Source organism: Paraburkholderia fungorum (assembly GCF_046027605.1).
GTDB classification, from domain to species: domain Bacteria; phylum Pseudomonadota; class Gammaproteobacteria; order Burkholderiales; family Burkholderiaceae; genus Paraburkholderia; species Paraburkholderia fungorum_F.
Genome location: NZ_JAQQEF010000006.1, coordinates 56,647 through 171,989, shown reverse-complemented (window position 1 = coordinate 171,989; position 115,343 = coordinate 56,647). Strand labels below are relative to the sequence as shown.

General features: G+C 61.4%; 100 protein-coding genes, 1 pseudogene and 1 riboswitch (1 of these 102 running past the window's edge). Of the genes and pseudogenes, 58 read left to right on the top strand and 43 right to left on the bottom strand.

Going from position 1 to position 115,343, the window contains the following annotated elements:
* The first annotated feature begins 18 nt into the window (after positions 1-18).
* Genes PQR53_RS12925 through PQR53_RS12905 form a run of 5 tightly spaced genes read left to right on the top strand, consistent with a single transcriptional unit; the run spans position 19 to position 5,216 of the window.
* Positions 19-690 carry an aspartate/glutamate racemase family protein gene (locus PQR53_RS12925; RefSeq protein WP_408453952.1) on the top strand — a complete coding sequence of 224 codons (672 nt, stop codon included), beginning with the start codon at positions 19-21 and terminating at the stop codon, positions 688-690.
* Positions 687-1,436 carry a cysteate racemase gene (cuyB, locus tag PQR53_RS12920; protein ID WP_408453949.1) on the top strand — a complete coding sequence of 250 codons (750 nt, stop codon included), beginning with the start codon at positions 687-689 and terminating at the stop codon, positions 1,434-1,436. The genes PQR53_RS12925 and cuyB overlap by 4 nt, the downstream gene beginning before the upstream one ends.
* Complete coding sequence (hydA, locus tag PQR53_RS12915) at positions 1,429-2,901, top strand: dihydropyrimidinase (RefSeq protein WP_408453946.1); 1,473 nt, start codon at positions 1,429-1,431, stop codon at positions 2,899-2,901. The genes cuyB and hydA overlap by 8 nt, the downstream gene beginning before the upstream one ends.
* A gap of 39 nt (positions 2,902-2,940) precedes the next feature.
* On the top strand, positions 2,941-3,888 hold the full coding sequence (locus PQR53_RS12910) for an N-carbamoyl-D-amino-acid hydrolase (protein ID WP_408453943.1): 948 nt from the start codon (positions 2,941-2,943) through the stop codon (positions 3,886-3,888).
* 53 nt (positions 3,889-3,941) lie between these two features.
* The gene (locus PQR53_RS12905; RefSeq protein WP_408453941.1) at positions 3,942-5,216 is read left to right on the top strand and encodes an MFS transporter; all 1,275 of its coding nucleotides are present in this window, start codon (positions 3,942-3,944) and stop codon (positions 5,214-5,216) included.
* Between the two features lie 126 nt (positions 5,217-5,342).
* On the opposite strand, the gene PQR53_RS12900 is transcribed toward PQR53_RS12905, so the two are convergent.
* Positions 5,343-5,891, bottom strand: a complete 549-nt coding sequence (locus tag PQR53_RS12900; protein ID WP_408453939.1) for a hypothetical protein — start codon at positions 5,889-5,891, stop codon at positions 5,343-5,345.
* 11 nt (positions 5,892-5,902) lie between these two features.
* A pseudogene (locus tag PQR53_RS12895) lies at positions 5,903-6,451 on the bottom strand (AMP-binding protein); the annotation flags it as partial.
* Between the two features lie 20 nt (positions 6,452-6,471).
* Here PQR53_RS12895 and PQR53_RS12890 point away from each other — a divergent pair.
* On the top strand, positions 6,472-6,681 hold the full coding sequence (locus tag PQR53_RS12890) for a LysR family transcriptional regulator (RefSeq protein ID WP_507022019.1): 210 nt from the start codon (positions 6,472-6,474) through the stop codon (positions 6,679-6,681).
* 30 nt (positions 6,682-6,711) lie between these two features.
* On the opposite strand, the gene PQR53_RS12885 is transcribed toward PQR53_RS12890, so the two are convergent.
* Entirely contained in the window at positions 6,712-7,113 is a 402-nt protein-coding gene (locus PQR53_RS12885) for a hypothetical protein (RefSeq protein ID WP_408453936.1), read from the bottom strand.
* Positions 7,114-7,391: 278 nt separating this feature from the next.
* Between PQR53_RS12885 and PQR53_RS12880 the strand changes: the two genes are divergently transcribed.
* A complete protein-coding gene (locus tag PQR53_RS12880; protein WP_408454308.1) occupies positions 7,392-8,546 on the top strand; it encodes an MBL fold metallo-hydrolase in 1,155 nt (384 codons plus the stop codon).
* Positions 8,547-8,564: 18 nt separating this feature from the next.
* Here the strand turns inward: PQR53_RS12880 and PQR53_RS12875 are convergent, their stop codons facing one another.
* Positions 8,565-9,455 carry a LysR family transcriptional regulator gene (locus tag PQR53_RS12875; protein ID WP_408453934.1) on the bottom strand — a complete coding sequence of 297 codons (891 nt, stop codon included), beginning with the start codon at positions 9,453-9,455 and terminating at the stop codon, positions 8,565-8,567.
* A gap of 92 nt (positions 9,456-9,547) precedes the next feature.
* Between PQR53_RS12875 and PQR53_RS12870 the strand changes: the two genes are divergently transcribed.
* Complete coding sequence (locus PQR53_RS12870) at positions 9,548-9,787, top strand: hypothetical protein (protein WP_408453931.1); 240 nt, start codon at positions 9,548-9,550, stop codon at positions 9,785-9,787.
* 31 nt (positions 9,788-9,818) lie between these two features.
* On the opposite strand, the gene PQR53_RS12865 is transcribed toward PQR53_RS12870, so the two are convergent.
* Positions 9,819-11,237, bottom strand: a complete 1,419-nt coding sequence (locus tag PQR53_RS12865; RefSeq protein ID WP_408453929.1) for an MFS transporter — start codon at positions 11,235-11,237, stop codon at positions 9,819-9,821.
* A 414-nt stretch (positions 11,238-11,651) separates the two neighbouring features.
* Here PQR53_RS12865 and PQR53_RS12860 point away from each other — a divergent pair, with 414 nt between their 5' ends.
* From PQR53_RS12860 to PQR53_RS12850, 3 genes are all read left to right on the top strand, one after another.
* Complete coding sequence (locus tag PQR53_RS12860; protein WP_408453927.1) at positions 11,652-13,217, top strand: AMP-binding protein; 1,566 nt, start codon at positions 11,652-11,654, stop codon at positions 13,215-13,217.
* Between the two features lie 47 nt (positions 13,218-13,264).
* On the top strand, positions 13,265-14,110 hold the full coding sequence (locus PQR53_RS12855; RefSeq protein WP_408453924.1) for an enoyl-CoA hydratase/isomerase family protein: 846 nt from the start codon (positions 13,265-13,267) through the stop codon (positions 14,108-14,110).
* Between the two features lie 116 nt (positions 14,111-14,226).
* A complete protein-coding gene (locus tag PQR53_RS12850; protein WP_408453921.1) occupies positions 14,227-15,330 on the top strand; it encodes a CaiB/BaiF CoA transferase family protein in 1,104 nt (367 codons plus the stop codon).
* A 68-nt stretch (positions 15,331-15,398) separates the two neighbouring features.
* On the opposite strand, the gene PQR53_RS12845 is transcribed toward PQR53_RS12850, so the two are convergent.
* From PQR53_RS12845 to PQR53_RS12835, 3 genes are all read right to left on the bottom strand, one after another.
* On the bottom strand, positions 15,399-16,937 hold the full coding sequence (locus PQR53_RS12845) for a methyl-accepting chemotaxis protein (protein ID WP_408453918.1): 1,539 nt from the start codon (positions 16,935-16,937) through the stop codon (positions 15,399-15,401).
* 17 nt (positions 16,938-16,954) lie between these two features.
* Positions 16,955-18,367: an MFS transporter gene (locus PQR53_RS12840; protein WP_408453915.1), complete on the bottom strand. Its 1,413-nt coding sequence runs from the start codon at positions 18,365-18,367 to the stop codon at positions 16,955-16,957.
* A gap of 258 nt (positions 18,368-18,625) precedes the next feature.
* Entirely contained in the window at positions 18,626-19,720 is a 1,095-nt protein-coding gene (locus tag PQR53_RS12835; protein WP_408453912.1) for a porin, read from the bottom strand.
* 331 nt (positions 19,721-20,051) lie between these two features.
* Between PQR53_RS12835 and PQR53_RS12830 the strand changes: the two genes are divergently transcribed.
* The 7 genes from PQR53_RS12830 (at position 20,052) to PQR53_RS12800 (ending at position 27,723) form a co-directional block, all read left to right on the top strand.
* Positions 20,052-20,630 carry a UbiX family flavin prenyltransferase gene (locus PQR53_RS12830; RefSeq protein WP_408453909.1) on the top strand — a complete coding sequence of 193 codons (579 nt, stop codon included), beginning with the start codon at positions 20,052-20,054 and terminating at the stop codon, positions 20,628-20,630.
* A 267-nt stretch (positions 20,631-20,897) separates the two neighbouring features.
* Entirely contained in the window at positions 20,898-22,085 is a 1,188-nt protein-coding gene (locus PQR53_RS12825; RefSeq protein ID WP_408453907.1) for an FAD-dependent monooxygenase, read from the top strand.
* 28 nt (positions 22,086-22,113) lie between these two features.
* Positions 22,114-22,656, top strand: a complete 543-nt coding sequence (locus PQR53_RS12820; protein ID WP_408453904.1) for a VOC family protein — start codon at positions 22,114-22,116, stop codon at positions 22,654-22,656.
* Positions 22,653-24,014, top strand: coding sequence for a fumarylacetoacetase (gene fahA / locus PQR53_RS12815; RefSeq protein ID WP_408453901.1), 1,362 nt, complete (start codon positions 22,653-22,655; stop codon positions 24,012-24,014). Before PQR53_RS12820 ends, fahA begins: the two co-directional genes overlap by 4 nt.
* Positions 24,011-24,787 (top strand): alpha/beta fold hydrolase, encoded by a 777-nt coding sequence (locus PQR53_RS12810; protein WP_408453898.1) that lies wholly within the window; start codon positions 24,011-24,013, stop codon positions 24,785-24,787. The genes fahA and PQR53_RS12810 overlap by 4 nt, the downstream gene beginning before the upstream one ends.
* A gap of 258 nt (positions 24,788-25,045) precedes the next feature.
* A complete protein-coding gene (locus tag PQR53_RS12805) occupies positions 25,046-26,611 on the top strand; it encodes a UbiD family decarboxylase (protein WP_408453895.1) in 1,566 nt (521 codons plus the stop codon).
* Positions 26,612-26,790: 179 nt separating this feature from the next.
* Positions 26,791-27,723: a LysR family transcriptional regulator gene (locus tag PQR53_RS12800; protein ID WP_408453892.1), complete on the top strand. Its 933-nt coding sequence runs from the start codon at positions 26,791-26,793 to the stop codon at positions 27,721-27,723.
* Between the two features lies 1 nt (position 27,724).
* Here the strand turns inward: PQR53_RS12800 and PQR53_RS12795 are convergent, their stop codons facing one another.
* The gene (locus PQR53_RS12795) at positions 27,725-28,243 is read right to left on the bottom strand and encodes a MarR family winged helix-turn-helix transcriptional regulator (protein WP_408453889.1); all 519 of its coding nucleotides are present in this window, start codon (positions 28,241-28,243) and stop codon (positions 27,725-27,727) included.
* Between the two features lie 134 nt (positions 28,244-28,377).
* On the opposite strand from PQR53_RS12795, the gene PQR53_RS12790 reads away from it, so the two are divergent.
* The 6 genes from PQR53_RS12790 (at position 28,378) to PQR53_RS12765 (ending at position 36,991) form a co-directional block, all read left to right on the top strand.
* The gene (locus PQR53_RS12790; protein ID WP_408453886.1) at positions 28,378-29,172 is read left to right on the top strand and encodes an SDR family NAD(P)-dependent oxidoreductase; all 795 of its coding nucleotides are present in this window, start codon (positions 28,378-28,380) and stop codon (positions 29,170-29,172) included.
* A gap of 417 nt (positions 29,173-29,589) precedes the next feature.
* Positions 29,590-30,057: a FecR family protein gene (locus PQR53_RS12785; RefSeq protein WP_408453883.1), complete on the top strand. Its 468-nt coding sequence runs from the start codon at positions 29,590-29,592 to the stop codon at positions 30,055-30,057.
* A complete protein-coding gene (locus tag PQR53_RS12780) occupies positions 30,054-30,668 on the top strand; it encodes an OmpA family protein (RefSeq protein ID WP_408453880.1) in 615 nt (204 codons plus the stop codon). Before PQR53_RS12785 ends, PQR53_RS12780 begins: the two co-directional genes overlap by 4 nt.
* A 37-nt stretch (positions 30,669-30,705) precedes the next feature.
* Positions 30,706-32,190: a CHASE2 domain-containing protein gene (locus tag PQR53_RS12775; RefSeq protein WP_408453877.1), complete on the top strand. Its 1,485-nt coding sequence runs from the start codon at positions 30,706-30,708 to the stop codon at positions 32,188-32,190.
* A gap of 170 nt (positions 32,191-32,360) precedes the next feature.
* Positions 32,361-34,286 carry a potassium transporter Kup gene (locus PQR53_RS12770; protein ID WP_408453874.1) on the top strand — a complete coding sequence of 642 codons (1,926 nt, stop codon included), beginning with the start codon at positions 32,361-32,363 and terminating at the stop codon, positions 34,284-34,286.
* Between the two features lie 479 nt (positions 34,287-34,765).
* Positions 34,766-36,991 carry a TonB-dependent receptor gene (locus PQR53_RS12765; RefSeq protein ID WP_408453872.1) on the top strand — a complete coding sequence of 742 codons (2,226 nt, stop codon included), beginning with the start codon at positions 34,766-34,768 and terminating at the stop codon, positions 36,989-36,991.
* 41 nt (positions 36,992-37,032) lie between these two features.
* On the opposite strand, the gene PQR53_RS12760 is transcribed toward PQR53_RS12765, so the two are convergent.
* The 3 genes from PQR53_RS12760 to gcvA all read right to left on the bottom strand — a co-directional run bounded on the left by PQR53_RS12760 (position 37,033) and on the right by gcvA (position 42,143).
* The gene (locus tag PQR53_RS12760) at positions 37,033-40,164 is read right to left on the bottom strand and encodes a bifunctional diguanylate cyclase/phosphodiesterase (protein WP_408453869.1); all 3,132 of its coding nucleotides are present in this window, start codon (positions 40,162-40,164) and stop codon (positions 37,033-37,035) included.
* Positions 40,161-40,955, bottom strand: coding sequence for a substrate-binding periplasmic protein (locus PQR53_RS12755; RefSeq protein WP_408453866.1), 795 nt, complete (start codon positions 40,953-40,955; stop codon positions 40,161-40,163). The genes PQR53_RS12760 and PQR53_RS12755 overlap by 4 nt, the downstream gene beginning before the upstream one ends.
* Positions 40,956-41,216: 261 nt before the next feature.
* The gene (gene gcvA, locus PQR53_RS12750) at positions 41,217-42,143 is read right to left on the bottom strand and encodes a transcriptional regulator GcvA (protein WP_408453864.1); all 927 of its coding nucleotides are present in this window, start codon (positions 42,141-42,143) and stop codon (positions 41,217-41,219) included.
* A gap of 119 nt (positions 42,144-42,262) precedes the next feature.
* Here gcvA and PQR53_RS12745 point away from each other — a divergent pair, with 119 nt between their 5' ends.
* On the top strand, positions 42,263-43,105 hold the full coding sequence (locus PQR53_RS12745) for an EamA family transporter (RefSeq protein ID WP_408453861.1): 843 nt from the start codon (positions 42,263-42,265) through the stop codon (positions 43,103-43,105).
* 143 nt (positions 43,106-43,248) lie between these two features.
* Here the strand turns inward: PQR53_RS12745 and msrA are convergent, their stop codons facing one another.
* Complete coding sequence (msrA, locus tag PQR53_RS12740; RefSeq protein ID WP_408453858.1) at positions 43,249-43,986, bottom strand: peptide-methionine (S)-S-oxide reductase MsrA; 738 nt, start codon at positions 43,984-43,986, stop codon at positions 43,249-43,251.
* Between the two features lie 47 nt (positions 43,987-44,033).
* Positions 44,034-45,938 carry a cytochrome c biogenesis protein DipZ gene (locus tag PQR53_RS12735; protein WP_408453855.1) on the bottom strand — a complete coding sequence of 635 codons (1,905 nt, stop codon included), beginning with the start codon at positions 45,936-45,938 and terminating at the stop codon, positions 44,034-44,036.
* A 203-nt stretch (positions 45,939-46,141) separates the two neighbouring features.
* On the opposite strand from PQR53_RS12735, the gene PQR53_RS12730 reads away from it, so the two are divergent.
* From PQR53_RS12730 to PQR53_RS12720, 3 genes are all read left to right on the top strand, one after another.
* The gene (locus PQR53_RS12730) at positions 46,142-46,900 is read left to right on the top strand and encodes a response regulator transcription factor (RefSeq protein WP_408453852.1); all 759 of its coding nucleotides are present in this window, start codon (positions 46,142-46,144) and stop codon (positions 46,898-46,900) included.
* Complete coding sequence (locus tag PQR53_RS12725) at positions 46,897-48,390, top strand: sensor histidine kinase (protein WP_408453850.1); 1,494 nt, start codon at positions 46,897-46,899, stop codon at positions 48,388-48,390. The genes PQR53_RS12730 and PQR53_RS12725 overlap by 4 nt, the downstream gene beginning before the upstream one ends.
* A gap of 503 nt (positions 48,391-48,893) precedes the next feature.
* The gene (locus PQR53_RS12720; protein WP_408453847.1) at positions 48,894-50,057 is read left to right on the top strand and encodes a porin; all 1,164 of its coding nucleotides are present in this window, start codon (positions 48,894-48,896) and stop codon (positions 50,055-50,057) included.
* 122 nt (positions 50,058-50,179) lie between these two features.
* Here PQR53_RS12720 and PQR53_RS12715 read toward each other — a convergent pair whose 3' ends face one another.
* Positions 50,180-50,494, bottom strand: coding sequence for a helicase (locus PQR53_RS12715; RefSeq protein WP_408453844.1), 315 nt, complete (start codon positions 50,492-50,494; stop codon positions 50,180-50,182).
* Between the two features lie 153 nt (positions 50,495-50,647).
* Here PQR53_RS12715 and PQR53_RS12710 point away from each other — a divergent pair, with 153 nt between their 5' ends.
* Together PQR53_RS12710 and ppnP are read left to right on the top strand one after the other, a co-directional pair.
* Positions 50,648-51,352 carry a hypothetical protein gene (locus PQR53_RS12710; protein ID WP_408454305.1) on the top strand — a complete coding sequence of 235 codons (705 nt, stop codon included), beginning with the start codon at positions 50,648-50,650 and terminating at the stop codon, positions 51,350-51,352.
* Positions 51,353-51,646: 294 nt separating this feature from the next.
* Complete coding sequence (gene ppnP, locus PQR53_RS12705; protein WP_408453842.1) at positions 51,647-51,967, top strand: pyrimidine/purine nucleoside phosphorylase; 321 nt, start codon at positions 51,647-51,649, stop codon at positions 51,965-51,967.
* 114 nt (positions 51,968-52,081) lie between these two features.
* On the opposite strand, the gene PQR53_RS12700 is transcribed toward ppnP, so the two are convergent.
* The 4 genes from PQR53_RS12700 to PQR53_RS12685 all read right to left on the bottom strand — a co-directional run bounded on the left by PQR53_RS12700 (position 52,082) and on the right by PQR53_RS12685 (position 57,121).
* The gene (locus PQR53_RS12700) at positions 52,082-53,380 is read right to left on the bottom strand and encodes an L-fuconate dehydratase (RefSeq protein WP_408453840.1); all 1,299 of its coding nucleotides are present in this window, start codon (positions 53,378-53,380) and stop codon (positions 52,082-52,084) included.
* A 139-nt stretch (positions 53,381-53,519) separates the two neighbouring features.
* Positions 53,520-54,461: an ABC transporter substrate-binding protein gene (locus PQR53_RS12695; protein ID WP_408454302.1), complete on the bottom strand. Its 942-nt coding sequence runs from the start codon at positions 54,459-54,461 to the stop codon at positions 53,520-53,522.
* A 97-nt stretch (positions 54,462-54,558) separates the two neighbouring features.
* Positions 54,559-55,584 carry an ABC transporter permease gene (locus PQR53_RS12690; RefSeq protein WP_179738507.1) on the bottom strand — a complete coding sequence of 342 codons (1,026 nt, stop codon included), beginning with the start codon at positions 55,582-55,584 and terminating at the stop codon, positions 54,559-54,561.
* Between the two features lie 25 nt (positions 55,585-55,609).
* The gene (locus PQR53_RS12685; RefSeq protein WP_408454299.1) at positions 55,610-57,121 is read right to left on the bottom strand and encodes a sugar ABC transporter ATP-binding protein; all 1,512 of its coding nucleotides are present in this window, start codon (positions 57,119-57,121) and stop codon (positions 55,610-55,612) included.
* Positions 57,122-57,311: 190 nt separating this feature from the next.
* Between PQR53_RS12685 and PQR53_RS12680 the strand changes: the two genes are divergently transcribed.
* Positions 57,312-57,551, top strand: a complete 240-nt coding sequence (locus tag PQR53_RS12680) for a hypothetical protein (protein WP_408453838.1) — start codon at positions 57,312-57,314, stop codon at positions 57,549-57,551.
* Between the two features lie 569 nt (positions 57,552-58,120).
* Here PQR53_RS12680 and PQR53_RS12675 read toward each other — a convergent pair.
* From PQR53_RS12675 to ampC, 4 genes are all read right to left on the bottom strand, one after another.
* Entirely contained in the window at positions 58,121-58,762 is a 642-nt protein-coding gene (locus tag PQR53_RS12675) for a DsbA family oxidoreductase (RefSeq protein WP_408453835.1), read from the bottom strand.
* 315 nt (positions 58,763-59,077) lie between these two features.
* Complete coding sequence (locus PQR53_RS12670; RefSeq protein WP_408453832.1) at positions 59,078-59,560, bottom strand: cupin domain-containing protein; 483 nt, start codon at positions 59,558-59,560, stop codon at positions 59,078-59,080.
* A gap of 151 nt (positions 59,561-59,711) precedes the next feature.
* Complete coding sequence (locus PQR53_RS12665; protein ID WP_408453830.1) at positions 59,712-59,924, bottom strand: cupin domain-containing protein; 213 nt, start codon at positions 59,922-59,924, stop codon at positions 59,712-59,714.
* Between the two features lie 168 nt (positions 59,925-60,092).
* Positions 60,093-61,262 carry a class C beta-lactamase gene (gene ampC / locus PQR53_RS12660; RefSeq protein WP_408453828.1) on the bottom strand — a complete coding sequence of 390 codons (1,170 nt, stop codon included), beginning with the start codon at positions 61,260-61,262 and terminating at the stop codon, positions 60,093-60,095.
* 269 nt (positions 61,263-61,531) lie between these two features.
* Here ampC and PQR53_RS12655 point away from each other — a divergent pair, with 269 nt between their 5' ends.
* The gene (locus tag PQR53_RS12655) at positions 61,532-62,392 is read left to right on the top strand and encodes a class I SAM-dependent methyltransferase (protein ID WP_408454296.1); all 861 of its coding nucleotides are present in this window, start codon (positions 61,532-61,534) and stop codon (positions 62,390-62,392) included.
* Positions 62,393-62,456: 64 nt separating this feature from the next.
* On the opposite strand, the gene PQR53_RS12650 is transcribed toward PQR53_RS12655, so the two are convergent.
* From PQR53_RS12650 to PQR53_RS12620, 7 genes are all read right to left on the bottom strand, one after another.
* On the bottom strand, positions 62,457-62,813 hold the full coding sequence (locus tag PQR53_RS12650) for a cupin domain-containing protein (RefSeq protein ID WP_408453826.1): 357 nt from the start codon (positions 62,811-62,813) through the stop codon (positions 62,457-62,459).
* Between the two features lie 305 nt (positions 62,814-63,118).
* On the bottom strand, positions 63,119-65,020 hold the full coding sequence (locus PQR53_RS12645) for a S9 family peptidase (RefSeq protein WP_408453824.1): 1,902 nt from the start codon (positions 65,018-65,020) through the stop codon (positions 63,119-63,121).
* A gap of 182 nt (positions 65,021-65,202) precedes the next feature.
* Positions 65,203-66,714 carry a tripartite tricarboxylate transporter permease gene (locus tag PQR53_RS12640; RefSeq protein ID WP_179738521.1) on the bottom strand — a complete coding sequence of 504 codons (1,512 nt, stop codon included), beginning with the start codon at positions 66,712-66,714 and terminating at the stop codon, positions 65,203-65,205.
* Positions 66,715-66,903: 189 nt separating this feature from the next.
* Positions 66,904-67,446: a tripartite tricarboxylate transporter TctB family protein gene (locus PQR53_RS12635; RefSeq protein ID WP_408453821.1), complete on the bottom strand. Its 543-nt coding sequence runs from the start codon at positions 67,444-67,446 to the stop codon at positions 66,904-66,906.
* An 87-nt stretch (positions 67,447-67,533) separates the two neighbouring features.
* The gene (locus PQR53_RS12630) at positions 67,534-68,580 is read right to left on the bottom strand and encodes a tripartite tricarboxylate transporter substrate binding protein (RefSeq protein WP_408453818.1); all 1,047 of its coding nucleotides are present in this window, start codon (positions 68,578-68,580) and stop codon (positions 67,534-67,536) included.
* Positions 68,581-68,608: 28 nt separating this feature from the next.
* Positions 68,609-69,778 carry a Gfo/Idh/MocA family protein gene (locus PQR53_RS12625; RefSeq protein WP_408453815.1) on the bottom strand — a complete coding sequence of 390 codons (1,170 nt, stop codon included), beginning with the start codon at positions 69,776-69,778 and terminating at the stop codon, positions 68,609-68,611.
* Between the two features lie 3 nt (positions 69,779-69,781).
* Complete coding sequence (locus tag PQR53_RS12620) at positions 69,782-70,855, bottom strand: LacI family DNA-binding transcriptional regulator (protein ID WP_408453812.1); 1,074 nt, start codon at positions 70,853-70,855, stop codon at positions 69,782-69,784.
* 613 nt (positions 70,856-71,468) lie between these two features.
* Here PQR53_RS12620 and PQR53_RS12615 point away from each other — a divergent pair.
* Together PQR53_RS12615 and PQR53_RS12610 are read left to right on the top strand one after the other, a co-directional pair.
* Positions 71,469-72,422 (top strand): nitrilase-related carbon-nitrogen hydrolase, encoded by a 954-nt coding sequence (locus tag PQR53_RS12615; protein ID WP_408453809.1) that lies wholly within the window; start codon positions 71,469-71,471, stop codon positions 72,420-72,422.
* A gap of 162 nt (positions 72,423-72,584) precedes the next feature.
* Complete coding sequence (locus PQR53_RS12610; RefSeq protein ID WP_179738529.1) at positions 72,585-72,977, top strand: PPC domain-containing DNA-binding protein; 393 nt, start codon at positions 72,585-72,587, stop codon at positions 72,975-72,977.
* Positions 72,978-73,047: 70 nt separating this feature from the next.
* Here PQR53_RS12610 and PQR53_RS12605 read toward each other — a convergent pair whose 3' ends face one another.
* Positions 73,048-73,950 (bottom strand): LysR family transcriptional regulator, encoded by a 903-nt coding sequence (locus tag PQR53_RS12605; RefSeq protein WP_408453806.1) that lies wholly within the window; start codon positions 73,948-73,950, stop codon positions 73,048-73,050.
* 125 nt (positions 73,951-74,075) lie between these two features.
* On the opposite strand from PQR53_RS12605, the gene metE reads away from it, so the two are divergent.
* From metE to PQR53_RS12580, 5 genes are all read left to right on the top strand, one after another.
* Complete coding sequence (gene metE, locus PQR53_RS12600; protein ID WP_408453803.1) at positions 74,076-76,367, top strand: 5-methyltetrahydropteroyltriglutamate--homocysteine S-methyltransferase; 2,292 nt, start codon at positions 74,076-74,078, stop codon at positions 76,365-76,367.
* 235 nt (positions 76,368-76,602) lie between these two features.
* Positions 76,603-77,886 carry a cystathionine gamma-synthase family protein gene (locus PQR53_RS12595; protein ID WP_408453801.1) on the top strand — a complete coding sequence of 428 codons (1,284 nt, stop codon included), beginning with the start codon at positions 76,603-76,605 and terminating at the stop codon, positions 77,884-77,886.
* A 60-nt stretch (positions 77,887-77,946) separates the two neighbouring features.
* Positions 77,947-78,143: riboswitch (cobalamin riboswitch) on the top strand.
* 147 nt (positions 78,144-78,290) lie between these two features.
* Positions 78,291-80,210, top strand: a complete 1,920-nt coding sequence (locus PQR53_RS12590; RefSeq protein WP_408454293.1) for a TonB-dependent receptor domain-containing protein — start codon at positions 78,291-78,293, stop codon at positions 80,208-80,210.
* A 189-nt stretch (positions 80,211-80,399) separates the two neighbouring features.
* Positions 80,400-80,846 carry an SRPBCC family protein gene (locus PQR53_RS12585; protein ID WP_408453798.1) on the top strand — a complete coding sequence of 149 codons (447 nt, stop codon included), beginning with the start codon at positions 80,400-80,402 and terminating at the stop codon, positions 80,844-80,846.
* Between the two features lie 146 nt (positions 80,847-80,992).
* Entirely contained in the window at positions 80,993-82,030 is a 1,038-nt protein-coding gene (locus PQR53_RS12580) for a LacI family DNA-binding transcriptional regulator (RefSeq protein ID WP_408453795.1), read from the top strand.
* Between the two features lie 66 nt (positions 82,031-82,096).
* Here PQR53_RS12580 and PQR53_RS12575 read toward each other — a convergent pair whose 3' ends face one another.
* Positions 82,097-83,503 (bottom strand): amidohydrolase family protein, encoded by a 1,407-nt coding sequence (locus PQR53_RS12575; RefSeq protein WP_408453792.1) that lies wholly within the window; start codon positions 83,501-83,503, stop codon positions 82,097-82,099.
* Between the two features lie 11 nt (positions 83,504-83,514).
* A complete protein-coding gene (locus PQR53_RS12570; RefSeq protein WP_408453790.1) occupies positions 83,515-84,870 on the bottom strand; it encodes an amidohydrolase family protein in 1,356 nt (451 codons plus the stop codon).
* Between the two features lie 348 nt (positions 84,871-85,218).
* On the opposite strand from PQR53_RS12570, the gene PQR53_RS12565 reads away from it, so the two are divergent.
* From PQR53_RS12565 to PQR53_RS12535, 7 genes are all read left to right on the top strand, one after another.
* Entirely contained in the window at positions 85,219-86,124 is a 906-nt protein-coding gene (locus PQR53_RS12565; RefSeq protein ID WP_408453788.1) for a dioxygenase family protein, read from the top strand.
* Positions 86,125-86,147: 23 nt separating this feature from the next.
* The gene (locus PQR53_RS12560) at positions 86,148-86,894 is read left to right on the top strand and encodes an SDR family NAD(P)-dependent oxidoreductase (RefSeq protein WP_408453784.1); all 747 of its coding nucleotides are present in this window, start codon (positions 86,148-86,150) and stop codon (positions 86,892-86,894) included.
* A gap of 89 nt (positions 86,895-86,983) precedes the next feature.
* The gene (locus tag PQR53_RS12555) at positions 86,984-87,862 is read left to right on the top strand and encodes a beta-keto acid cleavage family enzyme (RefSeq protein ID WP_408453782.1); all 879 of its coding nucleotides are present in this window, start codon (positions 86,984-86,986) and stop codon (positions 87,860-87,862) included.
* Positions 87,859-88,410 carry a gamma carbonic anhydrase family protein gene (locus tag PQR53_RS12550; protein ID WP_408453779.1) on the top strand — a complete coding sequence of 184 codons (552 nt, stop codon included), beginning with the start codon at positions 87,859-87,861 and terminating at the stop codon, positions 88,408-88,410. The genes PQR53_RS12555 and PQR53_RS12550 overlap by 4 nt, the downstream gene beginning before the upstream one ends.
* Before the next feature lies 1 nt (position 88,411).
* Complete coding sequence (locus PQR53_RS12545) at positions 88,412-89,389, top strand: quinone oxidoreductase family protein (RefSeq protein ID WP_408453777.1); 978 nt, start codon at positions 88,412-88,414, stop codon at positions 89,387-89,389.
* A complete protein-coding gene (locus PQR53_RS12540; protein ID WP_408453774.1) occupies positions 89,386-89,721 on the top strand; it encodes a cupin domain-containing protein in 336 nt (111 codons plus the stop codon). Before PQR53_RS12545 ends, PQR53_RS12540 begins: the two co-directional genes overlap by 4 nt.
* A gap of 216 nt (positions 89,722-89,937) precedes the next feature.
* On the top strand, positions 89,938-91,149 hold the full coding sequence (locus PQR53_RS12535) for an MFS transporter (protein WP_408453771.1): 1,212 nt from the start codon (positions 89,938-89,940) through the stop codon (positions 91,147-91,149).
* Positions 91,150-91,419: 270 nt separating this feature from the next.
* On the opposite strand, the gene PQR53_RS12530 is transcribed toward PQR53_RS12535, so the two are convergent.
* The 4 genes from PQR53_RS12530 to PQR53_RS12515 form a co-directional block, all read right to left on the bottom strand.
* Positions 91,420-91,662 carry a hypothetical protein gene (locus tag PQR53_RS12530; RefSeq protein WP_408453769.1) on the bottom strand — a complete coding sequence of 81 codons (243 nt, stop codon included), beginning with the start codon at positions 91,660-91,662 and terminating at the stop codon, positions 91,420-91,422.
* 485 nt (positions 91,663-92,147) lie between these two features.
* The gene (locus tag PQR53_RS12525) at positions 92,148-93,317 is read right to left on the bottom strand and encodes a porin (protein WP_408453766.1); all 1,170 of its coding nucleotides are present in this window, start codon (positions 93,315-93,317) and stop codon (positions 92,148-92,150) included.
* 856 nt (positions 93,318-94,173) lie between these two features.
* Positions 94,174-95,343: an acetylornithine deacetylase gene (gene argE, locus PQR53_RS12520; protein ID WP_408454290.1), complete on the bottom strand. Its 1,170-nt coding sequence runs from the start codon at positions 95,341-95,343 to the stop codon at positions 94,174-94,176.
* Positions 95,344-95,435: 92 nt separating this feature from the next.
* Entirely contained in the window at positions 95,436-96,686 is a 1,251-nt protein-coding gene (locus tag PQR53_RS12515) for a flavin-containing monooxygenase (protein WP_408453764.1), read from the bottom strand.
* A gap of 232 nt (positions 96,687-96,918) precedes the next feature.
* Between PQR53_RS12515 and PQR53_RS12510 the strand changes: the two genes are divergently transcribed.
* From PQR53_RS12510 to PQR53_RS12490, 5 genes are all read left to right on the top strand, one after another.
* Positions 96,919-98,238 carry an ABC transporter ATP-binding protein gene (locus PQR53_RS12510; protein ID WP_408453762.1) on the top strand — a complete coding sequence of 440 codons (1,320 nt, stop codon included), beginning with the start codon at positions 96,919-96,921 and terminating at the stop codon, positions 98,236-98,238.
* Between the two features lie 80 nt (positions 98,239-98,318).
* The gene (locus PQR53_RS12505) at positions 98,319-99,284 is read left to right on the top strand and encodes an NAD(P)H-quinone oxidoreductase (RefSeq protein ID WP_408453760.1); all 966 of its coding nucleotides are present in this window, start codon (positions 98,319-98,321) and stop codon (positions 99,282-99,284) included.
* 29 nt (positions 99,285-99,313) lie between these two features.
* Entirely contained in the window at positions 99,314-99,931 is a 618-nt protein-coding gene (locus tag PQR53_RS12500) for a glutathione S-transferase (RefSeq protein ID WP_408454288.1), read from the top strand.
* A 9-nt stretch (positions 99,932-99,940) separates the two neighbouring features.
* Positions 99,941-100,408 (top strand): type II 3-dehydroquinate dehydratase, encoded by a 468-nt coding sequence (locus PQR53_RS12495; RefSeq protein WP_408453758.1) that lies wholly within the window; start codon positions 99,941-99,943, stop codon positions 100,406-100,408.
* Between the two features lie 34 nt (positions 100,409-100,442).
* Complete coding sequence (locus PQR53_RS12490; protein ID WP_408453755.1) at positions 100,443-101,402, top strand: 2-hydroxyacid dehydrogenase; 960 nt, start codon at positions 100,443-100,445, stop codon at positions 101,400-101,402.
* Between the two features lie 55 nt (positions 101,403-101,457).
* On the opposite strand, the gene PQR53_RS12485 is transcribed toward PQR53_RS12490, so the two are convergent.
* The 3 genes from PQR53_RS12485 to PQR53_RS12475 form a co-directional block, all read right to left on the bottom strand.
* The gene (locus PQR53_RS12485) at positions 101,458-102,279 is read right to left on the bottom strand and encodes an ABC transporter permease (RefSeq protein ID WP_408453753.1); all 822 of its coding nucleotides are present in this window, start codon (positions 102,277-102,279) and stop codon (positions 101,458-101,460) included.
* A 1-nt stretch (position 102,280) separates the two neighbouring features.
* Complete coding sequence (locus tag PQR53_RS12480; RefSeq protein ID WP_408453750.1) at positions 102,281-103,159, bottom strand: ABC transporter permease; 879 nt, start codon at positions 103,157-103,159, stop codon at positions 102,281-102,283.
* Positions 103,160-103,239: 80 nt separating this feature from the next.
* Positions 103,240-104,265: an ABC transporter substrate-binding protein gene (locus tag PQR53_RS12475; protein WP_408453747.1), complete on the bottom strand. Its 1,026-nt coding sequence runs from the start codon at positions 104,263-104,265 to the stop codon at positions 103,240-103,242.
* A 473-nt stretch (positions 104,266-104,738) separates the two neighbouring features.
* On the opposite strand from PQR53_RS12475, the gene PQR53_RS12470 reads away from it, so the two are divergent.
* The 5 genes from PQR53_RS12470 (at position 104,739) to PQR53_RS12450 (ending at position 110,017) form a co-directional block, all read left to right on the top strand.
* Positions 104,739-105,152, top strand: coding sequence for a RidA family protein (locus tag PQR53_RS12470; protein ID WP_408453745.1), 414 nt, complete (start codon positions 104,739-104,741; stop codon positions 105,150-105,152).
* Between the two features lie 22 nt (positions 105,153-105,174).
* The gene (locus PQR53_RS12465) at positions 105,175-105,846 is read left to right on the top strand and encodes a DUF1028 domain-containing protein (protein WP_408453742.1); all 672 of its coding nucleotides are present in this window, start codon (positions 105,175-105,177) and stop codon (positions 105,844-105,846) included.
* Positions 105,847-105,942: 96 nt separating this feature from the next.
* Positions 105,943-106,923: a LysR family transcriptional regulator gene (locus tag PQR53_RS12460; protein ID WP_408453740.1), complete on the top strand. Its 981-nt coding sequence runs from the start codon at positions 105,943-105,945 to the stop codon at positions 106,921-106,923.
* A 205-nt stretch (positions 106,924-107,128) separates the two neighbouring features.
* Positions 107,129-108,220: an alpha/beta fold hydrolase gene (locus tag PQR53_RS12455; protein ID WP_408453737.1), complete on the top strand. Its 1,092-nt coding sequence runs from the start codon at positions 107,129-107,131 to the stop codon at positions 108,218-108,220.
* A 246-nt stretch (positions 108,221-108,466) separates the two neighbouring features.
* Complete coding sequence (locus PQR53_RS12450) at positions 108,467-110,017, top strand: methyl-accepting chemotaxis protein (protein WP_408453734.1); 1,551 nt, start codon at positions 108,467-108,469, stop codon at positions 110,015-110,017.
* Positions 110,018-110,072: 55 nt separating this feature from the next.
* On the opposite strand, the gene PQR53_RS12445 is transcribed toward PQR53_RS12450, so the two are convergent.
* The 3 genes from PQR53_RS12445 to PQR53_RS12435 all read right to left on the bottom strand — a co-directional run bounded on the left by PQR53_RS12445 (position 110,073) and on the right by PQR53_RS12435 (position 113,479).
* Positions 110,073-111,080 (bottom strand): sterol desaturase family protein, encoded by a 1,008-nt coding sequence (locus tag PQR53_RS12445; protein ID WP_408453732.1) that lies wholly within the window; start codon positions 111,078-111,080, stop codon positions 110,073-110,075.
* Positions 111,081-111,148: 68 nt separating this feature from the next.
* Positions 111,149-112,159 carry a YVTN family beta-propeller repeat protein gene (locus PQR53_RS12440; RefSeq protein ID WP_408453731.1) on the bottom strand — a complete coding sequence of 337 codons (1,011 nt, stop codon included), beginning with the start codon at positions 112,157-112,159 and terminating at the stop codon, positions 111,149-111,151.
* Between the two features lie 435 nt (positions 112,160-112,594).
* Entirely contained in the window at positions 112,595-113,479 is an 885-nt protein-coding gene (locus tag PQR53_RS12435) for a LysR family transcriptional regulator (protein ID WP_408453729.1), read from the bottom strand.
* A gap of 151 nt (positions 113,480-113,630) precedes the next feature.
* Between PQR53_RS12435 and PQR53_RS12430 the strand changes: the two genes are divergently transcribed.
* Both PQR53_RS12430 and PQR53_RS12425 read left to right on the top strand, forming a co-directional pair.
* Positions 113,631-114,662 carry an NAD(P)H-quinone oxidoreductase gene (locus PQR53_RS12430; protein WP_408453727.1) on the top strand — a complete coding sequence of 344 codons (1,032 nt, stop codon included), beginning with the start codon at positions 113,631-113,633 and terminating at the stop codon, positions 114,660-114,662.
* Between the two features lie 152 nt (positions 114,663-114,814).
* On the top strand, positions 114,815-115,343 hold the 5' end (the start) of the coding sequence (locus tag PQR53_RS12425) for a caspase family protein (protein WP_408453724.1). The gene runs 1,436 nt beyond the window's last position; the window shows 529 of its 1,965 coding nt (coding positions 1-529); its start codon is at positions 114,815-114,817; its stop codon lies off the right edge, out of view.

Below are 115,343 nucleotides of genomic sequence, written 5' to 3'. Positions count from 1 at the left end.
CACACGGGAAGGTTTCTCTTGTCACAGCCGATCTGCGTCATCAATCCGAATTCGCTTCAGAACGTAACGGCGAGCATTGCGCGGGCCGTCGAGCCACTCGTCCACGGCGGCCCCGGCTCGCTGCAATGTGTCACGCTGGATGCGGCGCCACCGGGCATCGTGTCGCAGCGCGATGCCGACCGCGCCGCGCCGCTCGTCTCGGCGTTCATCGAACAGCATGAAGCCCGCTTCAGCGCGTTCGTTCTCGCCTGCTATAGCGATCCGGGCCTTTTCGCGGCGCGTGAGGTCACCCGCAAGCCGGTGATCGGCATCGGCCAGGCCGGCCTCGCCACGGCGTCGCTGCTCGGCGAGAGGATCGGCGTGATCGCGATTAGCGCGGCCGGCATCGCCCGCCATTGGCGCTACTACCGCGCGCTCGGCCTCGAACGGAAGATCGCGGGCGAACGCTCGATCGACCTGTCCGTCGCGGAATCGGGCGATGAAACGCTCGCCCTCGAGCGCATGAACGAGACGGCGCGGATGCTGCGCGATGTGGACGGCGCCGATGTGATCGTGCTCGGCTGCGCGGGCATGGCCGCGTTGCGCGCCAAAATCGAAGCCGCTGCGGGCCTGCCCGTGGTCGACCCGTGTACGGCGGCGGTGAGCTTCGCGATCGCCCGGGTACGGGACACCGCTCAGGTGCGCGCATGAATCACACCGCATCCGCGTTGCCGACGCTCGGCGTACTGGGGGGCATGGGTCCGCTGGCAACGGTCGACTTCATGCACAAGGTGATCGACGCCACGCCGGCCCGTCACGATCAGGACCATATCCCCGTAATTGTCCATAGCGTTCCGCAGATACCCGATCGCAGCACCGCGTTTCTGACGGGCTCCGACGCGCCCTGGGACTACCTGCTTGCCGGGTTGCGTGTGCTGGAAAACGCGGGGGCCGATGCCATCGCGATTCCATGCAATACCGCCCATCTGTGGCATGGCCGGCTCGCGGCAGCGACGCGCGTGCCCGTGCTGCATATCGGCCACGCGGCCTGCGACGCCATTGGCCGCCGCGCCGATTCGGTGCGCCGCGTCGGCTTGCTCGCCACCTCGGCCACCTTGCAGGCGCGTATCTATCACAGCGAACTCGAGCGCGCCGGCATTGAAGTCGTCATGCCTGGCGCGAGCCGTCAGGAGACGCAGGTGATGGCCGGTATTCATGCGGTCAAAGCCGGCCAGCTTGAACAGGGCCGCCTGCTGCTGCGCAGCGCGGCCGAAGCGCTCGCCGACAGCCCGGTCGACGCCCTGCTGCTGGCCTGCACTGAAATCCCCGTTGCGCTCGCCGGCCAGAGCTTCGGCGTGCCCGTTCTCGACGCGACGGACATGCTGGCGCGCGAATGCGTCGCCTGGTGGCAACGCGCGCTAGCCCACTCACCTTCAATCACTCCCGCACATGAATGATTTTGATTTGACGATACGCGGCGGCACGGTCGCCAGCGACGTGGATACTTTCCGGGCCGATATCGGCATAGTCGGCGATCGCATCGTCGCGGTGGAAAACGACCTGCCCGCCGGCCGGCGCGACATCGACGCGGCCGGCTGCTACGTCCTGCCAGGCGGCATCGACTCGCACTGCCATGTCGAACAACGCTCCGGCATGGGCCGCATGGGCGCGGACGACTGGTACACGGCCAGCGTTTGCGCCGCCTTCGGTGGCACAACCACGATCGTGCCGTTCGCCGCCCAGCATCGCGGCATGGCGCTCGCTCAGGTGGCCGCGGACTATGCCCAGCTCGCCCGCGAAAAATCGGTGATCGACTACAGCTATCACATGATCCTGTCCGAGACGGATTCGCAAACACTGAATACGGATCTGCCGGAACTGATCCGCTCGGGCATCACGTCGTTCAAGGTCTACATGACTTACGAGCAGTTGAAAATCGACGACTACCAGATGCTCGACGTGCTCGCGGTGGCCGCGCGCGAACGCGCGCTCGTAATGGTGCATGCGGAGAACAACGACGTCATCAAATGGGTATCGCAACGCTTGCTGGAGCGGGGCTATACCGCCCCGAAGTTTCACGGCGCGAGCCATGTGCAGCTTGCGGAATCGGAAGCCACGCATCGCGTGATCCAGTTGTCGCGCCTGTTCGATGTGCCGATTCTGATCGTGCACGTGTCCGCGCGCGAGGCGCTCGCCACCATCCAGGCCGCGCAGAAGATGGGCGCGCAGGTGTATGGCGAGACCTGTCCGCACTATCTGGTGCTCACCGAAGACGACATGGACCTGCCCGGCACCGAGGGCGCCAAATATTGCTGCAGCCCGCCCCTGCGAGATGCCGACGCGCAGCAAGCGCTCTGGGAAGCGTTAAAACAGGGCACCTTGCAGACTCTCTCGTCGGATCACGCGCCGTATCGCTACGACGCCAGCGGCAAATTGCCGAAAGGCGATGCGACCACCTTCAAGGAGATCGCCAACGGCATGCCCGGACTCGAAACGCGCTTGCCGCTGCTGTTTTCCGAAGGCGTCGGCAAGAAGCGGCTCACGCTGCCCGAATTCGTCGCGCTCAGTGCGACCAATCACGCGCGCATGTATGGGCTATTCCCGCGCAAGGGACTGCTGCAGCCGGGCGCCGACGCCGACGTCGCGATCTGGAACCCGCTGCGTGAAGTCACGCTGAGCGCCGCCACGCTGCACGACAACGTCGGCTATACGCCATACGAAGGCATGCGCGTGACCGGCTGGCCGGAGACGGTGGTCAGTGCCGGACGCGTGATCGTCGAACGCGGCGAGCTACATGCCGAGCGCGGCAGCGGACGCTTCATCCCGCGCACGACGCCGATGCCCTGCGCGACCGAACGCGAGCTCACGCCCTCGACCCGCTTTTTCCGCTCGCTCAGCTACGGCGCACACGAGCAGAAGTAAACACCGCCCATCCCCATTCATTTTCAGCAAGAGGTACTCATGAGCCATGCTCGCAAACTCGGTCTCGCCGTCGCACAAATGGGACCGGTCCATCTGGCCGACAGTCGCGCCGCTGTCGTCGCGCGCCTCGTCGATATGCTGCGCGAAGCGAAAAGCCGCAACGCCGACCTGGTTGTGTTCCCCGAAATGGCGCTCACCACGTTCTTCCCGCGTTACTGGATGAGCGAAGAAGAAGCCGTCGAACGTTTCTTCGAACGGTCCATGCCGAACGTTCATGTGCAACCGCTGTTCGACGCGGCACGCGAACTCGGCATCGGCTTCTATCTCGGCTATGCGGAAATCACGCCGGAGGGACGCCGCTTCAATACCGCGGTGCTGGTCGATAAGGCTGCGAATGTGGTCGGCAAATACCGGAAGATCCATTTGCCCGGCCACTCGGACCACAAGCCCGACGCGCCATTTCAGCATCTCGAGAAGAAGTTTTTCGAAGTGGGTGACCGGGGCATTCCCGTCTTCGAAGCATTCGGCACCAAGGTCGGCATGTGCCTGTGCAACGACCGCCGTTGGCCGGAAACCTGGCGCGTGATGTCGTTGCAGAGCGCCGAACTCGGCGTGCTCGGCTACAACACGCCGTCCTGGAACATTCATTGGAACGAGCCGCCTCACCTGCGTATGCACACGCATCTGATTTCCCTGCAAGCCAGCGCCTATCAGAACGCGATGTGGATCGGCGCCGCCGCGAAGTGCGGTGCGGAAGACGGCTTCCACATGATCGGCGGATCGGTGATCGTGGCGCCCTCAGGTGAGATCGTGGCGCAGAGCGCAAGCGAAAGCGATGAAGTGATCTTCGCGAACGTGGACCTCGCATTGGGTGACACGTTCCGCGAACACGTCTTCAACTTTGCCAAACACCGCCGGCCGGAACACTACGGCCTGATCGTCGAACGCACCGGCGCCGGCGCGCCGCTGCCCTACAACAAGGACTGACGCGTCGCACATCGGACACGCGCCGGGCATCGCCACCTCAGGGGACCTCTATCATGACTCGCTATAAATCAGACGGCACAGCCGCCCTCGACTCGACCGACACGATCGCCACGGAACGCGAGTCGCTTTCGTCCGCCGACTCCCGACGCCCCGCACGCGCGCTCATCGCCGCGGTCTCCGGCTACGCGATGGACGGCTTCGATCTGCTGATCCTCGGCTTCATGCTCAGCCTCATCTCCACCGACCTCGGGCTGACGAGTTCGCAAGCCGGCTCGCTCGTCACGTGGACGCTGGTGGGCGGCGTGCTGGGTGGCATCGGCTTCGGCATTCTCAGCGATTATCTTGGCCGCGTACGGGTTCTGACCTATACGATTCTGATGTTCGCGCTCTTCACCGGTTTGTGCGCGCTTGCCACCAGCTACTGGGATCTTCTCGCCTATCGCTTCGCTGCCGGCGTGGGGCTGGGTGGCGAGTTCGGTATCGGCATGGCGCTTGCCATCGAAGCGTGGCCGGCTAACAAGCGCGGCCGCGTCTCGTCGTATGTCGGCATGGGCTGGCAAGCCGGCGTGCTGGCAGCGGCGGTCGTCACGCCGCTGTTGCTGCCGCATATCGGCTGGCGCGGCATGTTCGTGGTCGGCCTCTTTCCTGCCGTCGGCTCGTTCATCATCCGCAAGGCCATCGGCGAATCGGAACTGTTCGTGCGTAAGGCGGCCACGGTCAAGCGTGAGTTCCCGGTCAAGACACTGTTTCGCGATGCCACCGCCACGCGCCGCAGCATCGGCGTCATCATTCTGTGCTCGGTGCAGAACTTCGGTTACTACGCGATGATCGTCTGGATGCCTGCGTATCTGTCGAAGACGTTCGGCTACACGCTGGGAAAATCCGCTGTCTGGACCGGCTGTTCGATTGTCGGCATGTTGGTGGGCATCTGGATCTTCGGCCAGCTTGCGGATCGTGTCGGACGCAAACCGGCCTTTATCGGCTATCAGATCGGCGCGCTGGTCATGGTTCTGATTTATTCGACGCTCAGGTCGCCTGAGGCGCTGCTGGTCGGCGGCATTTTCATGGGGGTGTTCGTCAACGGCATGATGGGCGGTTATGGCGCGCTGATGGCCGAGTTGTACCCCACTCATGCCCGCAGCACCGCGCAAAACGTGCTGTGGAGCATCGGCCGGGCGGTTGGCGGTTTCGGGCCGCTCGCCATTGGTGCGCTGGCGGCACACTATTCGTTCGGTACGGCAATCGCGCTGCTCGCCGGTATCTACGTCATCGATATCGCGGCGACGCTGTTCCTGATTCCCGAGTTGCGCGGCGTGGAACTCGAATGAGCGATGGCTTGCGGGGCGGCATGGGTGAATGCGTGCGGGCGCGGTGGCCTGCAACTCCGCCAGGCCCCGCGAAGCTCAGCGGCCGGCTCTGTGCGCGCCATGTGACATGTGACATGGCTCCATGATCTAGATTGTAAAGAGATGTACGAGTGGAACAATGTTTCCGGAGCCATCTATCTTCCCGTCGGCCGTATACCTATGCCTTCTAACGGGGCCGGAAAGCCCCGTCTCCGCGGCTAGACTCGTTTGCGGTCCTGATGCAGGCGCGCCCTTCGACAATACCGGGTAGAGGTTCAGCGCACTTTCGTTAATGGTCAGTGCACCGCTCTTCGGAAAACTTAAATCCGCCACCTCTTCCTGCGCGAGCACCTTCGTGCCTTCAATATAAAAATAATGCGTTGGAAAAATAGATCCGCAGCCGAGCAATTTAAACATCCCTTTATCATAGGTCAGGAGGAGTTCGCACCATACCCACGGCACATGGTAGCGACAGCCAACCTCGTCGCTCACTCCGATGCCGTCAGTATGGGAGCCCGCTCTGAACTTGATCAGTGCATTTACGCAAACCACTTCATTCTTTGGCGTGGGAGGCAGCACGGTATTTGCGTGTCTCGCGCGCGTATTAACGAGGGAAATACTGCTGGCTTCTCCTGGATAAGAAAGTGGGTCACTCATTGACGATTTGGTCATGGAGGCCCACGCGTGAGTCTGATGCGACGTATAGGAGTTGAAATAGCCCTCGTAGACGATCTTTCCAGATTGGCAATCGCGTCCGCATGATCGGCGATGGAGAGGCGCGTGACACCCGAGGTCGACTCGCTCGCGCCGTAACCTTGCGACAGCACCGGCCCGATCCGCGCCCACGCTTCCTGAATACGCGCCGGCGCCATGGGCGCCGCACCGTAGCCGAGCATCTTCAGGCTCTGCAGATCGGCGGTGTCCAGTGCGGGATCGTTGAGAAGCATATTGATCATCGCGGGTACCATGAACACGTGCGTGATCCGTAGCCGCTCGATTTCCCGCAGAAAGTGAGCGGGCTCGAACGTGTCGAACAAGACGAGCGTGGCACCCGAATACAGGTACGGCCGCATCAGCATGCCGGACGCGTGGGTGACCGGACCGATCAACGCGAGCCGGTCGCCGGGTTTCGCAGGACAATCCATGCCCTGCAGAATCTTGCGCAGCGACGCGAGACGGTTACCGTAGGTCTGCATGGCTGCCTTGATCTTGCCGGTCGAGCCGGACGAAGCGAGATCTGGATTACCTGCTTGCGGTAGAAGAGCACGGCGGCTTCGGAAAGGCCGCGGAGGCGCTGGGCATGAGCCAGCCGGCGCTGACGAAAGCCATTCAGCGTGTCGAGGCGCAGACCGGCCTCGCGTTGTTCCAGCGCACGGCGAATGGGGTCGCGCCCACTCAGGCGGGTTCGCTATTCCTCGTGCGTGCCAGGAAGCCACTTTCGGTTTGACCCAAGGCGTAAAGCAAACCAGCAGATAAGTTATCCGAAAACCCGTGCCCAAGCCGCCCGAAGGCGCCGCGCACGGTCTTCGAAGAGATATGAGCCGGCCAGCGTCAAAAGCGCAGAAATAGCGCCCGTCAAAATGTGCTCGACGTAGGGAATGCCGTAGTGACTCACGTGCGCGTAGGCATCGCCTATTGCTGTCAGGCAGCCGACGATCAGCGCATTGCCGTATCGATGCGAGTAGAGTTTCGCCGCAGGCGTGAAGGTCAGCAAGACCGCGAGGAGCCCCGTGAGCAGACCTGTGTGGAATGCAATCGTCCAGTGGGCAAGGCTCATCACATTGCCCCAACTTCCCGGCATGCAGGTCATGCATGCACTGGTCGGCTGCCAGAAACGCTGGATAAACAGCCTGAATCTGCGCTTCCACTCGGTGGACATGATGTATTCCCGTCAATGCCGTTTTTCGCGGCCGGCGCCATTGTGGGTACCGTTAGCGTGCCTTCCACGCCTTTGACCGACTTGCCAGCCTGGTCGTGAATGGCTCGAATCCGCGCGCCGTCGAGATCGGCCCGCAACCGCTCCCTGGCCGTGCATGTTGCCCAAGACGCAAACGACCTGTCGATTCTAGCAGCGCGCGCTGCGCTTTTTCAGCCGGTCTACACTGTGGCCTTTGCAACCTCATGCAACGGAAGCTCAGTCACTTCGTCCCATTCACGATGCCCTCTCCATTACGCCTGCCTGTGCTTTATGCCGTCTTCGCACTCTGCGCCGCAACGGCAACCTGTGCCGCCGGCGCGCAAGAATCCGATCCGTCGCCCGAGCGCCTCTCCGCCAGCGGCATCCATCATGCGCCACATACGGATAACGGTTTCGAAAACGACGATGGTCCACTCGCGCGGGGCTCGGTCTGGAAGTGGCGCTGGAACCGTCTCATTCATCATCTGCCGCCGCCACCCGAAAACGGCTACGCGTTTCCCGTGGATCATCCGGACGTCGAATGGATCAAGGCGAACCGCAGCGAGAATACGATGACGTGGATCGGCCACGCTAGCGCGTTGCTGCAGATCGACGGCGTGAACATCCTGACCGATCCGGTGTTTTCCGAACGTGCATCGCCGTTCTCCTTCATCGGGCCGAAGCGGCGCGTGCCACCCGGTTTGACGCTCGCCGAATTGCCGCATATCGACATCGTGCTGATCTCACACAGCCACTACGATCACCTCGACGCGGCAAGCGTGCAGGCATTGAACGGTCAAGCGGGCGGGCCGCCGCTCTTTCTCGTGCCGCTCGGCATCAAGGAATGGCTCGCGCAGAAAGGCATCACCCATGCGCAGGAACTGGACTGGGGCGACCGGACGCAAGCGTCGGGGCTCGACTTCTGGTTCGTGCCCGCGACGCATTGGTCCGCACGCAGTCTCACCGACCGCAACGAGACGCTATGGGGCGGCTGGGTCCTGAAGACACCGTCGCGCGCAGCGCATCCGTTCTCGCTGTATTTCGCGGGCGACACCGGCTATTCGGACGACGCGAAGCGGATCGGCGCGGCGTTCGGCTGCTTCGATCTCGCGCTGATCCCGATCGGCGCATATGCGCCGCGCTGGTTCATGGCCCCACAGCACGTCGACCCGCAACAGGCCGTGCAGATTTTCCAGGACGTGCATGCGAAAAAAGCCATCGGCATTCACTGGGGAACGTTCGAACTCGCCGACGAGCCGCTCGACGAACCGCCGAAAAAACTGGCCGTAGCCGCACGTGAAGCCGGCCTGCCCGACGACGCGTTCACGGTGCTGCATCACGGTCAGATGATCCGGCTCGACAATCCGGGCAACCCTGTGAATTCACCCGGCACGCACGACGCATGCGCGCAATAGCCGTGCGCTAACCATGCGTTAATCCTGCACGGATAGCGCGCCTTTCATCGCCGAGCGCACGAACGACACAAAGCGCGTCGTAACCGGATTTACGCACACGGACGGCCATGCGAGGCCCACGCGCCACTTCGCCTCTTTGCCGGGCAGCCTGAGTACCGTCGCATCACGCAGCAAATGCTGCGCACGCGAAGGGATGAACGCGACGCCCACTCCCGCGACGACTGACGCGAGGACGGACTGCACGTCTTCAGCGTATTGCGTCACGTTCGGGACAAAGCGGCGTTCGAGGCACCACCGGTCAATCTGTGCAGCGAGCCCGGGGCCGCGCATGCGCTGCAACGCGACGAAGCCGATTTCATTGAGAACGCCGAGATCAGCCGGGAGCCGCGCGTATCCCAGGTGGGGCGGCAATGCCAGTGCAAGCGCTTCGTCGAGCATACGGAACGACGAAAGGCCCTCCGTGGCCGGCAAGCGCATGAAGCCGGCATCCAGCTTGCCCGCCAGCAGGCGGCGCGTTTGCTCGGCGGACGAAAGGTCGCATAACGTGACAGCGACCTCGGGATGCTGCAGGCGGAAATCGGCGACAATCCGCGGCACGACCGTCAGCACGGACAGACATATACCGAGGCGCAAATGACCACGCCGGCCGCTGCTTGCCTCTCGCGCACGCAGCAGGATCTCATCCGCGTCGCGGACGAGCGCCTGCGCATCGGGCAGGAAACTCTCGCCGAACAGGGTGAGTTCCGCGCCGTGCCGCCCTCTTTCGAACAACTTGCCACCCAGGCTTGCCTCCAACGCGCCGACCTGCTTGCTGAGCGCCGGCTGGCTCATGTGCGGTGCATCCGCCGCGCGACTGAAATGGCGCAGTTCGACAACGGTCAGAAACGTCTTCAGCAGTTTCAGTTCCATTCCACGAAGTTATCGGATTGGTCAAAACATTCATTTTACTAATTGATAGGCGAAGCGTTCAATAAGGGCATTCCTTCCCGGAGTTATCCATCATGTCCTTTCGAAGCCCGCTGAACCACCAGACGCAGGGTTCCCGTGAATCCGCCACCCCGCGCCAATACAACGCCGACGGCGAACCCGATACGGGCTCGGTCCCCAGTCCCGATCCGCGCAATGGCCACGCTCGTCGCCGCCGCTTCGGCGACGCGATAGCCGACATGCCTATTCGCCCAACAACAGGCGCGATCGCAGTGAGCTTCGCGATCGTCTCGCGCAAGCACTGGCCGCGTTGAGCCGTGCAGCGGCGCGGGCATGCATGCCCTCTCAGCCGTTCGAGCCCAAGGTGGGCCGCGACGCCGGCAGATCAGAACCGTCCGATTCTGACGCGTTCGTGGTCTCTCGTTGCCAAACTGCCGTGCCACGTTGAGTCCATGCAAGAAGCGATGCGAACAGAAAAATAAACACAAACACCGTCGACACCTCGAAAAACAATTTCGCTATGCCAAGATGCATTGCAAGCAGGATGCCACCTAGCAGCGACCCCACGACCGAGCCAAGTTTGCCGACGCCAATCGCAAAACCCACGCCTGCGGAGCGCAATGCGGTTGGATACACCATCCCTGACACGCCATACAGCGCAAACTGCGCACCGATCACACATACGCCGCTTGCAAACACGGCGGCATAGAGCAGCGCGGCAGGCATCGGCATACCGAGCGAAGCCGTAATCGGACACCCAAGCACCGCGAGCATTGCAATGACGGCAATGCCATATCGGTCAACGAAGCGGCTCAGGGCCAACGCACCGACCGTGCCGCCGACGGGAAACATCATCGCCAGCTGCGCCGCGCGTTCAGGCGCCACCACGCTCATGCTGAACAGAATCGGCAGCCAGTTCTGCAAAAAATGCAGTGCGAGCGAATTGAGAATGAACAGAATCCAAAGCAACGGTGTCACGACGCCGAGGCCGTTGCCGAATAGCGCGACCACGCTCGCCCGCTGTGCCGGCTTCTCGTCATCGAGAACATACGTCGCGTCATCGCTCACTACCACGCCGGCGCGCAGATGCCGTGCAAGTCGCGCGATGCGCTGCGGCGCACGTTGGTTGAGAACCAGAAAGCGAATCGACTCCGGCAACAGTGCGAACGATGCGAGCCCCACCGCGATCGCGCTGACCCCGCCCACCTGGAAGACGACGGGCCAGCCGAAATGCGGCAGCAGCCATGAGGCCACCACCCCGCCTCCGCCCGCGCCGACCGAGAAGCCCGAAAACATCAGCGTGATCCACGTCGCGCGCCGTGCCTTGGGCGCATACTCGGACACGAGCGCAACGGTGTTCGGCACGACCCCGCCCATTCCAATGCCCGCGAAAAAACGCAGCACGCTCAGCTGCTCCAGCGAGGTTGCATAGGCACACGCGTACGTCAACGCACCGAAGAACAGCGAGCCGTAGATGATCGCAGGGCGGCGGCCAAAACGGTCACCGATAAATCCCAGCAGCAATGAACCCACCAACACGCCGAACAGGCTGTATCCGAACACGTGTCCGAAGCTGGCGGCATTCGTATGCCACGCCTTGATCAGCGCAGGGGCCGAAAACGCGACGGCCACCTGATCGTAGCCATCGATCAGCACAATCAGAAAACACCACGCAATCAGTGCAAAAGCAAAACGGCCGGGCTTGTGATTCTCGATCAACTCAGAGATCGCGATGACCGCGCTTCCTCTATCCGCACGGTTCATCGGGAACCCCCACGCCATTCGACGTCAAGGCAAAGCAACGCGGTGCGATGTAATCCCCCGTTCGACATCCCTCCGTATAGGCCGCCACGACTGGCGCCAATCCGTCTGTCCCGATTCATGTTTGTCTCCTGCAAGGCTCATTTTTTTACGCGGGCCGCGTTATTCCCATCGTCATCCAGTGTAATGAATCGCTATCGTTGCGAGAATCATCAATAAGCGATGGACCTATCGAGTAAATCGAATAACGGATACCGTCCCGCGGGCGCTCTGCGCGGGACAGTCCAATTGTTCGTCAATTTCTATGAATCGTTGCGGATAATTTGATTCTCGTTATATACGCCCGGCGCTAACATACAGAACTTAGGTACCTCGGTTAGCTACCTGATACTCGCCCCATGGAAGGAGATAGAAACAATGATCAATCTGCGAGTCGGCGACCTGGTCGTTCGCAATGCCGAGCGCTCACCCGATGCGGCCGCGCTTATCGAAGGCAATCGCGTTATAAGCTGGCACGAGCTCGATCGGACCACCAATCGTATCGCCAACGGACTGCTGCAGGCAGGACTCGTCAAAGGCGATCGCGTGGCGACGATCGTGCGTAACGGCGCAGCGTCAGTCGAGATGATTTTCGCGCTGGCCAAGGGCGGTCTGCTGGCCGTACCGATCAACTACGGCCTCACCCCTGCCGAGATCAAGGTGCTGTTCGACGATTCAAAGCCGAACGCGATCGTAATCGACGCGGAATTCGTCGACGCATTCGGTGCACTGCTCGACCGTCCCGGCGTATCCGTGATCGTGCGGGGAGAGAATGCGGCACGGCCTGGCTGGATCAGTCATCACGAATTGTGTGCGAACGCGGCCGATACAACCCCGCCTGTTGAAAACGATCCCGACGAAATCCGCACGATCCGCTATACGAGCGGCACGACCGCCGCGCCGAAAGGATGTCTCGGCACGCACCGGCAGATTCTCTCGAGCATCAATAACTTCTTCACGCAGTTGCCCGTGGCGAAAGACGGCCCGTTCCTGCAAATGCTGCCGCTGTTCTCCGGTGCGGGAATCTGGATGGCAATCGCGGCGGCCTGGCACGGTGTCGGCAATGTACTGATGGCCGATTTCAACCCGCAAACCGCGCTGCGGCAGATCGAAACCCATCGCGTCACGCACACTTGCGGTGTGCCGACGATGATGAGCCGCCTGGTCGATGAACTATCGAAATCCAGCTACCAGATCGAGTCGCTGCGTCTGTTCGGCTATACCGGCGCGAAAATGCCGCCCAACACGATCCGCCGCGCGCTTGAAGTCTTGCAGTGCGATTTCTACCAGGGTTTCGGCGGCGGGGAAATGGGTGGGCTCGTTTCGTATCTGATGCCTGAAGATCACCGCACGGCGCGCGAGCAAGGCGGTGCGCCTGCCAAGCTGGCGTCGGCAGGACAGCCCGCGCGCTACGCGGAAATCTGCATTCGCGACCTGAAGGACGGCACGCCGCTACTCACCGCGAACGAGGTGGGCGAAATCACCGTGCGCTCGCCCAGCAACTTCTCCGGCTATCTGAATCGGCCTGAAGAAACCGCCAGGACCTTGCGCGGCGAATGGGTCTATACGGGCGACGTCGGATACCTCGACGACGACGGCTATCTGTTTGCCGTCGACCGCGCGAAAGACATGGTCGTGACGGGCGGGATGAATGTGTCGTCCGCGGAAGTCGAGGCCGTGCTGTCAGAGCACCCCGCGGTAGGAACCGTCGCCGTGATCGGCTTGCCGAGCGAAGAATGGGGTGAACAGGTCACCGCCGTCGTCTCGCTGCGCGATGGATTCGAGGTATCGGAAGCCGAACTCATCGGCTTTGCTCGCAAGCAACTCGCCGGCTACAAATCGCCCAAGGCGGTACATTTCATTTCGACCTTCCCGATGAACAGCGTCGGGAAGATCCTCAAACGCGAACTTCGCGACCAGCTCGCACCAGGCAAACGCGGCTGAGCCGACAGAGCTGGCGCCCGATTTTTCACTACGCTTAAGGAGACATCATGGATTGGACATTGAACCGCTCATCCGGCCCGCGCGGCTATCTGATCGAGAAAGAAGAGTTTGAAACGATCGAAATCACGATGCCGGAAGAAGGCATCGCCAAACTCACGCTGAAACGCCCCGACAAGCTGAACGCTTTCAACTCCGCGATGATCGGCGAGATTCGCGCGGCGATGTGGCGCCTCAATTACGACGACAGCGTGCGCGTGATCGTGCTCACCGGCGAGGGCCGCGGCTTTAGCGCAGGCCGCGACGTGAAGGAATTGCAGGGCGAACGCGGCATGCCGCTGCCGCACTATCGTGCCTACGTGCGCGCCAATCACGATATGCTCGACGATCTCGAAGCGATTGAAAAGCCCGTGATCGCAGCGATCAACGGTATTTGCGCGGGCGGCGGTATTGAACTGGCCGCGTCGTGCGATTTCCGTTTCGCGTCGAAGCAGGCCACCTTCCTGCTGCCGGAAATCTTCATCGGCGTGATTCCAGCGTCGGGTGCATGCTCGCGCATGATCCAGATGATCGGCATCGAGAACGTGAAGGACCTGGTCATGACGGGCCGTACCGTCGACGCGGAAGAAATCCGCAGCATGGGCTTCGTGCGCCGCGTGGTCGAACACGATCAGCTGGAAGCCGAAGCATTCGCGTTTGCGAAGCTGCTGATGAAGGGCGCGCCGCAAGCAGTCGGCATCGGCAAGCACGTCACCAACACGTGCCAGAACGTCGATACCGAAACGGGACGTCTGTTCGAGCGGCTCGCACAATCGTCGCTGGTCGGCACCGCCGACTCGACGGAAGGCGTGCGCTCTTTCATCGAGAAACGTCCGCCGAAATTCACTGGCCGTTAAATTGGCTGTTAATTTTGGCCGCTAGGCACGGCCATTAAGCGAAGCGCTGATTCCGCGCATCTGGCGCCCGCGTGAAGCGGGCGTCTTCTTTTCCACCACTCGATGCAGGTATCGACTTGAAGCTCTCAGGTATCCGCGTACTCGATTTCTCCCGCTTCATGGCGGGTCCACTCATCTCGTCGATCATGGCCGACCACGGGGCCGACGTCGTCAAGGTCGAAGGGCCGGACGGCGATCCGACGCGCGCCGGCCGGCGCACCCGTGCCACGCAAAATGCCGGCGATTCGTTTTCGGCGCTCAATCGCGGCAAGCGCAGCATCGTGCTCGATCTGAAGCAGCCAGCAGACCGTAACGCCGCGCTCGAACTGATTCGCAATGCGGACGTCCTGATCGAATCGTTCAGCCCGGGCGTCACCACGCGGCTGGGCATCGATGCGGAGGTTGTGCGGCAGTTGAACCCGCGGCTCGTCTACTGTTCGATCAGTGCATTCGGTCAAAGCGGTCCGTTGCGCGATGCCGCGGGCCACGATCCCGCCGTGCAGGCCCTCGCAGGCATTTTGCCGCTCGATCGCAACGGCGCGCCGGTGATTCCGGCCGTGTCGATCGCGTCGTGGTGTAGCGCGCATAGTGCGCTTGCCGGCATTCTGATGGCCCTGATCGCGGCACGCACCTCCGGTCTGGGCGACCATATCGACATCTCGATGCATGACGTTGCGCTGAGCACGCGCCCCAACGCGCTCTTTAACGCATTGGCGGAAAGCGCCGCAGCCGACGTCACGCTCGGCTACGCGATGCTGGAGCCGTACGAAACCGGAGACGGTGGATGGCTATGCCTGGGTGCTGGCGAACCGCGCTTTGCCCGTGCGCTGCTGACTGCGCTCGAACGACCCGATCTGGTTGCCGTCGCGCTCGATAAGCCGGGCGCCGCGCAAGACCCGCTGCGCGTTTTTCTTGCTGAGGTGTTCAGGCGCAAGCCGCTTGCCGAGTGGCTTGAATGGCTGGCCGCCCATGCGATCAGTGCGGTCCCGGTATTGCGCTATGCGCAGGCGGTGCGGCACGAGCACGTCAGCGCACGCGGCATGTTGCTCGCCGACCCGCAAGGTAATCTGCATCTCGACACGCCGATCCGCTTCGAGCGTGAACCGGGGAAGCCCAATCTGCATGTGCCGGCGCTCGGCGAACATACGGCGGAAATACGCACTGCGGCGGGCCTGAGCTAGATTGTGTCAGTGACGGGACTCGCATGCCGCGTCCCGTCTCGTCTGCCGCAGGCCTCGATCTTCAATCATCAATCGCTGCCCATCACACGGAACACGGCGACCTGCCGTCCCAACTCCAGCGATTGCTGATCGAGCGTCTGCGCGGCAGCACTGGCCTGCTCCACCAGCGCGGCGTTTTGTTGCGTGATCGAATCCATCAGTCCGATCGCCGCATCCAGTTGTTCGATGCCCGAGCGCTGCTGTTCCGCCGCATCCACGATCCCGCTCATCATCGTCGAGAAGCGCTGCGCTGCAACCAGCACGTTGTTCATCGCGTGGGTCGCGTCCACGGCGAGTGCCGTCCCGTCGACGATCGCGCCGACCGAGTCCGCGATCAGTCCGCCGATCTCCTTTGAAGCCGTCGACGCATGCTGCGCCAGCGCGCGCACCTCGGCGGCGACGACCGCGAAGCCCCGGCCGTGCTGACCTGCCCGCGCGGCCTCGACCGCTGCATTCAGCGCGAGGATGTTGGTCTGAAAGGCGATGCCTTCAATGACCTGAGTGATATCGGCGATCCGGCGAGAACTGCCGTCGATCCGCAACATCGTGCTGTTCATCTGACCGATCGTCGCGCTGCCGTGTTTCGCGGCGAGCGACGCTTCATCGGCCAGCATGCGGGCCTGTTGTGCCTGGTCGACGTTCTGCCGCACCGTCGCCGTGAGTTCGGTCATGCTCGCCGCCGTCTGTTCGAGCGATGCGGCCTGCTCTTCGGTACGCGACGACAGATCGAGCGTGCCCGCTGCGATTTCACGCGTCGCCGTGCCGATGGATTCGCAACTGCGACGCACGGTCATCACCGTATGCGATAACTGCGTCTGCATCGCGCGCAGTCCGCGCAGCAGCAGACCCATTTCATCGCCACGCGAGGTGGCGATGTCTCTGCGCAGTTCACCCGACGCAATCGCTTCGAAGTGCGCGAGCGTATCGGCAAGCGGCTTCATGATCGCGCGGCGCAGGCTGGCCCAGCTGAAGACCGCCGCCAGAATGCCCAGCGCAATCAATACGCTCGACCCTGCGACGAACAGGTTGAAATAACCCTCGGCTGCCAGGTAGCTGCGTTTTGCGTTCTCGTAGAGCGCGCGCTTCAGCTGGTCGTTGGCCACGTTCATGTCGTTGAACAACGGACTCAACTGCACGGTACCGATCTTCGTCGCCTTGTCCTGATCGTTGTTTCTGAGCGCGTCGATAAAGGCATTCATGGCGTCGCGTAACGCGTCGCGCCGCTGCGTTGCCGCCTCGATCAACGGGGCTTCGTTCGGCTCGTGCACGCCATCGACGAAGCGCCGCCAGGCAGCGTCCGACTGCCGGAAATATTCGCTCGCGCGTTTGATCTGCTCCTGCGCGCGGGCCGCGTCGGCTTGCGCCGTGACGCCGCCCAGCACGAGCCGCGTTCGGGCGATCGATAGCTCGGCCTCGCCGATGTGAATGGTCGCGGCCAGCTTGTTCTCGTACGTATCGCGATTCGCGCGGTTCGCCCTATAAGCGCCCGATAACCCGAGCGCGCCGATCACCAGCATCAACGCCGCCAGCAGGACCATCGTCAGGGCAATGCGCGTTTGCAACGACATGGTCCGTCGTCCATTCTTCATTCGGGCACGTCCTCACGACCCGCAGCCGCATGCTTGAGCGTGGCCGGATACCGCAGGCTCGCAGCGGCGTCGTTCGCGTGTTGCGCCCCGAAGCGGACGCGGTACAGCAGTGCAAGCACGGTCGAAAAGACGGCGGCGATCAGAAACAGCGCCGAGGCCGCGTAGAACAGTTGCGCGATGGGCAGATGCATGGACAGCAGCAGCCCGCCGATCAGCGGGCCGGAAACGGAGCCGATCTTGCCCACCGATATCGCACTGCCCACACCGGCGGAGCGAAATGAGGTCGGGTAAATCATGCCCGCGACCGCGTATAACCCGTATTGCGCGCCGACCACGCAGAAGCCCGTGGCGAACACGGCGAGCATCAGCCAGCCCTCGGACATGCCGAGACCGAGCAGCGCGACGACCGGGCAACCGACGGCGGGCAGCGAGATGATCGCGAGCACGCCATGACGATCGACAAAGCGGCACAGAATCAGACCGCCCAATACCCCGCCGACGGAGAACATCGTGGTGATCAGGCCCGCACTTTGCGGATTGATGCCCACGCCTTCCATGAGAATCGGCAACCAGTTCTGCAGAAAGTACAGCGCCATCGAGTTGACGATGAAGACGACCCACAAGAGCGGCGTGATGGCACGCAAGCCGTCGGAGAAAATCAGCTTGAGCACGAAGCGCTTCTTTTCCTGCACCTCGCCGGGCACGAACTGCGCATCGGCGGGAAGCGTCAACTCGGGGCGCAGACGCGCCACCAGCCGGCGCACCGTTTCGACGCTGCGACGCTGCACCACCAGCAGCTTGGCCGACTCGGGCAACATGAAGATCAGCAGCAGCGCGACAATCAACGATCCCGCTCCACCGACCACGAACATCACCGGCCAGCCATAGCGATGAATCAGCGCCGATGAAACCAGACCGCCCGAGCCCGCACCGATCGAAAAGCCCGAGAACATCAGCGTGACCCATGTGGCACGCAGGCGCCGCGGCGCATATTCCGCCACCAGCGCGACCGAGTTCGGAATGACACCGCCCATGCCTAGCCCGGCGAGAAAACGCAGCAGCATCAGATCGCGCAGCGAGGTGGCCCACACCGAAACGAGCGTCAACACCCCGAAAAAGAGACTCCCGATGATGATCGCCTTCTTCCGGCCAAGGCGGTCGCCCAGGTAGCCGAAGATGAACGAACCGATCAGCGTGCCGAACAGGCCGGCCCCGAAAACGGCACCAAACCCGCCACGCGCCACATGCCATTCCTTGATGATGGCCGGCGCGGCAAACGACACGGCGGTTTGATCGTAGCCGTCCATCAGCATGATCAGGAAACACCAGAACAGCAGGCCGACGGCGAATCGTCCTGTCTTTTGTTCTTCTATGAGGGCTGCAATATTGAAAGTCCGATCTGCTTGCATGTGCGTCCTAGTTGCCTCGTCCGACGGATACGCGGCGAGAGATACACGTATCTGCCTTGTTCTTTTCACGGTGGCGTCGCCGGGCTGCCTCAATATACGGGGTACCCGTGCGCAACAGAATCAAAAAATCGCGATGAAGAGATAGAAAAAAGTGAATAAATGCGCGTGCCACGCAGCCTGCCACGACGGCTGCGCCCTATCTTCATCCGCGCTTCCCGCGTCGCTCTCACGCCATGTCGCCTCCTCCGTCTGGACGCTTTAGAACATTTGATTGATGCCGATCCGGCCCACTGTCTGCGCGCTGGAACTCGACGGCAGATAACCGAATTGCTCAGCCTTTGCATTCGGTCCCGACGCGCGCTGCAGCGCCACGCCTCCGTAGATCTGCGTGCGCTTGGACAGGTAGTGGGTGAGGAACAGGTTGTACTGGTTGTAGGTTAGCCCTTCGAAAAGCGAGCGGTTGTACGAAACGCCGAGCACATAGAGGCGCGCGCCGCCGCTCAGATCGATATTCACGCCGGCCTGATAATTGCGTTCAGACGCGGAACCCTGGGCGTTTTCGAACTTGACGTCGGTAAAGGTCGCGTGTGGGATGAAACTGCCGAGCGTGACCGAACCGCCTAACGCGATCGTGCTGTAGCGTTGCGCGTTGAACATCGTGCCCTGCCGCAGCGTCTGGCCGAGCAGCGACGTGAGTCCGAACGTGCCGAAGATGTCCGCCGTGCGGTCGTGCGACATGGTGTACGCGGCACCCAGCTTCACGAGGCCGTTCTGGTAACGCCCACCGAGACTGTACTGGCGCCCGGCGCTGAAATCGCCGGCCTGTCCGCCAAAGCTGTTCATGAAGCCGGCCTGGAAGCCGTGGTAGTCGATCGTTTCGTACTTCAGCGAATTGTCGAGTGCATGCGTGTTCGCAAGGCCGTCGAAGTTGCCGACCGTGTAGAACGACGAGATCCCCGGCACCGAATTGTTCAGGCCGCCGACGTACTCGTACACGTAGTCCGGAATGTGGCCGAGGCTCAGGGAGCCGAAGCGGTCATTCGAGACGCCCACGTAAGCGTCGCGATTGAAGAAGCTGGTCGGATTGATCTGGGCGCCCGTGTTGGTCAGGAAGCCGGACTCCAGCCGCGCGAACACCTTGTTGCCGCCGCCGATATCCTCCGTGATGAGAAAACCGAATCGGTCCGGCGTGCGCTTGCCGGCGGATTCCTGATACACATGCGCGCCGTGTGAGTTCGACACGAAGTCGAGGCCGACGTCGATGCTGCCGTACAGCGTGACCGACGACTGCGCGAACGCAGGGCAACTCAGCGCAGCCGCGCAGCTGCCAAGCAACAGGCTTTTCTTGTTCAACGGTTGTCTCCAATGTTTTTTTTGTTGCCGGCTGCCTCGATCGGGCGCCGGCTGAACGACATGGGTGGCCGGCCTGCGGCGACACGCGTTGTTTCGTGTTCCGGGTAGAGCGGTTTTCACATGTTGCGCAGAGTGTAGCGAAGTCGTTTGCGATTTTGAATCGTGAAATATTTATCAATCAATCGAACAAATCGAAAAAAGCCGATTATCGATCAGTGTAATTACCAGGGCACCGCTTTAAATGCCCCGCGCGGCTTCAATTCTCTCGAATCAGCGTGCTAACATCCGTCGCGTTATACGAATCCCTATTCCCGCACCACGGAGAAACGACATGCAAGTCAGAGCAATGCCACCGCGGCGTATCGTGGTCGGAATCAGCGGCGCGTCGGGCGTCATCTATGGTGTCCGGCTGTTGCAGCTGCTGCGTCAGCTGGAAATCGAGACGCATCTGGTGATGAGCCGTTCGGCCCAGGTCACGCTCGCGCACGAGTCCGATTACACCGTCGCCGACATCCGCGCCATGGCGACCGTCTGCTATGCGCACGCCGATATCGGCGCCGCGATTTCCAGCGGATCGTTCCCGGTACTCGGCATGATCGTCGCGCCCTGCTCGATCAAAACGCTGTCGGAAGTGGCCACGGGCGTGACCAGCAGCCTGCTTTCCCGCGCTGCCGACGTGACCTTGAAGGAGCGCCGTCGCCTCGTGCTGATGGTGCGCGAGACGCCGCTGCACCTCGGCCATCTGCGCAGCATGACGAGCGTGACCGAAGCCGGCGCGATCATCTATCCGCCGGTGCCGGCGTTCTACGCGAACCCCGATTCGATCAGCGACATGGTCGATCACACGCTCGGACGCGTGCTCGATCTGTTCGGCCTCGAAACGTCGACGGTGCAGCGTTGGGGGATGTAAGCGACGGCAATCAGTGACTGCAATAGCACCCGCCATAAGCACCCGCGAGCGCCCCTGACCGCGCTCATTGCGCGGGTTTTTACCAGGCCCGTTTAATTATCAAAATTGGTTAATGATTCATTCGGATTCTTTTGCTTCTTTAGTGTGAGGCATTGAATTAAAGTGGTTACCGATTTCCCGGGGTTTATTACCAACAAGTTTTATCGATTGATTGATAAATAATCTCGATAAAGCAGGTGCCCATTACGAAAAAGGTCCAATCGTCGAATGAAGATAGTTATTGCAGGTGCCGGTATTGGCGGGTTGACGGCTGCCGCCGCCTTACTGAAGAAGGGCTTCGATGTCACCGTTCTCGAGCAGGCGCAGGCGCTCAAGGAGATCGGCGCCGGGGTTCAGCTGAGTCCAAACGCAACACGCGTGCTATATCAGATCGGCGCCGGCAACACGCTCGAGGGCCTCGCCTGCGAGCCGCCCGGCAAGTGTGTGCGGCTCTGGAACACCGGCCAGACCTGGCGTCTCTTCGACCTCGGCGCGCAATCGCGCGAAACGTACGGTTACCCCTATTTCACGCTGCATCGCGCGGACCTGCATCAGGTGCTCGCCGACGTCGTGCGCGCGTTGAAGCCGCAGGCGATCCGCCTCAATCAGAAGGTGGAAAGTTTCGAGCAGGTCGGCGACATCGTCAAAGTGCAAACCGTGAGCGGCGAAGTCTACGAGTGCGATCTGCTGATCGGCGCCGACGGCGTTCACTCGCGGGTTCGCCGTGGCTTGTTCGGCCCGGACGAGCCGGTGTTTTCAGGCGTGATGGCGTGGCGTGGCGTGATCGATGCAGCCGCGCTCCCCGAGCACCTGCGCTCGCCGCATGGCACAAACTGGGTCGGCCCCGGCGCGCACGTGATTCACTATCCGCTGCGCGACAACAAGCTGATCAATTTCGTCGGCGCGATCGAACGCACCGGCTGGGAAGTCGAGTCCTGGTCTGAGCGCGGCACGCTCGAAGAATGTCTGAACGATTTCGAGGGCTGGCACGAGGACGTGCGCGCGCTGATTTCCGCGATCGACATTCCCTACAAATGGGCCTTGATGGTCCGCGAGCCGATGCCGCGCTGGAGCTCCAAGGGCGTGACCCTGCTCGGCGACGCGTGTCATCCGACGCTGCCGTTCCTCGCCCAGGGCGCGGGGATGGCCATTGAAGACGGCTACCTGATTGCACGCTGCCTCGAACGTTATGCCGGCGATCTGCCGCGGGCACTCGAGCGTTACGAAGCGTTGCGCCTCGATCGCACTGCGCGCGTGGTGCGCGGCTCGGCCGCCAACACCACCCGTTTTCACAACCCGGCGCTCGCACATGCAGAAGGCGCGGCAGCTTATGTCGACACCGAGTGGAACGAAGCGCGCGTGAAAGAACGCTATAACTGGCTGTTCGAATACAACGTCGACACGGTCGAAGTCTGACCGCTTGTTACACGACAAGGAGACACCTGTGTCCGCATCCAACACTCCAATACCCGCTGTGCTCGGTCTGCACCATTTCGCGTGGCGCTGCCGCGATGCCGAGGAAACACGCCACTTCTACGAGGACCTGCTCGGGCTTCCGCTGGTTCATGTGATTCGTCTGGACCGTGTGCCGAGCACGGGCGAATATTGCCCGTATGTGCATCTGTTCTTCGAAATGGCCGACGGCTCGAACATTGCATTTTTCGATCTCGGCGACAACACCGCGGCGCTGCCGTCACCAAATACGCCGCCGTGGGTGAATCACCTCGCCTTGCGGCTCGCCTCACTCGACGAACTCGAAACCATGAAGCAGCGGCTCGCCGCTCATGGCGTCGAGGTTCTCGGCGTGACCGATCACCACTTCGTGAATTCCATCTATTTCTTCGACCCGAACGGCATCCGCCTCGAACTGACGGTGCCGGTCGCGCCGGCGGAAGAGCTCGCGGGCTATAAATTGCAGGCGCGTCCGGCGCTCGACGCCTGGACTGCGGAACGACAGGCAGCCGAACCGGAGACACGCCCCGCATGAGCGCCCTGAATCTCACGCACGATCCCGCGCGGCGCAGCTGGGTCGAGTCCGCCAATCTGCCCGGTGCGGACTTTCCGGTGCAGAACCTGCCGTTCGGCGCCTTCAGGCGCGCCGGAGAAACGCACATGGGTGTGGCGATCGGCGAGCGCGTCGTCGATCTGCGGGTCTTGCACGAAGCCGCGCTGCTCGACGGCGACGCGGCGATTGCCTGCGCCGCCGCCTGCGACGGCTCGCTGAACGAATTGATGGCGCTCGACAGCCGCTATATCAGCGCGCTGCGTCATGCGTTGTCGGATTTATTGCGCAGCAACGCACCGCAACGAGCGTGGCTTGAAGAACGAATCGACGCGTTGCTGCCGCGAATTGCCGACGTTACGCTCACGCTGCCGTGTGCAATCGGCGATTACACGGACTTCCTGACCTCGCTGCACCACACCGAACGGCACGGCCGCTACAAAGGCCTGGCCGACCCGTTGCCGGCGGCGTTCAAGTCGCTGCCGATCGCCTATCACGGCCGCGCGTCGTCGATCTGCGTGAGTGGTGGCGAAATCCGCCGACCGCACGGCCAGTATCGCGACGCCGATGGCAACGTGCGATTCGGGCCCGCGCCGATGCTCGACTTCGAACTGGAACTGGCGGGCCTGATTGGCCGAGGCAACACACTAACGCAGCCGATTCCGATCGACGCAGCGCGCAATCATATCTTCGGCTATTGCCTGTTGAACGACTGGTCGGCAAAGAGCATTCAATGGTTCGAGCAGGTACTCGGTCCGTTCCTCGGCAAGAGTTTTCATTCGAGCCTCTCGCCGTGGATCGTGACCGAAGAGGCGCTCGCCCCGTTTCGCAAGACGGCGGCGCCCCGCGCGCCTGGCGATCCGGCGATCATGCCGCATCTGCATGGCGTGCATGATCAGGAAAGTGGCGGTCTGCATCTCGAACTGGAAGCGCATTTGTCGACCGCGAAGCTGCGTACTGAAGGTGCTGAAGCCGTACGAATCACACGTACGCATCTGGACAATCTGTACTGGACCTTCGCGCAGATGGTCGCGCACCACACCAGCAACGGCTGCAATCTGCGCACCGGCGATCTGCTCGGCAGTGGCACGATCTCCGGCGCCAGCGACGAATCGCGCGCCTGCCTCACCGAACTGAGCAATGCCGGCAAAGATCCGCTTACGCTACCCAACGGCGAAACGCGGACCGCGCTCGAAGATGGCGACGAGATCATTCTGCGTGCCCGTGCAAACCGCCCGGGCGCCGTGTCGATTGGCTTCGGCGAATGCCGTGGCCGCATCGCCGCCGCACTCACGTTCGAGCGTTCCGGTACGTCCCCGCGAACCGAAGGAGTGTCCGCATGACGACCGGCAACACGACCGTGAACGGCTATGTGCAATTCGGCCACGGGCCGCGCAAGGCGCTCGTGCTGAGCGGCTGGTTCGGCAGCTCGGCCGACTGGACCGCGCTCAGTACGTCGCTCGATCCTGACAGCTTCACGTATGTCTTCTTCGACTATCGCGGCTACGGCCGCTCGTTCGATCTCGCCGGCGAATTTACGTTCGACGAAGTGGCCCGCGACGTGCTCGCGCTCGCCGATCATCTGGGTTGGCAGCGCTTCAGCCTGATCGGTCATTCGATGGGTGGCATGGCCATGCAGCGCGTGCTGCTGGCGGCGCCGGAGCGGATCGAGAAAATGGCCGGCGTGTCGCCCGTGCCCGCATGCGGCTCGCGAATGGACGAAGCCCGCCTGCGCGGTTTTTCCAGCGCGATCGACGATGCCGACAAGCGCGCGGCGATCATTCACTTCTCGACCGGCAACCGGCTGAGCGCCCGCTGGAGCGCACATCTGGCGAGCGAATCCGTGCGCCTGTCGCGCCCCGAGGCGTTCGCCGCTTATCTGCCACAATGGGCAAGCAGCGATTTCTCCGCGGAGATTGCGGGCAACCCGGCGCCCGTGCGGCTTTTCATCGGCGAACACGACCCGACGATCACCGCCGACCTGATGGATCGCACATGGCTCGCCTGGTATCCTTACGCGAGCGTCGAAACGCTTAAAAACGCGGGACATTACGCGATGTACGAAGTACCGGTGGCGTTGGCTACCGCGCTGGAAAGCTGGCTAAAACTGGCATGAAATCGCGCGCACGCCGTTGGCCGGCGTGTGCTGCTTGCTGCAGCATGACAAGACCCCCTTCATAATGTCCGCGCTGATCGCCGTGTGCCACTCGAGACCGTCACTCACCGCGTGCTGAGCCGTGGCGGCTGCACCTCGCGCCGGGAGTGAACGTTACCGGCGCCGGCGGTGTTGCCGCACAGCTCGCGGCAACAGCGGTGTCGATACGCTTCTGAACACACCGGCGCGCGCGACCTACTACTAGAAACGGAGAAGATAGTGAGACCCAAGACAGCGATCCCGTCGACCGCACAAGGCACAGCATTGCCGGACCTCGAACAGTTCCGGCTGCGCCGCTTCCTCGACTCGCTCGACGACACCGAACTCGAACGTCACGACCAGCCGGTCGACCTCGCCGACGTCGCCGCGATCATGGAAGGTAACCCGCGGGCTGTCTGGTTCACACGACCTTCGGGCAACACGATAGCGCTCGCCGGCAGCGTCACGGCCAGCCGCTCACGCCTCTCGAAGGCATTCGATACGACACCGGCGCAGCTGCTTGAAGTGGTGCGTGAACGGCTGCGCAACAAAGGCAAGCTGGTTGAAGTGAGCCAGGCCGAAGCGCCGGTTCAGCAAGTCGTGCTGACGGGCGACGACTGCGATTTCACGAGCTTGCCGGTGCATTTGCAACATGATCTGGACGGTGCGCCCTATATTTCTGCATCGATCGATTTCGCTGTCGATCCAGACACGGGCTGGACCAACGTCGGCATCCGCCGTCTGATGCTGCGTGGACGCCGCACCGCGGGCATCGATCTGGTCGCGCCGTCTGATCTGCGTGCCATCTCGATCGCTCACTCGAAACGCGGCGAGCGTCTGCCCATCGCCTTCGCAGTGGGTACGCACCCGATCGATCACGTCGGCGCGACGATGCGTATTCCGGCCGACGAGCTCGAACTCGTCGCCGCGCTGCGCGGCGCGCCGATGGGCGTCGTCAAGTGCATCACCAGCGACCTGCTCGTGCCGGCCGACGCCGAATTCATCCTCGAAGGCTATCTGGACGAGCGCGGCCACGCGGAACCTGAAGGACCGTACGGCGAATTCCTCGGCTATTACGGCGGCATCAAAACCAATCCCGTGTTTCATCTGACGGCGATCACGCACCGTCGCGATGCGGTGTTTCAGACCTGCACGATCGGCGGCCGCACGATGGCTCGCACGGATACCGCGCAACTCGCCGCGCTGCGCACCGAAGTCACCGTCTGGCGCGCGCTTGAAACCGCCGTGCGCGAAATCAAGAGCGTCTATGCGAGCCCCGCAACGGGCGGCATGTTCAACGTGCGGATCGCGTTGCAACAGCGCGTGCCAGGCGAAGCGCGCAATGCGATCGCCGCGGTCTTCGCATCGCTCGCGAATGTGAAGCACGTGTTCGTGGTCGATCCGGACATCGATATCTACTCCGACGAACAGATGGACTGGGCGCTCGCCACGCGCTTCCAGGCCGACCGCGATCTGGTCACCTTTAACGGCATGCGCGCGATGCCGCTCGATCCTTCGCTCGCCGGTGCGGCCGTCACGGCGAAGGCCGGCTTCGATTTGACGCTGCCGCTGCTGCCGCCCGGCGCGCAGCGTCCGCTCGAACACCGCGTTCCGTCGCCGCCGGCCTACGAGGGCGCGCGCTTCGAATCGCTCGAAGCGGCTCTCGAACACGGGCCGAAGCGCTTTACCGAACTGATGTCCGCTATCCAGACGCGCGACGGCCGGGAAATCGTGCGCTGGCTCGAAGATGTCGGCGCGACACGCGCTATCGTCCGGGACGAAGAAGGGCGCTACTTGTTTGCATGAGATTGCGCTGTCGTAATTGAAAGCTGAATGCCGCGCCGGCTCCCGGGGAGACCGCGCGCACCGCTTTTCGTGGCTCGCCCGCGCCGGAAACCAGGTGTTGTCCCCGTCGCGGGCGCCAAACCAAAAGGGATAGAATCGCGGCCTGCTCATTGCGCCCGGTAGATAAAGGATCGTTGCAGATGAACCTGTCCCTCAAGCAACTCAAGGTGTTTCTCGGCGTGGCGAACGCGTCGAGCTTTACCAAGACCGCGCAAAGCATGCATTTGAGCCAAGCCGCGCTGAGCGCCATCATCCGCGAGCTTGAAACCCAGTTGCAGTGCCGTCTGCTGGAGCGGACCACGCGTACGGTGTCGCTGACCGAAGCCGGCCGCATGTTCTATCCGACGGCGATGAAAATCGTCGAGGCACTCGAACGATCGGTGATCGAGCTCAACGAACTCGGTCGTCAAAAGCAGGCTTCCCTATTGCTCGGCTGCACGCCGATGATTGCCGCGAGCCTGATGCCGCAGGTCCTTGCGCGCTTCGCGCAGATCCAGCCGGAATCGCATATCGAACTCGTCGACCGGCCGCCGAGTGAATTGCTCAAAATGGTCGAGGAAGGCGATCTGGATGCTGCGTTCGGGATTTTCTTTTCGCAATTGTCGGGTATTGAACGGGTACCGATCTTCCCGACACGTCTCGTGGCGGTTTCGTCCGCTGACGAAGCGGCGTCGGGATTGGGCCCGACGCAGCGCGACGGCGTGCGCTGGAGCGCGCTCGAAGGCCTGCCGCTCATTACGCTTCCCAAAGACAATCCGCTGCAACGGCTGATCGAGGCTTCACTCTCGAAGGAAGACATCACCGTCGGGCGGCGCACCGTGGTGGGCCATTTGCAGACCGCGATTGCCATGGCACACGAAGGGCTAGGCGTCGCGATCATGCCGTCGTTTTGCGAACACATCTGCCAGCACTACCGGGTCCGAATCGATGTCATCCGGCCCGAAGTCGAATTTTCGTTCTATCGGATCACGCGAGGCGGCCGCGACACGCTCACCGTGCTGGACCAGTTCACTGAAATGTTCGCGGAAGCCGCGCAGAAAAAACCGGTCCTCGTGACGAACGGATCGCGGTGAATTATTCCTCCTCACGGCCGCTATAGGCCGCAAGAAATTCATCCGAGGCAACCAGGTCGGCGAGCGCGCGCAACGTGGCCGCTGAATCGGGGCCCAGTACCGATTCGACCCGCTGATTCGCCATCGCCCAATGTTCGATGGCCTCGCCAAGCCGCGCCTCGCCAACGGTTGTGAGTGTCCCGCGTTTGGTACGCCGGTCCTGCTCGTCAGGCTGCAACTCGACGAGGCCGTCGCGCACAAGAGGTCTGAGCGCATGAGTCAGGGCGGAAATCTGAATCGCAAGCTTTCCCGCCAGATCCTGCAGCGTGGGCGCTTGTCCATCATTGGCCGCTGCCCACCGCTGGATTTCCGATAGCAGACCCACCTGGGTTGCCTTCAGGCCCGAAGGCGCGAGTGCATCGTCGTACAGATTGCCCAACCGGCGTGCGGCGCGCCGCAGCGCGGTATTGGTACATGCGAGGACCTCGTAGGTGCTTGGCTCTTCATCGCGTGTGGAAGCCGATACGTTTCGTTTCTTCATTTCATCACCGTTATTTCCCATAACGTAAGCATGGTTGAGTACAACACCATTGACAAGTACCCACTATATACCCATATACTTGAGCCCTCAATTAAACAATTGAGCACTCAACTTATATGATCTGGAGAAACGCAATGACTGCTAGCAAAAACACCGCCCTGGTAACCGGTGCCTCTTCCGGCATCGGCGCCGTCTATGCCGATCGGCTGGCTGCGCGCGGCTACGATCTCATTCTGGTGGCACGGCGCGCGGACCGCCTCTCGGCACTGTCGCAAAAGCTGTCGGAAACCTACGGGGTCAAGGTCCAGGTACTCGTGGCGGACCTCGCGCAGGAAGCCGATCTTGCCAAGGTCGAAGATGTGCTGGCCAACGATTCCAGCGTGACGCTTCTGGTCAACAACGCCGGCCTCGCGCGCCTTGGCCCTCTGGCGAAAACGCCGGTGAGCGACTCGATGGCACAGCTGAACCTCAACGTCACGGCGCTGACACGTCTGACCCATGCGGTGCTACCTCGGCTCCTCGCCCGCAACGAAGGCAACATCATCAATGTCGCGTCGGTGCTATCGGTTCACTCGTGGGAAACCAGCGCTGTCTATAGCGGCACCAAGGCCTATGTGCTGACATTCAGCCGGGGACTCCAGGACGAACTGAAGAACACCGGTGTCAGGCTACAGGTAGTTTTGCCGGCAACGACGGCTACGGAGATCTGGGACGAGTCGGGCATACCGCTGTCTACCCTGCGGGAGGAATCGGTGATGAGCACAGAGAACATGGTCGACGCGGCGCTGGTTGGCTTCGATCGGGGCGAGAGCCTCACCTGGCCGTCCGTGGCAGACGAAAGCCTGTGGGAAAAGTACGATGCCGCTCGCGCCGCCCTATTCGCCGCTACGCAAACCGGCACACCTGCTCCGCGTTACCGGGTAGCGTAACGCGCCTGTTCTTTCGAGTCGCCAGTGTCTTTAGGAAACCTGATATTCGCTGTTGTCTCGCTGTATTCCAGACAGCGGCGAAATTGGCCTTGCATGCGTCCAGGCAGTCCAACATCGGCTTGCATAGCGCGATGTGGCTGTCGACACAGCAATTCGCAATTTCGTCGCCAACATCTACCTGAACGAAAACCTCCACGAATCGATACGCCGTTGAAGCACTACGTACTATCGCGCCGCGGCTCGTTCGCCATTGCGCGCCATTCGTGAGCGAATCGACATACCTATACGGGTATCTCCTGACGTGGCCGAATCGTTAACTCGGCAGAATGGTCCACCAGGCTGTATGGGTCCGCTGGAGCGCTTATGTACTAGCCAGTGGCGCTGAAATGCTAAGCCACTTCCCTTCAGGTGCCGCCGATGCGTCTCCGATCCCTCAAATATCTCCTGATCCTTGCCTGCGGCTACATGGCTGCCGTCGATGCACGTGCCGACGACGCCGCCGGCGTCGTCAAGACACTCAAAGGTGCGGTGCAGATCGAGCGTGCTGGAGGAAGTTCCGGCGCGGCCATCGGCAGCGAGGTTTATGGCAGCGATCGCATCGTGACCGGTCCGGAATCATCCGTCGGCATCACGCTGCGTGACACCACGCAACTCTCGGCCGGCGCCAATACCATCCTCGACCTCAACAAATTCGCGTTCAACACCACGACCCACGACGGAGTGCTCGACGCCACCGTCAAACGCGGATCTCTCGCAGTGATTTCCGGGAAGCTAGCGAAGGCGAATCCGGATGCGGTCCGCTTCAGCACGCCGACCACTACCCTGGGCGTGCGCGGCACCGAATTCATCATCGAAGTCGGCGGCCACGGGGAGAATGGACGGTGAAGGCCATCATCCGAAGTTTCGGGCTGGCCTCTGCCGCGGCATTCGTCATGCTGCTTTTTCTCGCCGGGTGCAGCACGCCGGACAAAATTATTCTATTGCCGGATCCGGAGGGCAAAGTCGGTGCAGTCACAGTCCACAGCGCCACCGGAGAGCAAACCATAAACACGGCTTACGCCGAGGTCGACGTCACCAAGGGCGGCGCCATCGAAAAAACGGTGGACAGCCAATCCAGTGTGCAGACCCGCTATGGCGAGCTGCTCGCGGCGCGGCCTCCTCGCCCGATGACATTCACGCTCTTTTTTCTCTTCGACTCCGCCACCGAACTGGCGCCGGAGTCCGCCGCCACGGTCCAGAAGTTGAAAGCCGTGCTGGCGACGTGGCCTGCGCCTCAGCTCGTGGTGGTCGGTCACACCGATCTGGCAGGCTCGCAGGAATTCAATGACAGGCTGTCCATGCAGCGGGCGCAGACCGTTGCGGCATTCCTGATCAAGGCTGGCATTCCTGCCCGGCAAATAGAGACCGCCGCGCGGGGCAAGCGTGAGCCGCTGGTCCCCACGGCGGATGGCATTCCCCATCGCATGAATCGGCGCGCAGTCATCACCATTCAATGACCGCGCCAGTCATCGGCGCTAAATGGCCTTTCCTTCGATGAAACGCTATGACGCCCCATGGCCTGCCCGGATCAGGCGTCTGCTGAAGCGGGTCCAAGGGCGTCCGATGGCACTGGTGGTGTTGTTTGGCCTGAGCCTGCTCAACTTGTGCAGCGAATGGCCGAGCAACATAGCGCGTCCGGCTTATGTGAACGCGCTGAACGAGGCGCTGCCGGACTACTTTCAAACGGCGCGGCAACTTCTGTTCGACCAGTATCAACGACGCTTCCCGCGCATTCCGACCGCTCAGCCCGTGACCATTGTCGAGATCGATGAGGAGACGCTGGCCACCGTGGGCCAATGGCCGTGGCCGCGTAACCGGCTCGCGGACCTGGTCGATGCCATTGCGGCACAGAAACCGTTGGCGATCGGTCTCGACATTTACATGCCGGAGCCGGACCAGACCTCGCCCGACAAGGTGGCCGCCAATCTGCCGAAATCGGCCGCGGCGCTCGCCGCCGGCTTGCGGGCCCTGCCCAGTCATGAAGCCATTCTCGCCAGATCCTTGCGCGCGGCGCCGACCATACTGGGTGCCGCCGCGCTCGATCATGCCGCCTTCGGCAGCAGCACCGATCTGAGGAGCGCGCCGATCCTCGTGCATGGCGCCGATCCAATCGGCAGCGTAAGACGCTTTGAATATGTGCTGGCCAGTCTGCCGGAACTGCAAGCGGCAGCGCACGGGCAAGCGTTGCTGAGCGTGGCGCTCGAACAGGGCGTGGTCCGGCACATTCCCCTCGTCATGGGATTGAACGAGAAACTGGTTCCCAATCTGCCGATGGAAATGCTCCGTCTCGCCACAGGCTCAGCGGCGCTCGATGTGTTTGCCGATCCATCCGGCGTGCAAGCGGTAGGTGTCGCGGATGTTCAGGTGCCCACGCAGCCCGGCGGTGATATCTGGTTGCATTTCGCGTCCATCCGGTCGACGTTGAGCCGCTACGTGTCCGCACGCGACATCTTGCAGGGCAAAGTCGACCCGCAACGTCTCCGCGACAAACTGGTGCTGGTCGGACTGACCGGCGCCGGCGTGACCGACATGCGCACGACGGCGCTGGGCGAACTGGTGCCGGGCATCGAAATTCAGGCGCAGGTCATCGAGACGATTGTCGAGGGACGTTTCCTGCAGCGCCCCACCTGGCTGAAATGGGCAGAGAGCGCCTTCATCATGATGTTCGGGCTGCTGATCATCTGGTACGTGCCCCGCCCTCATTCGCGGTTTGCGGTGTTCATCAGAGTGGTCCCGAGGGGAGTCGCCGCGTTGGGCATATTCCTGCATCTGCTGAATCTTCTATGCTGCTTCTACATTTTCGTGCGCTTCGGACTGTTGGTCGATGCGACCTCGACTTTCATTATCCTGTCCGCGGTCATGGGCTGCTTCTTTTCACCCGCGTTGCTTCACGCCGACGAACAAGCCAGAGCGGAGACCGCACGCGCGCTGGCGCGTGAAAACGACAGCGAACGCACCGGCAACGCGCCACGACCTTGAGGCAGCCATAAGGTAGCGCTTGCGGGAATGGAGCCTGCTACTGTATCGAACCTGCTTTTCCAAGGTTGCTTCCCTATACTTTGAACAACGAAGGGAACAAGCCAATCCACAGATCATTACTCGGCGTACAGATTGATCGAGCGCGAACAAGCGCCAATGGGGAGCGAGACATGAGCCTGACTGCACCTGCCGCGTCCGAGAGTGGCCGTCCGGGAGAACCCGCGCATCAGCGGCCCGCGTTGCGCGTGCTTGCGCTTGCGGCGTTGGGTGTCGTGTATGGCGATATTGGCACCAGTCCCCTGTATACGCTGCAGACCGTGTTCGACCCGCTCAATGGGCTCGCATTGAATGCGCTGAATATAGTCGGCATTGTGTCGTTGATCGTCTGGTCGCTGACCATCGTCGTCTCGCTGAAATATGTCGCGCTGATTCTGCGCGCCAACAATCACGGCGAGGGCGGCATCATGGCACTCCTGGCGCTCGCCGCCTCGTCGGTGATCACCCGGCCGCGGTTGCGCCGTACGCTATTGACCGTCGGCATCATGGGCGCGGCGCTCTTTTACGGCGACAGCGTGATCACGCCGGCCATCTCCGTGTTGAGCGCGGTCGAAGGCCTGGAGGTCGCCGCGCCATTCCTGAAGACGTGCGTGATACCCGTGACACTGGTTGCGCTCGTCACGCTATTCCTGATGCAAAAGCGCGGGACCGCCGGCATCGGCAAGGTCTTCGGCCCTGTGATGGTGCTGTGGTTCATCGTGCTTGCACTCGCGGGCGTCATCAACATGGCGCGGGCGCCGGCCATCCTGATGGCGCTCAATCCATTTGCCGGACTGGCGTTCTGCCTGCACCACCGGTGGCTGGCTTTCGTTGCATTGGGTGCCGTGGTGCTTTCGCTGACGGGCGCCGAAGCGCTCTATGCCGACATGGGCCATTTCGGCGCGAAACCGATCCGGCTGACATGGTTCGGCCTGGTCTTTCCTGCGCTCGCGTTGAACTACCTGGGCCAGGGCGCGTTGCTGCTTGCCGAGCCAGGCGCGCTGCAAAATCCGTTCTACCATATGTTCCCGCAATGGGCCCTGTATCCGATGATCGTGCTGTCGACGATCGCGACTGTTATTGCCTCCCAGGCTGTCATCTCCGGTACGTATTCGATGACCAAGCAGGCAATGCAACTCGGCTTCCTGCCGCGAATGAGCGTCATCTATACGTCGGAAAAGGAAATGGGGCAGATCTACGTGCCAGGCATCAACTGGGCGTTGCTGCTTGCCGTCGTGGCCGCGGTGCTCGGCTTCGGCTCGTCGACGGCGCTCGGTTCCGCATACGGTATTGCCGTGACCGGCACGATGCTGATCACGACGGTTCTGACGTTCTTCGTCGTGCGCTATGCGTGGCATTACAACTGGTGGCTATGTATCTTTGCGACGGTGTTCTTCTTCGTCATCGACGCGACGTTCTTCTCCGCGAACCTGCTGAAACTGACGCAAGGGGGCTGGTTCCCGTTGCTGGTCGGCCTGATCATCTACACGATCATGGCGACATGGGGACGCGGCTGGGAGCTGATGCGTGCCGAAGCGCGCGTGCGGGCCGGAACCACGCCGCTCAAGCCCTACCTCACGACCTTGCTGGCCCACTCGCCGACGCGGGTAGGCGGTACGGCGATCTTCCTGACGCCGGACCCCGACGGCGTGCCGCACTCGCTGATCAACAATCTGAGGCACAACCGCGTGCTGCACGATCGTGTCGTATTCCTGACTGTCAATAACGAGGAAATCCCGTGGGTTCCGGTGGCCAGGCGCGTGACCGTGCATCCGCTCGACTCGGAGTGCTACCAGATCACGATCACGTATGGCTTCATGGATGAAGTCGATCTGCCGCGAGCACTCGAGACATGCAAGGTATCGGGCCTCACTTTCGAGCCCACGGAAACGTCTTATTTCCTCAGCCGCGCCACCGTGGTGCCAACGCGCGACAGAGGCATGGCCATGTGGCGCGAACGGCTATTCGCGGTCATGCTGCATAACGTGGGCAACGTCGCGGCTTATTTGAAGCTGCCGGCCAATCGGGTAATCGAGGTGGGGACACGCGTGGAAATCTGATTCGCCACGTTGGCCATGTCAGTCACGCATACTCTTGCGTATCGCCCAACTGGCCCGAGCGTCCACGCACCACGGCCACGACCACAACGACTTCCCGACGCCTGAGCGCGTCGCCGGTCGCTTCGGCAACTTAGTAACAAGCCGTAATGAATACGCAAATCCGCCTGGAATAAAACCACGATCGATGCCGTTCATAGGGAGCTGTCATGGCTCCCTTTCGCATTTTTGGGATGTCGGCAAGAGCTGACAGCGGATTAGTTGAAGCAAATCTGGGATTCAGTAGCAGATTTCACTAACGAGGCCCCGCTACGCTGAATAACAGGGCGCAATAGCGGAATTTTTATGAATATAAATCGTAACGATTTGCATTTACCACTAGCGAACCCCGGTGCAGCGCTGCCCACATTGGGTTGTGGCCTTAGCAATCGCAGGCGAAATCACAAACCGGCGCCAGACAAAATGAAACAGGAGAATGGAACGTGAAGAAGATCGATGTCCGATGGTTTGGAAAGAAAGCCAGCGTGGGCTTGAGCGGCTCGCTCATCGCCCTGACGCTGGCGCATTCGGCTGCGGCCCAGGAGTCGCCGTCATCAGGCGGTAAGCAAGGCAATGCGGCCGACGCACCGACCCTCCCGCCGGTACAGGTCCGTGCGACGTCCGGGCTGGCTCAGGACGACAACGTGAACGACCCCGACCAGGTTGTGGGCGTCAGCAAGACGGGAACCGCGCTGAAGGATTTGCCCGCGAGCGTGCAGGTGATTCCGCGCGCGCTGCTGACCGAGCAAGGCGCGACGATGCTTCGGCAAGGCGTCAGCAATGCCAGCGGCGTGAATGTCGGCGGTCAGGACAGCAAGGGCTATTACGATCACTTCCTGATCCGCGGCCTCAATGCGCAGATCTATAACGATGGATTCTCCGACGGCGACCTGCTGGGCGGCATCTCGCATTCGTTGAACGGCGTCGAGCGCATCGAGGTTCTGGAAGGTCCCGGATCGGCGCTGTTCGGCAGCGGGCCGCCGGGAGGCACGATCAATATCGTCCACTACACGCCGTCCTCGGACTTTCATTTCGGCGGCAATATCGAGTCGGGCTCGTACGGCACAGTCTCCGGCAGTGCGTATGTGACCGGTCCAACCGGGATTTCGGGGCTGAACTATCGCGTCGACGCAACGGTATCGCGTTCCGATGGATTCCGTGATCTGGCGAGCCGCGACGAGGAAATCAGACCGGCGTTCGAATGGAAACTCGACAATCACAAGATCAATTTCTCACTCGATGCACGCGACATCCATGAAACGCCCGACTCGTATGGCCTGATCTATTTCCACGGTTCGCCCATTACGAATGTATCGATCGACTCGAAGTATTCGACACCCTTTGCATTCGCGCGCGGCAACTACGTTCGCCCCACGCTCACCGACGAATGGAAGGTCAGTGACATTCTGACCATCAATAACCGCTTCTCGTATCTGCACCGCAGCCTGGATGTGCTTGGCAACGGCGACAGCACGAGTACGAAGATAAGCGGTGACGAAGTGGTCGGCAGGCAACTGCGCCAGCAGGACGATTCGGACAACAGCTTCGACTATCAGCTGGAGCCGGTGTGGCGCTTTGCGACCGGCAGCGTCAAACATACGCTGTTGACGGGCTTCGAGTATCAGCATCAGACCATCGACACGGAGCGCACCACGGCGGATCTGCCGAACATCCCGAACGCATTCGCGCCGGTGCCGCCAGAGACGTCGCTGGCGGGGCTGACTTTTCTTTGTGACGCAAAGCATTCGTGCGATAACGATCATCTGCTCGCAAATTACTACAGCGTCTACGCTACCGATCAGATCGACGTGACCGACAAGCTGAAAATCCGCGCAGGCGTGCGCAAGGACTGGTGGGACACGTCGCTGACGCCGAATATCACGGTACCCGGCCGGTTCGATACAGAGGGACAACCGCTCGTTGCCGGCGTGACCGACACACGCAATGACGCGCCGGTGAGCTGGAACATCGGTGTGCTGTACAAGGCCCTGCCGTGGATGTCGCCGTATTTCGGCGTCTCCAGGAGTCATCTCGCGAACTTCAACTCCGAGAATACGCAGAATGGTATCGGCGCCCCGGAATCCGCGCTGCAATATGAAGTGGGCGTCAAGTTCTCGTTCCTCGACGACCGGTACGTCTTGAATACAGCGCTATTCGACGTAGAGCGCGATAACGTGGCTTCGCTGACGACGATCAACAATGTCGAAAGCGTCGTCTTCGACAGTCAGAGGACGAAAGGCGCGGAGGCGTCGCTTGATGCGAGCATCACGTCGCAATGGCATGTCGTCGCGAATTTCACGGCGCAAGATGCGAAGATTACCGACAATCCGCAAGGCGTGACGTCGGTCGGCAATCATCCGCAAGGCGCACCGGCATACATGGCGAACCTGTGGACGCTGTATAACTTCTCTATCGCGGGCGTGCCGGGGTTCCATGTCGGCGCCGGTGTCAACTATGTCAGCAAGACCTATAGCGACATCACGAACGTCAATTCCATTCCGTCGTATGTGATTGTGAATGCGGCAGTTGGCTATGAAGCGCCCAAATGGGGCATCGACCTCAACGTTCACAATCTGACGGACCGGCGCTACTTCATTGCCGCGAATGCCGCAGGGGCGTATGTGGGTGAATCATTGAGCGCATTCGTCAACGTGCATGCTAATTTTTAAGCCGGACTACACCGAACCGGCCGTATGCGGCGGATTCGGTCTCACCCGTTTTGTGATGATTCCGATTCCGCTACGCACTGGCGCAACGCGTCCCTGTTCAAAAACGCTTCAAAGCCCTCGACGGGCAGCGGGCGGCAGAAATAGTAGCCCTGATAGGCGTGACATCCCGCGGCAGCGAGGAAGTCACGCTGAGCCGCCGTCTCCACACCCTCGGCAATGACACCCAAGCCGAGACTCTGCGCAAGGGTCACGATGGCCCTTGCAATCACGGCGTCGTTGGGATCGACCAGCACATCGCGCACGAATGACCGGTCGATTTTCAACTGGTCCAACGGCAGGCGCTTCAAATAGGAGAGCGACGAATAACCGATACCGAAATCGTCCAGAGAAAAGACCACGCCTTTCGCCTTGAGCGCACCCATCTTCTCGATGATGTCCTGCACATTGTCGACCAGCACGCTTTCGGTCAGTTCCAGCTTTAAACGGTCTGCCCGAGCGCCGGTTTGACGAATGGTGGTCAACACCTTGTCCACGAAGTCGGGTTCGCGGAACTGCTGGACGCTGACGTTGACCGCAATCGTGAGATAAGCCGTGTCCGCCCGCGTTGCCCATCGCGCCAGTTGCTTGCACGCCCCTTCGAGGACCCAGCCGCCGAGGGGAATAATCAGTCCGGTTTCCTCGGCGAGCGGAATGAAATCGGCAGGAGGCACCATACCGCGTTGCGGATGTTGCCAACGCACCAGCGCTTCGACGCCCGTAATGCGAGCGCCGTCGACCTGAGCCTGGTAATGCAGCAGGAACTGCTTCTGCTCGATCGCGTTGCGCAGCCCCGCCTCGAGCGCGGCCCGCTCCACGACGACCGTCTGCATGTCCGGATCGAAGAAGCACACCGCATTGCGCCCTCGCTCTTTAGACTTGTACATCGCCAGGTCGGCCTGCTTCAGGAGTTCGTCGATTGAAGCCTGCTGCCCCGTGAATACCGTGGCGCCAATGCTCGCGGTACTGCGGTATTCAATGTCGCCAAGCTGATACGGCAGACCAAGCACAGAGAGAATTTTTTCGCCCTGGGCCTCGGTCTGGCTGGCCGCCTCCTCGCGGTTCGCATGCAAGCTGCCCAGCACCACCACGAACTCATCGCCGCCCACCCGTGCCACGGTGTCGCTTTCGAGCACGCTGGCAGCCAGACGTTGCGCCACCTGTTGCAGCAGCAAATCGCCTTTGTCGTGGCCCAAGGTATCGTTCAACGTCTTGAAGTGGTCGAGGTCGATGAACAGCAACGCGCCGCACGCTTCGCTGCGGGCACTGGCCGTGATTGCCTGCTTCAGGCGGTCCAGCAGCAGCGTGCGGTTGGGCAAACGGGTCAGTGCATCGAAGAAGGCCAGTTCCTTGATTCTTTCTTCCGCGATCTTGCGTTCGGTAATGTCGTGGTGCGTGCCGACATAGTGACTCACCACGCCATCCTCTCTCATGACCGCGGAGATCGTGAGCCATTTCGGATACACCTCGCCGTTCTTGCGACGATCCCAGATTTCGCCTTGCCAGCCGCCGGTACGATGGATCGCATCCCACATCTCGCGGAAGAAAGTAGCACCGTGACGGCCCGATCGAAGGAGTCGCGGTGTCTGCCCCACAATTTCCGCAGCCATATAGCCGGTGCATTCGGTGAAAGCCGAGTTCACGCGCAGGATCTTGGCGTTGGCGTCGGTGATCATCATCGGCTCCTGCGAGTCGAAGGCGACCGCCGCGATGCGAAGTTCGGTCTCGACCTGTTTGCGCTCGGTAATGTCGCGCCCGCTCGTGCGAAAGCCAATGAAATCGCCTTTGGCATCGCTGATCGGCACCCACGAAACGGACAGCCACACCACCGAGCCATCCTTGCGAATACAACGAAATTCGAGGTCGTCGCCACGATGGCCCTGAAGGCCCTTCAAAAACTCAGGGGCAACCCGGGGGAGATCCGCCGGATAGATCAGCGTGCCTGCGAAGTCGGGCATGGCCATGCACTCGTCGACCGTATAGCCCGTGTAGTCCTTCACCGATGGGTTGATCCAGCGAGGCTTGCCGTCCGGTCCCCACCAGATCTCCCAGTTGACCGTGCAGTCGGCGATCGCACGGAATTTTTCTTCGTTCTCGCGCAATTCCTGCGTCATCTCGGAGGCGAGCCGCATCGCGCGGCCGCGGCCGGTCATCATCAGCCAGGTGAGCAGCGTCAGCAGCAGGCTCAGGCCGATGCCGCCGCCGGCGATCAGCAGTTCCGCGTTACGGCCGAAACGATCTTTGAAGTCGTCCTGCGCACTCATCGAAAGCGTCCAGTCGTGTCCGCCGACGACCAGATATTCCGTGGCCGAAATGACGGCAGGCGAATGCTGGCTGCCAGCCACGGACGTCCTGTGCAAAAGTGCTGCGGCAGACGGTTCGACGCCGTCATAGATGGCGATGGTGAGGCCGGGCGGCTGTTCGCCGTACAGACCCGCGATGACGTCGTGCATGCGGAACGACGCGTAGACCCAGCCGACCAGGTGCGCCCGTCGCTGAGCGACGCTATCCTGCGATTGCCCTTGTGCGTAGATCGGCAAGTACATGATGAAACCGGGGCGGGCATCGGCCTCGGTATCCACCGAAAGGCGCACCTTCCCGGAGAGGCTCGCCATGCCGGAATCGCGCGCCCTTTCCATGGCTCGCCGCCGCGCCGGGTCGGCCCACGCGTCGAAGCCTGGTGCCATGCGATTGATACCGATATACGGCTCGCGCTGGATGATGGGTGCGTAGTCTTCGCGCGCGCCCTTGGGCTCGATCGTGTAGCCGGTCAGGCCCTGCCGGCGCATGGTGGCCACATGAACGTCCCTTTGCGCCGCCGGCACCCATTCGACGACGCCTATGGCCTGGATGCCGGAGAAGTTAGCATCGAGATTGAGCGTGCTGACGTAGTTGCGAAATGTGTCACGGTCCACTTCGCCCGTGGCGGCGAACAGGCTCTGCACGCCGCGCAGCAGCAGTTCATAGGTCGCCATACGCTGTTCGACCCGGCTGACCGCGTCGCCCAGCGAAAAGTCGAACTGGGTGAGCAATTCATGGCGGGTGGCTTGCCGTTCGTGGTCCCAAAGTATCCATGTCACACTCAGCGCGGCGGATAAGACCAGTAACGGCACCAGGACAAGGCGCGGCCAGCTCACGGTGGCGTCTGGAAGTCGACCATCGAAGCCGCGAGGTCGGGTTTGAAATACTTCTCGAAGATCCGCCGGACGGTGCCGTCCGCGCGCATCTCATTCACCAGCGCGCGCCACTTTGCCCGCTCCGCCGCCGGCAACGCGCGCTTCGACATGATGAGGCCGTGCGGTACGGCGGGATCATTGAACTCGACAATGGTGGTCACGTCGCGAATTTTCTTTTCGTCGAGAACCGGATAGTCGAAGGGTTCGATGATCATCCCCTGGATGCGCCGGAGGATCAGTGCCTCATACAGCGGACCCAGCCCGCCCGCCTGGCTGACGCGGTTCTCAGCCGACAGCGTGTCGACCAGCCGGTTGGCCGAGTCGCTATAACGGAAGCTGCGGATCACGCCGAGTTGAAACTGGTCGTTGTGCTCGAAATCGCGCAGCTGATGAATACCGGCATCCTTGCGCACCAGTAAGTAGTATTTGTCGCTGAAATACCAGGCGAAATCCGCGTACTGATTGCGCTCGTCGTTGGCAATGCCGGACAGGCTGAAATCGAGCGCGCCGGACTCGATCAGTTTCCAGATCCGCGCGCGCGACATGAGGCTCACCCTGACCTGGCAGCCGCTGCGGCGGATCAGTTCGTCGGCGAAATCCTTGTCGATCCCGGTGTCGGTGTCGACTGAATAGAGCAGCCCGTGATCGTGCAATCCGAGCGTAAATGAACGCGAACAATCGGGACCGGCCGCCATCGCCTTGCCAACCAGGCAAAGCGCAAGCAGCAAACCGCCAAGGCCATGTCGAATCACAATCTCTCCATTGTGAGAAGGTGGCTTGAATAGAACCTTCCATTAAGCTGACAGCCATCTGGACGCCTGATTTGCCTATCGCGGGCGTTGCGTGCCATTCCGTTCCGTGCGCTAACGGCCTGCGACGCAAGACGGATTTTTTGGAAGCTGCCTAGCTTACACCTGAGCCCATGAATTATTGAAAACATTCAATTCACAAAAGCTCCTCACGTGTTATCGGCGGCACACCGCAGTTCTTAAGGGGTGATTGCGTTATTTCACTCAGGGGGTTCGCTCATCTGACGCGCCATTCCCGTTTTGCGAACCCATCCCCTCGCGCTCGAGCCATGAGCGGAACAGCACGACCAGATCATCCGCGGACTTCTCATCGGGTACGTACGTGCAATAGCTTCGCGACGGCAGACGGGGACCGGCGAACGGCTCAACGAGCCGGCCGGCGGCAAGATCGTCCGCCACCAGCGCGGTCGGTCCCATCGCAATGCCGATTCCGTCGATGGCAGCTTGCAACGTCAGATAGAAGTGGTCGAAGGTCAGCGCGGCAGCGGGCCGGAGTGCGGCAATCCTTGCGCTCGCCAGCCAGTCCGGCCAAAGCCGCGGAAGGCTCGACGTGTGCAGCAACGTATGCTGCCGCAGATCTTCTGGAATCCGAAGCGGCACGCGCTGCAAAAGTGCGGGGCTGCAAACCGGCAGCCTTTCCTCGGCCAGGAAAGGCCGCATCGCGTAGCCATAGAAGGTGTCCGGACCACCGCGGATGACGATGCCGTAGCCATTTTTCAGACTCTCCACCGACTCGTTCGACGTCTCCACATTGACGTCCACGTCGGCATGTTCGGCGCGGAATTTCGCCAGCCTCGGCACCAGCCAGCGCAACGTGAAGGTTGCGGGCGCATTCACCGACAGCGTCCGGGAGACCGTTTCGGGCAAACCATATCGCGCGGTGGCCTGCGAAAGCTGCCCGAACAGGGGGCCGATCTCCTTCAGGTAAGCCCGCGCCGCCGCGGTGAGCACCACGCGCCGGTTGTGCCGCTCAAACAGCGGTGCGCCGAGCCACTCCTCGAGCAGGCGCACGTGCTGGCTCACCGCACCGTGAGTCACGTGCAACTCGGCGGCGGCTTCCTTGAAGCTGCCGAGCCGGCCGGCGGCCTCGAAGGCACGCAACGCATTGAGCGGAGGCAATAGCCGTTTCATTCACGAGAGTTTATCTAACACGAAACGCCAGTTTATCTGGTTTGTTGGCCGGTCACAAGATAGATATCCTTTCATATTGCCCCGTACCTTTTTTTGCACTCTTCCCACCAGGAATCCGCATGCTCAGTTACACCGGCGGTCTTGTCCTCTTTGCCGCTTTGCTCCATGCAACCTGGAACGCCATGTTGCACGGCAACGGTGACCGCTTCCTGTCCATGACCGTGATGAGCGTCGCCATCGCAGTGGTCGCCACACTCGTCGTCCTGTTCACGCCATGGCCGGCCCACGCGGCGTGGCCGTACATCATCGCCTCGGGACTGGTGCATATCGTCTACAACATGAGCCTCGTGCGAGCCTATCGCCGCAGCGATCTGGCGCAGGCGTATCCGATTGCGCGCGGCTCGTCGCCGTTGCTCGTCACGCTCGGCGCGGCGTTCTTCGCGCATGAAGCGATCGGCCCCTTGCATGCGCTCGGGATCGCGATGATCTCGGGCGGCATCATCGCGATCGCGCTGCAAGGCAGCCGCGTGTCGCGCGCGAGTGTGCTGGCCGCGCTGACGACCGGCGCGACGATCGCGCTCTATACCGTGATCGACGGTATCGGCGTGCGCTTATCCCACGGCGAGGCGCTCACCTACACCGCATGGATGTTCCTGTTCTACTGGTTGATGCCGGTGCTGTTCGTCGCGAAGCGCGGGTTGGCCGCGCTGTGGACACCGGTACGGGCCGCGCCCGTGGCGGTCGGCTCGTCGCTCGCGGGCGGCCTCGTGTCGATCGCGGCATATGGCATTGTGATCTGGGCGATGCAGTCGGGCGCAATGGGCACGGTCTCGGCGTTGCGCGAGACCAGCGTGGTGTTCGCGGTGTTGATCGGGCGGGTGTTTTTGCGGGAAGCGGTCAGCGCAAAACGCTGGGCCGCGTGCGTGGTCGTCGCGGCCGGGGCGGTGTGTTTGGGCCTTTGACCGTCAATCCACAATCCTCCAGAAACCGGCCGGCAAAAGCGCGCCCTCGCTCGCGGCTGACCAGCGCGCAGAGGTCGCCAGTCGATCTACGACCCGGCACGCGGGGGCCGCACCACGCAACGTGCCCAGGCCTCCGCGAGAAACTAGACGCCCACTTTCAGCAACACCGGATCGTTGCGATACAGATCGGGGAACATGCGCTTTAAGCCGCTCACCTTCGGCAGATCGTTGATCGCGATGTACGGGTAGTCAGGATGAAGCGCGAGGAAATTCTGGTGATAGCTTTCCGCCGGATAGAAACCCTTGAAATCTTCCACGCGGGTCACGATCGGCCCTGAAAATACGTGCGCTTTGTCGAGCTGCGCGATATACGATTGCGCGACGCTACGCTGCTGAGGATTGGCGGGAAAAATCGCCGAGCGGTATTGCGTGCCGTGATCGGGGCCCTGGTAATTCAACTCGGTGGGATCATGCGCGACCGAGAAGAAAATCTGCAATAAACGCCCGTAGGTAATCTGGGTCGGATCGTAAGTGATCTGCACCGACTCCGCGTGCCCCGTATCGCCTTCGCTGACGGTTTCGTATTGCGCGGTGCCCGCCGCGCCGCCGGTGTAGCCCGAGGCGACCTGCTTCACGCCCCGCACGTGTTCGAATACCCCCTGAACACCCCAGAAGCAGCCGCCCGCGAATACGGCGGTTTCGCTATGCACTGTGCCGACCTGTTCGTCCTGGGCAGGCGGCGGAACCTTCACCGCCGCTTCTGCTGAATTCGCGATGCGCTCTGCGGCGAAAACGCTCGCCGCAATGGCGACGCAACCGGCGAGTTTGCTCCAGGCTGCACGCTTGTTCCGGGAATTCTGGCGAGTAGAAGTCGTGTCCATGATGTCAGTCCTTCAGAAAGTGATTGATTCACGCCGCCCGGCTTGAATTAGCCGAACGTAAATGCATACGCTTGCACGCCAGGATCCAGGAATTCGATCGAGAACGTGTGATCCGCGACATCGCCGGTTTGCCGAACCAGCTGGTAAAGACGCTGTTCGGTCACCGTGCCGCTGCCGTCTGCGGCGATGTCAGTACCGTGCGCCGCGCCTGGCTCCGCGCCGTCCACACTGACACGGAAGCGAACCGGTTTGCCGTCCTTGCCCGGACCTAGCACGAGGTGCAGATCGCGCGCATGAAAACGATAGACGATGCGTCCGGACGGCGCCGCGAGCGTCGCGTGTTCAGCGCCCACGTTCCATGCGCCCGCAAGGCCCCAATCGTTGACGGCAGGTTGCGACGGCGCCGCGTAGGTATGCACCTTGTCCTGCGCTTCACCGCCCGGCGACGTGAAATTCTCCGCACGCTCGTAGCCGATGTAGGTTTCCGGCGACTGCATATCGGCGTTGTCGGCCGCGGCCTGCACGCCTTGCGCGCTCGTGCCGGCAATGCCGAGCGCGATCTTCGACGCACCTGCATGGCCCGCTTCAGCCAGCAGTTGCTGAATCACCTTTTCCGATTCCGCATAGTCTCCCTCGCCGAAATGGTGATAGCGAATCTGCCCTTTGCCATCGACGAAATAATGCGCCGGCCAGTACTGGTTGTTCAGCGCGCGCCAGATCGCGTAGTTGTTGTCGATGGCGACCGGATAGTCGATGCCGAGGTCGTGCGTGGCCTTCTTCACGTTGTCGATATTCCGCTCGAACGCGAATTCCGGCGCATGCACGCCGATCACAACCAGACCTTGGTCCTTATATTTCTGCGCCCACGCTTTGACATACGGCAGCGAGCGCAGGCAGTTGATGCACGAATAGGTCCAGAAATCGACCAGCACGACCTTGCCGCGCAGGTCCTGAACCGTCAGCGGAGGTGAATTCAGCCATTGGACCGCGCCGTTCAGCGTCGGCAGCACACCTTCGACGGGCAGCGGGGCCGCGCGGCCCGGTGCGTCTTGCGCGTCTTGCGCGGTGCGCATCATCGCGCCGGAGCCGGCGGAGTCGCTTGTGCCGGCGGCGGGGTTGGCGGTCATCACCGCGTCGTTGCCGGATGCGTTGGCTGGTGCATTGACCTGTGCATTAGCCGAAGCGTTGGCGCTATTACCCGCCGCCACCGGATTGACAGGCGTCGAGCCGGGCGAAAATTTATCGACCAGTTTCTGTTCGATGCCACCCGTGGCGACGGTCGAGATCCGCGTCAGCACGCCAGTATCGAGGCCCAACGCGATCGCCACCACGCCGCACAACATCGCCGCGCCAATCCCGCGGCGGATCCATTCGCCCGCGCCCAGCGAGCGCTTCATCGCCGTGAACACCCGGCCGCCGATCAGCAAGGCCACCGCGAGCGAGGTCGCGGCCCCTGCCGCATACGCCACCAGCAACAACGTAGTGCCGACGCTCGCGCCCCGCAATGCCGCGCCGGTCAGCACGAGGCCGAGAATCGGACCGGCGCACGGCGCCCACAGCAAGCCGGTCGCGATACCCAGCAGAAATGACGAACCTGGACGGCCCTGCTGGCCGTCAGTCTGGGCGAAGTTCGACAGGCGGTTACCCGCGCTCACCAGCGGGCGCATCAGATGATCCGCAAAGCGCGGAAACAGCAGCGACAGTCCGAACACGGCGAGTAACGCGATCGCGAGCCAGCGGCCATACTGGTTGGCCTGGGTGGCCCAGCCGCCGCCCACCGCGGCAAGCGTCGCGACGACGGCGAACGTCAGCGCCATGCCCGCGAGCAACGGCAGCCCGCTGCGCACGAACGGCTGATCCGCGCGCGCGAACACAAACGGCAGCACCGGCAGAATGCACGGACTGAGAATCGTCAGGGCGCCGCCGAGATAGGCAAGAACGATAAGTAACATGTCGGTTCCAGACGTGAACGCAGGAATCTGCGGAAAGTGGCCCCATGCTAAGGCGCGAGCGATGTCGAAGTCCTCACGAAAAGTTAAATTAAATGTGATAACTCGCCGCCCGAAAATTTTGCACAATGACGCAACGGCCCGCTTTTGCGGGCGCCCTTGCTTTACAGCGCCAAACCACGCCCTCACCAGCGTCTAAGCCCTCCATGGACCACTCGAAGCGCATCCTGATCGTCGAAGACGACATCGACATCGCCAACCTGCTGAGCCTTCATCTGCGCGACGAGCGTTACGAAGTCGTGCACAGCGCGGATGGCAATGAAGGGCTGCGTCTGCTGGAGCAAGGCAATTGGGACGCGCTGATCCTCGACCTGATGCTGCCCGGCGTCGACGGTCTGGAAATCTGCCGGCGCGCCCGCGCGATGACGCGCTATACCCCGATCATCATCACCAGCGCGCGTTCGAGCGAAGTGCACCGCATTCTCGGCCTCGAACTCGGCGCGGACGATTACCTCGCCAAACCGTTCTCGGTCCTCGAACTGGTGGCGCGCGTCAAGGCGTTGCTGCGGCGCGTCGAGGCCATGGCGAAAGACTCGCGAATCGACGCGGGAAGTCTGCGGATTGCCGGCCTGTCGATCGATCCGTTGACGCGCGAGGCGAGCGTCGACGGCAAAGCCATCGAACTGACGCCGCGTGAATTCGACCTGCTCTATTACTTCGCGCAACAGCCCGGCAAGGTGTTCTCGCGCATGGACCTGCTCAATGCCGTGTGGGGCTATCAGCACGAGGGTTATGAACATACCGTCAACACCCATATCAACCGCCTGCGCGCCAAGATCGAGGCCGATCCGGCCCAGCCCGAGCGCATCCTGACAGTCTGGGGGCGCGGCTACAAACTGGCCGTGCCGGGCAGCATGTCAGGCGACGGGCCGGCGTCTAACAGCGCACCTCGGGACACGCCGTGACGCTGACACTGACCCAGCGGCTCTCGCTCGTTTTCTCCGCGCTGCTGCTGGCGTGCTGCGGCGCGTCGGCATGGCTGCAGATCCGCTCCAGCGACCTGCACGAAAAGGAGGTCGTGCAAAGCCTGTCGCGCAGCCTCGCCGACCATATCGCGCACCGCACGACCCTGATGGATGCGAACGGCCTGCGGCCCGACGCGGTGCGGCAACTCTTCGGCCAGTTGATGATGGTCAATCCGAGCGTCGAGGTGTATCTGCTCGACAACCAGGGGCGCATCGAGGGTGACGACGCCCCCGCGGGTCACGTCAAGCGCGCGCAGGTGGATCTCGCGCCGATCCGGCAATTCATCGCCGGCGATACGTTGCCGATTCTCGGCGACGACCCGCGCAGCGTGGACGGAAAAAAGGTGTTCAGCGCCGCACCGCTGCAACTGAGCGGCCAGCAACCCTCCGGCTATATCTATGTCGTCCTGCTCGGCGAGGAGCATGACGCGCTCGCCGCACGTGTGGCCGCCAGCTCCGTGCTGCGCACCACGCTGTGGTCGATGGCGCTGGTCGCGCTGCTCGGTTTGCTCGCGGGCTTGACCGCTTTCGGCCTGATCACGCGGCCGCTGCGCCGCCTGACCGACGCCATGCGCCGTTTCGATGCCGACGGCGAACCGGCCACCCAGCCGGCCGTGCCGCGCTCGGCGCCGGCCGGACAGCGCGACGAAATCGCCGTGCTCGAAACCACGTTCGCGCAAATGGCGAACCGCATCGGCGAGCAGTGGCGTGCGCTGACGAGACAGGATCAGCAACGCCGTGAGCTGATCGCCAATATTTCGCACGACCTGCGCACACCGCTCACGTCGCTGCACGGCTATCTGGAGACCTTGTCGCTCAAGGCCGACACGCTCGGCGAAACGGAACGCAAACGCTATCTCGCGATTGCGCTGGCACAGAGCGTCAAGGTCGGGCGGCTCGCGCAGTCGCTATTCGAACTGGCCCGGCTCGAACACGGCAACGTGCAACCCGCGCTCGAGCAGTTCTCGCTGGTCGATCTGGTGCAGGACATTTTTCAGAAGTTCGAGTTACCGGCCGAGGCGCGGCACATCCAGTTGCGGGCGGAAATTCCGCCGCGTCTGCCGGCCGTCAGCGCCGATCTGGGGATGATCGAGCGCGTGCTGACCAATCTGCTCGACAACGCGATTCGCCACACGCCCGCCGGCGGCGTGATCGACGTGGAACTCGCGCACAAGGACGGCAGGGTCTCGGTCACAGTGAGTGACACCGGGTCCGGTATTTCAGCGCAGCAGCGCGAGGGATTGTTCGAACGCCCGTTCAGCTCGGGTGGCGCGCATCGCGGCGGCGGACTTGGTTTGCTGATCGTGCAGCGCATGCTCCAATTGCACCAGACCCAGATCCGCCTGATCGAGCGCGCGGGACCCGGCACGACGTTCTGCTTCGATCTGCCGACAAGCGAGAAATCGACGGCGGCCGGCGTTCCGCTCTGACTTCATCGCACGGCCGCGCGCATCGACTCACGCACGTGGTTGCTTCCAGCCGCCTGCTTCGCCGCGCGTTCCATCCATTCTCTCCAGCTATATCCGCTTGAACATAACGAGCGAGCGGTCTTATGTCCACGTCGCGCGCCAGCTTACTGTGTGTCATAAGGACGACAACTCCCTGTAAATTGGTTTACGGAACGATGACGTCTCGATATATTCCGCAAGACATAACGGAGTAAGACGTTTCGGTTCACCCGAATACGGCTATACGCCAGACAGATTCGTCGTTGCTGCGGCGATTTCTGTCGCTGGGGCAGCGATTACCGTGCACAACGCGGCTTTCGTCTCACCCCTGTTCATTCGCATTTTCCAGACATTGATTTCTCTCGTGCGCGACCCCGTGCGGCTTTGCCGTGGGCGCTCGATCAATGCCTGGACGCTCGCCAACCTGGTTCGCGTCGCGCGTGACGATCATGCGCAGCGCGGGCTCCTTAAAAGAAGAAGGAAAAATGAAAAAGACCCTCCTCGCCACCGCAGTCCTCGGCAGCCTCTCGCTCAGCGCCCACGCACAGAGCAGCGTCACGCTCTATGGCCTGATCGATGCCGGTATCAGCTACGTGAACAACGCCCGTGCCGGCACGAGCCATGACAATCTCGTCAAATACGACGATGGCGTTGCGTCGGGCAGCCGTTGGGGTCTGCGTGGCACGGAAGATCTGGGTGGCGGCCTGAAGGCGATCTTCGTGCTGGAAAGCGGCTTTAACAGCGGCAACGGCACGCTCGGCCAGGGCGGCGCGCTGTTCGGCCGTCAGGCATTCGTGGGCCTGTCGCAGAACGGTGTCGGCTCGCTGACGTTCGGCCGCCAATACTCGTTTTCGACGGACTACCTCGGTGGCAATTACTCGACCGGTAGTCAGACCGTTGCGGGCAACTACGCCTATCACATCAACGACGTCGACCAGTTGACCTCCAGCCGGATCAACAACGCGGTCAAGTTCAGCAGCGCGAACTTCGCGGGCTTCACGTTCGGCGCGTTGTATGGCTTCTCGAACCAGGCGGGTGCCTTCGCCGGCGCACCGGCAAGCGGCACGACCGCGGCACCGGTGGCGGGTTCGTCGCGCGCCTATAGCTTCGGCGCGAACTACGCGAACGGCCCGATCAGCGTCGGCGCGGCGTACACGGACATTCGTTACCCGGGCCAGGCAGCACCGACCTTCTCGACCACGATTGCCAACGTGTCGACAGGCAATGTGCGCGACCTGCGTTCGTTCGGCGTCGGCGGCCGCTACGCAATCGGTGCGGCCACGCTGTGGGCGCTGTACACGAATACGCGTTTCGAAACGCTGACGGGCGCGGCCACGACCTTCACGGCCTACGATGCGGGCGCAAAGTACGCGTTCACCGCGGCCTTGACCGTCGGTGCGGGTTATACGTACATGCACTTGAGCAACGCCAACACGGGTCACTGGAATCAGGCTGACCTGAGCGTCGACTACGCGCTGAGCAAGCGCACGGACGTGTACGCGCTGGGCATCTATCAGATCGCTTCGGGACGCAACGGTACGCAGGACGTGCAAGCCCAGATCGGTTCGAGCACGAGCTTCTTCGGCCCGTCCGGTTCGGGCGCGGACAACCAGTTGGCATTCCGGGTCGGCGTACGCCACCGGTTCTGACATCCAGGTCTCTCGCGACAGCGAGGCTCAGTCCCGAGGCAATCGGCTGAGCCAGAACTAAAAAAGCCGCTCGTTCACACGGGCGGCTTTTTTTTCGCCGGGATTAAAGACCGGGCCGGTTTTTACGCCTCTTTCAACCAGGTCATTTCCACCGGCGACACCACCAGATGCCGGGACTCGCGTTTCAATTCGAAGATGAACCCGACGAGGATCATCGAGTCGGCATACGGGATGGGGAATACGTGAGGATTTTCCGCGCCGCGCAGCGGGTGAGCCGGCGTATCCGCCGTCGTCGCGGCGTTCGCGCGCACGCTTTCGAGTTCGTCGGCCATGGCCTGCCCACTGACCTTCAGGACGCGGCTACGCAAATCGCTAAACGGTTCGATGCGCGCCCCGTCTTCGTTGTATTCGGGCACTTCGTAGATGAACCAGGACATTTGCGTCTCCCAAGAAAAGGGAAGCTATTTTAGCAGTGAGGCCAACAGCGAACCCGTACGCCCGTGCCGAGGCGATTCCCGCGGAGTCGTTACAATGGCCCGGATGATTCGCCCCTCAACAGCATCAACAGCAAACCGCATCGCGTGCAAGACATCCTGACCTGCTATTACCCCAGTGGCGACGCCATCCGCAGTCGGCGCGTGAGCGACATCGTGCGATCAGGCACGCTCAACCTGCCTGCGCCCTCCGCACGTCTGCTCGCGGATTGGGAACGGGAGACGTCGTTGCACATGGTCCTCGAGCCCGGTGACGTCGAAGTCATGCCTTTGGCGCGAGCCCGGGTGCGCTGGCCGGACTACCCACGCTGCGTGCAGGCCATCTCCGATTGGACGTCTGCGCTCGGACTGCCCGACGTGCTTGCCGCCAGTGACGTAGCCCTCATGGCCTGCCGCGGCGCGAGGTACCACCATGACGGTGCGCAATACGGCGATTCGGCCTTCTGCAATCTCTTCATGAGCGAAGACAAGGGCCTAGACCTGCATTTTCCTTCTACGGGCCAGCGCATTCCTCTAACCCGAGGAACGGCGGTGATATTCGATACCGGCCAGCCTCATGGTGTCATTCAACGCGGTAGCAGCGGTTTCAATGCAGCCGACTTCGCGTCCGATCAGGGTCGCGTCCAGATATTCCTGACCTGGGAGCTGCCGATCGAAAATGCGCAGGTTGCGCGCGCACTCGACGTTGCCTTCGACATCGCCCCTTCAACCTCGTCGCAAGGGGATGAAGAGCAGGTCTTGCTGAACGGCGAACGGGTCATCGTGTGCCCGGATTCCGGTCGTTGGCGCCCAGTCGATTAAACGTCCGTCGCCGCACCGTGACGTCGCCCTGACCGAGCGGACAAGCTCACGTTCAGCGCGATACGCGCATGCAGCGAGCGCTGTTGCACCGGGATCGGCCGCGCTGCCGGACGGCATTCGAGACCTGCTACCCAAGGCCATCCCTTCGCGCCGCCGGCCGCCTGTATGATGGCGGGCTGGCGCTCGACCGAAAGCGCGCACAGGGGGGCCCGCGCAGATCGCACATCGCCTGCCGCCCGCTGCCGCCTCGCGGCGCCAATGCATCCATTCACGATGATCCAAAGGAAGACCGCCATGACGGCCGCAACGCAATTCGATCAGGTTTCCGTTATCAAACGCGCCAACGTCTACTTCGAAGGCAAGTGTGTTTCGCACACCGTTCTCTTCGCCGACGGCACCCGCAAGACGCTCGGCGTGATCCTGCCCGGCACGCTCAACTTCGGCACCGACGCGCCGGAACTCATGGAGGTGCAAGCGGGCCAATGCCGTATCCGCCTCGAAGGCAGTGACGAGTGGAAGACGTATGGCGCGGGCGAGTCGTTCCCGGTGCCCGGCAAGAGCCGCTTCGATATCGACGTGATCGAAACACTCGACTACGTCTGCAGCTATCTGTAAACACCGACGGGCGCATGGCGCCCGTTGTGCTTCTGACCGGACGCGCCCGCTAGTGGCGCGTCCTGGTTGCCCCTTCGCATGGGCACCTGAAACACCATTCCCGCGCGTGCTATCTCAGCGCCGCCAGGCCGGCCCCTCCGGAAAGTCATACTGATCGAGCGACGCCGCATGCATTTCGATGCTATAGCCAGGAAGTTGCGGCGGCATGTAATGGCCGTTGCGAATCACCACGGGATCGACGAAATGCTCGTGCAGATGATCCACGTATTCGAGCACCCGGTTCTCCAGCGACGCCGACACGCAGATATAGTCGAACAGTGAAATGTGCTGGACGTACTCGCACAAACCGACTCCGCCCGCGTGCGGGCACACGGGTACGCCAAACTTGGCCGCCATCAACAGGACGACGATCACCTCGTTCAGACCGCCCAGGCGGCAGCTATCGATCTGACAGAAGTCGATCGCATGCGCCTGCAGCAACTGCTTGAACATCACCCGGTTCTGGCAGTGTTCGCCGGTCGCCACGCCGATCGGCTTGATTCGCTGGCGGATGGCCGCGTGGCCGAGAATGTCGTCGGGACTCGTGGGTTCCTCGATCCACCACGGATCGAATTCCGCCAGACGCCGCATGTTCGCGACCGCTTCATCGACGTCCCACACCTGGTTCGCATCCATCATCAGCTTCAGGTTTTCGCCGATTTCCTCGCGCAGGATGCGGGCCCGGCGCATGTCTTCCTCGAGATTGCCGCCCACCTTCTGCTTGAAGTGCGTCCATCCCTGCGCGACGCCTTCGCGTGCGAGCCGGCGAATCTTGTCGTCGTCGTAGCCGAGCCAGCCGGCCGAGGTCGTGTAGGCCGGATAGCCGTGCGCGAGCATTTCTGTTTCGCGCTCGCCGCGGGTCCTCGCATGCCGATGCAGCATGGCGATGGCTTCCTGCGGCGTGATCGCATCGGTCACATAGCGGAAGTCGAGACAACGCACGAGTGCTTCGGGGCTCATATCGACGAGCAGCTTCCACACCGGCTTGCCTTCCGCTTTCGCCCACAAATCCCAGGCCGCATTCACCACCGCCGCCGTCGCCAGATGAATGGCGCCCTTGTCCGGGCCGATCCAGCGCAACTGGCTGTCCGAGGTCAGCGCGCGCCAGAAAGCGCCCATATTCGCGGCGATATCCTCCAGCGTCTTGCCGACGACGAGCGGCGCCAGCGCCTGCACCGCGGTCACGCAGATCTCGTTGCCGCGCCCGATGGTGAACGTCAGGCCATGACCGGTGAGCGCGTCCGGCGAATCGGTTGCGAGCGTCACGTAGGTGGCGGAATAATCCGGCGCGGCGTTCATCGCGTCGGAGCCGTCGAGTGAACGCGAAGTCGGAAACCGGATGTCCCGGACAGACAGCTTGGTGATCGTGACCATCTGAGCACCCTCCCCTATGAGGTTGATCGACTTGCGCCTATGCGCCACGCGGGCGGCGGCATTGAAAGACGCTTGCGCACCGGCTGCCGCCGCGCAAGCGCCGCACCCAACCTCTCCCGTCGCGCCCCTGCTTTAACGGTCAGTCATAGAGCACGGCGGCGATCTTGGGATCGGTCATATTGCTCTTGTCGTACCAGTAGAAGCCCGTGTCGACTTTCTTGGGCAGCTTCTCGCCCTTGAGCGCCTTCACCGCGGAGTCGACGACGCACTTGCCGATGCCGATCGGGTTCTGCGTGATGGCACCGTACATCAAGCCCGAATTGATGTCGTCCTTCTGCTCCTTGCCCGAGTCGTAACCAATCAGGACGAGCTTCTTGCCCGATTCCTTGACGCCGATCGCGGCACCCTCCGCCGAGCCTTCATTCGAACCGAAAATGCCCTTGAGGTTGGGGTTGGCCTGGATCATCGTCTTGGCGATTTCCGCCGACTTCAAATGGTCGCCGCCGCCATACTGGACCGAGACGATCTTGATGTTCGGGTGCTTCGCCTTCATCTCATTCAGGAAGCCGTCACGGCGATCGACGCCGGTGCGGCTGGTCTGGTCGTGTACGATCAGGCCAACTTCACCGACATTGCCGATGGCTGTGGCCATCTTGTCGGCGGCGAGTGAGGCCGCGGCAAGGTTGTCGGTTGCACAGGTGGTAAGCGGAATGTCGCTGTCCACGCCGGAGTCGAACGCGATGACCGGTATCTTGGCGGTCTGCGCCCGCTTCAACAGCGGAATGGCCGCCTTGCTATCGAGCGCGGCGATACCGAGCGCCTGAGGCTTCTTGGCGAGCGCGGCCGAAAGCATGTCGATCTGCTTGTCGACCATGGCCTCGGTTTCCGGACCTTCGAAGGTGATTCTGACGCTGTGCTCCTTGGCCGATTGTTCCGCGCCGGCTTTGACGGCCTGCCAGAACTGGTGCTGGAAGCCTTTCGAAATAAGCGGGATGTAGGTTTCGTCCGCGCGCACCAGACTCGTGCCGCCAATGAGCGCGCCAACGCCGACCACAACACCGATTAGTCTTCTTTTCAACATGGTGTTTCTCCTCCTAAGATGGGCATCAAGCTTCAGCCCGTTGTGGGAGCCTTGGCGCCCCCTTTCTTTGATCCGGTTGCGCGCCACGTAAGCTGCATCAGCTTTTCCTGCGCCGCAAAATATCGGCGTAGACCGCGAGAATGATGATGAGGCCGGTCACCACGATCTGCCATTCCTGAGCGACGGACATGATGCGCAGGCCGTTGGTCAGCACGCTCATGATGAACGCGCCGATGATCGTGCCGAGTATCGTGCCCGAACCGCCGCTGAGCGAGGTCCCGCCGATCACCACGGCGGCGATCGCTTCGAGTTCATAGCCCTGGCCTAGCGCCGGCTGCGCCGAATTCAGGCGCGAAGCAATCAGCAAACCGGCGACGCCGCAAATCGCGCCGCCCAACGCGTAAATGGCGATCTTCCACGCGTCGACATTCACGCCGGACAGGCGCACGGCTTCTTCATTGCTGCCAAGCGCAAAGGTATAACGGCCAAGCGCCGTGCGATTCAGTGTGATCGAACTGACGACCGCAAGGAAAAACAGAATCAGGACCGCATTCGGAATGGGCAGGCTCGGCAGGAAATAGCCGATCAGCGAATCCTGGGAGATCATGTAGAAGTTTTCAGTGTCGGTGAAGTAGATCGGTTTGTCGGCCGAGACGACCAGCGAAAGACCCTTCAGCAACATCATCATGCCCAGGGTGGCAATGAACGGCGGTATTTTCATTTTCGCCGTAAGGGTTCCCGACACGGTCCCGCAGATCGCGCCCGTGCCGATCGCAGCCACCACGCCGGCCCACATCGGCAAATGCCAGTAGGTCAGAAACACACCGCAAATGACCGCTGTGAAGGTCATCAACGTACCGACGGACAAATCGATGCCGCCGGTGATGATCACGAACGTACAGGCAATCGCCAGCACACCGTTGACCGCCGTCGCCTGCAGAATCCCGAGCATGTTGTCCATCTGCATGAACGAGGGAGACGCGAAGCTGAAAAAAACCAGCAGCAGGATCAGGCTCCCGAAGGCGAGCAGCTTTTGCAGCGCGGTCGGCGAGAAGACACGGGCCCGCAGGCCGAACAACCGTCCCTGCTTGGCCAGCGCCGAAGTGTCCGATGGCTGAGTCATAAATTGGGCTTCTCCTCTCGAAAGCTCATGCTGCTTTTAAGGTTTCGCGTTGCGTCGCCAACTGCATGATGCGCTCCTGCGTCGCCTCACTGGCGGAGAGTTCGCCCGTAACGCGGCCCTCGCACATCACGACAATGCGATCGCTCATGCGCAGGATTTCCGGCAATTCCGACGAGATCATCACGATTGCCTTGCCCTCCTCGGCGAGCGCGCGCAGCAACTTGTAGATCTCGCTCTTCGCGCCGACGTCGATACCGCGGGTCGGCTCGTCGAAGAAGAGCACGTCGCAGTCGCGTTCAAGCCATTTCGCAATCACGATTTTCTGCTGATTACCGCCTGAAAGAAGCCGCACCTCCTGCGTCGCGGAGGGCGTGCGAATGGCGAGCAGATTGATGAAATGAGAGGCTGTCCGCCGTATCTGGGCGCGGCGCAAGAAAAACTTGAACGACAGGAATTTGCGCAAGTTGGACATGACGATATTCGATTCGACGTCCATTCCTGTCGCAAGGCCGAAGCGCTTGCGGTCTTCCGACAGATAGCCGATCCCGCGTGCCACCGCATCGCTTGGCGTCCTGATCATTGCCTTCACGCCTTTCACAACGATTTCGCCCGATTCGACCGGATCGGCGCCGAACACCGCTCGCGCGACTTCGGTGCGGCCGGCGCCCATCAAGCCGGCAAAGCCCAGAATCTCGCCTTTGCGCAGCGTGAAGCTGACGTCCTTGACCAGCGGGCCGGCGTTGAGATGATTGACTTCGAGCGCGATCTCGCCCTGGCCCGCGACGCTCCGGGAAGGCGCGACATCGGTCAAGGTTCGCCCCACCATCATGCCGATGATCGCCTCGACGCTGGTGTCGCCGGCGGTGACGGTGGCCACATATTCGCCGTCACGCAAGACGGTGACGCGGTCGGCGATCTGCTTCAACTCATCCATCTTGTGCGAGATATAGATGATGCCCACGCCGCGGCTTTTCAGCTCGCGGATGATGCGGAAGAGTTCGGCGATTTCGGCGTCGTTGAGCGCCGAGGTGGGCTCGTCCATGATCAGCACGCGCGAATCGAAAGACAAGGCCTTGGCGATCTCGACCATTTGCTGGCTGGCGACAGTGAGGGTGCTGACAATCGCGCGCGGGTCGAGATTCACATGCATGCGGGCGAGGACGTCGCGGGCTTGCGCGTTGAGCTTGTCTTCGTCGAGGAACACGCCGAGGCGCCCGCGCGGCTCGCGGCCGATGAACATGTTCTGGGCGACGGTCAGATGGTTCATCAGTTGGAGTTCCTGATGAATGATGCAGACGCCCACGGCTTGCGCCTCGCGCGGGCTTGAGAATTCGACCGGCTGGCCGTCGTAGAGGAATTCGCCGGAGTCCCGGGTGTACACGCCGGCGAGGATTTTCATTAGCGTCGACTTGCCGGCGCCGTTTTCGCCCATCAGGGCGTGGACTTCACCGGTCACCAGGTCGAATTGGATTTCGTGGAGCGCCCGGACGCCGGGGAAGCTCTTGTTGAGTCTTTTGACGGAGATGAGGGGGGTCATGGGGTGGGGTGAGCGGCGATTCGGCAGGCGCCGATTCCGCAGGCCTCGGGGGGAGGGGCCGGCGGGCGCCGAGGCAATGGGCTTTGCCGGAGGCACGGGAGGCTTTGCCGCAGACGCGGTAGGCTTTGCCGGTGGCAGCAGGTTGAATCGTGATGAGCAGCCAGACGCATTGCCTGGGACCCCCAAATCGATGTGCCACGATTTTACGCCGGGCGGCGAGGGGGTTCTATTAGGCTATTACCTGATGTTGGTGGGGTTTGGCTGCCTGCGGCGGTGGGGTTTTGTTTTTGGCTTTGTTTTTGGTTTTGTTTTTGGTTTTGGTTTTGTTTTTGGTTTGGTTTGGTTTGGTGTGTCTGCGTGGGGATTGTTTGTCTGGTTGCTTACCGGTGTTGGCCTTTCCTTGATCTGGCTTTTTTTGGCCTTTCCTTGAATTGCTATCGGTCTATTAGCGTTGCCCCTGTGCGGGGCGGCACTTACTTTCTTTGCCGCCGCAAAGAAAGCTAAGCAAAGAAAGCGGCTCACACCGCCAGCGCATAAGCGGGTCCCCCGCACAGTCAGGGTAGTGGTGCATCTGGAATCTGTGTTCCCGCACATTTGGCGTCAGTGACAAAGCAGTCTTACTTCCCGCCTCGCACTGCGCGCTCGCCGGAAAAGGACACCGGGAAACAAGCGGCTTCGCCCCTGACTCGTGCAAACCATCAGCCTCTCCTCAACTAGACCGTCATGTTTCCAGCGACAACGCACGCGCCGAAGCGTAGTGCTTTGAGCCATCCGCCCTTCCCGCTAATGACTCGCGGGCCGCGCCGTCTCGAATAGTGGGAACGACAAGCTTCCCTGAATTCAAATCGGCCACAGACCCCCTAGTCACAGCCACGGCGCGCGCTCGCCACGATTGCCATAGTTGCCGTAGTTGCCGTAGTTGCCGTAGTTGCCGTGGTTGCCATAGTTGCCGTGGTTGCCATAGTTGCCGTAGTTGCCGTGGTTGTTTAGGTTGCCCCGCTACGCTTCGGTCAGAATCTTCTGGATCACTTGCTCGAAGGTCTCCACCGGCTGTCCGCCGCTCACCAGGTAGCGGCCGTTGAAGATGATCGCCGGTACCGACTGGATACCCTTCGCGTGGTATTCGCGTTCCTCCGCACGAACCTCATCGGCATACTCCCCGCTTCGTAATACCTCGCTGGCCTCCGCAGCGTCGAGGCCAACGGATTGCGCCGCCGCGACCAGCACTTCGTGATCGCTCGGGTCTTTGCCCTCGCCATGATAGGCCCGCAGCAGCGCCAGTTTGAGAGGTAACTGTTTGCCCTTGAGACCGGCCCAATGCAGCAGGCGGTGCGCGTCGAAAGTGTTGTAGACGTACGTACGCGAGCCGAAGCTAAAGCCGACGCTTTCGCCCCGCTCGCGGATCATGGCCTGTGTTTCGGCAATCTGCTCAGGTGTGCGCCCGTATTTTTTGCCAAGATAATCGACAATGGCCTCGCCCCCAGGTCCCATCTCCGGATTGAGCTCGAAAGGATGCACCACTATCTGGGCGTCCACCACGTCGCCCAGACGCGATAGCGCAAGCTGAAGCGATGACAGGCCAATTGCACACCACGGGCAGGCAATGTCAGAAACAAAATCGATTTTTAGCTGTTGAGTCATGTGCTTTCCTGAAGAAAATATTCTGCTGCGCGTCGGTTCATTAGCGTAAAGGCAGCCAGACGCGGCCCACGAGGTAGCCTAGCCTGAATCAACATTATCTGCAGGACCGCATCCCGGCGTAAGTCAAAGCGTCAGCCGCGCAGCCTCAGTCCAACATCCCGTTATGGTCGCCGAGCACTCTGGCAGGACCGCGTCCCATGGCGTAAGCCGAAGCGGTCAGCCGCGCAGCCTCGGTCCAACATTCCGTTATGGTCGCCGAGCACTCTGGCAGGACTGCGTCCCATGGCGTAACTCAAAGCAGTCACCCGCGCAGCCTCAGTCCGGCATCCCGTCGTGGTCGCCCAGCGGTCGGGTCGGCCAGTCGGTCCAGCGGTCCGCGCGGGTACGTTCGTGCGCTTCGTTGAGCGGATAACGAATCCGGTTGTCATCGCGCGGAGGTTCGCCGATCACCATCAGCCGGACTTCGTCTTTCGTATTGTTGATGAAGGTGTGGCAAATTCCAGTGCCCGAAGGAAACGCGACAGAATCGCCTTCTGCAATAGGATGAAGCACGCCGTCGATCCACACATCAGGCCTGCCTTCGAGCACGTACACAAACTCCTGCTCGGTACTTTCGGCATGCGGATAAGACGTGCGCCGGCCAGGCAGAAGTCTCACGTGGTGAATGCCAATGCGCGTAATGCCAAGTGCGGCGGAAAGCGGGGCGTCCAACGCCATCTTCTCCGTATCGCCGCGATAGGAATGCGCGTCCGGCTCTTCCAGTTCAGTCCAATGCTTGATGAAATCTGGGCGGCTCATCGACGGTTCTCCTCAGGATGTCCATCGATAATAGCGGTTTCCGCAAAAGGCAAAACCAGGAGGACACGCCCTCGGTCTCGCAGCGGAAAGCCGTATCCGCCTCACGTCATTGCGGCACTCGAACGTTGAACGGCTTTCCCGGCACCCACGCCTACGTCGCAATGACCTTCGCGCCTTCAGGACCGGCCGTGGTGACGTGGACCACATCGGCAGGCATCCGGTAGCTCTCGCCCGCATGCACGATCCGTGTGGGTTGACCATCGACCTGCACCGTTACCTCGCCCTCGAGTACATACGCAACCTCGGGACCGGCCGCCTTATGCCGCGGCTTCGATGCGTTCGGCGGGAATTCGGCCATGCCCATGCCCATCTCACGATCAGTTCCTGGAACGGGCACCCGTTGCAACACGACAGTGTCTCTCGCCGCCGGCGCGCGGCCGGCAGCTTGGGCTGATTGAATGCACATGGTGCACATGAGCGCCAGGACGAGAGGAGAAAGGCAGCGAGCGCTTTTCATCGAAGATGCCCCTCCTCATTGTTCGCCGTTGGCCAGCGACGTGAGAATCCGGTAGGCAGCGCTGACCCGTTCTTCATTGGGGTAGTTCTTGTTGGCGAGCATCACAATGCCCAACCGCTTCTGCGGAATGAATGCCACGTACGCGCCGAAGCCGTTGGTCGAACCCGTCTTGTTGATCCAGACGTCTCCACGAGGAGGTTGCGGCGGCGTGATTGCCGTGACCGGCGTGGCATTCAAAGCCATCGCCGACGAATTGCCATCCAGAAGCGTCTGCAAGGTGGCGGGATACGGATATTGTTCCCATATCAGGTCCTGGGTCATCGGCCCAGCCTTGAAGTAGCCGGTATGCGTATCGATGATCGCGCGCCGCAGCTTGGGGTCCAGCTGGATCAGATTCATGTTCGCTTGCACGAAGCGATTCATGTCGGCAGCCGTGGTCTTGATGCCATACGCTTCAGCCGACAACACCCCAGGCGCCATTCTGATCGGCGCGCCCTGTTTCGTGTAACCCTGAGCGTAGTCGCTCAATTTCCCAGCGGGAACCTCGATGTAACTGCTCTTCATATCGAGCGCGGCGAACAGATGATTTTCCACCAGTCCGCTAAAGTCCTGCCCCATGCTCTTTGCCGTTATCAGGCCGAGCGCGCCGATGCCGGGATTGGCATAAGTCCGATAGGTACCCGGCGCGTAGGCGGGCTGCCACTGCCTGAAATATCGCATCAGCTGTTCGTTGTTGTGGATGCTGTCAGGCACCTGCAGCGGGAGGCCGCCGGGCGTGTGCGTGCCCAGATTGAGGAGGCTGACTTTGCCAAAGCTGGAATTTCGCAGAGACGGAAGGTACTTGCCCGTCTGATCCGACAAAGATAAATAGCCGCTCGCCTGCGCATAGGACGTCAACGTCGCGGTGAAAGTCTTGCTGATAGAACCCAGTTCGAACAAGGTATCACCCGTGACCGGTTTTCTGTTTTCCGTCGACACCAGGCCATAGTTGAATACGTAGTGCCTGTCACCGTCGATGATGCCAACCGCCATGCCAGGAATGCCATAGTGCGCCATCACCGGTTGAACGGCGCGGTCCACTACACTTTTGATCCGGCTCTGCTGATCGTCGGCCGCGTGGCTCACGACTGCGGTTGCACAGGCAAACAAGGCGGTTGCGATGAGGCTGATGGTTCTGAGATTCATGTCCCTGATCTGTCAATTTTCTGCGGATGGGTTACGTCCAGGCGGGTTCGCCGAGGAAGGAGTATGCGTGCACACAGTCGCATCGACTATCGACGATATCTTGTCCGCGGCGAAAGAAAATCTTTCGAGTAACTCGCGATATCCATCAAGCATCGTCCTACGGGGAACATCAATGCGGAAGCGCCGCGAGTCTGCGATAGGATCGCAGTACTTTGTAGATCAGCTTCAACCAGGACGAACCTGAGCACGAACCCGGAGGAATGAAAGTCATGACCGACACGCAAGATGTAGCGCCGGACAGCACCGCAGCGCGAGTCGCCTTGTGGCGCGCCCTGCATGTCGAGGCCGACGCCCCGCCCCATGTGCTGGAAGACAAAATCGGTCTCAAGCTGCTGGCCCCGGACGCAGGCTGGCGCAGCCGCGGCGACATGGACCCGCAGTTCACGCGGCCCTTTCGCGCATCAATCGTGGCCCGCGCTCGCTTCATTGAAGATCTGGTTGTTGAACAGGCCGGCCTCGGGCTGAGTCAGTATGTCATCCTCGGCGCCGGGCTTGACAGCTTCGCACAGCGCCGGCCGGAGATCGCGTCGCGTCTGAATGTGTTCGAAGTCGACCAGCCAGCTCCTCAGGAATGGAAGCGTCAGCGCCTGATCGAGCTCGGCTTCGGCGTGCCCGGCTGGCTGCGCTTCGTGCCGGTTGATTTCGAGGCGGGCGGGAGCTGGCGGGATGGGCTCGTGGCTGCCGGATTCGATGAGCGCAAGCCGGCCATCGTGGTCTCCACGGGCGTCAGCATGTACCTGACCAAGGATGCGAACGCGGCCACGCTGCGTGAAGTTGCGGCCCTCGCGCCAGGATCGACGCTCGCGATGACGTTCCTGCTCCCGCGGGAACTGGCGGACCCCGAGGTACGTCCTGGGCTTGAAATGGCCGAGAAAGGCGCGCGAGCCAGCGGCACACCGTTCCTCAGCTTCTTCACCCCGCCGGAGATCCAGGCGCTGGCTCACGGGGCGGGCTTTAAAGAAGCACGGCACGTCTCGGCGGCGGATCTTACCCAGCGCTATTTTATGGGCAGGACGGATGGTCTGCGGCCGCCAAACAATGCGGAAGAACTGCTGGTGGCAAATACGTAGACATGGACACGGCGGCCGGGTCGCAAAACACGATCGGAGAATCCAATGCCGGCCCCCATGACGCTCACGACGACCCTGTCAAATCCGGCGGCGCATCGCACTGGACGGTCGCCGCATTGGCCTTTTCAACCGTGAGATTGACCGAGCGCGCGCCGACTGGCCGCGTTCGATGGCGCGTACCCGCCGGCACAGTCAGCAATTGACCGGCATGCAGTTCGACCGATCCATCGTCGAAGTCGACGGCAAGCGCGCCTTCAACAACGAAAAACGTTTCGTCCGAGTCCGGATGCAAGTGCCAGAAATACGGTGCATCCATGACACTTATATGGACGTCGTGATCATTCACGCTCGTCAGCACCTGGTTTGAATATCCTTGAAGCATGCCGCCGGCGACCGCACCAATATCGATCAGCTGGATCATGTCGTCTCCGCTTACGTAGTGGACAAGGTTGGGCTAAACGTACACAGCGCGCTGTCTGACACACCGCATACTCCAAACGCCCAGCGTAACCCGTTAGCGGCGCAGTCGCCAAGTCAAAAAATTTGGTCGGTATGTGAGCGAAATTCACCGGTGGTTTCACGCTGGATGCGCAAGCGTTCGAAGCGCTAACGCCAACGTTAATCGCAGCGAGCAAACATGCGCCCATACGTACTGAGCGCCCACGGCGGTCGGCGCCCCGTCGCGCCTTAACCGCCGTCCGCTGACTGCTTGCTGGTCCTTCGGCGTTACGTTGCCGAGCGGCCGCCCAGGTGTTGCGCGAGGAAGGCTTCCATGGCTTCGTAGAATTCGAACTGATTTTCTTCGTTGTGGAAGCCGTGCCCTTCGTTGTCCTTGAGCATGTACTTGACGTCGACGCCGCGTTCGCGCAGCACGTTCACGATCTGATCGCTTTCGGCCTGCTTGACTCGCGGATCGTTCGCGCCTTGCGCGACAAATAGCGGCGTCACGATCCGGTCCGCGAAGAACAACGGCGAGGCATCGTGCAGCGCCTGTTTGCCTGCCTCGGTTTGCGGGTTGCCGATCATCTCGTACATCATGTCGATCATCGGCTTCCAGTAAGGCGGCATCGATTCGAGCAACGTGAACAGATTCGACACGCCGACGTAGTCGACCGCCGCGGCATAGCGTTCGGGTGTGAACGCCACGCCGGCGAGCACCGCGTAGCCCCCGTAACTCGCGCCGTAGATACCCACGCGCGCGGGATCGATAAGACCTTGCGTGACGAGCCAGTCGACGCCGTCGTCGATGTCGTTTTGCATCGACTTGCCCCATTGACCGAAGCTGGCTTCCCAGAACGCGCGTCCATAACCCGTCGAGCCGCGGAAGTTCAGCTGCAACACCGCATACCCGCGATTGGCGAGCAATTGCGCTTCAGCGTTGAACCCCCACGAATCGCGCACCCAGGGGCCGCCATGCGGATTGACGATCAATGGCAATGGGTGCTCCAGCTTTTGCCCACGTTCGATGCCCGCAGGCAAGCTCAAATAGCCGTTGATTTGCAGACCGTCGCGCGCGGCGAAGCGGATCGGTTCCATTCGCGCCATGTCCGCGGCGTCGAGCCAGGGCATCAGCTCGGCAAGCCTGGAAAGATGACGGCTTGCAATATCGTAAGTCCAGGTCGAGCCCGGTGACAGGTCGCTCGACGCATGCACGATCGCACGCGACTCGTCGCGCGTGATGCTCGTGATCGTGATTTCCTGGCCGGGCAGCTGGCGCTTCAGGTCCTCATGGATCGAGCGGGCCCACTCGTCGAAGAAGTGCCGATGCGTGCGGTCGTCGACGTACCACGCGGCGGTCAATACGCGCCGATGCTCCGAAAACAGCAGGCCGCTCACGTCCACGTGTTCGGCTTCGAACAGCAGCTCGCCCTCTTGCGCACTTTGCGGGTCGAACTCAAAGATGGCCGTCTTGTCTCGGCCACGGTTGGAGAGCACGTACAAACGCTGATCGTCGAATGTGAAGAACAGCGGCGCTACCGTTTCGCGAAAGTTCGTGGTCAGGATCGGGCGGAACGGGTCGGTTTCGGCATCGCGATAGAGCAGCGTCGTGTTGACACCGTCGGTGGCGGAGGCAACGCGCAGGCGCCCGGCATGATCGGTCATCCATCCCATGATGTTGCCCGGATTTTCAGCGATCGAGGTGAACTCGCCCGTCACGACGTCGACACGGAACACGTCGAACACCTGCGGATCGCGCCGGTTCATCTGGATCAGGATACGGCGGTCATCGTCCCTGAGATCGTCGACGATGCTCGCCTGGACACCGTCGAACGGAGTCAGGTCGAACGGTTCGCCACCATGGATCGGCACCGACAACACGTGAAAGTTTTCGTCGCCGCCGAAGTCCTTGACGAACAGGATCCGATCGTTGCCTTTCCAGGCGTGCCCGGGTACGTCGCGTTCGGATTCGCTGGTCAGCGCTCGCGCGTCCCCAAGCGGCGAACCGTCGGCGCCGAGTTCCTGAACGAAGATGTTCTGGCGGCCCGCGTGCCGGGTCAGAAACGACAGATGCCGGCCATCCGGTGAAATCGTGAAATCGTGCTTCTCAGGCCTGCGGAAAAAGTCGCGCACCGGATAGAGTCTGGCGGTCCGGTCAGCGGCTTCGTTCATATCGTTTGCGGCACTCATGCAGTCCTCCTCAAAAGCCGTATTTGACCATGATCGAGGACTTTCTCGCAGACTGCACATTGCAGCAAGCAACGGGGACGGCCGATTACCTGCGCGGATAGCGTTCAGGCAGCGGGAGAAGCCATCGGCCTGGACGACGGCGTGTCTGGTACAGCGCCACGCGATCACTACAGAACGAATCGTCAGCCCGGCAGGCGCACGGCGGACATAGCCCGGCTCACGATCCGACGGCACGCGGGGACGTAAAGGAGCATCGTCACTAGCGTGACGAGCGCAAAGCCCATGCAGATCGGCCGCGTAAAGAACGGCACGATACTCCCTTCAGTCAGGACGAGGCCACGGCGCAAGCTCTTGTCGAGCACGGATCCCAGTACCAGTCCGAGCACGAACGGCGCCATGTGGTAGCCACGCTTGCGCAGGAAAAAGGCGCCGATACCGATAGCAACCATGCAATAGACGTCGAACAGGCGCGAGGCGCCTGCGAACGCGCCAACCGTACAGAGCAGGAAGACGATCGGCATCAGGATGGCACGCTTGATGCGCAACACCAGCAACAGCGGGCGCACCATGAACAGGCCGAAGATCAGGATGCTGACCATGGCGAGCGAGGTCATGGCGACGACGTCGTAGACAAACTGCGGATGCTGGATCATCAACATCGGTCCAGGCTGGATCCCGTGGATGATCATCGCGGCCAGCAACACCGCCGACGGAGCCGATCCGGGGATGCCGAGTGCGAGGCACGGAATCAGGTGGCCGGGAATCGACGCCATGTCGCCCGTCTCGGCAGCCATCAGGCCGTCGATCGAACCATGACCGAACTTCTCCTTCTCCCGGCTGAAGGCCCTCGCGGCCGCATACGACATCCACGCCCCCGTGTCCTCGCCGACGCCCGGCAGCAGACCCGTCGCTACCCCGATCACACCTGAGCGCAAGACGGTCGGCCAGTACTGAAGCACTTCTCGAAAGCGCGGCAGGGACGAGTCGCGCATGCTGACAATCTTGCGTTCGACCGGGTCCGCGAGCGTGGTCAGAATCTCCGAGAACCCAAACGCGCCGACTAGCGCGGGAATGAGCGCGATTCCGCCCGACAGTTCATTCCAGCCGAAGGTGAAACGGTCGTATGCGTAGAGCCCCTCCTGGCCGATCTGGGCCACGAACAGCCCGAGAATGCCCATGAGCCAGCCCTTTAGCGGGTCGTCTCCGACAATCGAGCCCGACAGGGTCACGCCCAGTAGCGCGAGCCAGAAAAATTCCTGCGCGCCGAACGACAATGCAACCTTGGCGAGCAGCGGCGTGAACGCAGCGAGACACAGTACGCCGAATAACACGCTGGTAAACGCACCCGAGGTTGCGATGCCGATCGCACGACCTGCCTCTCCGCGCAGCGCCAAAGCATGTCCGTCCGCACATGACGCGGCATTGGCCGCCGTCCCTGGAATATTCAGCAGGATCGCCGTGCGCGAGCCGCCATACAGCGTGCCCACGTAGGAACAGATGAGGATGAGAATGGCGTCGTTCGCGGGAAGCTTGATCGTCAAGGTCGTCAGCAATGCGATGCATAACGTGGCAGACAGGCCAGGAAGGCAGCCGACCATGATGCCAATGAACGTCCCGCCAAGACCATAGGCGATCGATATTGGATTCAGGAAACCAAGATAGGCCTGGCCAAAGTCTGCAAGTCCGGAAAACATCGCTTCCTCCTCATCTGAACGACCGTGGACAGTCAATCGTCTCCCCGGCTACACGCAGGCATGCGTTGGCGTACGTTGGCGTACGTCGATGCATGCCGGCGAATTCGAACTGCCCTGCCCTTCCTGATTTAAAGCCCGGCCCACTCAATGCGCAGGACCTTACGGTTACGGTTACGCTTACGCCGCGCGCTATGGCAGACGGACGAGAAAAAAAGTCTGGAAAATCAGGGTGATCGCACCGCCCGCGCCCAAACCGATAGTCACGGCGGTCGCGATCTCGCGCAGTCCCAGCCTCGCTTGCGCGGCCTGTCTTTGCGCCTGCTGCAACGTCAGGATCGAAGTCGACACGAAAATCGCCCCTACGAGCCAGAACGGCAATCCGTGTCCCAGCAGCGCGACAGTAAAGATGAGGCACAGGGCGAGCACGCGAAGGAGCTGCGCGTGCCCGCCACCGGCCGCGGCGCCGGACCCAGGCGCGCGGCGCGTCAGCGCGCCCTCGCCGATGCTGCGAAACGCCAGCAACGCACCGAGGCACATCATCGCGACGCCGAGCAGCCCGGGCAGGAGGCCCGGCGCCGTGTAGGGATTGATCCCCTGGCTCTCCAGCCGATCCATCGACAAGGACGCGATGAGGATGATTCCGCCCAATACCACCCAGACAACCGCATCCTGGAGATTGCGTCGCGCGCTGGGCGCCCGGTCGCGCGCTCCGTCTTCCGTTGAATCATTCATGGACGTTGATCCACTGTGCGTGCTGCGTGGAAATGGCCGCTCAGAGCGTGGCTGAGACCGCGAGACCGTTATGAATTGCGACCGTGCTCAAGGAGCCGGAATGCCGACCGTGTCAGGCGACACCTTCGCTTTTCCGGTTCTGAACAGCATCCACGCATTGGCCTGAACCGCCGGGAACGCCGCCTTCTGCGCCGCGTCGCCATCGATCGGCGTGACCAGCGCGCCACGGCTCTCGGCGAACTTGCGCAGCGCTGCGCTGTTCGCAATCGTGGTGTTCCAGATTTTCGTCACGGTGGCGACCACGTCGTCGGGTACGCCGTTGGGAATGAAAATGCCCGTGTAGTTGGCCGGCGCGTTAAATCCAGGGAGGGTCTGCGACAACGCGGGAATGGTGCCGTAGCCTGACAGCACGAGCGGTTGATTGCTGATCGTGGCGAGTGGCCGCAGAAGCTTGCCTCGGATCATGTCGGCTTCCTCCGCCGCAAGCTGGCTGGTGGCATCGGTCTCTCCCGACACCGTTGCGACCACGGCGGGGCTGCCGCCGTCATAGGCGACATGCCGGTAGCTCACTTTTGCCGCGCTGGCGAACTGATCGATGGCCATGTGTCCCGAAGACGTGATGCCGGCCGTTGCCACGGAGATTTTGCCCGGATGGGCGGCCATCGCCGCGATGAGCTCCTGCGTGGTTTTATAGGGCGTCTGCGGGTTGACGCTCAGTACCGGAATGTTCGCCACGCTCAGAAACAGGTGCCAATCCTTCAGCCGGGTCTTCAGCATGCCCTGGGTTTCGTAGCTGCCCAGATCCTGCAGCGCGCCGGCGGTCCACGTGTAGCCGTCGCGCGGCGCGTCAAGCGCGCTCTTCGTGCCGATCGATCCCGACGCCCCCGGTTGATTGACGATGACGATGGTCTGGCCTAGCGCCTTTTCCATCTCCGCGGCCGCGATCCGGGTGACCTGATCGGTCGCGCCGCCTGCCGCCCATGGAACGATGAGGTTGATCGGATGGGTCGGCTTCCAGTCCGCGGCGAATGCCGGCGCGCCGGAAACCGCCAGTGCGCCGAGCCCCAATAAGATCAGTTTTCCGAACGGCTTCGTGGCGTGTGAAACGGCACGGTCGAGTAAGCGTTTTTTCATGTCCGAGTCTCCTCCGTTATGGGTTGCGTCACAGGTCGATGCGACGCCCTTCATCTGCGGACCAGTAGGCCGCGTAGTGCACTTTCATGGCTTCGTAGGCGAGATCCAGACCCGCCAACGGTGCCCGCCCGAATGCCACGCACTCCATGAAATCCTGAATCTCCTGCCGGTAACCGCGCGTCCATTCCTCCTCGAGGCAGACGAATTGCCAGCCGGTCTTGCGATCGACTTTCTCCGTGATGTACACGTCCTTGAGCTTTTCCTCATCGGTCATGTAGGTCGTCAGATGGTTGTTCGGCGTGATGTTGGCGAATAGCGCGCCACCGCTCGTATAGGCCTCCACCACGTTGCGCACGCCGCCAAGGATCATGTCGCCGGAGAACACGGTTGCCTTCGTGCCGTCGCTGAACGTCAGGCTCAACATGCCCCAGTCTTCGACATCGAACGGATTGGCCTTGATAAACGGACGCTCCTCGGGCGCGAGTCGCGCGGTCACGTTGCCGACATCGGCCACTACACTCGCGACCGAGATCTGTTCGCCACGTGCCTCTGCTTCGACCTGCTTCAGATGCAGTACCGCCGACAATGGATGGCATCCCTGACGGATCAGCGCGCCGCCTCCGGTTTGCGCCCACTGCGCGGCATGCGCGGCGTGCGAGCCGCTGTGACTCTCCTCGGCCTTCATGAACAGGATCTTGTCGCGCGTGGCACGCACCATCTCAGCGGCCTTGGTCACGGCCGGGGCGTAGATCCAGTCTTCGGCATACATGAAGAGGCGGCCGCTTTGCCGCACCGCTGCCGCGGTTGCCTCCATCTCTTCCATCACGCGTTCATACATCAGCGCCTTGGGGACTGCTTTGCCGATCGGCGTCGCGTCGCCGGGACGGCCAAAATAGCCGGTGAAAGGCTTCTCGCAGATGACATGCTTGCCGGCCTGCACCGCCTCGACGACCATCCCGGCATGCAAGTCCGGCGGCGTGCAGATATCGATCACGTCGATGCGAGGATCGGCCAGCAAGGTCCTGTAGTCGCGCGTGGTTTCTGCAATCGCGTACTTGCGTGCGAAGTCGACGACATGGTCGCCGCGCGCAGCCACGCTCACCACTTCGACATTCACGCCGTAGACGCGCCGGTAAGCGTGCATGTGCAGCTCCGAGATGAAGCCACAGCCGATCAGACCTACTCTCACTTTCGACATGCTTTAGCTGTCCTGTTGTTGTGGGCCGCCTTGACGGGCCGCATAGTGGGAAGAGACGTCTTTGACGGATTGCCCGCCGCGAAGCGAAACGGGCAGCACGAGCCGCGGCTCGGAATACGCTGGATCAGCGACTTTCGACAGCAGGAGTGTTGCCGCATGCCGGCCCATTTCCGCCTCCGGGCGCTCGATGCAACAGAGTGCCGGCGAGACGAGGTCGCACCACTCCGGCGTGCCGATGAGGATCAGCGAGAGGTCGTCCGGCCAGCGGATGCGGCGTGCCTGAAGTTCCATCAGCACACCCTTGCCAAGATCGAGGTGATTGGCCAGCACGAGGGCCGTGACGTCGTCGAAGGGCAGCCGGGCCGCGAGGCGCCGGCCTTCGCTTTGGGTCAGATCGCCCAGCAGGAGCCAGTCTGGCTTCGGCTCGATGCCGGCCTCGCGCAACGCGTCGAGATAGCCGTCAGCGCGGTGCCGGATGTTCGGTATGGGTGAATCCCAGCCGATGAAAGCGATGCGCCGATGGCCGGCTTCGATCAGCGTACGGGTGGCGAGATAGCCGGTCATGCGGTTGTCATGCCCGACGAAGTCGCGTTCGGGCAACTCGGTGCCCACCGGGCGCTCCAGCACGACAGTCGGCATTCTGTGCCTGCGCAACAATTCGCCGCTTTCCGTTCCCGACAGCACCGGACAGAGGATGCAGCCGTCGATGCGCTGGGCGACGAGCCGCTCGAGGATCATCCGTTCCTGCTCGAGACTCTCGTCGCTGTTGCAGATGAGAACGACATAGCCTGCCTGACGGGCGACGGCTTCGACGTCGACGCAAATGCGCGTGAAGAACTCGTTTCCAAACTGCGGGACCAGCACGGCGATCATGCCGCGCTCCTTGCCCTTGAGCCCGCTTGCTACCGCGTTCCTGACGTAACCCAGTTCCCTTACGGCCTCGACGATCCGCTGACGCAGCGCCGGGCTGAGTGCCTGATCCTTGTTGTTCAGGACATACGACACCGACGCGATCGATGTCTGTGCCAGACGGGCGACGTCCTGGATAGTCGGTACGCTGCTGCGCTTTGACACCATGCCCCTCCTTTAGAGAAACAATACCGCCTGGCCAGTCTGGAAAATGACAGCACTTAATCGTTTAGATCCCGACTTAAACGTTTAAGTAGACGCATTTGACAAGACGAACGTATCGGTTGTCAATGGGGGCGCACCATGAGATTTGCGCTCAGCGGGCGAGGTTCGGCCCAGCCCGGGCGGTCGACCCACCTTTTCCCAAATGGCCGCTTCCGAAGTACAACGACGTCTCCTGTTTTTGTCCATTTCGACGCCTGTTCGGCCTGCGCGGACGTTCTATCTATGAGTCTCCCGGCGGCCCAGGAGGGGAGGCTTTGCCTGCTAGCCACCTATACTTGTAGTGACTTGCAATCCACAGTGACCGTGTTCGCAGTCAACGAATTTTGCAGCTCAAATTAGTTTCGACTGACGGACTCCGCCGGCTCTCATTCGCTGCGACCAGGCGATAGCTGCAAGGAGCGTCAACCAGCATCGGCGCATGGTTCAAGCTCGAAGAACGCGTGGCGTAGCGCGTTTCCAGGATCCCGTTCGATCGCGAACACTTCGCGCTATCGCAGTGCACAGTTGCACGCCGGCGCACTTCCGATGGTAACCACTACATTCATGGAGAATTCTGATGCAACAGAAATTACGTGCTGCGGTTGCGCAATCGGGATCCGTCGTCTTCGATGCAGACAGAACCATCGATAAAGTCGCGACGTTCACCGCCGACGCCGCGCGGCAAGGCACTCAACTCATCGTATTTCCTGAAGCATTCGTCTCAGCCTATCCAAAGGGGCTCGATTTCGGCTCGACCATCGGTGGAAGAACTGCTGCCGGGCGCGACGACTACCGCCGCTACTATGACAGCGCGTTAGAAGTGCCAGGTCCCGGCACCCGCCGGTTGGGCGAGGTTGCCGCCGAGTACAGGCAATACATCGTGATCGGCGTAATCGAGCGGGACCACGGCACGCTGTATTGCACTGCGCTGTTTTACGGTCCGGACGGCATGATGCTCGGCAAGCATCGCAAGCTGATGCCAACTGCTGCCGAGAGGCTGATCTGGGGCTATGGCGATGGGTCGACCCTCCCGGTTTTCGACACCCCGTTCGGCCGGCTCGGCGCGGTCATTTGTTGGGAAAACTACATGCCATTGATGCGCATGGCAATGTACGCAAAGGGTGTTCAGATTTACTGCGCCCCCACGGCTGATAGCCGGCCAACATGGGCTTCCTCCATGCAGCACATTGCCCTGGAGGGTCGCTGCTTTGTGTTGTCGGCCTGTCAGTACCTGCGCCGATCGGATTGCCCGACCGACTATGCCGCAATCCAGGGTAACGATCCGTCCACAGTGCTGATGAGCGGTGGAAGCTGCATCGTCAGCCCGCTTGGCGAACTCATAGCCGGGCCAATCTTTGAGCAGGATGCATTGCTCGTGGCCGATCTTGACCTCAACGACCTTGCCCGGGCCAAGTATGACTTTGACGTCGTGGGCCACTACGCGCGTCCGGACGTCTTCCGTCTGTATGTCAACGAAGCAGCGACGCCTCCCGTCGTATTTGAGAAAAATGGATTCGGCAGCGGCGCCTGAAGATCAACGCGGGCAAGCAAAAGAGCGCCAGCCGGAGGCCGAACCTCCCCAGTTGCCTGATTTCTTAACCGGGACAGTCCTTATCCGCGAAAGCCGCGCTCAATTGCGGGAAGGCTCAATTCGCCTTAACCTGTCACGACATCCTCAGCCCGGAACCGCTCGATGCAAGCCCTCCCTTTGCGCCTCTTTCCCGGCGACGATCTGCGAGCCGCCCTCGAAGACGTCTTGCGTCAGACCAAGGTGCAGGCGGCCTTCGTGATCCAGGGCATCGGGAGTCTCAGCGTTGCGCAATTGCGGTTTGCCGGAGACGACGATCTTACTGAGCTGCGCGACGATCTGGAAATCCTGACGCTCGCTGGGTCCATCTCATCCGATGGCGCGCATCTGCACATGTCGGTTTCCGACCCGCGCGGTCGAGTGTCGGGTGGTCACGTGGGACACGGTTGCTCGGTCCGCACGACAGCGGAGGTATTGCTGGCGCTTCTTCCCGAATATCGCTTCTCCCGGGAGCGCGATTCAAGTTCAGGGTTCATGGAACTGGTGATACGAAGTTGAACGCAGCCACTCCTCGGCGCCGACGCGCAGCGCAATATCCGGTCATTGTTCTGGGAACGCAAGCTGGTTCCTACACTTCGGCCAGGACTTCCGCCGGCTTGCGCGCCAGATCGACGAACGCCTTCAGGTAGTCAATTTCAGTGTCCGTCTCGCGAGCGCCCAAAAAAATCTGTTTGGCGATGCCCTTTCGCCCGAGCCGCACCGGAACAATGTTCATCTTGCCGGCATACTCTTCCACCAGCCAGCGCGGCAGCGCCGCGACGCCTCTGCCGCTTGCCACCATCTGCAGCATGATGTCGGTGGTCTCGATCACCTTGTGACGCCGCGGCGTGACCCCTGCCGGCATCAGAAACTGGTTGTAAATGTCGAGTCGGTCGGTCTCGACTGGATACGTGACCAACACCTCGCGCGTCAACTGATCCGGCTTCACATACTCGGCCGTGGCAAGCGGATGCTCGCGATTCACCACCAGCACCTGCTCGTAGTCGAACACGGGTTCGAAGCGCAAGCCCGGCTTATACAGCGGATCAGGCGTCACCAGCAGATCGATCTCGTAGCCGAACAACGCGCCGATCCCGCCGAACTGGAATTTCTGTTTGACGTCCACGTCGACGTCCGGCCAGCGCGCGAGATACGGCGACACCACTTTGAGCAGCCATTGGTAGCAGGGATGGCATTCCATCCCGATCCGCAACGCGCCGCGCTCGCCCTGCGCGTACTGACCAAGGCGCTCTTCAGCAAGCGCCAGTTGTGGCAGCACGCGGTTTGCCACGGCTAACAGGTACTCGCCGGCCTGCGTCAAGCGCAGGCTGCGCCCCTCGCGCAACCAGATATCCGTGCCCAGTTGCTGCTCCAGCTTTTTCATGGAGTGGCTGAGTGCGGATTGCGTCACACAGAGGATTTCCGCCGCCGCGGTCAGCGACCCGTGCTTGTCCACTGCCTGGACGATGGCCAGATGAATTCTCTCAAGCATGATGGTATAGGCGTGAATGATGCATGAGCAAAACTAATGATTCGTTGAATTAACACCATTTTACTTCATAAACCGCCTTCGCTACGATCCACGGATCCGCAACCCGACCGAATCAAGGCGACACGATGGCAACAACACATAACCTGGGCTTCCCGCGTATCGGTGCGAAGCGCGAACTGAAATTCGCGCTCGAGTCGTACTGGAAAGGCGAGTCCTCGCTCGGCGAACTGAAAGCGTTGGGCACCCAGCTGCGTCAGCGTCACTGGGCACACCAGGCCGAGCTCGGCTTCGCGGCCGTCGGCGATTTTGCCTTCTACGACCAGGTGCTGGACATGAGCTTCGCGCTGGGCAACCTGCCGGAACGGGTGCGCGGCTTCCACGGCGATAGCCTCGATAACTACTTTCGCGTCGCGCGCGGCCGTTCGGCCAGAGGCGCCGAGGACCACAGCGCATGCTGCGGCGGTGTGGCCGCCGGCGAGATGACCAAGTGGTTCGACACCAACTATCACTACATCGTCCCCGAGTTCAGCGCGGGTACCGAATTCAGGCTCGATTCGTCGCGCCTGCTCGAACAACTGGCCGAGGCGAGAGCACAAGGCGTCAAAGCCAAGCCGGTGATCATCGGCCCGGTGACCTATCTGGCACTCGGCAAGTCCAAGGACGACTCTGACAAGCTCGCCCTGTTGCCGCGGCTGCTGCCGGTTTACGCGGAACTGCTGAACACACTCGCGGCGCAAGGCGTCGAATGGGTTCAGATCGACGAGCCGATTCTCGTCACCGAATTGTCAACGCAATGGCAGCAGGCTTTTAAGGCTGCCTACCAGGCGCTCGCCAATGGCAAAGTCAAGCTCCTGCTGGCGACTTACTTCGGTCAGTTGCTCGATAACCTGTCGCTTGCCTGCAATCTGCCGGTGCAGGGCCTGCATCTCGATGCGATCAATGCCCGTGCCGAAGTCGATGCAGTGATTGCCCAACTGCCCAGGGATCGCGTGCTGTCGCTCGGTGTGATCAACGGCCGCAACATCTGGAAGACCGATCTGGCGAGCGTCCTCGACTGGCTTGAACCGGTCGCGAGGCAACTGCGCGAGCGCCTCTGGATCGCACCGTCCTGCTCGCTGCTGCACGTGCCGGTGGACCTCGAGAGCGAGCAGAAACTGGATGCGGAAGTCCGCTCGTGGCTGGCCTTCGCCTTGCAGAAGCTGGGTGAACTGAAGGTGCTGGCCATCGCGGTGAACCAGGGCCGCGATGCCGTCAAGGCAGAACTCGCCGCGAACAGCGCCGCCATTGCCGCACGCCGCGCTTCGCCGCGCGTGAATAACCCAGAGGTTAAAGCCGCATTAGCGAAGATCAATCCGGCATTGGGTCAACGCAAAAATGTCTATTCGACGCGCGCCGCCAGGCAGGCTGAGTTGCTGAACCTGCCCGCCTTCCCCACCACGACCATCGGCTCGTTCCCGCAAACCGGCGACATCCGCCATGCGCGCAGCCAGTTCAGGAGCGGTGCGCTGGACGAAGCCGGCTACAAGGCCGCGATGCGCGCCGAGATTGAACGCAGCGTGCGCGAACAGGAAGCGCTTGGTCTGGACGTGCTCGTGCATGGCGAAGCCGAGCGCAACGACATGGTGGAATACTTCGGCGAACAGCTCGATGGCTACGCGTTCAGCCAGTTCGGCTGGGTGCAGTCGTATGGTTCGCGTTGCGTCAAGCCGCCGGTTCTGTTCGGCGACATCAGCCGTCCGAACGCGATGACCGTCGAATGGATCAAGTACGCGCAGTCGCTCACCAGCAAGCCGATGAAAGGCATGCTGACCGGCCCGGTCACGATTCTGAACTGGTCGTTCGTGCGTGACGACCAGCCGCGTTCGGTATCGTGCTACCAGTTGGCACTGGCGATCCGCGAAGAAGTGCTGGACCTCGAAAAGGCCGGCGTGCGCGTGATCCAGATCGACGAGGCCGCCTTACGCGAAGGCTTGCCGCTGCGTCAGTCGCAATGGAAAGAATACCTCGACTGGGCAGTGCAATCTTTCCGCATCACGGCGAACGGCGTGGAAGACGAGACGCAGATCCACACGCATATGTGCTATTCGGAATTCAACGACATCATCGCGTCGATCGCCGACATGGACGCCGACGTGATCACCATCGAGACCTCGCGCTCCGATATGGAACTGCTGGACGCGTTCGACAACTTCAACTACCCGAACGAAATCGGCCCAGGCGTGTACGACATTCATTCGCCGAACATCCCGACGCAGGAGCACATCGTGCAACTGATGAAGAAGGCCGCCGAGCGCATTCCGGCGCAGCGCCTGTGGGTGAATCCGGACTGCGGTCTGAAGACGCGGCAGTGGGAAGAAGTCATTCCGGCCCTGACCAACATGGTGGCGGCTGCCAGGACGCTGCGCGCTTCCGTCTAAGGCGCACGCGCCGTCGCCAACGCGCCGTCGCAAACGCGCCGTCTGGCATTTTTTGCGACGAGGCCGGCCACCTTCGGGTGGCCGTTTTCATTGCCCGTCGCGTTCCTCGCTGTGAATCGTTGCCATGGAGTAGCATGACCAAGCGCTTACCCAAAGAGCGATCCTCCTAGGCGTATTGCGCGCCGCGACTGCAACCACCGTTCGATCTTCCCCCCGACATGGCACGGAGCAAAGCATGGCCTATCGCAACTATCACAAACGCACGATTGCCGAGCGCGATCTGCATCCCGAAACCCAGATGATGTCGTACGGCTACGATCCCTTCCTGTCGGAAGGATCGGTGAAGCCGCCCGTCTTTCTGACCTCGACATTTGCGTTTCGCACCGCCGAGGACGGCGCCGACTTCTTCGATATGGTGTCGGGCCGCAAGCCTTCACCGGAAGGCGAAAGCGCGGGCCTCGTGTATAGCCGCTTCAATCACCCGAACCTCGAGATTGTCGAGGATCGTCTGGCGTTGCTCGACGGCTCCGAAGCCGCTGTCGTGACGTCGAGCGGCATGTCCGCTATCGCGGCAATCCTGCTGGCATTCCTGCGGCCCGGTGACTGCGTGGTGCAGTCCGTGCCGCTTTATGGCGGCACCGAAACGCTGATTGCAAAGTTTCTGCCGGAATGGGGCATCCAGTCCGAGGTGATCGACGACGGTCTTTCGGTGGAAGCGATCCGCAACGCGCTCGAAGCGGCGGCGCAAAAGGGCAGCGTGCGGATGTGCTACATCGAGACGCCCGCCAATCCGACGGATGCATTGTTCGATATGGAAGGCCTGCGTCGCGAGATCGATGCGTTCGAAACACGCCACGGCTATCGTCCTCTGTCCGTATGCGACAACACGCTGCTCGGTCCGTTGTATCAGAAGCCGGCGAAGCAAGGCATCGACCTGAGCGTGTATTCGCTGACAAAGTACATCGGCGGTCATAGCGATCTGGTGGCGGGCGGCGTCACCGGCAACCGGAGTCTCATCACGAAAGTGCGCGCGATCCGCAGCATGCTGGGCTCGCAACTCGATCCGCATTCGTCATGGATGATTACGCGCTCCATGGAGACCCTCGTGCTGCGCATGGAGCAGGCTGCGCGCAGCGGCAGCACCGTCGCGCGATGGCTTGAGACCAATCCGTATCGCCCGGTCAAGGTTCTTCATCCGGAACTGATTGACGACCCCACCTACCAGGCGGTGTATCGGCGCCAATGCACCGGGCCCGGATCGACGTTTGCTTTTGTGCTCGACGGTGGCCGTGAGCAGGCGTTCAGACTCATCAACGGCCTGACGTTGTTCAAGTCCGCTGTGAGCCTGGGCGGTACGGAGTCGCTGATCTGTCATCCCGCCTCGACGACGCATTCGGGCGTGCCGGCAGAGGCGCGCGCCAAAGCAGGCGTGTCGGAGGGATTGATTCGGGTATCGGTGGGATTGGAGCATCCGGATGATCTGATCGCGGACCTGTCGTACGCGCTGGAACACTGTTGACGCGAACGCGAACAGCGTACCGCCAGCGCCTTGGTAATTGACGGGAACCATCACGCATCGGTAACCTTGCGCCTTGATGGTTCCCTCAGCTGGGATCAAAAGGGAACGCAGTACGAGCAGCAATGCTCCGAGTCTGCGGCTGCCCCCGCAACTGTAAGCGGCGAGTCCGTGCCATTCATGACCACTGGGACACCGGGAAGGTCGGCACGGGACGTTGACCCGCGAGCCAGGAGACCTGCCATCACACCGAGGTCTGCGCAGCCGCACCGGGCGGGGTGTCCCGATGCGCAAGCACCGCCTGTGCGGCGCCCGTTGCAACGACAGCCCGAGCCTCAGGATCTGTGATGTCCACTGTAGTTCAAACCGGTTCCCCGCAAGGAACCTTGCGCCGACGCGTCGTCGGCATGTATAGCGTTCTCGCCGCGTTGTCAGTCTGCGCATCGCAGGTCGCACAGGCCGCGGACGACACGTCGTTGCCAACACCGGCACAGGCGCCGGCTGAAACCACGCTGCCGAATATCGTCGTCACCGGCGACACGCAGCACCTGCCGCAATCGTTCGACCAACGCTATGCGACGACCCAGGTCCTGACGCGCGCCGATCTCGAGCGTCTGTCTCCGGCCGACCCGAGTATCACGCAAGCCCTCGCCACGCTGCCCGGCGTCACCGTTTCGCAAAACGGCGGCCCAGGTTCATTTGCCTCGGTCAGCATCCGGGGTTCATCCGGAAGTCAGGTCGCCGTGTTTATCGACGGCATCCGGGTCGGCTCCGTCACCACCGGCCAGGCCGCGTGGGCGGATCTTCCAACCTCGGCGTTCGACCGTGTCGAAGTCATCTCGGGGCCGGCGGCCGCGTCGTTCGGTGCGGCTGCGATGGGGGGTGTCGTGCAGTTGTTCACCAACCATGCGTCCAATCAGCCGAACCAGACCACGATCTCCGCAGGCGGCGGTTCGAACAAAACCTTCGACACGCAAATCCGGACCTCGGGCACGATCCCTTCCTCGGGTCCGCTCTCGGCACTGTCCGGGCTGACCTACTCGCTCGGCCTGCACGACTACAACACCGCAGGGATCGATGCGACCCAGCCGTATGCGTTTGGTCACGAGGATGGCCGCAACCCGTACCATGCGCAGGACGTGGACGCGCGCCTCGGCTATGCGCGTGACAACTGGTCGCTCTCCACGTTCGCCCTGTACCACAAGTCCGATCTCTCGTATGACAGTGCCGGTAGCGCCGACCGGCAGCTCGATCATCAGTTGACGACGGGCCTCGCGTTTCACTGGGACATCACGCCGACCACCCAGTTTGATCAGTCGGTGGGCTATGCCACCGACCGCCAGTTCCTCTACGCAAACGATCCCACCATTCCGACCGATGAGATCGACTCGACGCGTTTCAGCACGTCGACCTCGTTGACCCATCAGGAAAAGGGGGCGACGCTGTTCGGTCTGCCACTATCCGGAGAGACGAAGCTCGCCTACGACTTCAGCCGCGAGCAAGCTTTCCTGCCGGTCGATATCCCGCAGGGCGTGCCGACGCGCAACGATTCAGCGGTGTCACTCCATCAGTCAACCACGCTCGGTGCACTGACCGTGTTCCTTGCGGGCCGTCACGAGATTGTTCAGGGACAGTCGGTCAATACCGGCAATGTCGTCGTGGCCTATGCGATCACACCGGTTTATACGGCGCGGCTTTCGTACGGCAATGCATTCCGTCTGCCGACCTTCAACGACCTGTACTTCCCGGGCTTTGGGAATCCAAACCTGTTGCCCGAGCGCAGCGACACGATCGAAGCGGCGCTGGACGCAACGACCTCGTTCGGCACCTTCACGGCCGCCGTTTATGACACACGTGTCCATGACCTCATCTCGTACAACTCCGCGACATTTCTGCCCGTGAATATCGGACAGGCGCACATCCAGGGCATCGATCTGTCGTACAGGGGCACGCTCGGCAAATCGACGCCTGTCAGTCTCGCGATCGGGCTGCTGAATCCACAGGACGTGACCGACCAAACGTGGCTCAATCGCCGTCCGCGCCAGACGGTCAGTCTGAGTGTCGATCACACGTGGGACGAGTTCCAGCTTCACGCGCTCAGCACCGGGGTCTCACTGCTTTATGGCGGATCGACCTTCGACGATCAGGCTAACTCGATCTATCTACCGTCGTACACAACGGTCGCTTTGCGTGCCGCTTATAAGGTCAATTCGCATCTCACCGTGTCGGCGAATCTGTCGAATCTGTTTAACCGGCAGTACGCCACTGCATACGGGTACAACACGTTGGGACGCACGGCGTTTGGAAAGCTGACTTATACGTTCTAAGCGGTAAATGGCCCTCCCTCCCGGCGGCCTGAACGTCTGGGAGGGCGCCAGTTCCGGTCCTCACTCTGGACAGATCGATAGACCGTCGCGTGCCCAGGGTTTTTCCTGATCTCAATCGATGTCGATATCCGGATCATCGAGTCGTCGTAGGAGTATGTCCAACTTCTCCAGGTGAAAGGCCAACACACCATGACTACCGGAACCGTCAATCTTCATCGCGTCTTGCGCGCGACGCCCGAACGTATCTATCGGGCCTTCCTCGAACCCGATGCGGTAGCGAAGTGGCTGCCGCCCTATGGCTTCACCTGCCAGGTCCATCATCTGGATGCCCGCGTGGGTGGCACTCACAAGATGTCGTTCCGCAATTTCACCACCGGCAACAGCCACTCGTTCGGCGGCGAGTATGTCGAACTGGTGCCGTTCGAGACAATCCGCTACACGGACCGATTCGACGATACCAACCTGCCTGGCGAGATGCAGGTCACCGTTTCATTGCGGCAGGTGGTCTGCGGGACCGAGGTCACCATCACGCAGGCAGGCGTGCCCGAGGTCATTCCGGTGGAGATGTGCTACCTCGGCTGGCAGGAGTCGCTTGCTCAGCTGGCTAAGCTGGTTGAGCCGGAAATTCCGGATTGACCGACGGCACCGGCATGGGGAGGCGATCTGTTGTTCGGGGTGACGCCCGCTTGTTTATGTCGCCCACGCGTCGCAACATTCGATCGCCGGCGAATAACGACGCGCTAAAATAGGACGTTGCCCTTTTCGCACAGACGTGCCCGTCCATGACGATCAAGAGACGCTCGACAATAAGCGAGCTTGCGGCGCTAGCCGGTGTTCATGCGTCCACCGTGTCCCGCGTGATGAACCCGGCCACGCGCCACCTGATCGGCGCCGAAGTCGCAGACCGTGTGCTCAAGGCCGCCCAGAAGCTCAACTACTCGCCTAACCGGATTGCGGCTACCTTGCGAACCAGCCGCTCGGGCACCATCGGGGTCATCCTGCCGGACATCACCAACCCGATCTTTCCGCCCATCTGCCGCGGTATCGAGGACGAGCTCGCCAAGCGAGGCATGCTGCCGTTGATCGCGAATGCGGCGGGCACGTCGGAGCGCAAGCGTTTCGTGGTCGATCAGATGGTGGGTCGGCGCGTCGACGGACTGATTCTCGCCACCGCCGAGCGAAACGACCCCGTGCTCATGCATTGCCTGGAAGAGGGGCTTCCGGTCGTCGTCGTCAACCGCAGCGACGATAGCGGCCGCGTGTCCTGCGTGGTCGGCGACAGCCACCTGGCGATGCGGCTGGCCGTCGCTCATCTGACCCAGCTTGGGCACAGCCACATCGCGCACGTTGGCGGCCCCATCGAGCTGTCTACCGGTTTCCAGCGCAAGCAGGGGTTTCTCGACGCGCTCAAGGAAAACAACCTGAAACTGAGTGCGTGCCCTGTCGTGCAAAGCGACGCTTATTCACGTCCGGCAGGCAAGGCCGCTTGCAGCGCGCTGCTGGAAAAGCGCAAGAAAATCACGGCGATCGTCGCGGGCAACGATCTGATCGCGCTCGGCTGCTACGACGCGCTGCGCGCGGCGGGGTTGCGCTGTCCGGACGATGTTTCGGTGATCGGTCACAACGACATGCCCCTGATGGACTCCGTCGCGCCCGCCATGACCACCATTCATCTGCCCTTGTACGAGATGGGCGCAAGGGCGGCCGCATTGATCATCGATACCTTGCAGGGAAGCGGCAAGGGGAACGTCAACGTGGTTTTGCGGCCCGAGTTGATGATCCGCGAATCGACCGCGGCGCCCTCGCCGACGCGCGCCTAAAGTGCGCCCGGCGCGCCGCGCGCCCGGCACGAGGCGTGATGGCCCGGCAACGTCCCGGGCCTGAGATCAAAGTGCCGCGGTTTGCGGCAACGCCAGAGCCTGGAGGATTCGCGCTCCGGCTTTTTCCGCGTCTCGCAGTGCTTGCACCGGCCGCTTCAGGGATTGGTAGCGATACTTCTGCAACTGCCCCTTCACCATGACCGTGTGGACGTTCGCCACGCTGCCATGAAAGACGACGGCTTGCACGGGGTCCAGACGCGGCTGGAAGTGCGCATGATCCCATCCGAGCAACGTCAGATCGGCTTCCTTGCCCGGGGTCACGGAGCCGGTGCGATTCGCGAGCCCCAGCGCACGTGCGCCATGAATCGTCGCCGAACGTAAGATGTCGCGGGCATGGACCGTGAAGCGCTCGGGCATCTGCCCTTCCTGATGCAGACGCGAGTTGGCAAGCGCGCGTTCCAGTTGCACCGCAAAGCGCATCTGCGAAAACATGTCGGCGCTCACACTGGACACCACGTCCGTACCGAGCACGACATTTCCGCCCGCCGCACGCACCCTGCCGGTAATGGGCAGGCCGTGTCCCATCTGCATCTCCACTTCCGGTGTGACGGTAATGCTCACACCCGCATCGACGGCCATCGCGATCTCGTCGTCGGCAAGGCGATTACCATGCGTGAGGTTGATATCCGGCCCTAGCAGGCCTGCCTTGCCGAGCGCACGAATATGCGGCACATACGCTGCTCCGTACATCCCTACCGCTACGTGCATGCTGGACATGATGCCGAGCGAACGCGCCAGTTCGATGTCAGCGCGCGTGACTTCCGGGGTCGCGAAATCAGGACCCCGCATCGACAGACCGAGCGTCACCAGATCATCGTCGGAGGTGAGCCGGTGCTTGCGGACCCGGACCACGTCGTCGAGATGCGGTGTGGTGCTCTGGTAGTACCACTTGCCGACGTCGTCGCCTGGCGTACCGTGGCCGAACACGGCGCGAATACCGGAGTCCTGAAGACCGTCGATTGCACGGTCGGTGTGATCCGGCGTATTGAGAATGTGCGCCCAGTCGAACACTGTCGTCACACCCGCTTCCATCTGCTCGAGCGCGCCGATGAAAGTGGACAGATAAACGTCGTGCGGCGTGAACTGCCTGCCGGCCGCGCCGAGGGCATGCTGCAGATAGTCGTTAAAGGTCCAGTCGCCTGCACAGCCTTTCATCACCGTCTGCCACAGATGCAAGTGAGTGTTGACGAAACCCGGGATCAGCACCTTGTGCTGCCCGTCGATCACAGCGGCGTGCGGCGCCTCGATTGACGGCGCGACCTCGACGATCTTGCCGTCCTTGACGAGCACGTCGCCAATCAGGTCGCCGATCGCGTCATCCATCGAGATGATATGCGCCTGGCGGATAAGAATCGGCCGGCCCGGCACAAAGGTCCCGGCTGCTTCGGTAGCGGTCTGGTTACGCGTATTCAAAGTACGTCTCCTTACTGAATATCCGACGGTTGAATGCCGAGCGCGCCGACAATCCGGCTGCTCGTGCGTTGCAGCGCCTCCATGACGGCTCCCACGTCGTCGTGAATGAGCCTGCCATGGCGCTTGCGCCAATTGCCGGCCACCATCACGGAGTCGATATTTGACTGGTTCGCGTGCATGACGACCGCTGAAACGGGATCATGGACGGGTTGCATGTTGAGGGAGCGGGTGGAAATCATCACGAGATCCGCCTGCTTGCCCGGCGCGAGTGAGCCGATCGCCTCTTCCTGCCCCAGCATGCGTGCGCCTTCAATCGTGATCCACGCGAGCGCGTCGCGGGTGCGCACACGGCTCTTGCCACCAATTCCACCTGCCTTGCGTGCGGCGATGTTGTCCAGCGCGCGCTGATGCGACAGCGTGATGCGCGCCGCAGTCAACATGTCGCCGGACAATGCCGATTCGATATCACTTCCCAGTGACGGCCTGACACCGAGGTCACGCAGGCGCCCTACGATGGGATGCCCGTGACCGGAGATCATTTCGCTTTCGCCCGTGACGGTAAAGCTCACCCCCGCGTCGATAAAGCGCGATAGCTGTTCGTCCGGCAGATCGTTGCCGTGAACGATGTTGATCGACTTGTCGAGAAGCCCCGCGGCCTCCAGTTTGGCCCACCCGTCCGGACTCCTCGCGGGACCGCCGCCCTGGTGCATCGAGGCGATCAGGCCGAATTCACGCGCGAGCGTGAAATCCTCCAGCGCCACCTCAAGGGTCGAATAGTGCGGCCCGAGAATCGCCAGACCCAGGCTCAACAAGCCGTCATCCGGCCCGAGTTCGCGCATGAGACGCACGACCTCGCTGCGCGGATGCGGCACCTCCCAGAACGGCCGCTGGCCCGGTACGGGGTCCGGTTTGGGCGTGCCATGCATGAACGTTGCGCGAATTCCCGCCTGCCTCAAGCCCTCGATTGCCGCGTCGGAATGAAGTGGCGTCGGATTGTTGTGGCACCAGTCCACCAGTGTCGTCGTGCCATTCTCAAGCTGGTTCAGCGCGCCGGCTAACGTCGTGATCCGGATGTCCTCCGGTTCGAATTGAGTGGCGAGCCCCGCATGCACCCAACGGAAGTACTCGGGCAAGGTCCAGTTCGATGCGATCGTGCGCAGGCCAGCCTGCCAGGTATGCAGGTGGGCATTGACAAGGCCTGGAATGACGATGAAGTCCGTCGCATCCACGACGGTGGCCCCGGGCGACTCAAGTCCCTGCCCCAAGGCCGCGATACGCGTGCCGTCGATCAGAATGTCGCCGCGAAAGTCGCCCTGCGTCTCGTCCATGGTGACGACAAGTGCGTTCTTGATCAGTGTGTAAGCCATTAGTACTCTTTTCCCGTCTGCAGATGACTGCGCCGCTTCAACGAACAACCGGCGTGCGGCACCGTGAATTACTCTTTCAAACTTTACGCATTAATGCAATCGATTGCATCAATGTACGCCTGCCGCCAGATCCCAAAACCAGGTGTTTACCCATACATCCACATTCGTGTCACAAAGCGCAAAACACTTTTCATATTTCGAATCTAGCGCTATTTTCGACCAAAAAACCACCGTCGGAGTCCACCTGCCTTGGAAAGGCCATTGGTATCGAGGGCACAGACCGACCTTGACAGTCCCAAATACGCGCCATAGTATGCAATCGATTGCACGAACTGACGAGAAGTGGACATGAACGAATTAACTGCCCAGGGCATCATCGAAAACGCCGATGCCGTGACCGGAATCGTGGAAGCCGCAATGCGCAACACGACCAATCCGCGTCTGAAACAGATTCTGCTTGCGCTGGTCAGGCACAGCCACGCGTTTCTGCGCGAGGTGCGTCTCACCGACCAGGAGTTCGAACAAGGACACGCGTTCCTGAAAGAAGTCGGCCTGAGCTGCAACGACTTGCATAACGAGGTGGTTCTACTCGCCGACGTGCTCGGAATCTCGACGCTGGTCACGCTGCTGAATAACTCCAACCCGCAAGAACGTACTTCCGGCGCACTGCTTGGACCGTTTTTCCGGGGTGGCGCGCCACGTTACGAAAACGGCGCGAACATCGCCGCCGAGGGCTCACCGGGCAAGCCGCTATTCGTGAGGGCGAAAGTGCGGAACGCACGCCGCGAACCAATTGCGGGTGCACAAGTGGACGTGTGGCAGGCTTCGCCGATCGGCCTTTACGAAAACCAGGATCCGGAGCAACCGGAAATGAATCTGCGCGGCCAGTTCCGTACGGATGAGCACGGCGAATTCTATTTCCGCAGCGTACGTCCGTCCGGTTATCCCGTGCCGACGCACGGACCGGTGGGGCCGCTGCTGGCCGCCCAGCAACGGCATCCTTACCGCCCGGCGCACATTCACTTCGTCGTCATCGCAGAGGGCTACGACACGCTCGTGACGCAAGTGTTCGCCGACGATTCCGACCACCTGAATTCCGACGTCGCCTTCGGTGTGACGCGCGACCTGGTCGGCCGCTATGAACTGCGCGAAACGGGGGCACCGGAGCCCGTCGACGGATCGTTTTACACGCTTGACTATGACTTCGTGCTGGCTGAAGGCACGCCGACCTATCCGGTCCCCCCGATCAAATAAACACCGCTATAAAGAGGCTCAAGATGTCCGATTCACTTGAAGGAAAAAGCGTAGTTGTTATCGGCGGCACCGGTGGCATTGGTGCTGCGACGAGCCGGCGCTTCGCCGCCGCGGGCGCACGCGTCGTCGTCGCAGCCCAGTCCATCGAGAACGCGCAGGAGGTCGTTGCGGGATTGCCCGGCGTCGGTCACTTCGCAGCCAAGGTGTTCATCGAGAACAGCGATACGCTGAAGCAGCTCGCTGAAGACGTGGCAGTCCGCTATGGCCATGTCGACGTGCTCGTCAATGCAGCGGGATTCACCAGGCCGGTCCCGCACGCTGACCTCGACGCACTGACCGATGAACTCATCGACGACATCATGCGCGTCAACTTGCGTGCCCAGTTTGCCGCCGTGCGCGCCTTTCGTGCGTTGCTTGACAGGTCCGGCGCGGGCCTGATCGTGAATGTGTCGTCGATCTCCGGATCGAACGGCATCGGCAGCAACATCGCCTATTGCGCTGCGAAGGCGGGTCTCGATGTGATGACCATGTCGCTCGCACGCGTGCTCGCACCGCGGGTGCGGATCCTGAACGTGTCGCCGGGGGTGGTGGACACAGGATTCGTGCCGGGCCGCAGCGCCGACTTCAACGACAAGGTCGCCGGCACGACACCGCTACGCCGCATCGGCACCGCTGACGACATCGCCCAGGCAATCGAGGCGTGCGCGACACAGCTGACGTTCAGCACGGGCACCACCATCGTCGTCGACGGCGGACGACGCCTCGGCTAGCCAGGCATCGCGAGTGCCGGCACCGGCTTTGTCCCAGCTCTGTCCCGGCGCGTCCGCGTGTCACAACCCGATACAGGAGAGTCCTACTGATGCATTCCCGCAAAACCATCATTACCTGCGCCATCACGGGCAACCTGACGAAGCCGGAGCAACATCCGGGACTTCCGATAACGCCTGCGCAGATTGCGCAATCCGCACTTGAAGCCGCCGCTGCCGGTGCTTCAGTCGCCCATATTCACGTGCGGGATCCGGCCACGGGCCGGCCCTCGATGGAACTGGATCTGTACCGCGAAGTCATTCAGCTGATTCGCGCCGCCGACCCGCACCTCATCATCAACCTGACCACCGGTCCCGGCGGCCGCTTCGTACCCAGCGAGGACGATCCGAAGATTGCCGGCGCCGGTACGACGCTCCTGCGCCCGGAAAAGCGGGTCGAACATATCGCGGCGCTCAAGCCCGATATCTGCAGCCTTGACCTGAATACGATGAACTCCGGCGCCCAGGTGGTGATCAATACGCCACGCAATGTCACGCGCATGGCTCACATCATTCGTGAGGCGGGTGTCAAACCGGAACTCGAAATATTCGATACCGGCGACATTCATCTGGCGCTGGATCTCATCAAGGACGGTGTGCTCGACGGCCCCGGCTTGTGGACGCTCGTGACCGGGGTGAAATACGGCTTCTCGGCAACCCCGGAGACACTGCTCTATGCGCGCAACCTGTTGCCGGCCGGCGCCGTGTGGTCGGCCTTCGGGGTTGGCCGCTACGAGTTTCCCATCGTCGGTCAAGCGTGGCTGGCAGGCGGCCATGTGCGCGTGGGTCTCGAAGACAATATTTACATCTCTCGCGGCGTGCTTGCCGAGAGCAACGCGCAGCTAGTGGCCCGGGCACGGGACATCGTGCTGTCGATGGGCGGGGAAATCGCTTCGGCACGCGAAGCGCGTGATCTGCTGGAATTGCCGTGAACGTGCTCGAGTCCTTCGCCCATCTGCGCGTGCGGCCGCGCGTCCACTCGAGCGCGTTCGTGGCAGCGGGGGCCGCCGTCATCGGCGATGTCGAGATTGGCGCACGCTCCTCGATCTGGTTCAACTGCGTGCTGCGCGGCGACGTCCAGCGCATTTCAGTGGGAACCGGCACCAACATCCAGGATGGATCGGTCGTCCACTGCTCGACCAACGGCCGCCCGACGGTTATCGGCGATGCCGTGTCCGTGGGACACGGCGCCATTCTGCATTCCTGCACGATCGAAGACACCGGCTTTGTCGGCTTCGGCGCGCGCGTGCTCGATGGCGCGGTGATCCGCAGCGGCGGCATGCTGGCCGCCGGCGCGGTTTTGACACCGGGCAAGGTGATCGGCACGGGCGAACTGTGGGTGGGCAATCCCGCCAGGCTGTTTCGCGTCATGGACAGCAACGAGGTGAGCGCGTTCGGCGTGATCGCCGAGCGCTATGCGGCACTTGCTCTCGCCTACCAGAACGGCGGAACCGAAAACGTCATCTACCAGGAAAACTAACATGCCACAAGCGGTAACCGTTAAAGTAAAGAGCGCGAACATCGACGCTCTTGAATTGAATTTCGTAGAACAAGCCCGCCCGGCTATCAAAGCCGGCGAGTGCCTCGTCGAGGTCGGCAGCTCCGGCGTCAATCCGAGCGATGTCAAAGCGGTACTGGGCTTCATGCCTCACGCCGTCTGGCCGCGCACACCGGGCCGCGACTACGCCGGCGTCGTAGTGGACGGTCCTGCTGCGCTGATTGGCAAGAAAGTCTGGGGCAGCGGCGGCGAACTGGGCATTCGCAGCAATGGCGCTCACGCCAACTATGTGGTCGTACCGGTCGCGAGCGTGCGTGAGAAGCCCGCCGCCCTGTCGATGGACGAAGCCGGCGCAGTCGGCGTGCCCTTCGTGACCGCCGCCGAAGGCCTGCGCCGCGCGGGCGGTGCCGCTAGCGGCAAGGTGGTGCTCGTGCTAGGCGCGAACGGCAAGGTCGGGCAGGCTGCGATCCAGTTGGCCACGCTGGCGGGCGCCCAGGTGTTCGGCGTCGAACGCAATGCGCAACCGTACGTTGGTCACGCGAACGGCAAGGTCACGATGATCGAATCGGCCGACAATCTGGACGAAGTCGTACGCGACCTCACCGGCGGCCATGGTGCCGACATCGTCTTCAACACGGTCGGCAGCCCTTACTTCGATAAGGCAAACCGCGCAATGGCGCTGCGGGGCACGCAGATCTTCATCTCGACGATCGACCGCGCGGTGCCGTTCGACATCCTTGAGTTCTACCGCGGCCAACGGACCTACGTCGGCGTCGATACGCTTGCGCTCGACAGCGTCGAAGGCGCGGCCATACTCGATAGTCTCGCCGGTTCGTTCGAGCGCGGCACATTGAAGCCGTTTCCGATTGTGGAAGACCATGTCTTCCCGCTTGCAAAGGCGGCAGACGCGTACCGTATCGTGTTTAACGGCGCGCAACATCGCGTGCTGCTCAAGCCATGAACGTCACGCGCTTCAGCAAGGCGCCGCCCTATTTCCCGGACCATCACTTCGGTATGCAGTGCGTGCGTCTGCAAGGACATGAGGCGGGGCCGTCGCAGTCGCTCTGGCTCGGCGTGTCGACGCTCGAACCAGGCGGCCACACGACGTTGTCGGGCTCCGGGGTCGAGAAGCACTACGTCGTCCTCGAAGGCACCGTCAACGTTCAGACCGACACCGGGGAAGTCGCACTGGAACGGTATGACTCGTGCCGCCTCGAACCGAACGAGCGGCGCGCGCTGCACAACCGCACGCAGCAGCCGGCACTGATTCTGCTCGCGATGCCCTACGCTTGAGCACCGATACGATCCGCGCGCGACACTGTTCGTGGGGCTGTTCATGTGGCTATTGCATGGCCGCATGAACGGCGCGCGGATGCTGCGGGTTTCGGTTGAGCGGGTTTGTGCAGGCCTAAAACCGACGCTAAACAGCGGCGCGCGGTTGGGTCCGCACGAGCCCGCGTCGTATCTGGAATGATTGATGAGGCTGCATAGGCGGTCTGAGGACAAGCAATGAGTGACGCTGGTAACAAAACGCCAACGGGCGGTTGGGTCTTGTTCGCGCTCGCCCTTGGCGCATTTGCCATCGGCACCACCGAGTTCGCGACGATGAGCCTGTTGCCGATGTTCGCGCGAGACCTTGGAATCGACGCGCCTACGGCGGGTCACGTGATCAGCGCATACGCGCTGGGCGTTGTCGTGGGCGCGCCGGTCATTGCGGTAGTGGCGGCGCGGGTCGCCCGGCGCACGTTATTGACCATCCTGATGGGCATGTTCGCGCTTGCAAACGGGATGAGCGGCCTCGCGCCTACTTACCATTGGATGCTGGTCTTCCGGTTTCTCAGCGGGCTTCCTCACGGCGCCTATTTCGGCGCCGCGGCGCTGATGGCAGCCTCCGTCGTTCCTGATAATCGACGAACGGCAGCGATCGGACGCGTTTTTCTTGGACTGACGTCCGCGACCATCCTGGGGGTCCCACTGGCCAACTGGTTAGGGCAGGCCGTTGGATGGCGCTGGAGTTTTGGCCTCGTTGCGCTGTTCGGCGTGCTCACGATGCTACTGGTACGGCTATTGGCACCGGCGCAGCCCGCCGATGCGAAATCCAGCCCGCTGCGTGAGATCCGCGCACTTGGCCGCGCACAGGTGTGGCTGACGTTGAGCATCGGTGCGATTGGATTCGGTGGCATGTTTGCCGTCTATACGTATCTGGCCAATGTTCTCGGCGCGGTGACCGGCGTATCCGCGCAATCGGCTCCGGTGGTTCTCAGCGTCCTTGGCCTGGGCTTTACGATCGGCAACATCGTCGTACCCATGCTCGCTGATCGGGCTCTGATGCGCACTACCGGCGCGGTGCTGGTTTGGAGCGCCGCTTCTCTGGCACTCTTCCCTTTGATGGCCGCCCATATCTGGACCATCACCCTTGATGTTTTTCTGATTGGTGTCGGCGGCTCACTGGGCGCGCTTCTCCAGACACGTTTGATGGACGTAGCCGGCGATGCCCAGGGCCTGGCAGCAGCGCTCAATCACTCGGCGTTCAACACGGCTAACGCACTGGGACCGTTTCTCGGCGGCCTGGCCATCTCAGCGGGATATGGATGGACGGCACCCGGGTGGGTGGGGAGTCTTCTCGCAATCGGCGGACTGGTGCTTTGGCTCGTTTCCGCGGCGCTCGAACGCAGCCGACGTCGCGAACTTGTCGTGATCCGTGAAAATATTTCAGGTTGAATGGCATTGCAATCGGGTTTCCGATTGACGTAGCCAGTCATGCACCCACCAGGACCATCGGCGGGCGGGTCGCTCACATCTGTATTACGACTGCGATGATGACGGAGATGGCGAGGACCCCCAACTCGATGGCGGTGAAGCGGGGGTATCTCATGTTCATCATCATCCTCGTGCTCCGCAACAGGAATTTCATCGGTACTTATCCTCTATCGTTACCGTGTGGTACACCGCATTGATGTACTCCGCTATTTCAGGGCATTCATGCGGAACTCAGTCTTCCTGAGGAGATGAACGGCTTGATCTCATTGCAGTCATCGCTGGCCACTGGCAGACTGCAAATCCGCTGCATTCCGTGGTCATTTCGGCGAAGCACTCCGCACAGCAGACGGCGGTCATATTCGGCCAAAGGCTCACCTGCTTCCGAACGCCCTCCTTCAACTCGCCGCATTCATCGCAGCGATCCAGCACACGGACCTGCAGCGGTCGTTTGTGCCACTTTTCGAGCGCGTTCATGTCAGCCGCCCTCGTGTTGATCAGCAAAGTCGACGGCGATGAGGTTCGCGCCCATCCTTCGCAGTTCTGCGAGCCTCGTATCGTCTCGGCGCGGCTCGAGCAAATCTCTTGAATTCGTTCTCATCGTGACTCTCCATGGAAATGGATACAGATGCTGCCAGGTTCAACAGTCCGGCAATACACGTTCTTGTTCAACCAGCGGACGAACGTGTACTCGCCGAATGCGTTGTTGTCGATACAAACCCGGTTATGCAGAGCGTTTGACATGGCTGACATTCAAACGAAATCGCCAGGCCCATGGAATCAAGATAGACGGAGGATTATCAGAAAACTATTCTACGAACGGTTGCCGCAGTTCTACGTGGACATAGTCCACCTATACGAATGGATACCTCGAGGCAGGCAGGAAGCTCGCTCAGCACGCGTCAGCGCCGGAGGCGAGCGCTTCCTTAAAGGCGAGACGACGGGGCATCCCGCCTGCAATATCAGAATCGATGCCGCATCCCAACGACGAGCAACAACTGCCGATTGTTGGCAGACGGCGGGACGTTGAACATCGACGCGTTGAATAGCGGCATGCCACCGCCCCCGGTGACGACCTGGTAGAGGCTTTCCAGATAGACGTCGGTGCGTCGGCTAAAGGAATAGTCGGCCTGAGCGATGGCCTCGTGCCATTTTGGATCGAGATGCACCGTTCCTGAATCGAAATGTCCATCGGTCAGCGTGTACGACGCGCCAAGACTCAAGGCATGGGTCACAAAGTACCGGCCATTGATTTCGAAGTTGTCGAACCGAAGATTGTTGCCATTGCCACTGGGAAACGCAGCACCCTCGCCGTACGCGCTGGTGACATTATTAAAGGCCGAATGCGTCCATACGAAGCCCACTGACGAGGCCCCAAAACTGTACTTTCCGCCGACTCCCCAGATTTGTTCCCGACCGCCGTTAATAACGGAATCGTCGCTGCTCTCGGCGCCGTTCGTGTTCAGGTCGGTAGAACTGGCAGAGCGATCGACTTGCTCGAAGGCCGCCGCCAACGACACTGGGCCATTCGCGTACCGGGTACCAAAGCTATAGACCCGATTGTTGGAGAATTGGCCTGCCTGATTCGAGAAGCCGACCATGCCCCCCGCCTGCAAACCGTTGTAATCGACGCTGTCGAATCTTATCGAGTTGTTGACGCTCTGATGCCGGATCATATCGTCGTTATCGAACGGATGATCGGCAAGATTCCCGGCCCATCCAATACCTTCGGCGCTCAGCGGCGACACCCATTCGGACATGAAAGCGTAGCGCCGCCCGAGGGTGACAGTCCCATACCGTGTCGAACGCAAGCCGACATAGGCCTGCCGCCCGAAGATGTCACCCGTATTGCTGAGCTTGCCATTGGCGCTGGAGAAGCCGTCCTCGAGATCGAAAATAGCGGCGAGTCCACCGCCAAGGTCCTCCGTTCCCCGAACGCCAAATCGCGACCCACTGATGCCACCGCTGTTCATCTCGATACCGCTGTGGCCCACACCAGGTTTCCCCGTACCCTCGTTGTTCCCATAAATCACCGCGGTATCGATGATGCCGTAAAGCGTCACGCTGCTTTGTGCATAGCTGGTTCCCGCCCAGAGAAGTAGAACAGCCGCCGAAAAAGCCGATTTCATCATTTGCACTTTCAAGATTCGTAGTTCAATACATCAACGATTACCGCTATATATTGATTGATATAACGATAACAACAAAAAAAGGCGCTTGCCGCCGGTGCGCCTTCAAGGATTTGGCCCGTCTAAATCGTAGCTGATGTGTTGATTTGAGCGGGGTCACAGTTCGCCGCCAATGCCGGGGTCACAGTGCGACCCTTTGCATACAATTGGCATCATCCAACCCTGTCAGGGAACTTTCGCTTTCTGCATCGCCGACACTACAACGTGGGGCCTGCATAAATTCGTAAGCCACTGCCCTGGCGTGGCGATACTTCTGGTTGGCCACTCCTCAATGCAAGACGAACGGCGGCTAGCGCACCCAACGTGGAATCAATCGCTGGGGGTGGCTTGAAACGCTGTACATTTGGCATGCTTCGAGGCATCCACGCGCTTGAATGAGCGTCGTCGGCCTCACATACTGACCTCAAGTAAACGCCGTCGGATAGCTATCTACGATCAGGAAATATCGTGTAGTGCCAGAAGGGCTTCTGCGTGCACACCGGCAAAGCTTTCCGTTAACTGGCGAGATCTTAAATAGCCTTCAACCGAATCGGATGTACGTATGCTTTTCGCTCTCCTGTTAGAACGCCTCGACCAGTGGCTGCAAAATACCCAGTCGACCCGCTGTGTTGAACGCCTCGCAGCTTCGAAGGATATTGCCGAGCTTGAGCGTCGGATGAAAGAGTGTGACGACTAGCCCGCGCCAACCCCGGTCGCGAGCGATTGGCGATGGCGGCGCATACCGCTCTGCCCTGATCGGGCAGGATCATCGAAGCATCAGGTCCAGAACAGACGTGATGCCTGGCTTCCCGTTTTCGAACTAGTCTCGGAGATGATTCGCCAGCCTCTCCATCATCGCGTCACAACGGGTCAGTTGCTCCACTGTTACGAATTCATCCGGCTTGTGGCCTTGATCCATGCTGCCTGGTCCGCAAACGACTGCGGGAATACCTGCCGCGTCGTACAGGCCGCCTTCCGTGCCGAATGCAACGGTGCCAAACAGACGAGTGTCCGCCGTGACGCCGCTTAGCGCCGCAATCAGTCGCGCGGCATCGCTTTCCGGGTCCGTCGCAAGTCCCGGATAGGCATTGAGCGTCTCGAAGCGAATCCCGGTGTCTGGCTGTACCGCGCGCATTTTCGGCAGCAGCGTCTCACTCGCGTAGGCCTCGAGCCGCGTTGCAACACTGCCGATGTCGAACCCAGGCACGCCGCGCACCTCGAAATCGAAATCGCATTCGGACGGCACAATGTTCAGCGCCCGGCCGCCGCGGATCACCCCTGCCTGCAGCGTCGAGAATGGCGGGTCGAACCGGGCATCGTGATGCTCCGGCTGCGCAAGCGCTTCGCCGATTTCGTCGAGCTTTCCTATCAGGCGCGCTGCGTAGTGAATGGCGTTGACGCCATACGGTGCATACGCTGAATGACAAGCCGAACCCTTCACGCAACACCGCACAGCCATCTTTCCTTTATGACCAAGGACCGGCTGCATCCCGGTGGGCTCGCCGATCACGCAGACGCGCGGCCGGAAACCCCTCTTCTGCAGCTCCGTCAATAGCGGGCGCACGCCGACGCAGCCGATCTCCTCATCGTAGGAGAAGGCGAGATGGACCGGCGCCGACAGCGGACGTTCAAGAAACAACGGCACGGCGGCGAGCACCGAAGCAAGGTAGCCCTTCATGTCGGCCGTGCCGCGTCCATAAAGCCGGCCGTCCTTTTCGGTGACTTCAAAAGGCGCAACCGTCCAGTCCTGACCGTCCACCGGCACGACATCGGTGTGTCCCGACAGCACGACTCCGCCATCCGTCGCGGGACCGATGGTTGCGAAAAGATTGGCCTTGGTTCGCTCCTGGTTATAGAAAAGCTCGCTCGCCACACCCAGCCCGGCGAGGTAGCCCTGGATAAATTCGATAAGCTCGAGATTCGAGTCGCGACTGACGGTCGGAAATCCAACCAGCTTGGCAAGTATTTCCTTGCTCGACGGCTTGTTCATCGTGTGACCTGACAAAGTGGGGTATGACACATCGACTTCCGGTGCGCCGAATACGGACGAATGCTTACTCGGCGCACGCGGCAACACACCTCTTAACGCTTCTCATACGCAACGTAGTTGCGCTGAATGGCGATGTGATCGGCAATGTATTTTGCATCATGCCAGCATCCGTAGATGAAAGACGATGCACGATTGGTCAGCTCGGGAAGCCCCAGAAAATAGATGCCCGTTTCCGCCGAGATGCCGCGCTTATGAAAAGGCATGCCGTTCTCGTCGAAAGCGCCGACCTCCAGCCAGCTGAAATCGAACGTGAACCCCGTGGCCCAGAGAATCGTCTTGATGCCCGCTTTCGCCAGATCCAGTTGGAGGATCGGCTGCGTCAGGCAGGCGGGAGCGTCGAGCAGTTGCCACGCCTCGGGTTCCGGCGGCAGGTCCAGGCCGTTTCGTTCGACGTATGCGTCGGCCTCACGCAGCACATCGAAATAGGCCTCATCGCCTGCGGCGACGTTGGCAACGAGGTCGTCTTCGATCTGGAGCACGCCATTGTCATAGCCCTTGGTCAGGCCGAGCACTGTGATGCCCTTGTGCGCGAGTCGGCGGAAGTCCATTGTCTTGCCGCCGTCATACCCGCTCACTGCAAACGCAACATGTTTCTTCTTCGGCTTGATCTTGATTTCGTCCCACTTGCCGAGCACGCCGAGCCACCAGACGTAATCGCGGTTACGGTACGAGCGCGGCGGCCGGTAGTGCTCGCCGATCGACAGATAGACGGTCTTGCCACAGGCACGAAGCTCCTCGGCAATCTGCGATCCGGACGCGCCGCCGCCCACGACCAGCACGGCGCCGTCATCAAGCTGCCGCGGATTTTTATACGCGGAGGAATGCAGTTGCTGGATCCCGGTATCGCCCGGAACGATGTTGGGATATTGCGGAATCTGGAACGGGCCGGTTGCGGCAACCACGCGCTTCGCCTCGATCACGCCGTCCGAGGTCGTGACCGTGAAGCCGGGACGGTTCTCGCAGCGCTTCACGTGCCTGACCTCGACGCCGGTGCGAATGGGTGCCGCGATCATCTTCGCATAGTCCTCGAAGTACTTCGCCATGCGTTCTTTCGGCGGGAACACGTCCGCTCCGACGTCGTCGAATTCGAGGTTCGGAAACCGGTCATGCCACGCCGGACCATTGGCAACCAGCGAGTCCCAGCGCTCCGAGCGCCACCGTTCCGCCACGCGTTTGCGTTCCAGCACGATGTGCGGGACCTTCATCTCCGTAAGGTGCTCGCTCATGGCAATCCCGGACTGCCCGGCGCCAATGACGAGCGTATCGATTTCTTCAACTGACATTTTTGATCCTGAAAAAAGGAACTGAGATGGTTCGATCTCACACTTGACACGCGCTGGCGTCGACGGAAAACGTCCGAACCCGCTTGAACCTGCTTGAGCCTGTTGGACAGGCGGTTCATAGGGATGGAAGTTTGCTCAAGGTCCGCGCTTCTGATAACCAGCATTTTTGAAGGCGAGGCTTCGGAAAAACCAAAGAGGTGTTCCTTGCCATGCTGCGGATGCCCGTTCGCGAGTGACATCCGTTTTTCCGACGCCGTACCTCAAGATTCGCAAAGGCCGCCCCCCTTTCTGTTCTCGTATCCTTCGACTCAGGAATTTTTTATTCGGTAAGCGCCGTGTCGACCACGCACGATGCGCCGCCTTACACACAGAGACGACGCTCTTTGCGAAATTGACATCCATGAAATCTGTTGCTTCATCAAACCGCAGCCAGGCCGGCCCGTCGACGTCAAGCACACCGGTTGCCGTCAGCATGGAGGGCGTGGTTGCCAGATACCGCGAGCAAACGATCCTGCACGACCTTTCGCTGCGAATCGGACAAGGCGAATTTCTTACGCTGCTCGGCCCCTCCGGTTGCGGCAAGACGACACTGCTCAATCTGATCGCGGGTTTTACGCAGGCAAACCAGGGCGAAATATTCATCGACGGAAAGCTGGTGACTGACTTGCCGCCCCACCAGCGCGAGATTGGTATCGTGTTCCAGAACTACGCGCTGTTCCCGCACATGGATGTCGCCCGCAACATCGGCTACGGGCTGCGTATGCGGGGGGTTCCGGCTGCGGAGATCGCGCAGCGGGTCGACGCCGCCATGCAGCTCGTGAAGCTGAACGGATTGGGGCACCGAAAGCCGCGTGAGCTTTCGGGCGGACAGCAACAGCGAGTTGCGCTGGCGCGCGCGTTGGTCATCAAGCCGAAGGTGCTGTTGCTCGACGAGCCGTTCTCGGCACTCGATAAAGGGCTACGCGGCGCAATGCAAGTCGAGATCCGGGAGATACAGCGCGAACTCGGGGTCACGACCGTTTTCGTGACGCACGACCAGGGCGAGGCGCTCAGCATGTCGGACCGCATTGCGGTCATGTCGCGTGGGCGCATCTGTCAGGTCGCCACACCCGATGAAATTTATCGACGTCCGACGGACCCGTTCGTCGCCTCGTTCCTCGGCGACGTGAACATCCTGCCAACCCATTTCCATGGTGAGGACGCAACCCATTTCCATCTTCGTCTTGGTGGCGCTCTGGTCAGCGTCGAGCGGGAGCGCCTGGTGGGTGGCGTACACGGCGGCGGACGAATGGATATCTATGTGCGCCCCGAACATATCCGGTTCGAGCCGCTGGGCGTCGACTCGGTTCTGACCGGCACGGTGGTCAACCACGTGTTCCAGGGCGATCACGTCGACACGTATGTCGATGTGAATGTCACCGTGGACGGGTCGCAACGGGTCATGGTGCGCACGGCGGGCCTTGATTCCATCGAACGCTTTCCGATTGGCACTGTCACGGCGCTGGCGCTCCCGCCTCGCACTATGACTGTCTTCCCGGAAGCGACGGCCTGAGCGCCGTATCGCTTCTGGTCCGTCTTCAGTACCCCAGCCGCTTCCATTCAATGACCATTCCAACTTCCATGCTAGCCGTCGTGGCTCGCGAGCCCGGCGGCCCCGAGGTACTGACGCTCGCGGAGCGTGCGGTACCTGCGCCGGGACCCGGCCAGGTGTTGTTGCGCGTCCGCGCTGCGGGCGTCAACCGACCTGACATCATGCAGCGCGAAGGTCGCGCAAGGCCCGCCGTGGGCGTCACCGACGTACTCGGCCTCGAGGCCTGCGGCGAGGTCGCCGCTTGCGGCCCGGGTGTTCATCGACTGGCGCCTGGCGCACGGGTCATGGCCCTGCTGCCGGGCGGCGGTTACGCGCCCTGGTGTCTCGCCCAGGCCGACCACTGCCTGTCCGTGCCCGCGACGCTCGACGACGAAGCCGCCGGCGCGCTGCCCGAAGGGTTGTTCACCGTCTGGCACAACCTGTTCGAACTCGGCGCCCTCAAGATGGGCGAAACCGTGTTGATTCACGGCGCGGCAGGCGGCATTGGCACACTCGCCATCCGCATGGCGCACGCCGCAGGTGCCACTGTCATTGTCACCGCTGGCCGCAAGGAGCGGCTCGACACCTTGCGCGCCATGGGGGCCGCCGTGGCGCTCTGCTATCACGAGACCGACTTCGTGGCGGCCTGCCGTGAGGCCAGTAACGGGCGCGGCGTGGATGTCGTGATCGATATGGTCGGCGGCGACTATCTGCGCCGCAATCTCGATGCGTTGGCGTTCGGCGGACGCCACCTCAGTCTGTCGTTTATGCAGGGCTCGCAAGTCAATGTCGAGCTGCTGACGCTGATGCAGAAACAGCTCAGCCTGCACTCGTCGACGTTGCGTCCGCAATCGGACGACGAAAAAACCCGCATGGGCCGCCTCATCGAACGGCACGTCCTGCCGCTGGTGGCCGACGGCCGGGTCCGGCCACGCGTGCATCAAAGCCTCCCGCTGGCCATGGCCGCGCAAGCACATCGCCTGCTCGAGCGCGGTGATGTATTCGGCAAACTGGTGCTCGTACCGTGACTCTGATCGCCTTCGAGGACATCCATCTGATGCAATTGCTCCATGCTCCCACCTCGCCGTATGTGCGCAAGGTGATGGTCAGCGCCCACCTGCTGGGACTGGCTGAACACATTACCCTGCTGCCGAGCGCCGCCAATCCCATCACTCGCGATGACCGTATCGCGGCCCACAATCCGCTGGCCAAAGTGCCGACCTTGATCCTCGCCGATGGGCACGCGCTGTATGACAGCCGCGTCATTTGCGAGTATCTCGACAGTCTTCAGCCCGACTATGCCCTCTTCCCGCCGCCCGGTGCGTCGCGCTGGCACGCGCTCGGCCGCCAGGCACTAGGCGACGGCTTGCTCGATGCCGCATTGCTGGCCCGCTATGAATACACCGCGCGGCCTTCCGGCAAGCAATGGGAAGACTGGCGCGCCGCACAGTTGATCAAGGTGCAAGCCTGTCTCGCCGCGATCGAGAACGAGGCCGACGCGCTTTCCAACCACCGGCTCACCATCGGCGAAGTCACCATCGGATGCGCGCTGGGCTATCTGGATTTTCGGTTTCCCGAGCTGCAATGGCGCGACGCGCACCCGAAGTCCGCACGTTGGCACGCCCAGGTGCAAGCGCTGCCGGCCATGCAGGCGACCCTTCCTTTCGAGCCTTGAACACTTGCCATGACCGATACCACGACGTCTTCATCTTCGCCTCAGGCCGTTTGGTTCCTGAACGGCCCCAATGCCAACCTCTACGGGCTGGACGCCAACAAGGTGTACGGCAACGATAGTTTTCCCACACTCAAAGCCCGTTGCGAAGCCAAGGCCGCGTCGCTTGGCTTGACACTGCATTTCGTGCAGTCGAACTGGGAAGGTCAACTGGTCGACTGGATTCAGGAGGCGCGCGGTACCGCCCAAGGCGTCATCATCAATGCTGCGGGGTTGACTTACTCGTCCGTGCCCATCCTCGATGCGCTGCTGTCCTTTCCCGGCAAGATCATCGAAGTGCATATGAGCAACATCTGGCGGCGCGAGAGCTTTCGCCACCACTCCTACATCTCCAAAGCGGCCGACGGCGTGATCGCAGGTCTTGGCGGTGACGGCTATGAGTTCGCCATCGAGGCGATGTCCCGGCTGATCCGTCGTTGATATGCCGTTATCCGAGCCTGACCGCCTGCGCGTTATGACCACGTCCCTCGCTGCCCCTACCCTTGGCACGCTCGTCTTCTATAGCGAATTCGACGACTTCGACACCTGGAAACGCGCGCTTCAGTTACACCTTCCCACGTTGCGAGTCCTACGCGCGCACGAAGTGAATGATCCCAACGAGATCCACTTTGCGCTGGTGTGGAAGCCGCCAAAGGGCTATTTCCAGCCAATGACGCAGCTGAAGCTGATCATCAATCTGGGCGCCGGGGTGGACTCCCTGACATCGCGCGACGATTTACCGGCGCACGTGCCGATCACCCGCATAAGCGATCCGAACATGGCTCGCATGATGGCGGGCTATGTGCTCTTCGCCACGCTGCGGCACGCGCGCGACATCCCGTTCTTCGAAGCGGCACAGCGGCGCGGCGAATGGGCCTACCTCCATCCGCGCAATCCTGAGGACATCCGCGTGGCGGTGCTGGGTCTGGGTGAACTCGGTGCCGTTGCCGCCAGCGAACTCCAGCGTCAGGGTCTGACGGTCCTGGGCTGGTCGCGGAGCCCCCGGCAGATTGAAGGCGTGCAGTGTTACGCCGGACTGGAGGCACTGGATACTGTCTTGAGCCAGGCCGATATCCTGGTGATCATGTTGCCACTGACCGCCGATACACAAGGTCTGCTGGGCCGCGCACGTCTGGCACGGTTGCCGCGCGGTGCCGCCTTCATCAATGTGGCGCGCGGCGCGATTGTCGACCAGCGTGCCTTGACCGATCTGCTGCAGAGCGGTCACATCGGCTCGGCCACGCTCGACGCATTCGACCGGGAGCCATTGCCCAGCGACGATCCGCTCTGGTCCATGCCGAATGTGTTGATCACGCCGCATCTCGCCTCCGTCGCGATCCCCAACTCCGCTGCGCGGCAGATTGCAGACAATATGAAGCGGGTGTCGAACGGAGAAGGCCTGACCAGTCAGGTCGACTTGCGGCGCGGCTACTGACACCAGGTGTTGCCACAAGCAAGGACGCGGCGCGATCCGCTCGCGCCGCGTTGCCTCAACGGCTCTCCTCGATGTTCAGTATCTTGCCGAGGCCGAGGAAATAATTGGCGAAGGCCAACAAGCTGGCTGTGACAACGATGTACACCACAGAAAGCGCCGCCAGGGTGGGATCGGCAAACTCGCGCACGTAGTTGTACATGGTGACCGGCAAGGTCTGCGTGTTTTCCGTCGTGATAAAAAGCGAAGCCGTGAACTCATTGAACGACAGAATGGCCGCAAACAGCCAGCCGCCGAACAGGCCCGGCCCAAGCAGCGGCACCACAATCGTGAACAGGACTTTCATCGGTGGCGCGCCAAGGCTTGCCGCAGCGTGTTCCAGCCGCTCATCGAGGTTTTCCATCGACACATAGACGCTGCGCAACACGAAGGGCAACACCAGAATCACATGACACAGAACGAGGATGGCATAGCCCCGGTCCATTCCGGCCTGCGCGACCAGAATGAGCAGGCCAAGCCCAATCGTGAATTGCGGCACGATCATCGGCATCGCCAGGATGGCTTGCAACGTATCCTTGCCTTTGAAGTCGAGCCGCTTGACCGTGATTGCCACCGCCGCACCGATCACCAGCGCGATGATCGAGGACCAGGCCGTGACGATCAGGCTGGAACGAAAGCCCGCCTGAAAATCCGAATAGGTCAGCACGCGGGCGAACCAGTGCCACGACCAATGCTCTGGCGGAAACGAGAGAATCGCCTTGTCATTGAACGCGGCCAGTGTCACCACGAGCACCGGCAATAAAAGAAAGGCGAGGATGCCGCCAATCAGGACGGGGCCGGCAATGCGCAACGGCAACGGCAAGCTGTTTTTGATTTTCATTTCAATGTCCTCCGATCCGCTTGAGGCGCCCAGTGAGCCTGCCAAATACCAGCAAGGAAACCGCGGTCAGTGCAAGGCCAATGATGCTCAAACTGGCAGCCAACGGAAAGTTCAGCGAGGACAAGCCAAGCTGGTAGACCAAGGTTGATATGGTCGGCACGCGGCCGCCGCCGATCATCTGGGGTGTGGCAAATGCGCTGAAGGTCCACGCGAATGCCGTCGTCGAACTCGCCAGAATGCCCGGCATCGACAGCGGCAGCGTCACGGTCACGAAGATCCGCACCGGATTGGCGCCAAGGCTCTGAGCCGCCTGCTCGAAATCGCGGTTGATGTGCGAAATGGCTGCACCGAGCATCAAGACCGTCACCGGGATAGTCACATGCACCAGCGCCAGCACCACGCCAAAATGAGTGAACATGAGATCGATCGGCCAGTCTATGAGTCCCAGCTTGCGCAGCAACGTGTTGATGAAGCCATTGCTCCCGAGCACGACTGTCCAGGAATAGGTCCGCACGATTTCGCCGAGAAACAACGGCGTGAGCGACATGATAAGGATGATGGACTTGAGCGTGCGGTTGCGCACGCGCACCAGTGCATAGGCCAACGGATACGCAAGCAGCAGTGAAAACACCATCGTTTCCACGCTCAAACGCAGCGTATTCCATAGTGCGCTCAAGTAAATCGATCGGGTCAGCCCGGAGAAATTTTCCAGCGTCAGGCCGCCCACGTCGAGCGAGCCCGGTACATAGGTGCGCAGGCTGAACTGCAATACAGTCATCAAGGCTGCACAGGTGCTGAGTGCCACGATCACTGCGGGCGCAATCATCCATCCTTTCAGCCTGCTATACATATTCATGGTGTAGTCGTTCTGGTTCTTCACTCATTTCCACAGCTCGCGCGGCTCCCCGAAAGCCGTGATGTCCATCGGGGAGCCGGCGCGATGAGGCTGCGCCAACAACATCAATCCATGATGTTTTCAGTAAACCACTTGCGCCACGTCGGCGTGAGTTCCGCGCGCAGTTTCGAATCGATGACGATGGTCTGCTTATCCCACTGTGCGCGAGTCGTAAACACGCCGGGCAGCGCCGCGTCGGCCGGGGAGACCGTGGCGTTGTCGACCACCGGGCTGGCCTTCTGCAAGGCCACGATCTTGGCCTGTACCGCGGGAGACAGGGCGATGTTCATGAACTTATAGGCAAGCTCGGCCTTCTTCGTGCCTTTCATGATGCCCATGCTGTCCACCCCGAGGACGGCGCCTTCCTTGGGGATTACGACCTTGAGCGGCACACCCTGGCCGATCTGGTAGTAGGCGTTCATCGACAGCAGGATCTCGACCGGCGTTTCTCCGGTCTGGATCAGTTGCTCGCCGTTCGCATCGTCGGTATAGAAGGCCTTGAAGTTCGGTTTGAGCGCCTTGAGCTTGTCCTCGCCTTTTTGCCAGTTCTTCGCATCGCCGCCCGAGAGCACTGCCGCCACCGTGATGATGTGGCTCGGGTCCCAATCAGGCGCGGAGATCTTCCCCTTGAGCGCCGGATTCCACAGGTCGTTCCAGCTGTCGAACTTCATGGTCGGCGGAATCACGTCGGTGCGGTAACCGATCGTGTAGACGTAGGCCCAGGTGCCGATGTGATAAGGGCTGATCCTGGCCTGACTGACCAGATGCGGGTAATTCGACAGCTTGCTCGTGTCGAGCTTCTCGAACAGGTTACTGTTGGCATAGAGCCAACCCACCTGCGAAGTCGTGACGGTAACGTCGCTTTCCGGCGACGAGGCGAGCTTGGCCTTGTTCAGCCGGTCGATGGTGCCGCCCGTGACGTATTTCACCGGGACACCCGTCTCTTTCGTGAATTCCTGCCCGACAGTCTGGTCGATCATGTCGCGAAAGTTGCCGCCCCAGGTGCTGACAACCAGCGCATCCTCGGCGTTCGCGGAGCCTGCGATCATCGCACTGAGCACAATGCTGGCGGTGAGTATTTTTTTGATCACTCGATATCTCATAGGTTGATTGAAGAATCGCGAAGCGAAAGCACGACACATAAGACGCATGCGCGAAGCGCGTCGCCGTCCGTCCATCCTGTGTCGCATCGACCCCGCCAGTCGCACCGTCGGCGGTCAGTTCAGGTACAGGTGAATAGTGAAAGAGTTGACCTCGATCACCAAGTTGCCTTTTCCGCTGGCATGGCTCGCAATTCCTGACGTCGCGCTTTTTTGTTCGTGCACGCAGCCGCGACCCGCCGCTGGTGCCCTTCCTTGCCGCGATAGGTTCACCGGGTTGCCACGCTGAAAAGAAGGGGCCGCCCGTCTCGCTTTCAGAAAATCCGAGACACCCCCCCGGAAAAACCAAATAGCCACAGCGGCCGGCCTGACCGACCATCTGACACGTCGTATGTGACTGCCGGATCCTTTTCACGACGATCCCAGTGCGTTTGCTCCGTTGACCCAACCATGAAATTCGCGCCATGAAACACACCCGCATCCGAACCTTCAATACCAAAGCCACTTACCCGGAACAGAAGCTCGACAACGATTTGTGTCAGGCGGTCGTAGCGCGTGGCAAGTTCGTCTTCCTGCGCGGACAGATCGGACAGAATCTGGATACGTCGGAAAGCGTTTGCATTGGTGACGCCGCCGGACAGACCGAGCAGGCCATGTCCAATATCGCCACACTGCTCAAGGAAGCCGGCGGAGAACTCGCCGATATTTGCAAGATCACCATTTACATCACCGACCCGCGTTATCGCGAGGACGTCTATCGGGTAGTCGGTCAATGGTTGAAAGGCGTATTTCCAGTTTCGACCGGCATCGTCGTGTCCGCCCTCGCCCGTCCCGAATGGCTCGTGGAAGTCGACGCGACCGCCGTCATACCCGATTGACTTTCGACGCTCAGGCACCTTCATGACGTTCTCGATCATTGCCCGTTGCCCACAAACCGGCCAGTTCGGCGCCGCAGTGGCCTCGTCGTCGCCGGCTGTTGCTTCGCGCTGCATCCGCGCGCGCCCAGGTGTCGGCGCGGCGGCCAGCCAGAACATCACCGACCCCGCTTTGGGGACGCAAGCACTCGATCTGATGGCGGCCGGCCACGCGCCAGCCCAGGCACTCGAGGTGCTGCGTCAGCAACCCTTCATCGAATATCGTCAATTAATGTCGATCGATGCTGATCGACCGCCTGCGCTCTTTACGGGGGCCAACGCGCTCGGCACGCTCGCGAGCGTCGCCGGGAAGCACGCCGCTTGCGCCGGCAACATGCTGGCATCGCGCGACGTGCCTGCAGCGATGTTGGCAGCGTTTGAGCGCGTGAGCGGGCCTCTGGCCGAACGCCTGATGCAGGCGTTGCTCGCGGGCGAGGCCGCTGGGGGCGAGGAAGGACCGGTTCACTCGGCCGGGTTGCTTGTCTACGGCGATCTGGATTGGCCCATCGTGGACCTCCGCATGGACTGGGTTGAGGAACGTCCGGTCGAATTACTCCACGCTGCCTGGCAGGTGTACGCGCCGCAGGTGGGCGATTACATCACGCGGGCCCGCGACCCTCGGGTCGCCCCAAGTTTCGGGGTACCCGGCGATTTTTGACTGGACACCGGACGTTGGCGCTTTTGTGCGAAGATCGCCGTTGCTGTACTGGATTCATTTCCGGTGGCGTTCCACTCCGTTCCATCCTGTCCGCTCATGCTCAATCGCATTTCCCTGCGTCAAATGGAGTACTTTCTGGCCGCTGCCAGGTACGGAAGTATCGCCATCGCTTCAAACCAGATCCATATCTCCGCGCCATCGATCTCTGCTGCGATCGCTCATATGGAGAGCGAGCTCGACATTCAGTTGTTTATCCGGCATCCGTCCAAAGGCATGACCCTGACGCCAGTCGGAGCACAAGTGATGCAGGAGTGCGAGCAGCTCCTCGATCGCGCGTCGAAGCTGTACGAGATCGCGTCCGACTCCAGCGAGGGCATGCAAGGCGTGCTGCGGGTTGGCTGCTTTCAGTCGCTGACACCCATGATCGCGCCGGAAGTCATCTTCGGTTTCAAGCGGGCATTCAACAAGATCGATCTGAAACTGATCGAGGGCGACCAGCAGGAGTTGATCAGCAAGCTCCACAACGGTGAGATCGATGTGGCGATCACGTACGACCTGGATCTGAGCGAAGAGGTGCAATTCGAAGTCCTGTGCCAACTTCCTCCCCACGTTCTCGTCGGCGAACTACACCCACTGGCCCAGCAAAGCGCAGTCACCCTTGGAGAACTTGCGCCGCAACCCATGGTGTTACTGGACTTGCCGATGAGCCGCGACTACTTTCTATCGCTGTTCGCCCGGGCGGGCGTCGAGCCTCAGATAGCAGCACGGTCACGCTCGGAAGACGTCGTTCGATCATTAGTCACCAACGGCGTCGGCTATGCGCTTTTCAATGTCCGGCCCAAGTCAAACCAGTCGCTCGACGGCAAGCGTTTTACCCGCCTGCGCCTCGCGGGCGAGCACCGCCCCATGTTGCTGGGCCTCGCTACTTACGCGCCAGCCAAACGGCCGCGGCTGGCGCAGGTCTTCATGCAACGCTGCCGCGCCTACATCTCCGACCAATACATACCCGGCATGAGCGCCGCCAGTTACTTCGATCCGCATCTCAATGCAATCACGACAGACGCAGACGCTGCCTGATACCTAAAGCGCGGTCGGTGCAGCATTCAACGTGAGAGCCATTGCGCTCGCTCAATGCCGAGTTCCGATAACGGGATCTTTTCTATCCGCGTACCATTGAGCCCCGTCGCGAGCACGCGCCCCGTCGCCGTTGAGCTATCTTCGTCGTCAGTGCCTGACGTGCTTACGATTTTCTTTCTTTCCACACAATCGACAGGACACTGCCATGATCCGATTCGGATCCCTTCTGGCCACCGCGGGAATGTGCGTACTGACCGGCCTCGTGCCGGCCCACGCTGCGACAACTGAACCTGCTCCCGAGCAGGCAGCCGATTTCACTGAGCACGACTTCCACTTTTCCGATGGTGCTACGTTGCCGGATATTCATATCCACTACGTCACCTTAGGCACGCCGCGGCGCGATGCGCACGGCGAGATCAACAATGCGGTGTTGCTGATGCACGGCACCACCGGCACCGGCCAGGCATTCCTCGCGCCGGCCATGCGCCGGGAACTCTTCGCGCCAGGCGCGCCGCTCGACACGAGCCGGTACTTTATCGTGATCCCCGATGGCCTGGGCCGAGGCGGTTCGAGCAAGCCGAGCGACGGCATGCACGCAAGATTCCCGAACTACGGTTATGGCGACGTTGTCGAGGCTAATCATCGTCTGCTCGTCGAGGGTTTGCACATCCATCATCTGCGCCTGGTGCTCGGCACGTCGATGGGCGGCATGCAGACCTGGATGTGGGGCGAGCGGTATCCCGAGATGGCGGATGCGCTGATGCCGATTGCCAGCCAACCGATCGCAATGGCCGGCCGCAATTGGCTGTGGCGGCAGATGATCGTCGGCGCCATTCGCAACGACCCGGGCTGGCAGGGCGGCGACTATACCGTGAAGCCGACCCAGTGGACCCGCGTGATGCCGATCTTCACGATCATCACCAACAACCCGGCACGTATGCAAAGCGATGCGCCCAATCGCGACGCGGCCACGCAGATGTATGAAAGCCTGGTCGGCAGCGCCGAAAAAAGTGACGCTAACGACGTACTGTACTGGTTCCAATCGTCGTGGGACTACAACCCCGCGCCTGAGTTGTCAAAGATTCGCGCGCGGCTCTTTGCCGTCAATTTTGCCGACGACCTGATCAACGCCGCAGACCTCGGCGTGATGCAGCGGGAAATGAAGGCTGTGCCGAACGGGGGCTTCGTCGAGATACCGGAGACTGCGAACTCGTACGGCCATCAGACTCTCGCTCACCCTGACGTGTGGAAGCCGTACCTTGTGCAGTTGCTGAGCGACACGGCCAACAAGCACTGATTCGACGGCGCCGGCATGGCCATCGCGTGTCATGCCGGCGTAAGCGATCTGACTGCCCGTTGCAAGTCCAGTAACGAGTCTTGCAACGGTCCGTAACACAATCTCCACGTGTTTTCGGTCCCTCGATCGGCTCGAGTTCAAATCTCTCCCTTCATATTTCCGCGCAATTGCCGTAAACCCCGGTGACCGCTCGTGCTTCCCGGCGCGACATTCTTCCCGTTCTACTTGTTGTGCCTTGAGGCATCTATGTTCTCGAACATCACGATCCGGACCCGACTTGCCCTTGCGATGGGCTTCCTCGGCTTGCTCATGACGATTGGCGCCGTGCTCGGCGTGACTGGCATTGCCTTGAGCAATGCAGATCAGAAAGAGCTGTACTCCAACGAACTCGCGTCGGCGAGTGCCCTCGGCAAGTTCGATCTGTTCTATGCTCGCGGCCGTCTGGTACTTGACCGGATCGCGGCTCAGCCTGATCGCGCGGACGTGCCGAGTCTTGAAGCGCATGCACGAGAGCAATTCGCGATCGGCGACAAAGCCTGGCAGACGTACCGTGGGCTGCACGCTGAAGCGCAAGAGGAGCGGCTCGCCGAAGAGGTCGAAGCCAAGCGGGCGATTGCGATGAACGGACCGGTCGCCGCGGTGTTCGCCGCAATCGACCGGCGTGACTCCGCGCAACTCGGCGATCTGATCTCGAACAAGATGACGGCGCCATTCAACGAAATCACGGACCGTTCCGCGGCGCTCGAGAAGATGCAGGCGGATCAGGCGCGCAGCCGGTATGAAGCGGCGCAGGTCCGCTTCAACATGATTCTTGCCATTGCCGCAGCCGGTCTTCTGATCGGGCTTTCGATGGCCGCCCTGGCGTGGCACGCACTGCGCAAGTCGATTGCCGGCCCGCTGGGTGATGCCATGCACCACTTCCGCGCGATTGCCGATGGCGACCTCAGCCGGCCTATCGAGGTACGGTCACGCGACGAAATGGGCCAGATGATGGAAGACCTCCGCATGATGCAGTCCCGTCTTCGGGACGCGATGGTATCGGTGCGCGACGGCGCGCAATCCATTTCCACTGCGACCGCGCAGATCTCGGCAGGCAACACCGATTTGTCGCAGCGAACCGAAGAACAGGCCGCTTCGCTCGAAGAAACCGCCTCGAGCATGGCGGAGCTTACCTCGACCGTACGCCAGAACGCCGACAATGCGCGTCAGGCGAGCGATCTCGCGCGGGTCGCAGTGGACGTTGCACACGAAGGCAGCGACGTCGTCTCAGCGGTCGTTACGACGATGGACGAAATCAACGCGAGCTCGAAGCAGATTGCCGACATCATTGGCGTGATCGAGGGCATCGCCTTCCAGACCAATATCCTCGCATTGAACGCTGCCGTTGAAGCGGCGCGAGCCGGCGAACAAGGCCGCGGCTTTGCGGTGGTGGCGGCGGAAGTGCGTACGCTGGCCCAGCGCAGCGCCTCGGCGGCCAAGGAAATCAAGACGCTGATCAGCGAATCGGTGGACCGGGTGGGTACTGGGACCGAACTGGTCGGTCGAGCGGGAAAGACCATGACGGAGATCAACGACGCCGTGCACCGGGTGACCGACATCATGGCCGGAATTGCAGCCGCCTCCGAAGAACAGAGTGACGGGATTGAGCAGGTCAACAAGGCCGTCTCGCAGATGGATGAAGTCACGCAGCGCAACGCAGCGCTTGTCGAGCAGGCCGCGGCCGCGGCCGTCTCGCTTGAGGAACAGGCCACGCGCATGAGCGATGTGGTGGGCGTGTTCCAGTTGCCTGCGCATTAAGGCCATGGTTCGCTGGGGCTGCTGCAATGGGCGAAGAAGCGCAGCCTCAACTCACTCACTGCACGGCATCACCCGCGTAATCCCTTTGCCCGCGCAGACGCTTCACAATCCGGCCAAACGCGAGCCACTGCTGCGCGATCAATCCGTCGCCATACGAACGGCCTGAGCCATGCGGCGCAGGTAGCTGGTCGCGGATGCCGGTCTCCTCGACGGCGGGGTTCCATGAGGCGGTGCGGAACATCATGTCCCACCATGGAAACAGCACGCCGAAATTGCAGCCGTAAGCCGTGCCTTCATGGCCGTAGCCCACCGCGTGGTGGCGACGGTGAAAGATCGGGCTGACGACAATGCGCTCGAGCAGCCAGCCATACGGCAGGCGTGCATTGACGTGCTGGATGCTCTGCATGAAGTTGCTGACCGCCACCAGCACCACGAACTGGTTCGGCTGCACGCCGATAAACAGCGAGATCGCCGCGAAGAACGCTGCCTGGATGATGTCGTCGAGAAAGTGGTTGCGGTCATCGGCCCACAGCGACATCTGCTGCTGGCTGTGATGCACCGCATGCAGTTCCCACCACACGCCGAAACGATGCTGCCAGCGGTGATACCAGTAGCCGGCAAAATCGAGCACGATCAGGTAGATCAGGAACGACACGACTGGCTGATCCGTCACGCCTGGCCAGAGGCTGTCGACATCGATGTTCGGTATGCCGTAGATCGATATCAGGCTCTGCCAGTGAAAGAACAGCGGTTGCAACATGAAAAAGAACGCCATGTTGATGATGCCGAGCTTGACGATCCATGTGTAGATCACGTCCGCGCGCAGTGCCTTGCGATCCTGCCACTGCTCGATGGGACGCAGCGCTTCAAGCGGCCGTAACGCGACATACATCACGACGATTTCCAGCACGCCGATGATCACCCAGTAGAGTGCGTCATAGGTGTCTTCGTCGTAACCCATCAAGCCGAAGCGAAAGAAGAGCGGCTGCACAACGTCGACATATAGCTGCGTCTGCAGCACGGACACCACATTGTCGAGTTGGGCGACGATTTCGTGAAACATCAAAAGCCTCGTGTTTTACCAGTTCTGAAGGGGCGAGTGCGCGGCAAGTTAAAAGGACTTGCCGGGGCCTAGTCCGGATTAGGCGACACGACCGGCGCACGGTTGTCGAAAAAGATGCCGTGCGGCGAGCGGCCCACCGCAATCGTGTCGATCAGCTTGCGGGTAGTCAGATCGATGACACCCACATGCCTCGAGAAGCGGAATCCAACCCATAGATAGCGCTTGTCAGGGGTTAGTTCCATATCGTCGGGCCCGGGCATCAAGCCGGTGATATCACCGGCATTGGTGAGCGTGGTGTAGTCGATGACGCTGATGGTGCTGTCGACGCGATTGGAGACCACGACATGCTTGCCGTCGTCGAGGTTGCGGAAGTTGTGGGCACCACGGCCCGTATGGATCTTCTTGACGATCTGCTGCTTGTGCCAATCCACCACGGTCACGTCGTCTTCGCCGGTCATGCCGACCAGCAGGTAGTGTTCGCCAGGAACCATCCAAAGACCCGCGGGTTCATTGCCCACGTGCATTTTCCAAAGCACGGTCTGGGTCGGCAGGTCGATCGCCGCGAGTTCCCCGGAATCCTGCAGCGTGACGAAAACGGTGCGGTTGTCGGAGGAGAACGTCATGTGGCTAGGCGTCTTCGACAATTCGATATGCCTGGCCAGCGCCATATTGGTGCCGTCATAGCGGTAGATGTCGACGCGGTCCATGCGCAGCGCAGCCGTGACGAACCATTTGTGATCCGGAGAGAAGCCTAGTTGGTACGGGTCTTCGATACCCTCCACAGTGCGCTGCAACTTGCCGCTGTGCGGGTCGACGAACATCAGATTGTTCGACACCGAATCAGCAACGATCAGAGAGCGGCCGTCCGGCGTGATCATCAGATGGTGGGGTTCCTTGCCGGTCGGCTCGGTGCCGACGACTTTGTGCGTGGCCTCGTCGATCAGCGTCAGTTGCGCTTCACCGGAATCGAGCACGATCACGCTATCAGCGGCATTCGCGCAATTCGTTATGGCCAGCATGCCGCACAGCGACGCGGCGAGCACTCCGATCCTTGTAATGGAAACGATAGAAAATGGCATGTGGATCGTATTCACGCGGAAAAATACATGGGGTTGAATGTAAGAGGAATGTCGGACGTTCGTCGGCCGCGCTCGACACTGTCACCCTTCTAACGTTTGGACCGCCGCTGCCGATGACATGTCAGGCGGGGCCAGATGCAGAAATTGCAGGGCAACCAGGCAATCGAACATGCATGGTAGCGCCGCCGAATTACAATTTCCGAAGGCTGACGTGACATCACGGGCGTGCTTCAGGCACAAGATTGAAGCGCGTCTCATGTACCCGGCGAAAACGTGTAATGCCACCTGTCGTCACGACCTCTCTGCATGGACAGCGGATGCGTGCAACCGGCCATGTAGCGACGGTCGCGATGTCGGATTGAACGGCTGACACTCTGCACAAATCTGCGCTGGGGCACGTAATGCGACACATAGCCGCAGCCAGGTCGCGTGCGACTATTTGGCGTGGGTTGTGTGATCTTCGAACGCGGAGACGATGCCGTCGATCATTGCTGTAATGCGCGCGGTATGCCGAAGATCTTGATGTGTGACGAGCCAGATTTCATAGACCGCCCCACGTGCGGGTTCTGGCCAGATCTGCACGAGACCGTCATGTTCAGCCAGATGGATTGGAAGCTCACCGATGCCGAGGCCGGCCTTTACCGCGGTACGCAACATGAGGCTGGAATTGAAGGTCGATACGATGCGTCCAGCGTGTATCGGTTCGCCGGCAAGCGTCGGTGACCGATTCCCGGTCCAGCTTCCCTGATAGACGACAAGATCGTGGCCCACGAATGCAGAACCAGCGGCAGGTTTGCCGTGCTGCTCGAGATAGGCATTCGATGCGAAGAGCGCCATGGGCCAGCGAGCCAGGCGCCGTGCGACAAGATCGGGATTATCCGGCCTGACCGAGCGGACCGCGATATCCGCTTCACGTTTTGCCAGACTCAGCATGCGCGTCGACGTGTCCAGCAGCACGCGCACTTCGGGATGCGCGGCATGCAGGCGTTCGATCGCGGGGAACAGGAATTCGAGCGCGATCGAGTCGGTGCTGGTGACTCTCACGTCCCCCGCAAGCCGTGTATCCGTGCCGTGAATTCGTCTGACGAGTTCGTGTGCGGAGTGTTCCATTTTCTCCGCCGATCTCAGCGCGGCCTCGCCTGCGGCGGTCAACGCGTAACCCTCTGAGGTGCGCAGGAAGAGCGTTGCACGCAGGACGTGCTCTAGCGCCGCAATCCGTCTGCCGACCGTCGCCTGATCGAGATTGAGCGTCCTGGCTGCTCCACGGAGCGTTTTTTCACGCTCCACCGCGAGAAACACTCGCGCGTCATCCCAGTTCATCGCGCCGCCCTCCTGATGCAAATTTGCATCTCACCACGTGAATAATGCTGCACGGATTCATCAATGTCGATGCCTATACTGAACCCAAGCGTTCCTCGTTCAATGATCCTCCCGGATCAATCGAGCCTCACCCATAGAAGGAGTGGTATCCATGTCTGCTTCAACTTATCGTGTGCCGTCGTCCATGACGGCCATTGAGATCAAACAGCCCGGCGGTCCTGAAGTTCTGGTGCCGACTACGCGCCCGGTGCCGATGCCGGCCGCCGATCAGGTTCTGATCCGCCTCCACGCGGCTGCCGTAAACGGCCCAGACGTTTTCCAGCGCAAAGGGCTGTATGATCCGCCCCCCGGCGCTTCGGATATTCCTGGGCTGGAAGTGGCGGGTCAGGTGGTTGCCATCGGCGCCGACGTGTCCCAATTCAAGATCGGCGAACTGGTGTGTGCATTGATTCCCGGTGGCGGCTATGCAGAATATGCTGTCGCGCATGCTTGCAACACGATGCATATCCCCAAAGGCCTGACCTTGGTGGAAGCCGGGGCCATGCCCGAAACGTTGATGACGGTATGGCTGAATCTGTTCCAGCGCGGCAAGCTGGTTGCCGGCGAATCGGTGTTGATCCATGGCGGCGCGTCCGGTATCGGAACAACGGCGACCATGCTGGCGAAGGCATTCGGCGCGGCGAAAATCATCACGACAGTTGGCTCGGAGGCGCACCGCGAGGCCAGCCTGGCGCTGGGGGCAGACCTCGCGATAAATTACCGTGAGCAAGATTTCGTCGCCGAAACGAAGCGGTTTACCGATGGAAGAGGCGTCGACGTGATCCTCGACATCATTGCCGGCGACTATGTAGCTAGAAACTACGACGCCGCAGCCATGGACGGACGGATCCTCCAGGTGGGCGTGATCAAGGGGCCGGCGAAGGATCTCAACGTCTTGCCGATGTTGACGAAGCGTCTGACCCATATGGGCTCGACATTGCGATCGCGCACCTCCGCGGATAAGGCAACTATCATCAATGAACTGGAGCGGCAGGTCTGGCCGCATATCGAGAGCGGCGAGATCAAGCCGGTTGTCTATAAGACCTTTGCGCTTGCCGATGCTCGCGGCGCTCACGAACTGATCGATTCCGGCACACACTTTGGAAAGATTGTCCTTACGACCGGTGCCGATCTGATGGGCTGAAGCCTGGCTTGCCGCCGAAGCGGCAAGTAACGGCGGCCAGCTTACTTATCGTCAACTGCACAGCGATCGGCAGCAGCCGCCGCCACTGTATCGCCATTCGCAAAACGGCGACGTAAGATGACGAAGAATCCGGCATGTCAGGACCATCGACCATGATTACGCGCCGTGCGTTCGTGAAGAACCTGCCCGCGCTCGCCGCGGCATTTGCTGCCGCGCCAGCGCCGACATGGGCAAGCGAGAACGCGTCCAAGGTAAGCCTCGTTGTCGGCAACAGCGCTTACCCCGGCATGCAATTACGCAATTCAGTGAACGACGCCCGCGCCGTGAGCGGCCTGCTTGCCTCGGCTGGCTTCAACGTGGACATGCAACTGGAAGTGACACAGCGCGCGTTGATCGAAGCCGTTGAGCGTTTCGGCAAGGCGATCAAATACGGCGGCACGAAACTCGCTGTCTTCTTTTACGCGGGTCACGGCGTGCAACTCGACTGGCGAAACTACCTGCTGCCTGTCGACGCGCGAGTCAGTACGGGCGATGAACTGAAGGCCCGCTGCGTCGATCTCGGCCTGTTGCTCAATGCGTTCGCCGACGCGAAGGATAAAACTCATGTCGTGATTCTCGACGCCTGCCGTAACGATCCATTTGGAGGCAGCTATAAACCCGCGCAAGCCGGTTTGAGTCAGG

Excerpts from the sequence above, each read along its gene's own strand:
- PQR53_RS12860 (WP_408453927.1), top strand. The coding sequence starts at position 11,652 with ATGATCAATCTGCGAGTCGGCGACCTGGTCGTTCGCAATGCCGAGCGC.
- PQR53_RS12715 (WP_408453844.1), bottom strand. The coding sequence starts at position 50,494 with ATGTCCTGGTTCATCTACGAAGTGCCCGAATACAACGAAGACGGGGCG.
- PQR53_RS12555 (WP_408453782.1), top strand. The coding sequence starts at position 86,984 with ATGCATTCCCGCAAAACCATCATTACCTGCGCCATCACGGGCAACCTG.
- PQR53_RS12585 (WP_408453798.1), top strand. The coding sequence starts at position 80,400 with ATGACTACCGGAACCGTCAATCTTCATCGCGTCTTGCGCGCGACGCCC.
- PQR53_RS12640 (WP_179738521.1), bottom strand. The coding sequence starts at position 66,714 with ATGTTTTCCGGACTTGCAGACTTTGGCCAGGCCTATCTTGGTTTCCTG.
- PQR53_RS12435 (WP_408453729.1), bottom strand. The coding sequence starts at position 113,479 with ATGAACTGGGATGACGCGCGAGTGTTTCTCGCGGTGGAGCGTGAAAAA.
- PQR53_RS12625 (WP_408453815.1), bottom strand. The coding sequence starts at position 69,778 with ATGTCGAAAGTGAGAGTAGGTCTGATCGGCTGTGGCTTCATCTCGGAG.
- PQR53_RS12770 (WP_408453874.1), top strand. The coding sequence starts at position 32,361 with ATGAGCCTGACTGCACCTGCCGCGTCCGAGAGTGGCCGTCCGGGAGAA.
- PQR53_RS12465 (WP_408453742.1), top strand. The coding sequence starts at position 105,175 with ATGACGTTCTCGATCATTGCCCGTTGCCCACAAACCGGCCAGTTCGGC.
- metE (WP_408453803.1), top strand. The coding sequence starts at position 74,076 with ATGGCAACAACACATAACCTGGGCTTCCCGCGTATCGGTGCGAAGCGC.
- PQR53_RS12735 (WP_408453855.1), bottom strand. The coding sequence starts at position 45,938 with ATGTTACTTATCGTTCTTGCCTATCTCGGCGGCGCCCTGACGATTCTC.
- PQR53_RS12485 (WP_408453753.1), bottom strand. The coding sequence starts at position 102,279 with ATGAAAATCAAAAACAGCTTGCCGTTGCCGTTGCGCATTGCCGGCCCC.
- PQR53_RS12730 (WP_408453852.1), top strand. The coding sequence starts at position 46,142 with ATGGACCACTCGAAGCGCATCCTGATCGTCGAAGACGACATCGACATC.
- PQR53_RS12630 (WP_408453818.1), bottom strand. The coding sequence starts at position 68,580 with ATGAAAAAACGCTTACTCGACCGTGCCGTTTCACACGCCACGAAGCCG.
- PQR53_RS12655 (WP_408454296.1), top strand. The coding sequence starts at position 61,532 with ATGACCGACACGCAAGATGTAGCGCCGGACAGCACCGCAGCGCGAGTC.
- gcvA (WP_408453864.1), bottom strand. The coding sequence starts at position 42,143 with ATGAAACGGCTATTGCCTCCGCTCAATGCGTTGCGTGCCTTCGAGGCC.
- msrA (WP_408453858.1), bottom strand. The coding sequence starts at position 43,986 with ATGGACACGACTTCTACTCGCCAGAATTCCCGGAACAAGCGTGCAGCC.
- PQR53_RS12430 (WP_408453727.1), top strand. The coding sequence starts at position 113,631 with ATGTCTGCTTCAACTTATCGTGTGCCGTCGTCCATGACGGCCATTGAG.
- PQR53_RS12595 (WP_408453801.1), top strand. The coding sequence starts at position 76,603 with ATGGCCTATCGCAACTATCACAAACGCACGATTGCCGAGCGCGATCTG.
- PQR53_RS12470 (WP_408453745.1), top strand. The coding sequence starts at position 104,739 with ATGAAACACACCCGCATCCGAACCTTCAATACCAAAGCCACTTACCCG.
- PQR53_RS12540 (WP_408453774.1), top strand. The coding sequence starts at position 89,386 with ATGAACGTCACGCGCTTCAGCAAGGCGCCGCCCTATTTCCCGGACCAT.
- PQR53_RS12775 (WP_408453877.1), top strand. The coding sequence starts at position 30,706 with ATGAAACGCTATGACGCCCCATGGCCTGCCCGGATCAGGCGTCTGCTG.
- PQR53_RS12500 (WP_408454288.1), top strand. The coding sequence starts at position 99,314 with ATGCAATTGCTCCATGCTCCCACCTCGCCGTATGTGCGCAAGGTGATG.
- PQR53_RS12695 (WP_408454302.1), bottom strand. The coding sequence starts at position 54,461 with ATGTTGAAAAGAAGACTAATCGGTGTTGTGGTCGGCGTTGGCGCGCTC.
- PQR53_RS12690 (WP_179738507.1), bottom strand. The coding sequence starts at position 55,584 with ATGACTCAGCCATCGGACACTTCGGCGCTGGCCAAGCAGGGACGGTTG.
- PQR53_RS12515 (WP_408453764.1), bottom strand. The coding sequence starts at position 96,686 with ATGTCAGTTGAAGAAATCGATACGCTCGTCATTGGCGCCGGGCAGTCC.
- PQR53_RS12785 (WP_408453883.1), top strand. The coding sequence starts at position 29,590 with ATGCGTCTCCGATCCCTCAAATATCTCCTGATCCTTGCCTGCGGCTAC.
- PQR53_RS12795 (WP_408453889.1), bottom strand. The coding sequence starts at position 28,243 with ATGAAGAAACGAAACGTATCGGCTTCCACACGCGATGAAGAGCCAAGC.
- PQR53_RS12675 (WP_408453835.1), bottom strand. The coding sequence starts at position 58,762 with ATGACTCAACAGCTAAAAATCGATTTTGTTTCTGACATTGCCTGCCCG.
- PQR53_RS12830 (WP_408453909.1), top strand. The coding sequence starts at position 20,052 with ATGCAAGTCAGAGCAATGCCACCGCGGCGTATCGTGGTCGGAATCAGC.
- PQR53_RS12800 (WP_408453892.1), top strand. The coding sequence starts at position 26,791 with ATGAACCTGTCCCTCAAGCAACTCAAGGTGTTTCTCGGCGTGGCGAAC.
- PQR53_RS12910 (WP_408453943.1), top strand. The coding sequence starts at position 2,941 with ATGAGCCATGCTCGCAAACTCGGTCTCGCCGTCGCACAAATGGGACCG.
- PQR53_RS12840 (WP_408453915.1), bottom strand. The coding sequence starts at position 18,367 with ATGCAAGCAGATCGGACTTTCAATATTGCAGCCCTCATAGAAGAACAA.
- ampC (WP_408453828.1), bottom strand. The coding sequence starts at position 61,262 with ATGAATCTCAGAACCATCAGCCTCATCGCAACCGCCTTGTTTGCCTGT.
- fahA (WP_408453901.1), top strand. The coding sequence starts at position 22,653 with ATGAGCGCCCTGAATCTCACGCACGATCCCGCGCGGCGCAGCTGGGTC.
- PQR53_RS12875 (WP_408453934.1), bottom strand. The coding sequence starts at position 9,455 with ATGGAACTGAAACTGCTGAAGACGTTTCTGACCGTTGTCGAACTGCGC.
- PQR53_RS12745 (WP_408453861.1), top strand. The coding sequence starts at position 42,263 with ATGCTCAGTTACACCGGCGGTCTTGTCCTCTTTGCCGCTTTGCTCCAT.
- PQR53_RS12665 (WP_408453830.1), bottom strand. The coding sequence starts at position 59,924 with ATGGGCATGGCCGAATTCCCGCCGAACGCATCGAAGCCGCGGCATAAG.
- PQR53_RS12570 (WP_408453790.1), bottom strand. The coding sequence starts at position 84,870 with ATGGCTTACACACTGATCAAGAACGCACTTGTCGTCACCATGGACGAG.
- PQR53_RS12545 (WP_408453777.1), top strand. The coding sequence starts at position 88,412 with ATGCCACAAGCGGTAACCGTTAAAGTAAAGAGCGCGAACATCGACGCT.
- PQR53_RS12870 (WP_408453931.1), top strand. The coding sequence starts at position 9,548 with ATGTCCTTTCGAAGCCCGCTGAACCACCAGACGCAGGGTTCCCGTGAA.
- ppnP (WP_408453842.1), top strand. The coding sequence starts at position 51,647 with ATGACGGCCGCAACGCAATTCGATCAGGTTTCCGTTATCAAACGCGCC.
- argE (WP_408454290.1), bottom strand. The coding sequence starts at position 95,343 with ATGAACAAGCCGTCGAGCAAGGAAATACTTGCCAAGCTGGTTGGATTT.
- PQR53_RS12615 (WP_408453809.1), top strand. The coding sequence starts at position 71,469 with ATGCAACAGAAATTACGTGCTGCGGTTGCGCAATCGGGATCCGTCGTC.
- PQR53_RS12535 (WP_408453771.1), top strand. The coding sequence starts at position 89,938 with ATGAGTGACGCTGGTAACAAAACGCCAACGGGCGGTTGGGTCTTGTTC.
- PQR53_RS12460 (WP_408453740.1), top strand. The coding sequence starts at position 105,943 with ATGCTCAATCGCATTTCCCTGCGTCAAATGGAGTACTTTCTGGCCGCT.
- PQR53_RS12565 (WP_408453788.1), top strand. The coding sequence starts at position 85,219 with ATGAACGAATTAACTGCCCAGGGCATCATCGAAAACGCCGATGCCGTG.
- PQR53_RS12645 (WP_408453824.1), bottom strand. The coding sequence starts at position 65,020 with ATGAGTGCCGCAAACGATATGAACGAAGCCGCTGACCGGACCGCCAGA.
- PQR53_RS12825 (WP_408453907.1), top strand. The coding sequence starts at position 20,898 with ATGAAGATAGTTATTGCAGGTGCCGGTATTGGCGGGTTGACGGCTGCC.
- PQR53_RS12490 (WP_408453755.1), top strand. The coding sequence starts at position 100,443 with ATGACCACGTCCCTCGCTGCCCCTACCCTTGGCACGCTCGTCTTCTAT.
- PQR53_RS12900 (WP_408453939.1), bottom strand. The coding sequence starts at position 5,891 with ATGAGTGACCCACTTTCTTATCCAGGAGAAGCCAGCAGTATTTCCCTC.
- PQR53_RS12845 (WP_408453918.1), bottom strand. The coding sequence starts at position 16,937 with ATGTCGTTGCAAACGCGCATTGCCCTGACGATGGTCCTGCTGGCGGCG.
- PQR53_RS12560 (WP_408453784.1), top strand. The coding sequence starts at position 86,148 with ATGTCCGATTCACTTGAAGGAAAAAGCGTAGTTGTTATCGGCGGCACC.
- PQR53_RS12905 (WP_408453941.1), top strand. The coding sequence starts at position 3,942 with ATGACTCGCTATAAATCAGACGGCACAGCCGCCCTCGACTCGACCGAC.
- PQR53_RS12455 (WP_408453737.1), top strand. The coding sequence starts at position 107,129 with ATGATCCGATTCGGATCCCTTCTGGCCACCGCGGGAATGTGCGTACTG.
- PQR53_RS12865 (WP_408453929.1), bottom strand. The coding sequence starts at position 11,237 with ATGAACCGTGCGGATAGAGGAAGCGCGGTCATCGCGATCTCTGAGTTG.
- PQR53_RS12530 (WP_408453769.1), bottom strand. The coding sequence starts at position 91,662 with ATGAACGCGCTCGAAAAGTGGCACAAACGACCGCTGCAGGTCCGTGTG.
- PQR53_RS12885 (WP_408453936.1), bottom strand. The coding sequence starts at position 7,113 with ATGTCCACCGAGTGGAAGCGCAGATTCAGGCTGTTTATCCAGCGTTTC.
- PQR53_RS12450 (WP_408453734.1), top strand. The coding sequence starts at position 108,467 with ATGTTCTCGAACATCACGATCCGGACCCGACTTGCCCTTGCGATGGGC.
- PQR53_RS12590 (WP_408454293.1), top strand. The coding sequence starts at position 78,291 with ATGTATAGCGTTCTCGCCGCGTTGTCAGTCTGCGCATCGCAGGTCGCA.
- PQR53_RS12580 (WP_408453795.1), top strand. The coding sequence starts at position 80,993 with ATGACGATCAAGAGACGCTCGACAATAAGCGAGCTTGCGGCGCTAGCC.
- PQR53_RS12680 (WP_408453838.1), top strand. The coding sequence starts at position 57,312 with ATGTGCCACGATTTTACGCCGGGCGGCGAGGGGGTTCTATTAGGCTAT.
- PQR53_RS12445 (WP_408453732.1), bottom strand. The coding sequence starts at position 111,080 with ATGTTTCACGAAATCGTCGCCCAACTCGACAATGTGGTGTCCGTGCTG.
- PQR53_RS12855 (WP_408453924.1), top strand. The coding sequence starts at position 13,265 with ATGGATTGGACATTGAACCGCTCATCCGGCCCGCGCGGCTATCTGATC.
- PQR53_RS12635 (WP_408453821.1), bottom strand. The coding sequence starts at position 67,446 with ATGAATGATTCAACGGAAGACGGAGCGCGCGACCGGGCGCCCAGCGCG.
- cuyB (WP_408453949.1), top strand. The coding sequence starts at position 687 with ATGAATCACACCGCATCCGCGTTGCCGACGCTCGGCGTACTGGGGGGC.
- hydA (WP_408453946.1), top strand. The coding sequence starts at position 1,429 with ATGAATGATTTTGATTTGACGATACGCGGCGGCACGGTCGCCAGCGAC.
- PQR53_RS12685 (WP_408454299.1), bottom strand. The coding sequence starts at position 57,121 with ATGACCCCCCTCATCTCCGTCAAAAGACTCAACAAGAGCTTCCCCGGC.
- PQR53_RS12495 (WP_408453758.1), top strand. The coding sequence starts at position 99,941 with ATGACCGATACCACGACGTCTTCATCTTCGCCTCAGGCCGTTTGGTTC.
- PQR53_RS12700 (WP_408453840.1), bottom strand. The coding sequence starts at position 53,380 with ATGGTCACGATCACCAAGCTGTCTGTCCGGGACATCCGGTTTCCGACT.
- PQR53_RS12620 (WP_408453812.1), bottom strand. The coding sequence starts at position 70,855 with ATGGTGTCAAAGCGCAGCAGCGTACCGACTATCCAGGACGTCGCCCGT.
- PQR53_RS12790 (WP_408453886.1), top strand. The coding sequence starts at position 28,378 with ATGACTGCTAGCAAAAACACCGCCCTGGTAACCGGTGCCTCTTCCGGC.
- PQR53_RS12525 (WP_408453766.1), bottom strand. The coding sequence starts at position 93,317 with ATGATGAAATCGGCTTTTTCGGCGGCTGTTCTACTTCTCTGGGCGGGA.
- PQR53_RS12880 (WP_408454308.1), top strand. The coding sequence starts at position 7,392 with ATGCCCTCTCCATTACGCCTGCCTGTGCTTTATGCCGTCTTCGCACTC.
- PQR53_RS12650 (WP_408453826.1), bottom strand. The coding sequence starts at position 62,813 with ATGATCCAGCTGATCGATATTGGTGCGGTCGCCGGCGGCATGCTTCAA.
- PQR53_RS12610 (WP_179738529.1), top strand. The coding sequence starts at position 72,585 with ATGCAAGCCCTCCCTTTGCGCCTCTTTCCCGGCGACGATCTGCGAGCC.
- PQR53_RS12810 (WP_408453898.1), top strand. The coding sequence starts at position 24,011 with ATGACGACCGGCAACACGACCGTGAACGGCTATGTGCAATTCGGCCAC.
- PQR53_RS12440 (WP_408453731.1), bottom strand. The coding sequence starts at position 112,159 with ATGCCATTTTCTATCGTTTCCATTACAAGGATCGGAGTGCTCGCCGCG.
- PQR53_RS12670 (WP_408453832.1), bottom strand. The coding sequence starts at position 59,560 with ATGAGCCGCCCAGATTTCATCAAGCATTGGACTGAACTGGAAGAGCCG.
- PQR53_RS12605 (WP_408453806.1), bottom strand. The coding sequence starts at position 73,950 with ATGCTTGAGAGAATTCATCTGGCCATCGTCCAGGCAGTGGACAAGCAC.
- PQR53_RS12720 (WP_408453847.1), top strand. The coding sequence starts at position 48,894 with ATGAAAAAGACCCTCCTCGCCACCGCAGTCCTCGGCAGCCTCTCGCTC.